The following is an 89,900-nucleotide window of genomic DNA, read 5'->3' on the forward strand; positions in this document are numbered from 1 at the left end:
ATCCCCGGGGTTGAAACCCGTTTCGTTCCGGGGTGTACGCCCATTCGGAATCCCGGGGTTGAAATCCGTTTCGTTTCCGGGTGTACGTCCGTTCGGAATCCCGGGGTTGAAATCCGTTTCGTTCCGGGGTGTACGCTCGTTCGGTATCCCTGGGGTTGAAATCCGTTTCGTTTCCGGGTGTACGCCCGTTCGGTATCCCCGGGGTTGAAACCCCGGGCTACAAACACGGCACTCCTGACGGAGTGCGTAGCTCCGCCTGACTCCTCCACATAGACGTCTTACTATATAAGCCTCCGACTATTATTTTGGAGGCCGTACGCAGCGAGCGGGCAGGTGGGAATCACTGGCCTTAGTTATTTGAAGTACGCTGATACGCCCCACCAGGGGTTCAATAGCATTTCCAAAGCCAATTCGTCTTCCCAAGCCCAATGTTAAGGAACTTCAAAGAACTACAGCCAGTGATCCCAGCCTGCACCGTGAGCAAGAAGGTCAACGCAATAATCACTGTCAGCCCAATAAGCATTCGCTGCATTCAGCCCGCCAATGGCGGCAACCGCGGCGGGATTAATACCCAACAAAATACAACCCGCATAAAAAAAGAAAGTCCCGGAATCTCCCCGGGACCTTCTCTCCTTAACCTATAAACCTATATGAAATCGTTAGAATTCTGCTCCATTAGCAAGGTCGATGTTATAGTAGTACACACCGTTCAGCTCAGGATACACCCCCTCCACCTGCACTTTCTTTTGTTTCTCCAACACCTTCCTCAGCTCTTCTACTGAACTCACCGGCTGCCCACCAGCTTTCAGAATAATGAAAGACCGTTTCATATTGGTCTGTTTCTTTAACGCACCACCGCTGATATTATCTACATACACCCCGCCACGTATACCCAGTTTGGAAGCGTCGGCCTTGTCGAGCGTTACCAGGTCAGCTCCTAATGCATCAAGTACGCTGGTCTTGATAATGTCGGTATTGCCGTCAGCATTTTTGAGTATGGTGCTGGTAGTATATTGTTTATCATCACGCGTGTAGGCGATGCTGATCTTGTCACCTGGTTTGTAACGGGCAATCTGTTCTGTCATCTGAGGAATAGAAGGAGTTTCTACGCCATTGATACCAGTGATCACGTCGCCTTTTTTGATGCCGGCAGCAGCAGCAGAACCGGTTTCTTGTACACCTGTTACGGTTACGCCGACGATATCCCTTCTGATGCCTGCTTCAGCCCATCTTTCCTCCGGAATACTATTCGGGTCCTGGTAATAGATACCCAGGTATGCACGCTGTACGTTACCATATTTCATCAGGTCATTCACCACTTTCTTCACCAGGTTTACCGGGATAGCGTAGGAATAACCAGCATATGCGCCAGTAGGAGAGGCGATGGCTGAGTTGATGCCGATCAGTTCACCGGCAGTGTTGATCAATGCGCCACCACTGTTACCCTGGTTCACCGCAGCATCTGTCTGGATGAATGATTCTATCGCATTTCTTCTTACCTGTTTATTGATACCGATAGTACGTGCTTTCGCACTTACGATACCCGCAGTTACAGTGGTTTCCAGGTTTAATGGATAACCAACAGCCAGTACCCATTGTCCTATTTCCACATCGTCGGAGTTGCCATACAGCAGGTAAGGAAGATTTTTTGCGTCAATCTTGATCACTGCCAGGTCAGTATTCGGGTCGGTACCGACTACTTTCGCCTTGTATGTTTTGTAGTTGTTGAGCGTTACGGCTATTTCATCCGCATCGTCCACTACGTGGTTGTTGGTAATGATATAACCGTCGTCAGAGATCAGCACCCCTGAACCGGAAGCCATCTGGCCTGGAACGTAGTATTTACGTCCGCCGCCTTCGCCCTGGAATTCATCACCGAAAAAGTCATCGCCGAAAAGGTCCTGTAAAACACTTCTCCTTCTCTGGAGGTTGTTGGTCACCTGACGGGGATTGATCTTTGTTTTGATATGTACCACTCCAGGTACCGCTATTTTAGCAGCCTGGCTAAAGTCAGTAGGAGGCGTTGCATTCTTTACTTCGGCGCCGGGCATGTAGCTGGCGTAATTTACCGGAATGTTTTCTGATCCATTTTGATAGGGGCCTGCCTGCCGGGGTTGATATCTGTTGTACGCGTAGATGCTGGCAACAGCAGTTGCCGCGCTGATTAGTACAGTTGCCGCAATTTGCCGGAATTTCATATGTTTCGTTGTTTAAAGTTTAAATTTTATAAGGAATGAATATCAATTTGCATGCCTTGCGATACAAATTTAAGGGGGCACGCCACTGAACATGAACCACTCCTGTTACTTTAACACATTTTTATATGAATAGTTAATATGATCTTAACGCCGGGACTGACAGATTGTTGTTTTTCATGACAAGATTGTAGCCATTTGCGTACCTGGACAGACATTGTTACAGCCTTTATAATCCTGTCAGGAACTGCATTGTGTCAACACCATCCGCATAGTCTGACAGGCTGGGTTGCTGCGCCATTCCAAAGGGCGTGAAGCCATGGCCTACAATGCACTGAAGATCATTATTCACCTTCAGCTCTTCGCCAAGTGAGGCGGCATCGGTATAGTAGCTGTAGTGCAGGACGCTGATAGGAGAAAAAACAGAAGATGATTCCTGCAAAATGATATTGTCGGCTGCAATGTGCACGGCCTTGCCCAGCAGCACCAGCGCCAGGTTATAATCGTAGTTGTTCTTGTATTTATGATGGTCTGCCAGACGGGCATACTTCCGGAGGCCCTTAAGCAGGGCTTCGAAATTGTAGTTTTCCGGAACGAAGATCTTGGTCACATTTCTGCAACCCAGGCCAAAGTAAAGCATTACATCATCTGCCAGGGCATCCAGTTCGGCAGGTGTTTCCGTTCCATCCAGGATGGCCACGGAAGTCCTGTTCCTGCGGATGATATGGGGATATTTAGCAAAATAATATTCAAAATAACGGGCGGAGTTGTTGCTGCCGGTAGCAATATAGGCGCCGCAATTCTTCAGCATATCCTGCACCTGGGTCTGCTCTTCGTAAGCAGGGTACCATTCCTTGACTTTGTCAATGACATGCTGCATAAGTATCGTATCTTTGGAGGAGAGCTTCAGACGTACCTGATGACCACTGAGGAAGCCGCAGAGCCAGTCATGGAAGCCTACCAGGGGAATGTTGCCCGCAGCAACGATACCTACCTGAAGGGGGGAGGATACAGGAGCAGAATAACCAGTCAGCCACTCGTTTAAACGGGATTCGTCCAGGTAATAACGGCAAATGTTCTTCAGGGAAAGATCAATAAACTCGGGAGTGAACCATCCGTTGGCCTGAAAGGCTCTCTCCTTCAATATCTGAAGGTCTGAATCATTGCCTGACAGGTACTGGCCTAAACGTACAAGGGCTGCTACTTTTGCTGAACTGCTCATGAATCTATATAAATAATTAACTTTTTAAACCTAGATATTATATTTTTGTCTGCAAAATTAATGGCTTACTACTTAAACAAAAAGTTTATACTATGGCAATAAAGATAACAGACGAATGTATTAATTGTGGTGCTTGTGAACCTGAGTGTCCAAATAACGCTATTTATGAGGGTGGTGTTGAATGGGCAATGGCAGATGGTACTACCATTAAAGGTCCATACGTACTGATGGATGGAACCACCATGGATGGTGATCAGCGTAATGCGCCAATTAGTGTAGACAGTTACTATATTGTTCCTAACAAGTGTACAGAATGCCAGGGCTTCCATGAAGAGCCACAGTGTGCGGCAGTTTGTCCGGTTGACTGCTGTGTTCCTGATGAAATGTACCAGGAAACAGTGGAAGAACTGCTCGCTAAGAAAGAAAGATTACACATCTAATATCATTATAAAGGAAGCATAAGGAACTACACCGGTAACTGGTCACCGATCACCATCGGAACGCATACCGGAGCCTAAAGGGAAGAAAGAACGTAAACTTTCTTCCCTTTTCTTTTGCAGTAAAAAAAGTTTACATCCACCATTTTTCTATTAACTTTATCCGCTTATTATTAAATTATATATGAAAAAGAACATCGCCCTGGTTGCCGGCGGATACTCCGGTGAATATGTGATTTCAGTACAGAGTGCCGCAGTGATCGAGAAGAATATTGACAGCAGCAAGTATAACGTATATAAGATCTCTGTTACCCGTGATGGTTGGAATTACATTGGGGCTGATGGCCAGGCGGTAGCAGTGGATAGGAACGATTTTACATTGAATATCAATGGTAATAAGATAAAATTCGACGCAGTATTTATCGGTATACATGGCACCCCAGGGGAAGATGGTCGTTTACAGGGTTATTTTGAAATGCTGGATATTCCTTTCACCAGCTGTGGGATGGTAACCTCTGCACTCACTTTCAACAAAAGCTATTGTAATAAAGTAGTAGCTTCTTTAGGTATTGTAAACGTTTCAAAATCAGTACATATTTTCCGCGATCAGCCTTTCGATACCAAAGATATACTCCGTGAACTGAAATTGCCGGTGTTCGTAAAACCGGCGGAAGGGGGTAGCAGCATCGGTATGTCCAAGGTAAATACTGCCGAAGAGCTGGTGCCGGCTATTGAAAAGGCCTTTAAAGAGGATGCACAGGTCCTGATAGAAGAATTTATCAAAGGCAGGGAGATCACCTGCGGTTTATATAAAGCCAATGGAGAATTGACTGTATTGCCGGTGACTGAGATCATCAGCAGCAAGGAATTCTTTGATTATGAGGCTAAATACACCCCGGGCGTAACAAGGGAGGTGACACCGGCAGAAGCTCCTTCTGAAGTCACCAACCTGATACAGGCAACGGCGAGGAAATTGTATGACAAGCTGAATTGCCGGGGAATAGTGAGAATGGATTTCATCTGGGAAGAAGCGAACAGCCGCCTGTTCTTCCTGGAAGTCAATACAATGCCGGGACAATCAGAAAACAGCCTTGTACCTCAGCAGGTAAGAGCTGCCGGTAAAACCCTGCAGGAGTTTTACGGCACATTAATTGAAGAGTGCCTGAGGAAGTAAACAGATCCGAGTTCATCCTTAACGTTAAAATATAATCTGTGTTCAATAAAATAACGAATCGCTCTTTCGGCTTTAACCTGCTGGTTGTTGTAGGGATTTTCGCCGTTCTGGGGCTGCTTTTCTTTTTACTGCTGGGAGTTATCACAAAACATGGGGACACCCTGACCGTTCCCGACGTTTACAAGAAAAATATACAGGAAGCTACCATGATCCTTGAAAAAGAAGGATTTAGCGTAGACGTAAGGGACTCTATTTACGTGGACAGTCTGCCCGGCCTCGCTGTATGGGAACAGACGCCTGCCAAGGGTTCAATTGTAAAGGTAGGACGTACTATCTACCTGACTATCAATAAAGTAATACCTCCTATGGTGCAAATGCCGGACCTGACAGGGCTGACCTTCCGCAGCGCGGAAATGACCCTGCACAGTCTCAGGTTGAACGTGGGAGATACCATCTATAAACCGGACTTTGCTACCAACACCGTATTACAGCAATTGCTGAACGGTAAAACCGTAAAACCAGGCAGGGACATCCCAGAGGGTAGCAACATCACCCTGGTACTGAGCAGTGGCACCGGCAATACCGAAAACCCTGCGCCAGACCTGGTTGGGCTTACTTTCCTGGAAGCAAAGGAAACACTGAGCGCCAGCAACCTGGGCCTGGGTACTGTCATTATCGATCCGTCCGTGACAGACACCGCCAATGCCTTTGTGATCAAACAGACACCGATGCGCCGTAACAGCCTGAATGAACTGAACATGGTAAGGGCAGGAGAGACCATCGATCTCTGGCTGTCGGCCAGCCGTCCGACAAAGGATAGTGGTGCAGCGCCTGCTCCTCCGGCGGAACAACCAGAATAATCATCACCAAAACCCGGCAATACTGTAATTTGCCGTAGATACACAAACACGTAAAATTAACAGTCATGGAAAATATAAGCGTAACGGAACTGAAAAAACGCATTGACAGCGGAGAAGATCTCAACATCGTGGATGTACGGGAGCCTCATGAGCATGCGGAATTCAATATCGGAGGCATCCTGGTGCCACTGGGTGAGATCCGTGCAATGCAGGTGGATGAACTGGAAGACCTGAAAGATCAGGAAGTGATCGTATACTGCCGCAGTGGTGGCCGTAGCGGACAGGCTGCTATGATCCTGGAAACGATGGGTTTCCAGAACGTAAAGAACCTGACCGGCGGTATGCTGGCCTGGCAGGAGCAGATTGGCAGGTAATTAATCAATATATCATTCTTAATAATGCCTTCCGGCGTGTATGATGTCTCCATTATCATACTGCTTGGAAGGCGTTTTTAATAGCATTCCCCATTGCCTGAAATGCACGATGATCTATATACAGAGAAAGCTATGCTGACCCGTATTGCTGATGGCGATGAGCGTGCGTTCGCGCAGTTCTTTAAAGCTATTTCCCCTGGGATAAGTAATGTAGTCAGAAAGGTCGTAAAACAGGAGGATGCCGTCCATGAAGTACTGCAGGAGTTCTTTATCAAATTATGGCTGCACCGGGATAAACTGCCTGCCGTTGAGCAGCTGAAGGCTTACCTGAAAAGAATGGCCCTGAACGAATGTTTTACCTGGTTGAACCGTCAGGCACTACTGCAGCAAAGACTGGCAGATATCAGGAGCGCCGGCCTGACCACTGTCAATGAAACCGAAGCCGGACTCTCTTACCGCGAAACCCAGCGCATCATTGCCACCGCTGTAAGCGCCCTGCCCACCCAACGCCGGCAGATCTATGAAATGAGTCGCCAGGAAGGGCTGAATGCCACCGAAATAGCCAATACCCTCCAGCTTTCCCCCAGCTATGTCCGGAATACCATTAGCGCCGCCCTGCAGTTTATCAGGGAACAGTTAAAACAGGCAGGCAAACTGTAATAAAAATTTTTTCCCCCGATAGGTACACCCACACTTTTTCTGTAGTCTATATATCTGGAAGATACTTTGGCGACACACCGGGTACTCCGCCAGACAAATGGACCAACAACGTATTCACTATCTGATCAGCGGTTTTCTGGAAGGAAACCTCTCAGCAGCTGAAAAGGCTGAACTGGACGATTTTCTGAAAGATCCGGCCAACAGGGAGACATTTGTTACTGCTGCCAGCCACTTGACCGAAGTGGAAGAACAGGACGCTTTTGATGAAAGCCTTGAACCGGTATTATCCCGCGTACTGGATGTGGACAGAACGCCTGTCACTCCGGCCAGGATAGTGCGCTTCCGCTTCCCTTACTGGCGGGTAGCTGCCATCGTTGTATTGGCTGCCGGTATCGGCAGTTACTTCTACTGGTCGCATAGAACATCGCAAACGCCTCCACTGGCCCAAAATGAATCAGCCACACCGGCTGTGATCCTGCCCGGCAGTAATAAGGCTACTTTAATCCTGGAAGATGGCACGACAGTACCGCTGGACAGCACTGGTCATCAAACCATCAGACAAGGCAATACCATCGTGCAGCGCAACAACGGACAGCTGTTGTATAGTGGCCAGCCTGCAGCCGCAAAACTGAGCTATAATATACTGGCTACGCCCAAAGGAGGGCAATACCAGGTGGTGCTGCCGGATGGTACGAAAGTATGGCTGAATGCCGCTTCCCGCCTGAAATATCCGGTTGCATTTGCCGGTAGTGAACGCCTGGTGGAACTGGAAGGTGAAGCCTATTTCGAAACTGTGAAAGATGCCCATAAACCGTTTAAAGTAAAAGCAGGAGACTTCGAAGTACAGGTGCTGGGCACCAGCTTCGATATCATGGCCTATAAAGATGAAAAGAATACCCATACCACATTGATCAGTGGCGCAGTGAAAGTAGCGTCAGAGAAAGAAAGCAGGCTGTTGCAACCAGGGCAGCAGGCTGTCGTGAATACCGATGCCGGTATTGGAGTGAACGTAGTAAATACCGATGAGGTCATTGCCTGGAAGAACGGTTATTTCTCCTTCAGGGATGCTGATATTGCTGCCGTCATGCGACAGCTGGAACGCTGGTATGATGTAACGGTATCTTATCCTTCAGGTATACCTAAAGGCACATTCTCCGGCGAAATGGGGAGGGGCCTGACACTTGCTGAAGCATTAAAAATATTGGAACAGACTAACGTAAATTTTAAAATAGAAGAAGGCAGACACATTGTTATACTGCCCTGAGTAATTAGCATTCTTTTATAGTCCCGTTATATAAAAACTTCCATGTTATGAAGCAGACCTTACTACTTCTACTGGCATTGCTATGTCTGAAAGTGCATGCCGCCGACACATCCACGCAGATCACCTATACAGGGAAAGATGTTCCGCTGAAAAAGATCTTTTCCGTTATTAAAGAACAAACAGGATATGTATTTTTTTATCGCAATGAAGACATTGCTGACGTCAGACCAGTCACTGTTTCATTTAATAAAACATCCCTGGAAGCTGTACTGAACACTGTCCTGAAAGGTCAGCAGTTACAGTATGCGATACAGGGCAATACCATCGTCATCAGCAGAAAAAAGAACCTTCAGTCTCCAACTATTGATGACGCGTCTCCTCCGGCTGATACCAGCATACAGGGTAGGGTCGTGAACACCAAGGGAGAACCACAGCCTGGCGCCACTGTCCTGATCAAAGGGACCAAACGCGGTACAACGGCCAATGAGAATGGTGTATTCACTTTGCGAAATGTTCCTGATAATGCTGTCTTGCTCATATCTGCCCTCGGACTGAAGGCAAGAGAAGTACTGGTAACAGGCGTTACAGGCCCGCTGACAGTAACACTGGAAAGCGGAACAGAAGCGCTGAGTGAAGTAGTGGTGGTGGGATATGGACAGGTAAAGAAGAGCGACCTGACCGGCGCTGTTGCTACCGTACCGGTGGGAGAGATCAAAAAAGTAGCAGTGACATCACTGGACCAGGCCATACAGGGACGTGTGGCGGGCGTACAGGTAACACAGAACTCCGGTTCACCCGGAGGCTCTACCACTATCCGCATCCGTGGTGGTAACTCTATCCAGGGCGATAATGAACCACTATATGTAATAGACGGTGTGCCCTTCAAGAATGGCGGCGCTGAAAGCGGCTCCAGCTTTAATGTGCTCAGTACCCTGAACCCGGGAGATATTGAGTCTATGACCATCCTGAAAGATGCTTCTTCCACCGCTATCTATGGTTCCCGTGGCTCCAACGGTGTAGTGATCATCACCACCAAGCGGGGCAAGGCAGGAAAAACGATCATCAGTTTTGATACCTACTACGGTACGCAGAATGTACGTCGCAAATACCCGGTGCTGAACGCAAAAGAATATGCTGCTTTTGTAAATGAAGCCAATACCAACGATGGTCTGCCGCCTGTTTATACACCCCAGCAGGTGGACGCTTTCGGCGAAGGCACCGACTGGCAGGATGAGATCTTCCGCAGGGCGCCTATCTCCAATTACCAGCTGTCTATGAGTGGTGGTGATGAGAAAACACAGTTTGCTGTATCTGCCGGTTATTTTACACAGAAAGGGATCGTGGAGCATTCTGATTTCAACAGGTATTCTTTCCGTGTCAACCTGGACAGGAAGATCAGCAATAAGATCAAGGTAGGGAACAGTCTCACCATCAATCGTACTGCTACTAACCAATCCCGCACAGACGGCGCCCTGGGTAGCGGCGGACTGGTCACCATGGCTGCATTACAGTTCCCTCCCTTGCTGAAGGTGCGTAATACAGACGGCTCTTACCTGATGACGGATCCTGCACTCAATTTTACGGCCGATAATCCTGTAGCCCTGGCATTCGACAGTAAGAACAAGAACACCGCCTACCGCTTTTTCGGGAACATTTTCGGCGAATACCAGATCATAGAGGGACTGACATTAAAGGTGTTGTTTGGCATTGACGGCATCCTGCAGAAACAGGACAGCTACCTGCCCAGAAGTGTGGCCAGCGGCCTTGCACAGGGCGGTGTAGGATCTATTTACAACGAACAGTCTGTTACCTGGTTGAATGAAAACCTGCTTACCTACTCCCGTATTTTCAATAAGGTGCATAGCTTTTCCGCACTGATAGGATATACACAACAGGAAAACCATACAGAGAACGACTATGCATCTTCCCGAAGTTTCGTGAATGATATTCTTGGTACAGGCAATCTGGGCACCGGCGCTGTGGCCATTACCCCGGGTTCAGGTGTTGGTGGCTGGGGATTGGTGTCCTACCTGGGAAGGATCAATTATGGTTATCGCGATAAATACCTGCTGACAGTCTCCTTTCGTGCAGATGGTTCTTCCCGTTTTGGCGTCAATAACCGCTTTGGTTTCTTCCCTTCAGGTGCGGTGGCATGGAAGGCATCGGAAGAACCTTTCCTGAGAAATAACAGGACCATCAGCGATCTGAAACTGCGTGCCACCTACGGTACTACAGGAAACCAGGATGGTATCGGTAATTACCCTGCTTACTCTTTACTGGGCACACAGAATTATGTACTGGGCAACAACATCTCCACAGGCCTGGGGCCCAGTCAGATCGCCAACCCTGACCTGTCATGGGAGAAAACGGCACAGGCGGATGCCGGTATTGATCTGGGGCTGTTCAACAACCGTGTTGTGATCACCGCAGATGCCTATTTGAAAAAGACGAGCGACCTGTTGCTCAATGTAACGATCCCCGGTTCTTCCGGTTATTCCAGCGCCATCAGGAACCTTGGTAAGGTACAGAACAAGGGCATTGAACTGAGCCTGTCTACTGTCAATATAGACGGTGCCTTCAGATGGACGACAGACATCAACTATGTAGCCAATCGTAATAAAGTGCTGAACATAGGGAAGACACCGCAGATCTTTGCCGGCCAGGTAGCTAATATCGCACAGAACGTGAATTCCGGTATCATCCGTGTAGGAGAGCCCCTGGGTACCTTCTACGGTTACGTGACCAATGGCCTGTACCAGTCAGAAGCAGAACTGGCGGGACTGGCGGATGCCAGCGCAAAGAAGATAGGCGACAGGAAGTATATGGACCTCAACGGCGACAAGAAGATCGACGATAAGGACAGGAAGATCATTGGCAGCGCACAACCGAAATTCAGCGGTGGTATCAGCAATACCTTCTCTTACAAAGGTATTGACCTCACCATTTTCCTGCAGGGAGTATACGGCAACAAGATTTTGAATGCAAACCGCTTTGAACTGGAATACCTGAACGGTACTACGAACCAGGACAGGGATATGCTGGACAGGTGGACACCCACACATACCAATACCGACATTCCCCGTGCAGCTACTACCAGGCCGGCTAACCGCATCTCTACCCGGCAGATCGAAGATGGTTCTTACCTGCGCCTAAAGAATGTCCGGCTGGGCTATAACCTGCCCGATGCCTGGCTGAAGGCGGCAAAGATCCACTCCGTACGCCTGTATGTTACTGCACAGAACCTTATCACCTGGACAAAGTACAGTGGGTACGATCCGGAAGTGAATCGCTTCGGACAGGATAGCCGCAGCCAGGGATTTGACTATGCCAGTTATCCTACCGCCAAAACATTGCTCTTCGGATTAAATATCACCTTGTAAGTATTTAACAGCACGTATATGAAAAAGCTATTTTTTCTACTGATCTGTACACAAATGTCCTGTAACCTGCTGGACCAGCAACTGGAATCCAGTTTCACGCCGGACAATTTCTATAAGAATGCCGACGATGCCAAAGCTGCTGTCAGCGCTGCCTATGACCCGATGAAAGGTCAGAATATGTATGACCAGGCCATGTGGGTATTGCAGGACCAGGCTACGGATGACGCAGAATGGGGCGGAGGCCGCTCTACTGCCAACCAGGCCAAGAATGATGTAGATAAGTATTCCTTTACACCGGCCACCACTACTTTTCAATCAATATGGACTGCTGCATACTCAGGTATCAACAAGGCAAATGCTGTGCTGGCGCGTGTACCGGGCATCAATATGGATACTGCCCTGAAAAGTCAGTACCTGGCGGAGGCTAAGTTTTTAAGAGGGTTTTATTATTTTACATTAGTGCGCATGTTTGGTGGAGTGCCCATGATCCTGCAGGAAACTACTTCCCTTGATAACCTGGATGTAGCGAGGGCCACAGCAGATGAAGTATACCAGCAGGTGATAAAAGACTTTGCTGAAGCAGCGACAGTACTGCCTGTTTCTTATACCGGCGCCAACCTGGGCCGGGCCACGAGAGGAGCTGCCATCGCTTTCCTGGCCAAGGTGTACTTGACCCGTGAAGACTGGCCCAACGCATCAGCAAAGTGTAAGGAAGTGATGGACCTCGGCGTATATGATATCTGGGATAAATTTGAAGATGCATTCCTGATCGCAAATAAGAATGGAAAAGAGGCCGTATTTGAAGTGCAGGCACTGGGTGGTGGTCTGGGAGAAGGAAGTTATATGCAGGGATATATGCGGCCTAACTTTGATAAGGTGAATGGTATCGCGGGCTTTGGAGATGATCCGGTCACAAAGAACCTATATGATACCTACCGTGCTACAGATAAACGTCGTGATGTGACTATCAGGTTGTACGCTGCTACTTCTACGCCTCCGGCTCCTGCCAGCATCACGTTCCCGGCATACGTATATAAGTACCGGGATCCTGCCGCGACTGCCAATGGAGAAGGAAGTAACAATTTTCCGGTTATCCGTTATGCAGATGTTTTACTGATGTACGCGGAAGCACTGAACGAACAGGCTGGCGGTAATCCTGATGCTTTTAATGCCGTCAACCGCCTTCGCAGGCGCGCCGGTATTCCAGCGCTGGAATCTACATTAGGACAGGCGCAGTTCCGAGATAGTGTGCTACTGGAAAGAAGACTGGAGCTGGCCTTTGAAGGGCACCGCTGGTATGACCTGGTGCGCACCAAACGGCTGATCAGCGCCATGAAAGCACAGAACCCATCCATCGTTGTGAGTGAAAGACATTATTTGTACCCGATCCCCCAGACAGAGATCGATGTAAATACCAGGCTGAAACAAAACCCGGATTATTGAGCGTATTTAACGCCGGGTTTATGACAGGATAACCGGAGCCGTGTAACGGGAGACTGTTACGCATGGTTCTAACAGCATTCCGGACCGGGATGTCCGGGTTTACTTACTGAGCAGAAACACGATTATATGCAAAGACGAACATTTTTACAGGCAGGATTACTCGCCACTTCTTTTTCACTTCCGGGGAAATATGCACTTGCTTCCCTTCCTCCGCAGGCTGCATCGCAGTCCGCGGGAAATGCTGAACCCTCATTGGTGATCAATTCCGGCATCGGCGGAAACAATACAGTAGAGATGCTGGCAAGGATAGACAAGGATTGCCTGTCCCACCACCCGGACCTTACTGTACTCATGGCCGGCACCAATGATATGAACAGTATGAAACATGTGCCGCTGAAAGACTATGAAAAGAACATGCGTGATATGGTGGAGATGATCACTAAGACCGGTAGTAAAGTATTACTGATGACCATCCTGCCTGCTTATGAGCCTTATCTGTATACCCGCCATCCGAAGGCGTTTTATGATCCGGAAGGGTATGTGGCAAGGAGGAACGCTGTAAATGAGGTGATCGCTAAAATAGCTGCGGACACCGGTCAGACCTTGCTTGACATGGGACATGTATTTGAACGTGCAGGCAATATTGGCAAAGAAAAGGACAGTCTCATCCAGAATGAACTGAACAGCGGAAAAACAGATGGTGTTCATCCCACACCGGAAGGCTACCGCCTGATGGGCGTGGTGGTGTATGATTGTATCATCCAGCGGCAACTACCGCATAAAAGAATAGTATGCTTCGGAGACAGCATCACCCACGGTGACGGTGGTACTGAAGGGCATAGTTATCCGGCATATCTTAAAAAGTTACTGGTTCCATAAAACAGATTTAAACCCACAGTTATGAAGCATCTAGTTACAGTATTATTCTTTTGTTTGTTATACCTTATGCAGGCCCGGGCACAGACGCCGGTGGAGGCCGACGTCGTGATCTATGGTGGTACTTCCGCCGCCATTACAGCAGCAGTACAGGTGAAGAAGATGAACAGATCAGTCGTGATAGTATCGCCGGATAAACACCTGGGCGGTTTATCTTCCGGAGGACTGGGCTTTACCGATACAGGGAATAAATCAGTCATCGGTGGCCTTGCACGTGAATTCTATCACCGTGTATACCTGCATTATCAACAGCCTTCCGCATGGAACTGGCAGCCACAATCCGAATACGGCAACAAAGGACAGGGCACGCCTGCGATGGACGGATCCGAACGTACCATGTGGATCTTCGAACCACATGTGGCCGAGCAGGTGTTTGAAGATTTTGTCAAAGAGAACAACATCAAGATATACCGGGACGAATGGCTGGACCGTGATAAAGGAGTAACTAAAAAAGGACAAAAGATCATTGCCATCAAAACACTGAGCGGTAAAACATTCCGCGGTAAGATGTTCATTGATGCTACCTATGAAGGCGATCTGATGGCAGCTGCCAAAGTATCCTACCGTGTAGGAAGAGAAGCTAACAGCGAGTATAATGAAACCTGGAATGGTGTGCAGACAGGCGTGTTTCACCATGGTCATTATTTTAAGAAACCTGTTAGCGCGTATAAGGTGCCGGGGGATGCTAACAGTGGTTTATTGCCACTTATTTCATCACAGCCGCCGGGAGAAAAGGGCAGTGGCGACAAGCGGATACAGGCCTATTGCTTCCGTATGTGCCTGACCGATCTTCCTGCTAACCGTATTCCCTTTGTACGTCCGGAAGGATATGATTCCACACAGTATGAATTGCTGGTGAGAGTGTTTAAGAACGGCTGGGAAGAAGCGTTCAATAAATACGATCCTATTCCTAACCATAAGACAGACGTTAATAACCACGGGCCATTCAGCACCGATTATATCGGTATGAACTATGATTACCCGGATGCATCTTATGAAAAGAGAAAAGAGATCATTGCAGCACATGCCACTTATCAGAAAGGGCTGTTATACTTTATGGCTACTGATCCACGGGTACCGGATGATATCCGTACACATATGAATAAATGGGGATTGTCAGGGGATGAATTCAAAGATAACGGCAACTGGCCGCACCAGTTATATATCCGGGAAGCCCGTCGTATGGCAGGTATGGAAACAATGACAGAACATGAAGTGCTGGGTAAGAAACAGGCCGCTAATCCTGTTGGTATGGGCTCTTATACACTGGATTCGCATAACACACAACGATATGTACAGGAAGATGGCACTGTACAGAATGAAGGAGATGTCGGCATACATGTACCTGAGCCTTACCGTATCAGTTATGGAGCTATTGTACCGAAGAAAGGGGAATGTGAGAACCTGCTGGTACCAGTATGTGTGTCCTGTACGCATATTGCCTATGGCAGTATCAGGATGGAGCCGGTGTTCATGATATTGGGCCAGAGCGCTGCCACAGCTGCCATTCAGGCGATTGATGCAAAGAAAGCTGTGCAGGATATTAATTACGGGCAGCTGAAGGCACAGCTGCTGAAAGATAAACAGCGGCTGTAAAAGCTAAGTTCAATATCAGTGAAGATATAGCTGCCGGAACATTACAGGGCCTGTTCAAAGAAGGCGCAGCTTCCGCCAGTCCAGTTCTGTGGCTTACCTTGTGATACACCGATCATTTTGCTCTTGCTGATCCTGGCAAGATTATGCACAAGTAAAGGTGCAGGACTGCTGTCCGGCCATATGTACATCATGCGTATCTCACAATAGGCAGGGCCTTCCGGTGTTTCCACGGCGGGAGCATATTGCACTTTATGTTGCAGGATCCAGTTCTCCGGGTCGGAGATCTTATCCAGGTCTTCCTGTGTTACATCTATCAGCACGCCTTGTCCTGCAAAAGAGAAAAGCGGCTTGAGTACATAGTTTTCCAGGTCGGTAGGTATGACAGGCAGTTCATGCAGGAACCAGCTTTTAGGGGCATATTCACTGTGAATGAATGGCAATATATATTTACTGATGCGGTAGAACCAGTTAGGATGTGTGATCCATTCTACCTCCAGATCCTGGAAGAGATGTACATGTTTACCCAGTAATTCCTGATGCCGGCGCAAGTCGTCAAATATGATGCGGTTATAGATACGTTTGATCTGTATACGTTTACCATCCAGCTCATAGTATAGTTTCTTACCCTCCTGGATCAGTTCTGTGACACAGACAGTTTTGATACCCAGCTTATGTTCGGTATAATAGAAGTCTATCCTTGTTTTTTGTTCCCGTGGTTTCACCTCCAGGAGCACTACTTCTTCCGGCTCACAGGGTCCGATAATAACCTCTTTCAGCAATTCAAAATAGGACCTTGCATTCAGGCCGTTGAAGAAATTGCAGAGTGTATCAGGAATGGTAAAGTGTGTCCTGAACTGACGCGCCATCAGTTCCTGGAAGGCATATAAAGAGGGAAATCCCTGGAGCTCTATCAGTTTGGGTGTCAGGTTGCCCTCTTCATCACGGCATACGGCAAAATCAATGACCATGAAGTGGGGATGGTCATTTTCATGTGGTACTTTCAGTTCAGGGGGAATGGCATCCCTCGTTTGCTGTTTGAAATCCGGATGGAGGATGACAGCAACAATTTCATCACAGGCTTGCTGTATTCTGGCTGTCAGTTGCGCAGGAATGAATACAGGTGTCTCAGCCACTTTAAAGGCGGGTGCTTCTCCTGCCTCCGCTGCAATACCTGAAAGGAACTTCAGGTACTGGCGTTGTGTGAACTGATGATTGTATGTGGTACGTATTGAGGGGATCATTGTTATAAAGAGCGTTTAAAAATAGCATTATCAAGAAAAGCCGGTATAAAAGCATCATGGGTCAGCATGATCTTATCCGGGTCAGAAAGGTGCGCCAGCATGCCGTAGTATTTTTCCGCGCCGTAGTTAGTAATAACCTGGTTCTTCTTTTCCTGTTGCAACAGGTACATGCGCATGCCTGCTGCATCTGCTTCAGGATGGAATTGTGTACCCAGGCAGTAATCGCTGAAACGGATGGCCATGGTAGCGCGTTCCAGTGGTACATGCGGACGTTCTTTCTCAATAGCCAGCACCTGTGCACCGATAGCTTCCATCTTTTGTTGATTCAGCTCGATGACCTGCCAGTTGCGGCTATCAACGATATAATAAGGCTCAGGCAGTTCGCTGAATACCAGTTCCTGCTCACCGGCAGCTGTTTTGTGCACAGGAAAGACGCCAAATGCCGGAGACCTGCGGCGGCATACATTGCCTAATCCGAGATAGCGGCACATCAGCTGAAAACTGTGGCAGATCAGTAATACCTGTTTTTTATCATTAGAGGTTGCATTCCATTCCCTGATGCCTTCCATGAGGTGGAAGTAATGTTGTTCCCATTCACTGCCTTCGCTATCCAGCGGACTACCAGGACCGCCGGTAGAGATGTAGATGTCGTAGTTTAGATCTGGCACCTGTTGCTGCACCCTCACCTCATATTCATGAAATTCAAGTTGCAGCGCATGTCTTTCAGCATAGCTGGTCAATATTTCCCTGATGCAGCGCATGCCTTCATTAGGGACCTGTTCATACATATCCAGAACTGCTACTTTCCAGTGCTGCTTATTCGGAATCATACTGCAAAGTTACGGGTTTAGCAGTCTTTCAGGAACTGATTGGTGATGAAGTCGGTCACAGATATCAGATCTTTGGTCTCTGCATAGACTTTCAGCTGCTGATCGGCGCCGGTACCGTTTTCAAGGATATGACGGGTGTGTTCTATATAGTGACGGCTGCCCAGACCATCTACCACATCATCCACAAAGTCCAGCAGCTCATAGATGAGCAACCGTGCATTCACTTCTTCTTCCTTACCGAAATCGATCAGGCTACCATCTATGCCATAGCGGGAAGCACGCCACTTGTTCTCATTGACCAGGGCGCGGTTGTAAATGATGAAGTTCAGGTTCTGCATACGCAGTTTGTAGATCTTGGCGCAGACAGCCTGAAAGAGGGCCGCGATGGTACAGCTATCTGTGACTGTAAGCGGTACGTCGCAGATGCGGAATTCCACAGTATCAAAGAATGGATGCACCCGCAGGTCCCACCATATCTTTTTCGCATTGTCTATACAATTCGTCTTCACCAGCAGGTGGATGTACCGGTCGTATTCTTCTATACTGGCAAAATAGTCGGGAATACCGGTGCGGGGAAACTTATCGAATACTTTTGTACGGTAGGATTTAAAGCCGGTATTACGGCCTTCCCAGAAAGGGGAATTGGTACTTAAGGCAAATACGTGCGGCAGAAAATAACGCACGGAATTGGCGATATGCAGGGCCATTTCCCTGCTTTCCATACCCACATGTACATGTAGTCCGAAAATGAGATTGGAACGGGCGGCATCCTGCATTTCGTTCACGATCTCGAAATAGCGGGGATGGTCGGTGATAAGCTGCATTTCCCAGTTAGAGAAAGGATGAGTACCAGAAGCACCGATGCTGAAACCCAGGTCGCCGGCTATCTGGGCGATGGTGCGGCGCAGCATGGAAACGTCTTCACGGGCTTCGTCTATGTTGGCGCATACCTGGGTACCTACTTCGACTACCGCCTGGTGAAATTCCGCTTTTACCTTATCGCGGAGCACCCTGTGCGCCTGTTCTACTATCTTTTGTTCATGGGACCGGAGTTCACGGGTCGCCGGATCCATGACCATATATTCCTCTTCAATACCGAGGGTGAAATTCTTGAGCATGTGGTGTTGGTGTACAATCAGTTACAAATGACGAATGACGGATCACGGATCGTGATCCGTCATTTCTGGACACCAAAGTTATTCTTTCTTTTTAGTCTTTTTTGCGGGTGTTTTTTTTGCAGGAGTTTCTTTTTCTGACAGCGCGTCTACCAGTTCCCTCGCTTCTTTAGGTGCCTTAGCAGGTGTTACAGCGGCAGATTTCCTGGCTGCGACCTTTTTGGCGCCGGGTACGATAGCCGTTTGCTGACCCTGTACGGCCTGTTGCAGGAAATTGCCCCAGGTAAGATTGTCAGTACCAGGCGTTTGCTGTTGTGCGCGTTGGATGGCGTAAGTGGCAGCCGTTTCCACCACCCATTCAAAATTGTCAGGACCGATCACCTTTTCATTGGTCTCCGGTGCAGGGTTCCAGAAGTCGATCACATAAGGCACGCCATCGCGCACGGCAATTTCCACGGAATTGAAGTCGTATCCCAGGTATTGGTTCAACCTCGCCACCTGGTCGGCAATGGTGATCAGCAGATCGCTGTCTCCATTATCTTCCGTCAGGTAACGCTGATTTTCAGGCTGATACGGATCGTAGGGGATCACCCGCACATGCCGGCCACCGATGCAGTAACAACGATAGTAGGATTCGTATTTTATCTCCTCCTGGAGCATCATTACCAACTGTCCGGTGCGGGCATGTTGTGCAAAGAACTCCTCACGGTCATGTATTTTATACACATGTTTCCATCCGCCGCCATTGAATGGCTTCATGTAAGCAGGGAAACCGATATAGTCAAAAATGGAATCCCAGTCAAAAGGATAGACCAGGTTCCTGAATGACTGGTCAGTGGTGTTCGGGGGAAGTTCCCTCGAAGGAATCAGGGCCGTTTTAGGCACCTGTACGCCGGTTCTCTGGGCCAGTTCATTGTTGACGAATTTGTCGTCAGCACTCCACCAGAAAGGATTGTTGATAACGGCTGCACCATCCAGGGCAGCCTGTTTGAGCCAGGCGCGGTAGAAAGGAACATCCTGCGAAATACGGTCAAGAAGCACCGCATATCCGGAAGGAACGCCCTGTATAGCTTTATCGATAGATACTGCTTCTGCAGTAATACCATCTACCTGTTTCTCATTCACACGATCAATAAATGCCTGGGGAAAGCCATTTTCCTGGCCAAAGAGGAGTCCTATTTTTTTCATCTGTAAAGAGTTTTACTGTTTGGATATCCTTCGTTTACAACAGCAGCGTTTGAGAATCAATATTTGCGCCAACGGCAGGATTTTCATTGCCCGTACTGATTATAACAACTGTGTTATACGTTGGTTGTCTTTGTACAAAAAGTATTGCGCCAGTCAGCGCCGTTTGTCCCTATTTAATGAGTGACAGATAGTATGGCAGCAATTCCAGCCAGGTGGGCCAGTCGTGCGTCCTGTTGGGCCTTACGTCCAGCCAGTGCATAATGCCTTTGTTGTTAAGAATGCCCGACATGGTTTCATTCTGATTGCGGGTGATGTCTTTTTCGGCTACGCCCAATATGATACCCATCCGCCACAGGGCCTCATGAGGATTATCAGGCATAAAGTCCACCGGGTTATGGAAATACACGTTGTCGTCAAAATGGCCATTAAGCCTTGGTTTCAGGTCGAAAACGCCGCTAAGGCTAAACAGGTAGGATACCATCTCGGGGTAGCGGAACGCGAAATTAGCGGCATGATATCCGCCAAAACTGCAACCAGCTACCGCCACACGGTGAATGCCTGTTTCCATTGTCACTTTTTCCAGTACTTCATGGCGAAGCATATTGTCATACCTGATATGATTCAGCGCTCTCTGCGCCGGAGATATATGAGGATTATACCAGCTATCGCTGTCTATACTATCCGGACAATAGATCCTGATCAGCTGATTATCAACAAACCATTGCAGGGCCTCGATCAGTCCTCTGTCCTTATGTTCGTGATGCCGCCCCATAGATGTCGGGAAGAGTATCAGCGGATAACCCTCTTCTCCGTACACCAGCATTTCAAATTCATGGCCCAGGTGTGGGGAATGCCATTTGTGATGTTGTTCCTGCATCATTATAAATATAAAGAAAAAAGTCTAACAGCTGGTGCAGGAAAGATGAAGTAATGAGTATTATTTCACTTACATAAAAAAAGGGTTGTCCGCCGTAGCTGAACAACCCTTTTTTCTATGAAAAGTGTGCTGTTTATCTGAATGTATAGCGGAAGCCAAGCTGTGCCTGCCAACGAGCTGACTGTACACCGAAATCGTCGATGGTTGCAACAGTCTTGTTATCGTTTTTAACAGGATTCTTGAAGTTGAACTGTGGTGTAGTACCATCAGCTGCAAAACCCACAAGGTTGATCAGGCCATAGTTGTTATAGTTCATACCAGTACGGGTTGAGTACATGCGACCCCAGTTGTTGTTCAGCATATTACCCAGGTTGAATATATCGAAGGTAACCTGTACAGTGTGACGTTTGCCGTTCTTCTGTCCTACAAAGAGATCCTGTGCTAAGTGCAGGTCGAAGATGTGTGTGAATGGAACACGGGCGCCATTCTTTTCAGCATATTGACCTCTGCGTTTGCTCAGGTATTTATCGCTGTTGATGAATGCGTCCAGGGCAGCCCACTGTTGCTCTGGAGTAACAGGAGTAGTGGAACCAGTTGGCGTATAAGCTACCAGGTTGATCTCTGCTGCAGTTCTTGGTACATAGATCAGGTTCAGGCCCCTGTCGCTGCTGGTAGTGTAATCTTTCACGATATTGGTAGACGGATCGATGTATCCGTAAGAATATCTGTCGCCGGACTGACCAGTGTAATACAAGGATATCTGAGTAGCCAGGTGTTTCAGGTACTCTTTTTTGTAGGTTACGGAAGCAACGATCCTTGAGCCTACGTCGAAGATAGAATAACCCAGGTCTACATCGTTACGACCTCTCACGTTTGGCACTCTCCATTGAGAAGAGTTCTGGGAAGACTGACCGTCGTTGATAGATTTAGAACGGCCAAAGGTATAAGATGCAGTACCACTGAAGCCATTATCGAATGATTTCTGTAACTGTGCAGTGATGTTGTATGAATAGCCCTTGCTGGTGTTCTGAGCATACATGATATCGGTATAGTTACCACGTACAGCTGAACCTACGTTCTTCCATATTGGACGGTTGTCGTTACCATTACCGGTTACAGTTGTACCGCTTGGAATATATGACAGGTTGTAGTAAACTACGTTATTGATATTTTTGGTATAGATACCTTCCAGACTACCGATCATACCCCATGGTAAACGCTGATCTATAGCCAGGCTGGTCCTGAATACCTGCGGGAATTTGAAGTCTTTCGCAAACAGGTCGATCTGTCCTGATGGCGCTACAGTAATGCTAGGCTGGTTGAACGGATCGGAGATGAAAGGGATCTTCGGGTTGGTCGCACTTTCCGGTTTGGTAGGATCATAACGCAGGGTCATACCACCCAGGGTCACACCGTTGTTGTTGTACATACCACCCAGCCATACGAACGGAATGCGGCTGGTGAAAATACCAGCGCCACCGCGGATCTGGGTAGTCTGGTCACCTTTAACATCCCAGTTGAAGGCGATACGCGGAGACAGCAGGATCCTGGCATCAGGTTTAGTACCTGTTTTAGCGCCTTTGATATCCCATTTACCTGCAGCTACAACAGCTGGTAATACGGTGTTATTAAAGTCATTGTTCGTAGCAGGATCAGTTAGCAACACCGGCAGGTCAGCACGTATACCCAGAGACACGCGTAAGCGGTCATTGACCTGGTAGTCGTCCTGTGCATAGATACCCAGTTGCAGCGCCTTGAACTTGGCAGCGCCATTTGTGTTATCTCCGGTAGTTTTATCTACAGCAGAGAATGAACGCTGGTATTGAACAGGAGAAGCATTATTCATGAAATCATCCAGGCTTGCGAAAGTATAAGAACCATAGTTCTGACGGATAAATACATTCGTCATATTATAGAACTCATTACTTGTACCCAGGGAGATAGTATGTTTACCTCTGTACAGTTCCAGGTTGTCAGTCAGGGTGAATACATTCTGTTTCAACAGGTTCGCAACAGAGAATTCCTCTGTACCGAAGCTGACAGACTCTTTGGTAATGAATACGGAAGTATATGGTGAACCCATGATTCCGCGGTCATCCCTTACGATGTTGGCACCTACCAGCAGGGAGTTGGAGGCCCTGTTTCCGAACTGGCTTTTCAGCTCGGCGGTAGTAGCATTGGTCGTAGAAGGGAAGAGGACACCTTTGTTGGCAAAAGTGATAGTATTAGCGCTGGATTTACCCGGGCTTACACTTTCGCCATGCACATAGCTGTGACGAATAGTGAACTTGTGGGCATCGCTGATGTTCCAGTCGAGTCTTGCGAAGAATTTACGACCATCCAGTGAGTTTTCTACTGTTTCATAACCACCCGGATCGTAACCTGATGCTTTCAGCTTGGCTGTGAGATCAGCCAGCTGTTGCTGTGTAGCATGAGCACTACCAGGACCGTTCGCATATGTTGAATAGGTAAATGGCTGTGGACGGGTTTCTTTCTGCCACTCAGCGTTCACGAAGTAGAACAGTTTGTTCTTGATGATCGCACCGCCTAAACGTGCACCATAAGTTTTAGAAGAGAAGTCAGCCAGCTTGGCCCTCTTGCTCTCATCCTTGTTAGGAGTTTTACCTGCCAGGCTCTCATTACGGACGAAGTAGTAAGCAGAACCCTCGATATCGTTGGTACCTCTTCTGGTCACCGCGTTGATAGCACCACCGGCAAAACCACCCTGTTTTACGTCGAATGGAGATACATTTATGTTAAACTGGTCGATGATATCAATACTGAACGGAGAGATACCGATCTGACCACCATTGGTACCGTTTTCTGCGAGACCGAATACGTCGTTCTGTACAGCACCATCCACGAAAGTAGCGTTGTACTTGTTGTTGGTACCTGCGATGGAGATAGTCTGGTTTCCGCTACCATCTTTGGTCAGTTTTGCCTGAGGGGTCAGACGTACGAAGTCTGTCAGGTTTCTTCCCACAGTAGGCAGCGCGTCTATCTGAGAACGGTTCAGTACAGTCTGCGCACCTTTACGGCTGGAGTTAAACACACCACCGCTTCTCTGTGCTACCACCTGTACTTCCTTGATATCCTGGGCTTTTTCTCCCAGGTTCATGTTCAGTCTGAATGGTTGACCAAGGGCGAGGAAAATATCTCCCTGGCTGAATTCCGTGTAGCCGATATAGGACGCGGTCACCTTGTACGGTCCGCCAACATTCATGTTAGGGATCCTGTAAAAACCCTCAGCATCGGTAGTAGTACCATATTTGGTGCCTGAAGGTACATGGATTACAACAACGGTAGCGCCAGGCAAAGCCTCCTTGGCAGGGCCGGTAATTTTACCGAGCATGCTACTGGTAGTTACCTGGGCATAGGAATGAAAAGCGATAAACAGTACAATGAATGTAGATAGTAGTCTTTTAAATCCCATAAATGAGCGATTTGATTTATGACGCAAAGGTGGCGAATAAAAATTTACAGATTTTAACTATAAATTAACAAATTGTTAAGCCATTGAGGTTATTAGCTTTACTGGATATAATTTTGGATAGCCGTTAGGTAAAACAGGTATTTCATCGAGTTTGTTCAAGAATTTGTCCCAGAAATTCTAAAAAATCGAATAGGACATCTTTAAAATACTTAGAATATTGTAGCGCATGGTATTAAATCATATACTTATCTCCCCGAATATTTATATGGTTTATTGCTACATATGTGCAGTGATATTTAGGTAAGCAGATAGGATAGGGTATGGTGCTTTTTTTAGCATAACTTTGCAAATTAACTTTAATAAAGCGCTATGCTAGATACAATAGAATCAGCCATAGAAGATATCAGGAATGGTAAGCTGGTAATAGTCGTAGACGACGAGGACAGGGAAAATGAGGGAGATTTCGTCACAGCAGCAAGGAACGTAACACCGGAGATCATCAACTTTATGAGCCGTTACGGCCGTGGTTTAATATGTGCACCGCTGGTGGAAGAGCGCTGTGATGAACTGAAGCTGGAAATGATGGTGCGTGACAACACCGCCCTGCACCAAACACCTTTTACCGTATCGGTGGACCTTTTGGGCCACGGATGCACCACAGGCATATCAGCGCACGATCGTGCCAAGACAGTACAGGCCCTGATAGATCCTAATACACGCCCTGAGGAACTCGGGAAACCGGGACACATTTTCCCCTTAAAGGCAAAAACCGGCGGCGTATTACGTCGTACCGGCCATACGGAAGCAACCATCGACCTGGCCAGGCTGGCTGGTTTTGAACCTGCCGGCGTACTGGTAGAGATCATGAACGAGGACGGCTCCATGGCCCGACTGCCACAGCTGAAGGAAATAGCAGATAAATTTGATCTGAAGCTCATTTCCATCAAAGACCTGATCGAATACCGCCTCGAAAAGGAAACCCTGATCGAAGAACAGGTAACTGTACATATGCCTACCGCATATGGCGACTTCGAACTGGTGGCTTTCAAACAACTGAACTCCGGCGACCTGCACATGGCCCTGAAAAAAGGTACCTGGGAAAAAGGTGAACCGGTGCTGGTACGTATCCACTCCTCCTGCGCCACAGGCGATGTCCTGCACTCCCTCCGCTGCGATTGCGGCGAACAGCTGCACAAGGCCATGGAAATGGTAGAACGTGCCGGTAAAGGCCTGATACTGTATATGAACCAGGAAGGCCGTGGTATTGGACTGCTGAATAAACTGAAAGCCTACAAGCTGCAGGAAGAAGGCCGGGACACCGTACAGGCAAACCTCGAACTGGGCTTTAAAATGGACGAACGCGACTATGGGGTAGGAGCACAGATCCTCCGTCATATGAATATTACCAAAATGCGCCTGATCACCAATAATCCCCGTAAACGGGCAGGATTGAAAGGATATGGCCTTGAAATAGTGGAAAATGTACCCATTGAAGTACATCCGAATCCACATAACGAATTCTATCTCAAGACCAAACGCGACAAGCTGGGTCATGAGATCCTGAAGGGATAATATTGCAGACTGTCAAATAAAAAAGGAATCAGCGTAAACTGATTCCTTTTTTATTTGACAAACATGCCAACCCCTAACGGGGTTTATTGTGTTTTGTTATGGTTACCGGATTCCCCGGGGTTAATTCCCTCCTCTTTTCTTTAAGCTATCCTCTTTTTCACGCTGTTTTTCAATCTCTTCCTGCCGGATGGCTTCCGCCCTCCTGAGGGAGTCAATAAAACGACGCCTGTTCCGCTCATTGAACAGCTCTGAGAACTTATTATACTCACGTATATAAGAAATACCCAGACCCGCCTTGTTACGGTTCACCAGGTTATATACGTCATAGTCCGATTTACTGAAGGCATTGATACGGATACGGCCTTCCGGTGTCAGGAGGTACTCTGCCCTGAAGTCACCGGCAAAACGGTTGGCATTGGCAGAGGTGCTGGCCTTACCCCAGTCATAGTCCCCGCCCACATACAACCTGATCCTGTTATTATAGAGGTTACTGGTTACCCCGGCGCTCACCTGGTTACGGTCGAGAGACGCATTGTCCTGACTACCAATGTTATAAGCCCTGTAGTTTACATTGATACCGATACCGCTGTTCTTCAGCAGGGTGCCGGTAATATTGTTCAGAATAGCAGATGCCTGTGCACTTAATGCCTGGCCCACACTGTTCTTACCCGTTGTAGCCACGCTGGCGCCCCCGGCTGAGTTAGGATCTTCCGGCAGGAACTGGTTGAACAGCAGGAGACCGGCCATCTGTTGCAGGGCCTTGTTCTGGTCCTGGTTGATCTCCCTCAGTTTGGCCGCTACACCACTTTCGTAGGCAACCGAACCTACTTCCGGCAGATTGATCTCATAAGTGATATCAGGCTTCATCAGCTCATTCCGGAGATTGATCAGGATGTCGACCCTTTCTGTACGGGTAGCCAGCTTATCACCGGCGGTGGATGAGTTACCCACCAGGTTATAAAGACTTACTTTAGGCAGGGTATATTTCGCATGGATATCCACCTTGGCTTCTGTGGGATCCCCATTCCAGGTGATGGAACTGCTTTTATCAATGTCAAACTTCCAGCTGGTCAGTCTTTGCAGGGTAAAATTGTAAGATCCATTATTGATCTCATAGTTACCGAACATGGTGAAATCCCCTTCGGTATTCACGTTGATCTGCAGGTTACCAGTACCGTTTGCTGAGATCATATCACCGGAAGCAGCATCCATGATCACATCGATCTGAGCATCAGGCGTAGCAGAAATGTCCAGTTTTACGCTCAGTTTTACGTTGTCTTTCTTCTTTTTCTTTTCTTCCTTTATCTCCGTTCCGTAAGACTTGAACGTGATGTAATCTGAACGGCCGATGTCCTTACTGTCTGAGAGGGGCAGATAGAAGTGAGTGGTCCTGCCAGGTCTTGCCTGTATACGCAGCTGCAGATCGTTCAGCGGCCCCGAGAAATAGACCTTACCGTCCGCAATTACGTTTCCGTAGAAGAGATCACTGTCTGCCGCCCCTGTATTCAGGAATACGAAGTTGCGGGCAGTAACATCAAAGTCGAAGTTCAGGTTATTGAAATGATCATGTGAAATATAACCGCTGGCAGTGGCCTTGCTGTTATTCTTATCTATTATGAAGAAGTTCCCGAATTCAATCAGGTTATCGTCTATGTTCACATTGAGGCGGGGGATGGTATAGTAGGTGCCCAGGTATAATACCTTCACACCCGCACTGTCCACACGCAGGTTACCATGTACTGATGGCTGCTGGGTAGTACCCGTTATGGCCAGTTTGCCGGAGGCCATCCCTTTCAGGTCTGTCACATATTCATTCACAAAGCGGTCCAGGATACTGAGGGAAGTTCCGTTCAGCTCCACATTTGCCTGTAGTCTGTTGTTGGTGGAAGATACACCTGCCAGCCCTTCTGCAAAGAAATTCTTGCCCTTATTCTCTGACCTGACGGAGAAGGTGACATCACCCGTTTCCTGTCTGTAGCCGCCTTCAAAGGCTACCAGGCCAATAGAGTCGTTGTCAATACGGAGCTCACTGGTAGTGATCAGGGCATCGACGTCGAGGTTGCGGGTAGGATCGGAAATATTGATGGTCCCATTTGCCAAACCCTCTATACGCATGCTGGTCAGCTGGTAGGGGATTACATCCGACAGGTTCAGGTTCTTGAGGTTCACGATAAATTTGGACTCGTCCGGATTGTATTCGTTGGTTTCTACCGTGATGCTCTGTTCGTTCCTCGTTACCTGCAGGTTATGAATGGTCAGGAAATCCTTGCTCCAATATATCTCATTACCCGGGGTGACGTTCCATTGTCGCTCGTTGACGGTAAAGGCACTGTTGAGGAAACTCACCTTCACGCCTTCCGCCACTGTAATGACCCTGGCATAGAAGCCATCCATGGAGGATGAGTCAGCCGCCTGCAGGTCCACCTTAATGTAGGAAGTATCCCTGCCGGAATTGGCCAGGATCAGCGGATGCTGCAACCATACCTTGTCGCCGGATGATACCTTCCCTATACTGGTGCTGATATCTATCTTGTCGAAGGTACCAGTGCTTTTCAGCTGGAGATTTTCAAAGTGATAGTTCCTGTAAGAAGCCAGCGGTACATTGACATTCAGCGCCAGGTTGCCCTTAATGGTATTCAGGTTGCCTTCTATGGTGGAGTTGTCAAAGCCGGAAATATCTTTTGAAAAGCCGCGTATCAGTTTATCTACCTGTCCCAGCTGGAAGGCGAAAGAGAAATCCTGCTGGATATTGTCTTTGGGCGCAGTAGGGAAGTAGCTGGGGTAATATTTATTCAGCAGCAGGCGGAAAGCATCCGGCAGCAGCATGAAGCTGTAATTCCCTTTTACATATCCGCCTATCTCACTACCCTGGATGGCCAGTACTTTCACATTATTTTCCAGGTGGGTGGATACATTGAGGGAGTCAAACTCCAGTCTGCGCTGATCTTTGAACAGGGATACATTGTATACCCTGGCAGAACCATTGAAGTTATCTATGTTATCACCGGCAAAGTTGAGGGCCAGTTTAGCCTGCAGCACGATAGAATCGCCCGTCAGTTTTAAAGCTCTCAGGTTGCCATGGCGGATGTCGGAATCAAAATCGAATACTGGTACATTGCCGTTGAAATCAATAGTACCGGAAAAATCCATGTCCAGGTTGGGATCATTGACCGTCAGGGAGCCGTTGAAGAATTTACGGTTCATTTCCCCCTTGGTCTTGATATTACTGTAACTGTAGCCGTTCAGTGTGATCTGCTGTACATCAGCGTCTACTGCCGCCTTCAGGGTCCTGAAGTTGAAACCTTCCCCGTTCAGCTTCGCACTAAGGGAGACGGTGCCTATTTCAGGCTCGTCTACCAGGGCGCCTACGTTGAAAGCATCTGTGGTCAGGCTTCCTGAATATACCGGCACATCCCTGTTCGTTTTGAAGTTAAGGTCGGAATTCAGGTTGCCGAGATTGGTCTGGAATTTACCGTATGCCACGAAGTCATTTACGAATCCTGTAAAACTACCGGCAAAACGGATATTGTTCAGCCGCTCCAGTTTCACGGGATCGATGTTCCGCAGATCAGCAGCTATGCTGGTAATGTCAGCCCCGGTGGTCAGCAGTTCTTCCGCGTTAAAGTCAATGTAGGTATTGTTGATGTCCGGAAGGCCACGCATTTCCAGTCCTCCTTTCAGGCGGGTGGTAGTGCCGGCTTCCAGCCGGATATTGGATGCTTTCAGGTTGCTGACCGGGCCACGGGCGTCTCCGCTCAGGGAGATCTCCTTTTTCCAGTCGGATAGTTCTGGCGCAAAGTAGGCGATATCGTCAGAATGCAGGGTACTGTTCACAATATGCGCACGCATGTATACCTCATCCACGTAATGGTTCATGTCACTGATATCAGCATACTGCATGGTATAGTAATCCCGCAGGTGACTGCGGTTGGTGAACAGGTCCATGTGGGAGAACTCCATCTCTACCGGCGACATCTTGAACTTTGCCGTCAGCTTTTTTACCTCAAAACCACTCCGCTCTTTTGTGCTCATGGTCAGGTCTCCGAGTATGCTGTCTTTTACCAGGCTGGTATTGGTCAGCGACAGGTTGATTTTGTCGAAGCGGATATGATTGGGCGCAAAATAACCTGTTTTCACCGGGGTAGCATCTTCCAGGTCATCTACCCCTAAGGTACCGTCCTTGATGGAGATCTCTTTCACCAGCAGCTTCCAGTTGGCGCTGTTCCAGCGAAGTGCGGGAATAGCTGCTGTATCTGTCAGTGGTGCTGCCGGTGGCAAACGGCGTTTCTTACGGAGGGGAGAAGCCGGGTACCGGGAAATGATAAACGTAGGTTTATCCAGGGTCAGCTCCTGTATATCAATGTTATGCAGGTTAAGGTCAATATTCTTGGCATCTACGTAAATGCGTTTAGCCGCCACACGCATGTCTTCTCCAATCCAGGCATCTATCTGGTTAATGCGGACGTTGCGCAGATCTGTCTTACGCAGGTCCAGCGAAATACCTCCGCTGCCTTTACGGGGTTTAAGGGTCGTATCCGGCGGAGCGCTGAATTCATCGATGATGAACTGGTAGTTCCACACAGAATCATTCCTCAGGCGTATCAGGTTCACATCAGCATCTTCCAGGCCGATAAACTTTATAACGGGTTTGTCCTGGAAAAAGAACCAGTCTGTAATACGCAATTGCAGTACGCGGGCATAGAGCAGGGTATCTTTATGACGGTCTTCTATCAGTGTGCCTTCCAGGCGAAAGCTATTAAACAGGCGAAGGTTGACATGCTCGATCTCTACTCTGGTCCTCAGTTGTTCTGACAGGCGTTGGGTGACTTGATGCACCAGGAAGTTCTGTACCACCGGAATGTTTACCAGTACGCCGATCAGGATGATCAGGCCCAGGATACTCAGGAAGATAACAGATAATATTTTACGTACTTTTTTCAGGCGGCGATATTTAATCCGGCAAAAATAGTTGAATTACTTGATAGAACTATAAGAGAACGCAGAAGTGCCGGCTATCGTCTGTGAGTATTGTATGAGTATTGTAGTTATAACACTGGTTTAACAGTATATCCTTCTTTCCGCAACAGTTCAATCACCCCCATGTTACCACCCAGGTGACCAGCACCTACGGCAAAGAAGGTGGAGGCCTTCCCTGCTTCACTGCTGATGGTACCTATCCAGTTACGGTTACGCCTGTCCAGCAGCAGGTCCTTATACCTGAGCATATCTTCTGTTTCGATGATCTGGTTGTACAATGACTGTATATCACCTTTCTTGTATGCCGTCATCATATGGTGGTATACTTCTCTGGATTTCGCCGTATCGGTAATGGTTTTGAGCATCATTGCGGCTTCTTCCGTATCGGGAATGCTATCAAAAATGGCCAGCTGGTCCATTATTGTTTCCAGTCCTTTGACAGGCAGCTGCTGTGCTTTGGCCAGTTTGATAAACTCCGCCTCTGTAGATGCCGGTTCGGCGCAGGTAGTGGTAAAGAACTTCTGAATCATGAGGGAATATATGACCAATGGCTTCAGCTTATCCAGCTGTGACAGTTCGATGTTCAGGGTATCATGGAACCATGTAGACAATTTTACATAATCATCCGCTGCCAACAGGGCCTTGAAGGAATAGGGCGCCGGCATCAGCACGGCCGTTCGTAAACGGCTTGTTTCCTGTATATCGTCGATGTTCACTTCCAGGTACAGCGATTTGGATTGCTTCAGGGCGTTGAGTGTAGCGGGAGAGAAACGATGGTCCTCAGGACAGATAGCGTGAATGGTGCCATATAACCAGGAAGGGCTCTGCAGGCCTTTACCGGATATTTCCCAGAGTAGCGAAGACTTTTCCAGGGATGGCCGCTGGCCTTTGGCGGTTAACAACAACAAGCTGCAGGAAAGCAGCAAGGAGAGCTTTTTGAATAGCATGTCTATCTGTTTATGAGTAATTTATGGAGTATATACAGATCCTCCTCCGAATGCTGGGCAGAAACAATGATCCTGTTTACAGGCGGGCTATCCGGATTAGGATAACCAAATGAGGATATCATGATATCATGCTCCAGCAGGTATTTTTCGATACCGGCATTATCCTTCAGCAGGAATACCGGCAGGTGGAAGGGGTTATGCAAATATCTGATATTTCCCGTCAGGGATTCAAAATAACCAATCCGCTGCCGTAACAGCGTTCTTTGTTCGCTATGCAGTGAAAAGCTTTGCAGGAAAGCCCAGGCATTGGCAGGCATCATGGGCGTGGCGCCGGTGAACAGCGGTAGCTTTTTAATGGCGGCAATATCTGCTGCATGCCCAGATACCACTCCTCCCTGGGCGCTGTAAGCTTTGGCGAGGGAAGCTGCCAGCAGGTAACGTACAGGAGGATGCTGTGGCAGGGTATCTATGATGCCATTACCATCTGCACCGATCACTCCAATGCCATGCGCATCATCGATGAGTACCAGCACCTGCCGCCGCAGTTGTTGCAACCAGGAAAAATCATTGATGGTACTGGTGAGTGGATTCACACTATCTGCCACAATCACGAAGTAGTCATCCGGATGCGCATTGACCTTATCTACCGTTGCTGCTGCCCAGGCAGACCAGTCCTGTAAAGGAATAAGCGGCTGTCCTTTCCATAAAGCCGGATGGGCCGATGGCGCATACAATAACTCTCCCTTTGTAGCGGCATATTGTACTGCCGCCTGGGATGCCAGGTAACCCGAAGAAAAAGCAGCAGCTGCCTGTTGTTGCTGCAACACGGCCAGGGCATGCTCCAGCTCATCATACAGGTGCAGTCTCGTATTGGCGATACGGGAGGAAATAAAAGTGGTCCCATATTCATCGATACCCTGTTTCAGCAGCTCCTTAAAAGCAGGAAGCGCATGTAAGCCCAGATAAGAAAATCCGGAAAAGAAGAGATATTCTTTTCCGGAAATGCTTGTTTTGCTCGTAGGCGTTGTATGTGTGAATTGTGCCTGCATGTCGTGTGTCTTTTAATTCGCTGCCTGCCACATGGCAACAGCCCACTATTCGGCTTTCGTTTTCAATATGAAATAGTAATCCCCCGATTTCACCTTCATATCAAAATGCGTCTCATCAAGGGTTACAACGGTCACGAGGTTCTCTGCTGACCGCAGGCCATTGGACGCCGTTACAGAAATAACCTTACCGTCGCTCAGCAGTTTATATTTGCCGGAATCAGGTTTATTATCGATGGTGGCGATGAACAGGTTATCGTCAAGGAACTGGTAGAACACGTTCGTGTAATATCCTCTCTTCAGTTCAGTGGCCTGGTTGATCTGTGTAATATCGTAGGCCGATCCCGGTGGAATGACCACATCATACACCCGCCATTTCTTGTGCAACAGCAGTGTGTTCGTACGGCCGCTGTTACACGCACTGAATACAAGGGCAAGTATCACTGCGGACAGGATGGCCTGTAATCTGATCTTCATGGTATACTATTATTGTTTTTTTCCGAACATGTCCTGGTTAAATGTCTGCGATTGCCCTTTAGGAATAGACAGGCTTTTCCAGTCAGACTTTTTGATCATTTTACCAATGTACACAATTTGCCCTACATGGTAGGGGATATGGCTTAGCTGCCTGTTGATGGCATCCAGCACAATATGTGGCTCACTGCGAATGTAGACGGTCTTTTCCAGGTCTTCCGGCTGTAAGGCACCGATAGCATCCAGCATACATTTCCAGCCGGCTTCCCATAGTTTAATGATGTCTTCTGCGGATGCATTGTCATCTTCAAATTCCACGTCCCTGTTGCGCCAGGGTTTTTCGCCATCGGAGTGCAGGAAATCCGTCCAGCGGGAATGCATATTACCGCTTACATGTTTTATGATCAGGTAGATGCTGTTAGGTTCCCCTTCCGGCTGCCAGTGCAGCTGTTCGCCGGTAAGTGCGGCGAGTGTCTGGTCCCCGAGGGATTTATAGTATGCGAATCTTTTCAGCACACTATCCAGGAAGATTTGTCCTATCATAAAAAGTAGTTTAGATGTGATCAATAACCGGCCACGCTGTCATCACCTCTTTTATCGCCGGCTGCTTCCAGCTGTCCTTTGCCATTCACTTTAATGACCTCTGTACGGCCAATAGGGCCACGGGATATTACCTTATATCCCATCTCCTTTAAGTACTGTAAAGGTGTCTCATCAAAGTCTTCCTCTACATCCACCTGGTCGGGCAGCCACTGGTGATGGAATTTGGGCGCATCTACTGCCTGTTGGGTAGGCAGGTTGAATTCAATGATATTGAGCAGGGTCTGAAACACAGAAGTGATGATGGTAGAACCTCCGGGCGTACCCGCTACAATATAAGGTTTATCTTTCTTCAGCACGATGGTAGGCGTCATGGAGCTTAACATACGTTTGCCGGGAGCTACCGCATTTGCCTCTGTTCCCACCAGGCCATACATGTTAGGCGTACCGGGTTTTACACTGAAATCGTCCATTTCGTTGTTCAGGAAAAAGCCTGCGCCGCCTACTACCACTTTGGAACCATAGCCGCCATTCAGGGTGGTGGTCACTGATACGGCATTGCCCTCGCTGTCCATTACAGAAAGGTGCGTGGTCTCATCGCTTTCATAATAAACAGTTCCCGCGTGGGTCTGTTTACTGGAGCCGGCATGGTGTGGATCAAAATCTTCCATACGGGTGTGCAGGTATTCGGGAGAAGTGAGTTGTTTTACCGGTACTTTCACAAAATCAGGGTCTCCCAGGTATTGCGCACGGTCTGCATAGGCGCGGCGTTCCGCTTCTATCATGAGGTGCATGGCGTTGACAGAATGAAAGCCCCAGGCCGCCAGCGGATATTTTTCCACCATGCCCATCATCTGCTGGAGTGCAACGCCGCCGCTGGAAGGTAATGGCATGGTGACAATACGGTAATTTTTATAGTAGAAGGAAACAGCTGTCCGTTCTTTGGCCTCATAAGCTTTCAGGTCTGCTGCCGTGATCAAGCCCTTACCACGTTTCATTTCAGCAATGATGAGTGCAGCGGTCTCCCCTTCATAGAAGCCTGCCCGGCCATTGACACTGATCCTTTTCAATGTGGCGGCAAGATCTTTCTGCAAGAGGGTATCTCCCGCTTTCCAGGTCTTTTTTCTCACAAAAGCGTTGGGCTGTGTATTGAGCTTACTGAACAGTTCCTGCTGACTATTCAGGCTGTTGGCTTCCCTCCCGGTAATAGCGAAGCCTTTTTCAGCCAGCGTAATGGCAGGAGCGATGAGCTGCTGAATGGTCAGCTTTGCATAGGGCAGGGATGCAAAGATACCGGCTATGGTACCCGGTACTCCCGATGCCAGGTGTCCTTCCTGGCTGAGGCCTGTGTTGGCATTGCCGGAAGCGTCGATGTACATATCGCGGGAGGCGCCGGCTGGCGCTTTTTCCCTGTAGTCGATGGCCAGGTCTTTTCCGTTTTTCAGGTGTGCAACCAGGAAACCTCCGCCTCCCAGGTTACCTGCAGCGGGATATACCACAGCCAGCGCCAGTTGGGTGGCAATGGCTGCATCTACCGCATTACCACCCTGTTGTAACATCAGCAGGCCTGCCTGACTGGCCAGCGGATGTGCTGAAACAACAGCGCCATGACTGGCGGTGACACTTTTTTTAACTAGATAATGATAGGCATTAATCTGAGCTGGTTGCTGTGCATAAGCTGTGCTGGCAAGGATTATAGCCAGTAAAACCGAAATCGTGCGCATGCGTTTATGAGTTTAATCCTGGATTGAATATTTACAAGTTGTTCTAAATGCGCTGTCAAATTAGTATTTTAGATAATAGACAGATCAATTCGTTCTTGTAGCAATAACATAACCAAAAGAACAACTCAAAATCTAAAAACCCAAATCTAAATCGAATCTTATGTTACATCCGGTAGCCCAACTGAGAGGCCTTGTGCTTCTTATTATACTTACTTTATGTGTATCAGCCTCCTCGTATGGCCAGACCGGCACCATTACGGGGACCGTCACGGATGGCAAAGGACCGCTGGCCAATGCCACTGTACATATCGAGCATACCAATAAAGGCGGATATACCAACGCCCAGGGGCGCTTTACCCTGGAAATAGTACCCGGCAATCATACAGTGCTGATCAGTTACGTGGGCTATGCCGCCCAGCGTAAGACAGTGACCGTCAGCGCCGGACAAACCACTACGCTGGATGTGACACTCGAGGCAAGCACTACCATGAATGAACTGGTGGTATTAGGCTCCCGCAGCCTGCCACGTACACAAACGGAAACGCCTGTACCGGTAGACGTCATTGACATCAAACGTATTGCTGCCGATGCCCCGCAGGTGTCTATCAACCAGATCCTGAACTATGTGGCTCCGTCCTTCAGCTCTGGTACACAAACAGTTGCAGATGGTACTGACCATATTGATCCTGCTTCCCTGCGTGGTCTGGGGCCTGATCAGGTACTGGTGCTGGTGAACGGTAAGCGCCGGTACAATACCGCCCTGGTGAATGTAAACGGTAGTTTCGGCCGTGGCGCGGTAGGTACCGATATGAATGCCATTCCCACATCTGCCATTGACCGTATTGAAATACTGCGTGATGGCGCCGCCGCTCAGTATGGTTCTGATGCCATCGCCGGTGTGATCAACATCATCCTGAAAAGTACGGTGAACCGCCTGAACGTAAATGTAACCACAGGCGCCAACGTTACCTCGCAGGCAGACGATAATATAGACGGCCAGACGGTGCAGACCGGCGTTAACTACGGTATTCCTGTGGGCACAAAAGGAGGGTACATCAACTTCGGTGGTTCTTACGATTACCGTAACTATACCAACCGTTCCGGGTCATGGACAGGCGCTATTTACCGCACCTATCCCGGTGGCGTGGATAAAACGGATTCTTTCCTGGTGGCCAACAACATCACCCGTAATGACATCCGGATGCGCGCCGGCCAGTCGAAACTGCGCAGCGCACAGCTGTTTGTAAATGCCAGCATTCCGCTGGAAAACAATGCGGAAGTTTATTTCTTCGGAGGTATCGGTTACCGTAACGGAGAGGCTGCCGGGGTATACCGCTTGCCCCACGACAGCAGGAATATACTGGAGATCTATCCACTGGGTTTCCTGCCGGAAATACACAGCGATATTTATGACCGTTCTTTTGCAGTGGGTATACGTGGTAACCTGGGCGACTGGAAAGTGGATTTCAGCAATGCCTATGGCCGTAATGAATTTGGTTTCAAAGTGGAAAATTCACTGAACGCATCTCTGGGCAAAGCGTCTCCCACAAGCTTTACCTGTGGCGGACCTGTCTTCACCCAGAACACCACCAACGTGGATTTCTCCCGCCGTTTTAACGTACTGGAAGGATTGGATGTAGCCTTTGGAGCAGAGCACCGCTTCGAGCAATATCAGCTGATAGCCGGGGCAGAGAACTCTTACACCGATTATGGACGCGCTAGGAAGATTGGTGTGGACGCTAATGGCAAAGACATCCTCATACCAGACCCGCAGGGATCTGTCAATACTGTATTCGGGCCTGATGGTACACCCAGGGCCGGCGGTGCACAGGTATTCCCCGGCTTCCGTCCTGAGAATGCGATCAGGGCCACCCGCAGCGCTATTGCCGGTTATGTGGACGTAGAAGCCAATTTCTCATCCGCATTCCTGCTGGGAGGCGCCTTGCGTTTTGAGAACTATAACGATTTCGGCAGTACGCTGAATGGTAAGCTGACAGCCCGTTATAAGCTGAGTGAGAAAACTGCGCTCAGGGCATCTGCCAGTACCGGGTTCAGGGCGCCATCCCTGCATCAGCGCTTTTACTCTTCTACCTCCACTTTGTTTGTAGATGGTGTGCCTTATGAAGTGGGTACTTTCACCAACGACAGCCGCCCTGCACAACTGCTGGGCATTCCACAGCTGAAACCTGAAAAGTCCAAAAGTATCAGCGCCGGGTTTACCAGCACTTTCGGTAAGTTCAATCTGACCCTGGACGGTTACTTTACGCATATCAACGACCGCATCGTATATACTGACCAGTTCTCCGGCAATAATGCCGATACAGCGTCTGCCGTCGACAAGGAAATATACCAGCTGTTGTCGCTCGCCAATGCCAACAGGGCGGCGTTCTTTGCCAACGCGATCAATTCCGAGACCAAGGGCCTGGACCTGGTACTGACCTACAGTACAAAGCTGGGCAGGGGAACACTGCGTGCAGACCTTTCCGGTACCTATAGCTATACACAGCGTGTTGGTCAGATCAAGGCTTCTGAAAAACTGAAAGGCAAAGAGAATATCTATTTCAGCCGCGCCAGCAGGATCTACCTGGAAAGAACGGTGCCACGTGAGAAAGTGAACCTGACATTATCTTACAACATCGGTAAGTTCAATGCCTTCCTGCGTAACGTTCACTTCGGATCTGTGGAGGAAGCAACCAACGATCCTGCTTTCTTCCAGACCTATTCTGCCAAAGTGGTAACGGATGTGGCGGTGGGATATAAGCTGACGCCTGCCCTGAAACTGAGCATCGGTTCCAACAATGTGTTTGACGTGTATCCGGACCTGGTAGCCAATCCTGCCAATACCACCAACAACCAGTTCAGGTATAGCAGAAGGGTGACACAGTTCGGTTATAATGGCCGTTTCCTGTTTGCAAGGCTGGAGCTGAACCTGTAAATATTTACTGTAACTGAATAAATATCAATGGAATGAATGCAGTTGGCCGTTCATTCCATTGATACATTAATTTTTCCTGCTATTTATATTATTATATTTTGCTATATTGAGTATGCCTTTTCAAGATATTTATCCGCATCAGCATGTCCGGTGAACGAACTTCTATAAACATATACAGCACATTGCTCCCAGGATTTCTTCTGTTACTGTTTGCCATCAGTGGATCAGGCTGTGTTTCCGCAGAGGAACATAACAGTGAACTGTTACGCCAGGTAATGCGGGAAGAGAACGGGCATATCCGCTGGAAGGTATATGGCTTTACTGACGATCCCTACAAAGAAAAGGTGGAGATCTACTATGAAAATGGTAAGCTGAAAGAAGTGTATTACCGGAGGGCCGGAAGAATGGAAGGCGTCAGGAATGTTTTCTTCGATAATGGTAAACTATCGGAAACAGGTCACTGGCATGAAGATAACAGGCTGGGGGAGTTCCGTTACTACCGGCAGGACGGGCATCTTGAATGTGTACAGTATTTCGGGCTGATAGGTGAAAGTGTGGAATAAAACCTGTCAATTGTTTATCTTAGGTAAACAAATTGAAGGATCAATATGCGCAAATTGCTGTTATCGTCCCTTATACTGCTCATGGTGCAGACAGGGTTTTCACAGAGCCTGCTTACACCTGATCAGTTCCTCGGTTATGCGCCCGGAACCCAGTTCACGCCCTATCACCGCGTACTTGACTACTTCAGAGCCGTTGCCGCTGTTACGTCCAATATGCAGCTGATCCAATACGGCACTACTTATGAAGGCCGTCCCCTGATGCTGGCCCTGATCTCTTCCCCTGAAAATATCAACAAAACTGAACAGATAAGACAACACAACCTGGAACTGGCCAGTGGCAATGGCAAGCCTGCCGCCGGCGATCCCGTGATTGTCTGGCTTAGTTATAACGTACATGGCAATGAAGCTGTTTCTACCGAAGCCGCCATGGTTACCCTGTACATGCTTGCCAACAAAGAGAATAAAGAACAACAGGAATGGCTGAAGAATACGGTTGTGATCATTGATCCCTGCTTAAATCCCGACGGAAGGGAACGCTACGTGAACTTCTACAACCAGGTGCATACCCGTTATGCAGACCCTTTATTGTTTGCCAGGGAGCACAATGAACCATGGCCGGGAGGGAGGGCGAACCACTACTATTTTGACCTGAACCGTGACTGGGCCTGGCAAACGCAGGTGGAATCGCAGCAAAGGGTTATCCAGTACAATCGCTGGATGCCACAGGTGCATGTTGATTTTCATGAGCAGTCCATCGATGCCCCTTATTACTTTGCGCCCGCTGCAGAGCCGTTCCATGATATTATCAAACCCTGGCAGCGTAGTATGCAGATGCTGATCGGTAAGAACAATGCACGGTACTTTGACAAAGAAGGCTGGTTGTATTTCACCAAGGAATTCTTTGATATGTTTTACCCCAGTTATGGAGATACCTATCCTACCTATAATGGCGGCATCGGAATGACCTACGAGCAGGGAGGAGGAGGACGTGCAGGGCTGGCCGGTTTGAAACAGGACGGCGATACCCTGACACTGACAGAACGTATTGCCCATCACCGCACTACCGGACTGTCAACCATAGAAATAGCTTCACAACAGGCCGCACAAATGCTGAAGGAATTCTCCCGGTATTTCTATGAAGCCGTTCATACACCTGATGGCCCTTATCAGTCTTATGTGGTAAAGGCTAACGGTAATAGTGAGAAACTGGCCTCCCTGGGCACCTTGCTCAACAGGAACGGCATCCGTTTCGGTTACGGCTCGGCAGTGAATAAAGCCAGCGGATTTAATTACTTCAATGGCAAAACGGAGAACTTCAGTATAGAGAAGGAAGACATGGTGATCAGCGCTGCACAGGCCAGGTCCAACCTGCTGAAAGTATTGATAGAGCCCGATTCCCGTTTATCCGATTCCGTCACTTATGATATTACGGCCTGGTCCCTGCCTTACGCCTATGGCCTGCAAACCTATGGTGTGCGTCAGCCGCTGACGCCGGCAAAGGACAGTCTGCAGAATACCGTGAACGCTAATCTGGCGGCCGCCAGACCCTACGCCTACCTGGCCCGCTGGAACAGTATCAAGGACGTACGCTTCCTCTCGGCATTGCTGCAGAAACACATCCGTGTAAGATTTGCGGAAGGCGATTTTATTGCCGGAGGTAAATCCTTTCCCGCAGGTACACTCATCATTACCAGGTCTGGCAATGAGGCCACAGGTGCACAATTTGACGAACAGGTCATTGCACTGGCCAATACCTATAAAGCCGGACTGGATGAGGTGAATACCGGCTTTGTAGAGAAAGGCGTGGACTTTGGCTCGGAGAAAGTGCGGTTTATTAAACCTATCAGGGTGGCTGTTGTAATGGGTGAAGGTGTTTCCTCCCTTGCTGCGGGAGAGGTATGGCATTTCTTCGAACAGCAGATAGGTTACCCGCTCACGATCGTAGATGAAAAGCAATTGTCCCGGGTGAACTGGAAAGACCTCGATGTACTGATCCTCCCGGATGGCAATTATAAATTTTTGTCAGAGAAAGACAATGCTAATAAGCTGCGGGACTGGATCACCGGTGGTGGTAAACTGATTGCCCTGCAGGGAGCACTGGCGCAGATAGCCTCCCTCGACTGGGGCATTCACCAGAAAAAGGAAGACGAAGAAAAAGAGGAGAAGAAAGATGAATACGCCCAGCTGAAGCCTTATGCCAACCGTGAAAGAGAAGGCGTCAAGCAACTCATTCCCGGCGCTATTTACAAGGTACAGCTGGACAACAGCCATCCGCTGGCCTTCGGATTTCCGTCAGTCTACTATACCCTCAAACAGGACAGCAGGATATACGACTACCTGGACGATGGCGGCTGGAATGTTGGCATACTGAAGAAAGACAACTACCTCAGCGGTTTTGTTGGTATGGAAACACGCAAGAAACTCAGAGACGGCCTACTCTTCGGCGTAAAGGAAATGGGAGACGGCAAGATTGTGCTGATGGCCGACGACCCGCTGTTCCGCAGTTTCTGGGAAAACGGGAAACTGATGTTCGGCAACGCACTGTTTATGGTGTGGTAGTGCTTAACATCTTATCTGACTACGCTGCAATAGATTTAAGCCGTTTGGTGCGGTAGTGCTTAACATCTTATCTGACTATAATGCATAGCTTTAAGCCGTTTGGTGCGGTAGTGCTTAACATCTTATCTGACTATAATGCATAGCTTTAAGCCGTTTGCTGCGGTTGTGCTTAACATCTTATCTGACTATAATGCAATAGCTTTAAACCGTTTGGTGCGGTTGTGCTTAACATCTTATCTGACTATAATGCAATAGCTTTAAGCCGTTTGGCGCGGTTGTGCTTAACATCTTATCTGACCATAATGTATAGCTTTAAGCCGTTTGGCAGGTAGTTCTTAAAATCTTTTAATATTACATCCCAGGGCCTGTGTGGAGTTCACCCGCACAGCTTTGCCTGCCAGCAGATCATTGATGGCGTTACTCAGGTGTCGCATTTTGACAGCTTCCGCATTGCCCGGATTATCATCAATAGCCCCCTTATAAACGAGTTTTGCCTGCTGGTTGAATAGATAACATTCAGGCATATGATTGGCCTCAAAAGCGTCTGCTAATTCAGTTTTTTTATCTGCCACGTAATACCAGTTGTATTGTTGACCGGTGGCATAAGTCTTCATGGCTGCCAGCACTGTTTTTTCATCTGCACCGGCGGTGTTTGAATTGATCAGTACCACACCGATATTATTGCTGAGTGCATATTTACAGATCTCCTGCGTACGGGCCTGGTTCCTTTCAATATAAGGGCAGGTATTGCCGGAAAATATCACCAGTAATCCGTTACTTAATCTTGCTTTATTGAGTGTGATTTCTTTACCGGAAAAATCCTGGAGTACAACGTCTGCTTTAGGTAAAGGCGCTCCTATTTCCAATGGAAGAGTGACGGCCGGTTGCATGGCCACCAGCCAGGAGTATAGGATCAATAGACAGTATACGTTTCTCATAAATATAGGTTTCAGGTTAACGCTAATCCCTTGCTCATCTTTCGCTTAGGATTGTACAATGAGGAAATCCGACCCGGGATCCCATTATAAAGATACAAATATGTGTGATTTTTATCTAATTTATCAGGAGAGGCCGCGCACCTCTTCAGGGAGGTTTTCCCGGCGGGTTTCTGCTGTTTCCTTCAGTATCCGGATGCTGGCATTCAGCTCAAAACCGATCAGCAGAATGAAGGAATAGAGGTAAATGGACAACATGAGGATGAGGATAGTGCCCACGGAGCCGTATATCTTGTTGTAGTTGGCGAAATTGTTGACAAAGAAGGAAAAGAGGATGGTTACCACGATCATCATAATAGTGGCGAAAGTAGATCCTGCGGTAATGAACTTCCATCGCTTGGTCGTGGCCGGAACGAAGCGGTAGATCACGGAAAGCATGGAGAAGAACAGTAAAGCGATCAGTATCCAGCGGGTCATATCGGCCAGGGATAGTATGCGGGTATCGGTAATGCCCAGGTATTTGAAAATGAAACTCAGTACGGTACCCTGCGCAATGATCAGTATGATGGTCAGCAGCAGGAGAAAGATCAGTATGAGTGTCAGCTTCAGGGCCATGAGCCTTTTCTGCCACCATTTTCTGCGGCGGAAGCCGGGCGACTTTTTATTAAAAGAGCGGGCCAGTCCCATCACCGCATTGGAGGATGCAAAAAATCCCGTCAGGAAGGCGATAGACAGCAATCCGTTACGGTGGGTATACAGGAAGTCATGGATCATGTCCCGTATGATAATGTAGGTATTGTAGTTGGGGGTAACATCTTCCGCCAGTTCATACAGGGTAGCCTCCACATTTTTCATGGGGATGTAGGGCACGAGGGTGAACAGGAAGATGAAGAATGGGGGAATGGCCAGCAGGAAGTTGAATGAGATAGCTGCTGCCCGTTCCCCCAGGCTCCGGTTCCCCATTTCCTTCAGAAAGAACTTGATCACATCGTACAGGGGCACTCCTTCAAAACCGGGCAGCACCAGTGTTTTACTGATGTTTACCAGTTTACGGAAGGGCCTGGATGTAAGAATGATCTTTTCTGGTCTGAACGGCATTGTAGTTTAAGTTATATCCCTCTCGCATTTAATGCAGCATGGAATGCCTGGGCATTTTTCATGTGCTCTGCGTAGGTAGCGGCAAAGGCATGATATCCGGAGAAATCAGCTTTAGCGCAAAAATAGATATAATCAGTTTCCGGCGTATTCAGTACTGCTTCAATAGTTTTAATGGAAGGAGTACAGATAGGGCCCGGAGGCAGGCCGGCATTCTGATAGGTATTGTAAGGCGATGAGAAGGCAATATGTCCTTCCCTGATCCTGCGGATGGAAAAGTCCTGCAGGGCGAATTTCACCGTAGGGTCTGCCTGCAGGCGCATGCCTTTGCGGAAGCGGTTGATGTATACGCTGGAGATCAGTGGCTTCTCGTCATTTTTATTGGTTTCTTCTTCCACGATAGAAGCGATGATCATCACCTGTACCGTGCTGAGGTCCAGACGGCGGGCAGCTGCCTTGCGGTCGTCTGTCCAGAAAGCGGCGGTTTCCTTTTCGATCTTTTTGAAGGCGGCTTCTGCGTTGGTATTCCAGTAGAACTGGTAACTGTTTGGAATGAAGGCGCACATCACGGTATTGGTGTCCAGTCCGAACTGGCGGAGGTATACCTGGTCCCTGAGCAATGCGAGGAAGGTAGCAGAATCGGCTTCCAGGTTGGAGCATATCTTCCTGACAAGGTCCTGTTTGGTGCGCAGTTTGGTGATGGTCAGGTTCACCGGTGTCTGGCGGCCGGCGCGTAGCAGCTTCACAATATCGAAGTTGCTCATACCGCGGCTGATCTTGTATTTGCCGGCTTTCACCCTTTTTGGATACCCGAGTTCGCGGGCTACCCAATCGAAGCTGGTACGGCTGCGGATGATCTGTTGTTCTTCCAGGCCATCCAGTACATCGGCATAAGTGGCGCCGGTACGTACATAGAAAAATTTACTATCCCCAAAAGCTTTGGTATTGGGGCCAAATACACGATACCCTATGTATACGAGCAGCCCTGCCAGGATAGCGCAGGCAACTACCAGCATACGTTTAATCCATAGATTCTTCTTTTGACTTTTTTTTGCTTTGCTTGTCTTTGCCATAGGATGGTATTCAATAAAAAACCTCGCTTGTGACGGCGAGGTTCTGAAATAGCTTTAACAGCCGGAATATTATGGTTTTGCCGGAGTCTGGGACGGAGCTGGCGCCGGATTTACCGGTGTAGCTGGTACCTGAGCGGGAGCTGTAGGGACGGTAACATTTTGTTCCATAACGCCTTTTCTCAAATCAGGAGCCTGACCTTTGCTTACAAACAAAGAGGAGGTGAGGCACAGCACGGCAATGATGGCAGACAGGATCCAGGTACCTTTTTCAAGCACATCTGTAGTCTGGCGTACACCCATCACCTGGTTACCAAAGCCACCAAAGCTACCGGATAAACCACCACCTTTCGGGTTTTGTATCAGTACGAAAAAGCCCAATAACACACAGGCCAGGATGATTAATATGCCGAAAATCAATAACATAGTATATAAGTTAACTTTTTTCTGTTAGTAACTGAAGTTCCTTAATCTTTTGCGCAAAATAAGCGCTTTTGTTGGGATTAAGCAAACTTAATTTTTGATATATGTGGATAGCTGTCTGGTACTGATGCTGGCGTGCCCAGATCTCAGCAAGCGTCTCCGAAACGATGTCGTCATTCAGTGTGATGGAGTCCATAGCCATCTTTTCCACAGCTTCTGATACTTCCGGATCCGGATCTTCGTAGCTGAGGTGCATTTGCTGATGATACCATTGTTTGCTGGCTTTTTCGGCGAAGGTATGCTTCATCTCTCTAAGCCAGGATGTAAAGCTTTTCATTTCTGCTGCTGCTTTTGCACTGAGCTGCTCTGCCTGCTCAGGTTCTTTCAAACGTTTGTATGCGAAATAATCATCGGTATACAATGGTTGGAAAGTCAGAGACGTTTCGGTCTCAGAAGTATCCAGCGGGAATATTTTAATAGGCTCTGCTTCTGCCGGTGCGGTAACCGGAGGTTTTGCTTCCAGTGGCTCCGGCGTTTGTACGGATGCTACCGGTTGTGCTTCCCGGGGCGTTTCGGTAATTGCCGGTGCTGCCTGGGATGTTGGTGTTGCGGCTGGTGTTGCTACAACATCATTCGCAGTAACGGTCAATTCTTCTTCTATATTGTATGCCGGAGCAGTAGCATTCGTTGCTGGCATAACAGATTGCTCTGTTGCAGGTACTTTAGGTACGGTTACATGGATCTTGGATTCCTGTGCAGGTTGCGGTGCTGCAGGTGCAGGAGCCGCTGTTTCCGGCTCTCCGGGAAACACACTGGCAGGCGCTTCCTGTACGGGGGCAGGAGCTGGTGCTACCTCTACTGGCGCTACTACTTCAGGAGCAATGCTTTCTACCGGCGCCACTACTTCAGGAGCTGGTGCTACCTCTACCGGCGCCACTACTTCAGGAGCAACACTTTTCTCCTCGGTGGTCACGAAACGGTAGAAATAATGCATATTGGTACTGTACTGCTGTGCCTTCTTTACCGCCGGCGCCAGCAGGTTCTTTTGCACACTGTATTGCTTGCGCGCCAGCAGCAGGCGGGCCGCCGTAAAGTAGGGGTATGACGTTACCAGCCGTTCCAGTGCTGCTTCATCAACCTGTTTAATATCAGGCTGTTGGAAGATATGTTGAATGATCCTGTTTGCGGTCATGCTGCTAAAGTATGAAAAAAAATTAAATACGAAAGCTTTTGTAATACTTACCAGTTAGCGAACGCTTTATTAAAAATATCATCCACTATTTGTGGCAGAATAGTGTTCTCCAGCAGGCCATTTTCTACCGCACTTGGCAACTGGGAAGCCGGGAAGTCGGCAGAACGGGTGAATGACTGCGTATACCCTTTTTTATCGCCTATTCTTTTCACGAACGTAATATTGATGGTAACGGTCAGCCTCGATGAAGCGGCCTGGTCCACATTGGTCACGGCGGCATTACTGAAGGAATAACCTGTTACATTGCCTTTGAATTCATAATCGGCCCCTTCTTCATTGATCTGTACCAGTTTAGTCTGCGATTGCACTTTATTACGCAGTCTTTCGGTAAGGTTCTGGCTCAGCGTCGGGTTGTTGATAGGCGCTCTGTTATCAATGAAACGCACATTCACGGTCTTTGCGCCCGGTTCAATACTGGCGCCGGTGGCGGAATAATGAACGGAACAGCCGCCCAATACCAGCAGTAAGCTGACGGTTATTATCCCCTGGAGTAATCTGATCATCTTAAAAGTGTTAAGGCAGCCTGCCGGGAGCGGAATCATCCCGGCAGGGGCCTGCTATTCATTAATGTTATATTCTTTTAATTTCCTGTATAAGGTCCGCTCGGAAATGCCCAGGTCCAGCGCTGCGTCTTTTCTTTTGCCTTTATGTTTTTTCAGGGCCTTGACGATCAGTTCTTTCTCCTTGTCGGCTATAGACAATGTTTCTTCTACTTCTTCGTGGTGGTCGATCTTGCTGCTATCCTGTAAGATGATCGGCTGCGGAGAGGAAATGGCTGAAGGAACGGGGCTGGCGTTCACACTTACCTCCGGTTGCGGATGGAAGCTGTGCATCAGGTGACTGTCCTGGAAATTGCCGGCATGGGCAATATTAGGGTTCTGCAGGATGTCGAAGAACATCTTTTTCAGTTCTGTCACATCCTTCTTCATATCGAAGAACAGTTTATACAGTATATCCCTCTCGTTGGAAAAGTCCCCGTTAGGCTTCGCCTGCGGCGCAGCGATCATCGGCAGCCTGGAAGGCTCGTTCACTTCCGGCAGGAAACGTCTCAGCTCATGTGCTGTGATCAGTTTATCCTGCGCCAGTACGGAGATCTGCTCTGCCATATTCTTCAGTTCACGCACGTTACCTCTCCAGGGATAGTTGACCAGGATATTACGGGCCTCATCATCCAGCTGGATGCTCGGGGTTTTATAACGCTCCGAGAAATCCACGCAGAATTTACGGAACAATAATGGAATATCCTCTTTCCTGTCGCGCAGGGAAGGTACCCTGATGGGAACGGTATTCAGACGGTAGTAAAGGTCTTCTCTGAATTTCCCCTGCTGGGTATGATCGAGCAGGTCCCTGTTGGTTGCTGTGATCACCCGCACATCTGTTTTCTGTACTTTGGAAGATCCGACCCTGATAAATTCGCCGGTTTCCAGCACACGCAACAGGCGGGCCTGTGTGCCCAGTGGCATTTCCCCGATCTCGTCCAGGAAAATGGTACCTCCGTTCACGGTTTCAAAATATCCTTTACGGCTATCCACCGCGCCGGTAAATGACCCTTTTTCGTGGCCAAAAAGTTCTGAATCTATCGTCCCTTCCGGGATAGCGCCGCAGTTTACGGCAATGAATGGGTTGTGTTTACGGGCACTAAGTGAATGGATAATATTGGAAAACACTTCCTTACCAACGCCGCTTTCCCCAACTATCAACACGGTCAGATCCGTGTTGGCCACCTGTATGGCCACCTGCAATGCATAATTCAATGCAGGCGAGTTTCCGATAATGCCAAACCTGTTTTTAATGGACTGTATGTTATCCATATCCTCAATTTACCCCCTTACCGGCCGTGTGGGACCTGTAAAAGGTGCTGTGATCCAATAATTTGTCTTTTATGCTCTCCCTGTCGAAGTTCCCAATAAAGTGCCGGCAGTACAATCATCCACCTTCACCCATACATATTCACCTTTGCGGTAATCTTCTTTAGGGAAAATTACCACTTTGTTCTGATCTGTTCTGCCGAAGAGATGGTCTTCAGAGCGTTTGGAGGTGCCTTCTATCAGCACTTTAAACGTTTTGCCTACATCCTGCTGCATACTTCTGAGTGATTGTCCGCGGTGCAGTTCCACCACTTCGGCCAGCCTCCGTTTTTTCACTTCTTCCGGTACGTCATCCTGGTAACGGCGTGCAGCCAGTGTACCGGGGCGTTCGGAGTAGAAGAACATGTAGGCGAGGTCGTACCTGGCATAGTCCATCAGGCTCATAGTATCCTGGTGATCCTCTTCTGTTTCTGTACAGAAGCCGGTAATAACATCCGTGGACAGGGCACAGTCAGGTAATATTTCACGGATGCGATCAACTTTTTTAATGTACCATTCCCTGGTATAGGTACGGTTCATCAGCTGCAGTATACGGGTGCTGCCGCTTTGCATAGGCAGGTGAATGTATTTGCAGATGTTCTCATACTTCGCCATGGTGAACAGTACGTCGTCGGTAATGTCTTTCGGATGGGAGGTGCTGAAACGTACCCTGAGCAATGGGCTGATAAGAGCTACCTGCTCCAGCAGATTGGCAAAGGTGGTGACAACAGCTGCATCCTGCGGGTCAACCCAATAATAGGAATCCACGTTCTGGCCCAGGAGGGTCACCTCGCGGTAGCCCCTGTTGAACATGTCTGTGGCTTCCTGGAGGATAGATGCTACATCTCTGCTGCGCTCACGTCCGCGGGTGAACGGCACCACGCAGAAAGAGCACATGTTGTTACAACCCCGCATGATGGAAACAAAAGCGGTTACGCCGTTGCTGTCCAGCCTTACCGGGCTGATGTCGCCATAAGTTTCTTCACGGCTGAGCATTACGTTTACTGCCTTCTGGCCGGTTTCTGCCTCTTCGATAAGCGCAGGCAGGGTCCTGTAAGCATCAGGGCCCACCACCATGTCCACCAGTTTTTCCTCTTCCAGCAGTTTGGCTTTCAGCCGCTCAGCCATGCACCCGAGCACGCCGACCAGCAGCTCCGGGTTACGTTGTTTTATTTTTTTGAATTCTGTTAGTCGTTTACGTACGGTTGTTTCCGCTTTCTCCCTGATCGAGCAGGTATTGAGCAGCACCAGGCTGGCCTCTTCCACATTGCGGGTAGGGCCAAAACCTTCTTCTTTGAGAATGGAGGCCACGATCTCACTATCGTTAAAATTCATCTGGCAACCGTAGCTCTCTATATAGAATTTCTTGGTATAAGTCTGTGTTTCTCCTTCCAGGGGGGAGTAAGCTTCACCCTGGCGACTTTCGTCATGCACTTTTGTAACCTGTTCCAGCATCCTTTGCAAGTAATTTTAGGAAAGCAAAACTACACAATAAAATCCGAAAATGACAGAATGGCATGGTAGGTAATATAGCCGGTAGTTACAGGCCCTTTTCCAGGAGAAAACGCGTAAGGGCAGCGGGACTTTTGAGCTGGAGTTTCTGCATAATGTTCTTCCGGTGGGTTTCCACGGTGTAGATGCTCAGGTAAAGATGGGTGGCTATCTGCTGGTTTGTAAGCTGCTGATTGATCAGCTGGAGGATTTCCGTTTCCCGCCGGGTCAGGTTGAACTCCCTGAAAGGGGGCGTTTCAGTTTCCTGCTGGTAAATGCGGGCCATAGGAGGAAAGCATTGCTTTCCCTTGCTCACCTGCCGGATGGTTTGCAGCAGTTCTTCCTTATTGCAGGTTTTCAGCAGGTAGCCATCGGCCCCGTAGGTGCTGGCCAGGGAAATAAGATGGGGATCATTATAACTGGAGAGGATGATGGTCCGGGTACGAGGAAAATCCTGGCGGATGAGCTTTGTAGCTTCCAGCCCGTTCAACACAGGCATATTGATATCCAGGATGACAATATCGGGCTGGTGGCGGGGCAGGAGCTCCATCAGTTCCTGCCCGTTGGCGGCGATGGCAAGAACGGTCACGTTTGGGACCTGTTGCAGGATGGAATGGATACCGTCGGCAAAGAGTGTGTGGTCATCAGCAAGGATGACACTAACAGGTAGCTGCATGTTGTGGAATTACGGGAATGTGAATGATAAAAGTGGTACCGGAAATGCCCGAATCGACGTGTAATTTCCCGCCTAACGATCTTACCCGGCTCCGTACGCCCGATAGTCCTATGCCCTGTGCCCTGCCGGGAGAGACCGGTAGCCCGATCCCATCATCTTCCACCACTATTTCCAGGTAATCCGGGTAATATAACAGCTGGACAGTGGCGGCGGAGGCTTTTGCATGCCTGATAATATTACTGGTCAGTTCCATGATGATACGGTATAGTATCAGTTCCTGCCGGGGATCAAAGCAGGATTGGTATTTGTTGCTGCAGAAATGGAACAGGATACTGGATGATTTGAGCAGCGAAAAGTAAGATTGTAGTATATCAGTAAGTGGAATATTGCCAAAAAGGGGAGGAACCAGGTTATGTGCGGCCCTGCGCACATTCTGGCTGGTCTGGTCTACCAGTTGCAGGAGATTGCTGGCTTTCTGCTGATCCTGCTTTGTCCTGAAATGCAGGTTCTGCAGGTTTACCCGGATAGCGGCCAGGTTGCCGCCTATCTCGTCATGTATATCCGCCGCAATACGTTTGCGCTCGGCCTCCTGGATGTCCAGCTCCTGGTTGGTCATCATCGCCTGTTGCTCCTGTAATTTCAGCAACAGCTCCCGTTGTCTTTTCTTATAGGCGTCCAGCCTGCGCACCATGACCAGTATCCACACGGCCACACTCCATATGCATGTAAGGGGTAAAATACCGGAAGACACAAGATAAGCGGTAACGTTGTAGGTAAACTGTAAAGAATAACTATGCACCGGCCCTAAAATGGCTGGCGCAGAAGGGATTAAATGCATGAACAGTTCCTCGGTCATAATAGTACAGAGAATAAGGGGTATGAATCGTATAACTGACAGATTAGCTATTGGGGTAGTGCTGAAAAAATTGTCCCTGAATTACACTACAAGTCTACAAAAAAAAGTGTTGCCATGGTGAAAGTGAGGGGAGTTTGTTAAAAAAATTAACAAGTGGTATGGGGAGTGGTATGGGGTACTTCAGGTTTGTCTGAGTTGCGCCCTTAAAGGAGGGGATTTCTCTTGTTTCGGATATTTGCCTGGGATACGGGCATGAGCATAGTAAAGGCATGGTAAAGGCATGTATAGGCATGTATAGGCCTGAGGTAAGGTTCAAGTGCCACTTGTCTAAGGATACAACAATGTTTCTCCTATGTTCATCTTACGTTCATCTTAGGTCTTTGAACGTAGGATGAACGTAAGTTGGACATAGGTGAAACATTGTTTGTACCTGATTAAAGCGAATCTGTATTAATCCCGGATCAGGTTCCCCCACGCTACAAACGCGCAGCGGGGAATGCGTATTGGGCTGACAGTGATTATTGCGCTGACCTTCTTGCTCACGGTGCAGGCTGGGATCACTGGCTGTAGTTTTTTGAAGTTCCTTACTATGGAGCTGTGGAGGGCGGGTTGGCTTTTGAATATTTATTAAACCCCTGGTGAGGCGCATGAGCGTACTTCAAATAACTAATGCCAGTGATTCCCACCTGCCCGCTCGCTGCGTACGGTCTCAAAAATAATAGTAGGAAGCCTATACAGTAAGACCTCTATGCGGAGGAAAGCATTGACAGCATAGTATTAATGGATACCATGTTTTGTGAGTCGAACTTTTATGACAATCCCGACCGGACCTTTCCATCCGCACCCCAAGGGGCAGACTTCGCTTAAGATGGCCTTGAGATTCGGTGGAGACTATAGCCTATAGGCTCTCTACTATAGCATTATAGGCACTGTTCTATAGCCAACGCTATACAAAAGCCGGTGTAATGCAGGACTAGAGAGCCTATAGGCTATAGGCTCCACCGAATCTTAAGCGAATACATACACTTGGGATACTTTCCGGGGGCGCATAACCGGATCATTCGCTGCAATCGGCTCCGTAGGTGCCGTGTGTTTGTAGCCCGGGGTTTCAACCCCGGGATTCTGAACAGGCGTACACCCGGGAACGAAACGGATGATAACCCCGGGATTCTGAACGTGCGTACACACGGGAACGACCCGGGTAATACCCCCCGGGATTCTAAACAGGCGTACACCCGGGAACGAAACGGATGATAACCCCGGGATTCTGAACAGGCGTACACCCTGGAACGAAACGGGTGATAACCCCCTGGATTCTGAACGGGCGTATACCCGGGTACGAAAACGGGTTTCAACCTGGAAATAAAATGAGGAAATAAAATAGAAAATGGGGGGAATAAAACCTACACCTCACTCAAATGTGCCGTACAATTGTACAGCTCACATTCCCATTGGTCATCATTCACCGTAAAACGGGTAACGGAAGTATTTTTAAGGTTTGACTCCTGTACAAGGGTGGGCGCGAGTTTACGAAGCAGGTAACGGATAAAACTGCCGTGGCTCACCAGGAGGATATGTTTTCCGGCATGTTCCTTCAGCAGCTCATCCAGGAAGTCCATGCCACGGCCCAATATGGACTGTTCCGTTTCCATGCCCAGTTCCAGCTGCCGCCAGCCTGCGCCCCACCGGGCAATCCTGTCGGCTTCGGTAGTGCCTTCGGTTTGTCCGCCGGATACTTCCATCAGGCGTCTGTCCTGGCGTACATCAGCAATACCCAGCCCGGCAGCGATGATCTCGCCGGTTTGCCGTGCACGTGATAAATGACTGGTGTAGATCAGGTCCCAATGTTCATCGGAGAGGCGGATAGCCAGTTTGCGGGCCTGTTCAAGCCCTTCTGTATCCAGGGGAATATCTGTGCTGCCCTGCATTTTTCCTTCTTTATTCCATGCAGTACTTCCGTGACGGATCAGGGCTATACGTGTCATAGGCACTCTTATCTGTTGGTTGCCGCAAATATACGCACAGATTGCCAGTAATGAAAGCGTTAAAGCAGTTCAGCCTCGCTGATCAGATTGTTTTTCAATGCAAACACCACTACACCGGCTGTATTTTTCACATTCATTTTTTCCAGTATACGGGTGCGGTGCCCTTCGACGGTACGCTTGCTCAGGAAGATCTTTTCGCCTATTTCCTGGGCGGTAAACTGCTGGCAAATGAGGCGGATGATCTCTTTCTCACGGTCGGTGAATGTAACAGGGGCATTGTCCCGGGAAGGGTTGAAACGGCTTCTGACAATCATTGAAGCCAGCCTGGCAGAGGTTTGTTTACAGTAAAAGATGTTGTCTTCATATACACTGTTAATGGCCTCAATGATCTCCTGTTTGTCTGCATTCTTTAACAGGTAACCTTTGGCGCCGGCTTCCAGCATTTCCACGATCAGCTCTTCTTCATCGAACATGGAAAGGGCGATGATCCTGATATGAGGTAATCGCTGTAAGAGGGTACGGGTGGCCGTAATGCCGTCCATTAAAGGCATCTTCAGATCTGTCATGACTACATCTGCTTCGACAGTTTCAAGTAGTTCCAGTAATTCCCTGCCATTGTTGGCTTGTCCCACAAGGGTAATGTCAGGTTGCCTCGAAAGCATTAGTGCGAGTCCGTCACGGAAAATTTCATGATCGTCAGCTATCACTAATCGGATGTCGTGATTCATTTGAATGTAAGAATTGGGGTACGGAGTTGTCTCTCTGAAATCTCAGTGCATGTAAAGTTACATTATCCCACGGGAATTTTTACGAAATAGTTGGTACCCTGACCGGGCACGGAATCAATGGATAATGAGCCTCCTAAAATATCTGTGCGGATAGCCAGGCTTTTCATTCCCAGTCCGGACGATTCTGATCTGGCTTTTTTGACATCAAATCCGATCCCGTTCTCCCTGATCAGCACCAGGTAAAAACCTTGCTCTCTGGTAAGTGCAATCTGCAGCTGTGTGGCTTTTGCATGCTTCAGCGTATTGTGGGTGATCTCCTGGATGATGCGGAAAATATGGATTTCTTTTTCAGGTGGAATATTTATCTGTCCTGAGGTGTGGAACTTTATTTCCAGCGGCTGCTTATCGGATAACTGTCGTATGAATTCATGCAGTGCTTCCGTCAGTCCTTTGCGTTCCAGCGTGGCCGGCAGGAGATTGTGCGAGATCTGCCGGAGGCCGCGGATCACTTCATCAATGTAACCGGACGATTTTGCAATGATTGTCCCGTCCCGTTCATCGGCTACTGCAATACTGTGAATGTTCAGTTTGATGGTGGAAAGCAAGGGCCCCATACTGTCATGCAGGTCTGCTGCGATCCTTTTCCGCTCATTCTCCAGGATGGTGATCTCGGCTGTAATACGCTCCCGCTGCAGCTGTATATAACGGCGGTGATACAACACGATGGATACCACGAAGAACAGGATAATCACAGCTATCAGCACTGAAATAAATATCGTGATATAGAATATTTTATCGTCCATGGGGCATTATCATTTTGAGGCATCAGGTGCCGGCATGCTATGCATCAAAATGTTTGTTAAAGTAGTAGGATGATTTAACAGGTATGCATAGAACTGCTATAGCATAGATCAAATTTACAAAAGCGTTGATATAATTAAACATAAAAATGACGCGTAAGGACAGCACCGTGTCCGACCCGATGAACAGGGACGCCTCATAGATAATCTGGTAAATGAAGATGATGATAAATCCCATGCACACCAGGAAACGCGCATTCCGGAAGAGCGACTTGTTATCTTTTACGATCAGGTAGTTGATTTCGTTGATGCTGAGCAGCACCGTTACAAAAGCGTAGGTGACGCGGAAATAGGGACTGAAGGTTTCGATCTTGTTGAAGATGATATTTTCTGTGGTCCAGACAGCGGCAAAACCGAATAATAATCCGATAAAGAGCAGCCGTTTTCGTTTCAGCGCTCCCCATACAAAGAACTGGTACAAGATCACGACAGATTCGGCCAGCCCGTAGAGGTTCGACGGAACGGCATTGCTGGTTTCCAGTAGGCTGATGCAAATGAAACTGATCGTCTCCGAAAGGAAGGCCAGTGAGAGCAGCAGGAGAAAGGGCTGAAAGCTTGCAACGGTCCTGTTGAAGCGGATCAGCCCTATCACTAAAGGAATAATAACCAGCTGGCTTACCAGAAAAGCGCCTAAATTATTCATCAGGAACAGGATGATAACAGTAATTATAATACGGCTTTGCAGAGTGGCGGACAGCGCTGGCCGCTTTCCATTGCCTGTTCCATAGTGGACGCTTTAGCCGGTTGTATGCCTGGTATATTGGCCGCTTTATCGCGCGATACCAGTGTGGTAAGAATGTCGGTTCCGGAAGAATCAACGGGCAGTAATACCATCCTTATCTGTCCTTTTTCATCCTTACCCATATAAATGCGGAGTCCCGTTGCGCCTTTGGCATTGAGGATGGCGGCAATCGCGTGACGGTTAAAAGTTTCCCCATCAGGAATGTTAAATGCGCTATCAAGATAGTTGCCTGGTAATTTGCTCTGGAGTTCTTTTCTTCCGGCAAGGAAACCCTGACGCAGGCGGCGGGCTTCATCGATCGGAATCACATGTTCAATGGCCTTAGCCTTATCTAGCGGAATGTCTCGCTGTTCCTCATGACGGGTGGTACATTTTGTAAATGCTGCAAGGAGAACGGCAGCAGAAAAGAAACGTAGGAAATTACGATGCTTCATACATAGCGGTTTTATGATGATTGAATATGTAAACTACCTGATACGACCGGAAATGAGCCGGGTAGAAATGCTGAAAATAAAACGTATAAATACCTGATATATAGTCGTGCTTGTGACAGTGCGTGAAATCATCGTGATGTAATGGGGTATCGTTAATGTAGCTAAAGATAAATCAAAAAAACGTATCACCGGAACCGGGCCAGAATATTGAAAAAATTCTAATATCTGGTACTTATACAAGTAGTGGAGACGAGCTATTTTTGCGCTCCTTTTTACATTGACAATGAAAAAAACATCAGGGTTCAGTCCTGAGCAACAACTGACCTCGCTTGATGCGCGGTTGTTATTATCCTTACAAAGGCTCAGCGACATGCTAAAGGCTATCCAGTGGGAACAGGCAAGGATCCTGGGAATCACCCCTTTACAATTACAGATATTGCTTTTCACCGGGCATCATACGGCAGCAGTCAACAAAGTAGCTTACATCGCTATGGAACTGCAACTAAGCCGTCCTACCGTCAGCGATGCTGCTGCGGCGCTGGTAAGCAAAGGACTGTTGCGCATGGAAGATGACCTGAGAGACAGGCGTAGTTATTCTTTCCTCCTTACAAATACTGGTCTGGAAGTACTGGAGCAGGCTGAGAAGTATACAGCAGAACTATATGCTATCGTGGGGAAAAGACCCTCGCGGGAAAAAATGAACCTGTACCAGTCTGTCTTTACGATCATCGCCGGACTAAGTAACGAGAAAGGAGGGATGCAGCGGATGTGCTATAACTGCTCCCACTATGAAGGAAATAAGAAAAGACAACATGGATGCCGCCTGCTTCAGAAGAAATTGACATCAGCAGAATTGCAGATCGACTGCATGCATCATTCTACTTTATCGTAGCCATAAAAAAGAGCAATATCATATCAATATCAGATAGAGGATATTTATAACTGTTGTATCACCTTTGCCAGTTTTCCAAGCCCTTTAATGATCATGGGCTCTTCCAGTGAGGCATAGCCTAGTCTCAGACCGGGTGCACTACTGTATTGTGGTGTATAATAACTCAGCGGATTGACCAGATTCATACCGGCAGATTGCACTTTCCGGAGCAGCTGTTCGGCTTCCACCTCTTTGTGTAATTGCAGCCAGATGGCCAGCCCTCCCTGCGGACGCGTATAATGCGCCTGTCCTGCAAAGATGGAATGTACGATACTGTTAGCCAGTTCCAGTCTTTTCATATATACGTACCTGGTATTGTGGATATGCCTGCGGATATCGCCTGCGGCCATGAGATTGGCGATAGCTTGTTGCAGTACAGGATCTCCTTCATGATTCACGATACTACGGTATGCCGACAGGGAGTTGATAAAGGCAGCTGGTCCGCATACAAAGCTGACAGGCAGTGTATGCATGACAGAGCCTATATAGATAACATTGTCTGCATGCTCCATACCCGCGAGGGGAATATGATGTGTATGGAAGTGGTACTCGTGGTCATAATCATCTTCTATGATCACAAAGTTGTATTGTTTGCTCAATGCCAGTAGCTGCATCCGCTTTTCTACCGATAGGGTAGTGGTGGTAGGATACTGATGATGCGGCGTGATGTACAGCGCTTTTAAAGGTGTGATGCGGCAGCGTGCTTCCAGCTCGTCCATATTAATCCCATACTGACCGGAAGGAATGTAATGCAGCTGTGCGCCGGCTACCTTAAAGGCCTGCCAGGCAGGCTGATATCCCGGATGTTCAACAGCAACATGATCTCCCGGCAATAACAATGTTTGTGCGGTCAGGTATAGGGCCATCTGCATGCCGTGGGTAATGCAGATATTCTCCGTAGTAACTGCCAGTCCCCGGTCATTGTTCAGCATTGTATTCACCTCCTGCAACAACAGCTCATTTCCTCTTTCGGTGTTATTACTGAATATCTGCCGCTGGTTTTCCTGCTGGAACAACCGCCGGCATTCCCGGCTGATCTCTGCAACAGGGATCAGGCTCAGGTCGGGACGACCATCGTCAAATATGATATCGTAATTACCGCTGGGATTGGATGGAGAAAGGGAGATGTTCACATGACGGAAAGGGATATGTAAAGAGGGCTTCGGAGGAGCTTCCTGTCCTGGCGGCCCTTTTTGTCCTGCCGGCATACTGTCGCTTACACGGGTGCCACTCTTGTATTGAGAGGTGAGCCATCCGGCAGCGGTTAGCTGGTCATATGCAAGAATAACGGTATTCCTGTTCACTTTTAATTGCTGGGCCAGCACCCGTGAACCCGGCAGTAATGCACCCGGAAGCAGCCTTCCCCGCATTATTTCATTGATAATATACGCTTTGATCTGTTGATATATTGGCTCTTTGCTGTTAAACGACAGCTGGATCTGCACGTGTCTGTAACTCTTCATGGCTGGCAATAAGGTATCTTGTCATATACGCAGGGGTTGCCGTAGACGGTTGTTAATTTTTGTTAATGAAAAAAAATAATTATAAGTATGAGTTCGCTAACAGCGCCCGGTAATTTTCGCAGACATTGAAAAATATCTATTTTTACAAAATGGATGCAGTTACGATAGAGAAAGCAGCAAACGCTATAGCTGATAAGCACCGGTTATCCATTATACTGGCGGCGTCCCGGCAAAACGCCATTCAGTGCTGTGAAATTACAGAACTCACTGGTTTGTCTCAACCCACTGTGTCTCACCATATTAAGATCCTGGTAGATAGTGGGCTACTCATATATGATAAGACCGGCCGGAATGTTCAGTTAACCATTAATAAGGAGATGATGAGGTTCCTTTCTTCCTTTTTCGGACAGCTAAGCTGATTTTATTTTTGTTTTGGTAGATTGATATCTCCCTATTACCTTTGTTTAACCAGATGGTTAAATCATGTAGTTTAAATGGCACAAGAAAGAAATACGGAGGAATTGATCATAGAAGCAGCCAAGAAGATCTTTGTAAAACGTGGCCTGGCTGGCGCACGTATGCAGGACATTGCAGATGAAGCGGGTATTAACAAGGCCATGCTGCATTATTACTACCGGAGTAAGGAAAAGCTGTTTGAGATAGTGTTCAATGAGGCATTCTCAAAGGTATTAGGCCGGTTGGGCAATATCCTGAACCAGCCGATGCCATTGGAGGAGAAGATCAGAACGCTGGTGGAAAATTATATCGCCAACATTGCCGAAACGCCGTATCTGCCCATCTTTGTATTGAATGAAATAAATCAGCAGCCGGAGATGATGGTGAAAAGAGTCAGCTCGCAGCCTGCATTTCCCGACATGATGCTCTTTATGAAGGAAATAATCGAAGCGGGTAAAAAAGGGATCATCAGAGAGGTCAGTCCGGTGCAGTTATTCCTGAATATAGTATCCATGTGCATCTTTCCTTTTGTGGCAAGGCCGCTGATACAGGGCATTTTCCTGCAGGACAATGTACAGTTTGATATGCTGATAGAAGAACGTAAGAAACTGGTGGGGGATGTCATTATCTCCTGGTTAAAGCCTTAGGGGCTTTTTTTTGATCTGTAATTAACCAGATGGTTAAAATAAATAGTTAGCAAATGATGAAGTATCTCGTATGGGCCATACTGTTATGCACTAGGCCCGTCATGGCGCAAACAACGCTGACATTGGAGGATTGTTACCAGCTGGCACAGAAGAACTACCCGCTTATTAAACAGCGGGAGCTGATCAGCAGTACGGGCAATTACACAGTGGCCAACGCAGCCAAAGGGTATCTGCCGCAACTCACCTTTTCCGGACAGGCCACTTACCAGTCGCAGGTGGTGGAGATCCCTGTTCCCGGCGCTCCTCAGTTAAGTAAGGACCAGTATAAGCTACAGGCGGAAGTAACGCAGACTATTTTCGACGGAGGGAATATCCATTACCAGAAAGAGCTGAGTAAGGCCAATACCGCCATCCAGCAGCAACAGCTGGAGGTGAGCCTCTACAACATCAGGGACAGGGTGAGCCAGCTCTTTTTCGGCATCCTTCTTATAGACGAGCAACTGCGGCAGAACGAGTTGCGGATGGAAGACATCCGGAGCGGGATACATAAAACTGAGGGAGCGGTGAATAATGGCACAGCCCTCCGCAGCAATCTGGATGAACTGAAAGCGGAATTGCTGAACACCGAGCAGTTGCGTGTTCAGCTAAAAGCCAGCCGGCAGGCCTACCTGCAGGTACTGGCACTGTTCATCAACCAACCCTTGGACGATCAGACCCGGCTTACGAGACCTGCGCCTACGACTATGCCTGCAGAGATCCGCCGGCCTGAACTTCTCCTGTACGACTACCAGCAGCGTAGTTATGATGTGCAGGAAAAACAGCTTAAAGTGAGCTACCTGCCTAAAGTCAGCGCCTTTGTACAGGGTAGTTACGGACGGCCAACGCTGAACTTTGTAAGTAACGATTTTGGTTTCTATGGCCTGGGAGGTATCCGCTTCAGCTGGGGATTAGGCAGTCTTTATACCAATAAGAACAGCCGGCAGATACTGCACATCAGCAAGCAGGACGTGGATGTAAGGAAAGAGACATTCCTGTTCGATACCCGCCTGACCATGACGCGTCAGCAGATAGAAGCTACCCAGTATAACGATCTTATCCAGCAGGATGAAGAGATCATTGCACTGCGTACTTCCGTAAAAAAGGCCGCTGTAGCGCAACTGGAGAATGGTGTGATCACCTCACATGATTATATCAGTCATGTGAACGCTGAGAGTCAGGCCAGGCAAAACCTCATACTGCATGAGATCCAGCTGTTGCAGGTACAATACAATAACAGAAACACATCCGGTAACTAATAAATCGTCGTTTGATATATGAAATACTTATCTATTTCCGTGCTCATTTGTTTGTTGGCTGCCTGCTCAGGCAGGGAAACAGAGGCAGACGCTTCGGGCAACTTTGAGGCAGATGAAGTGATCGTGTCTGCACAACAGAACGGACAGCTCCTGTCATTTAACGTACAGGAAGGAGATACTTTGCGTGAAGGGGCCGTAGTGGGACAGATAGATGTCAACGGGCTGACCTTACAGAAAGAACAGGCAGAGGCGACTATCAATGCTTTAAGGGAGAAGACCACAGATCCGCAGCCACAACTGGCGTTGGTACGCAAACAGCTGGCAGTACAGGAGTCGCAGTTGAAGCAGTTATTGCATGAACAACAACGTACTGAGAACCTGGTAAAGGCAGATGCTGCTACGCCCAAGCAACTGGATGATATCAACGCAGCCGTAGACCAGTTACAGAAACAGCTGGTCGTGACCCGTCAGCAACTGACAGTAAATGAAACCAATGTTGCCGACAAGAACAGGAGTGTGCTGAGTGAAAAAGGACCATTGCAGAAATCACTGGCCCGCTATGATGATGAGATCAGGAAAGGAGTTGTTATCAATCCGGTGAAAGGCACTGTCCTGGCAAGATACGCATTACAGGGAGAGATGGCGGTAATAGGAAAGGCATTGTACAAGATAGCGGATACAGATACGCTGTTGCTGAAAGCATATATCACCGGTACGCAATTGCCGGAGATCAAACTGGGACAGGCGGTGAAGGTATTGATCGATGCGGGAGAGAAGGATTATAAAACCTATCCTGGTGTGATCTCTTATGTTTCCAGCAAGTCAGAGTTTACGCCTAAAACCATCCAGACAAAAGAAGAACGCGCTAATCTTGTATATGCCATCAAGATCCGTGTTCCCAATGATGGTTATCTGAAAATAGGCATGTTCGCTATCACTCAATTCCATTGATCATGGATACTGTTATACTTCAGCATGTGAGTAAATCATACGTCAAAGAGGGACCACCTGCTTTACAGGATGTATCGTTCTCTGTGAAAAAAGGAGAGCTGTTTGGGCTGATAGGTCCTGATGGTGCGGGTAAGTCAACCATCTTCCGCATCCTTACTACATTGCTGCTGTCAGATAAAGGAAGCGCTACTGTGGCAGGATATGATGTGGTGAAGAATTACCACGAAATCCGCAGCTGCGTGGGTTATATGCCGGGGAAGTTCTCACTCTACCAGGACTTGACGATCGAGGAGAATCTGCATTTTTTTGCCACACTGTTTGGCACTACGGTGGAAGCCAACTATGCACTGATCAAAGATATTTATGAGCAGATCGCTCCTTTCAAAAAGAGACGTGCCGGGAAGTTGTCGGGCGGTATGAAACAAAAGCTGGCGCTCTGCTGTGCATTGATACACCGGCCTGAAGTGCTCTTCCTCGATGAACCTACTACCGGTGTAGACGCTGTATCCCGCAAGGAATTCTGGGAGATGCTGCAACGCCTGAAAGCGGAGGGTATTACGATAGTTGTGTCTACTCCCTACATGGACGAAGCCAGTCTCTGTGAAAGGATTGCGCTGATACAAACCGGTCAGATACTTTCTATCAACACACCTGCCAATATCATCAAAGCGTATCCGGGCAAGTTGTATGCACTGATGGCTACAAAAGTACACCTGCTCCTGAAAGATACACGGCAGTATGCAGGCATCAATCTATGTTATGCAGCAGGAGATAAATTGCACCTGTCATTCAAAGATGATGGAAAGCATCATCCGGCCGGGTTGTTATCCTGGCTTGAAAGTAAGGGGCAGCAGGGTGTTCGTATTGAAGAGATCACACCAGATATAGAAGACTGTTTTATTGCTAAAACAAGCATCCATGAGTGAAAAGGCAATCGTCTGTAAAGACCTGACAAAGCGTTTCGGCGATTTCGTTGCGGTGAACCATATTTCGTTTGACGTTGACCAGGGAGAGATCTTTGGATTCCTGGGCGCCAACGGTGCCGGGAAAACAACCGCTATGCGTATGTTGTGTGGCTTGTCTTATCCTACTTCGGGAGAGGCTGCTGTAGCGGGGTATAATGTGTTCAAACAACAGGAGGAGATCAAACGTAACATCGGTTATATGAGTCAGAAATTCTCTTTATATGAGACGCTGACGGTGAAAGAGAACATCCGTTTTTATGGTGGTGTATATGGTTTGTCAGACAAGCAGCTGAAAGAGAAGGGCGATGAGCTGATCACAAAACTGGGTTTGGAGAAAGAAGCAAAAATGATGGTGGGCAGTCTGCCTTTAGGATGGAAGCAGAAGCTGGCATTCTCTGTAGCAATCATCCATCAGCCCAGGATTGTGTTCCTTGATGAACCTACCGGTGGTGTAGACCCTGTAACACGCCGGCAATTCTGGGACCTGATATACGATGCGGCCGGCAGTGGCATTACTGTCTTTGTGACAACACACTATATGGATGAAGCGGAATACTGTAACCGTATTTCCGTAATGGTAGATGGACGTATCGACGCACTGGACACACCTGCCAATCTCAAGAAGCAGTTTGATGCCACCTCTATGAATGAAGTATTTTATGCACTGGCCAGAACCGCAAAACGTTCTGCCGATTAAACAACATATACATGAAACAGTTCATGGTATTTGTCAGAAAAGAATTTTACCACGTATTCAGAGACAGGCGCACGTTGCTGATCCTGTTCGGATTGCCGGTAATGCAGATCCTGCTGTTCGGCTATGCGCTGACAACAGAAATAAAGAATGCGGAGATCATCGTGGTGGATCATGCTGGTGACGCCGCTTCGCAACAGCTCACTACAATGATTGCCGCCAGTAAATATTTTGATATCAATGCCAGCGTGACTTCTGATGAAGATATCTATAAGGCTTTCAAAAAAGGAAAGGTGAAATGTGCGGTAGTCTTTCCGATAGGATTCGGTAATGACCTGCTGCATGGACAGACCGCGCAGGTGCAGATCATTGCGGATGCTGCTGATCCTAATACAGCGAAGACGTTGACCAATTACCTCACGGCTATCATCGGCGACTATCAGCAGCAGATCAATCCCACCGCGAATATTCCCATGCGTATATCACCTGTCACCCGTATGCTGTACAATCCTGAGCTGAATGGTTCGATGAACTTTGTGCCTGGTGTGATGGCGCTGGTGCTGATGATCATTTGTACCACGCTGACGTCGGTGTCTATAGTGCGGGAGAAGGAGATGGGTACTATGGAAATATTGCTGGTATCTCCTTTTAAGCCTACCTACGTGGTATTGGCAAAAGCGGTGCCCTATCTGGCATTATCGCTGATAGATCTTATTATCATCCTGTTGCTGAGTGTATTTCTGCTGGATATGCCCATCAGGGGAAATATCGTACTGCTGTTCCTCGAAAGCACACTGTTTATCATCTGTTGTTTGTCGCTGGGGCTACTCATTTCCAGTGTTACCCGCACACAACAAATTGCGATGATGGTATCCATGATGGGAATGATGCTGCCGACTATCTTATTTACCGGCTTCATTTTTCCGCTGGAGAATATGCCATGGCCGTTGCGGGTCATCTCCAACCTGGTGCCCTCCCGCTGGTTCTATGTGATCATCAAGGCTGTCATGCTACGCGGGCTGGGGATAGGGGTGATATGGAAGGAGACGCTGGTATTGGCAGGGATGACCACTGCTTTGCTGATGATCAGTATTAAGAGCTTTAAAACACGTCTGTCATGAGAACACTGCGACTATTACTCGAAAAGGAATTCAGGCAGATATTCCGGGATAAGGGGCTTTTACCCATTCTATTTATCATGCCGATGGTGCAGTTGCTGATCATGCCACTGGCGGCCAATTTTGATGTGAAGAATATCAACCTGGTGGTAGTGGACAGGGATCATTCCACCTACACACAACAGATGGTGACGAAAATAGCTTCCTCCGGATATTTTCATATTGCTGGTTATTATAGCGACTATGCTCCGGCCTTGCATGAAATAGAAAGAGAAAATGCAGACATCATCCTGGAGATCCCCGCACACTTCGAAACGGACCTGGTGCGGGAGAGCAGGGCTGACGTCTATCTTGCCGCTGATGCTATCAACGGTACGAAGGCTGGACTGGGTACTGCTTATCTCAATACCATCCTGGGGGACTTCAACAACGAGATCCGTATGAGATGGTTACCGGCAAAGACGGCTGCAGTTGGTACGGTAGATGTGACTTATTCCAACTGGTTCAATCCGGAGATGAATTATCATCTCTACATGGTGCCGGGTATTCTGGTATTACTGGTGACAATGGTAGGCGGTTTTATTGCTGCGTTGAACATTGTAAAGGAAAAGGAGGTCGGTACGATAGAACAGATCAATGTAACACCTATTAAGAAATGGCAATTCATCATCGGAAAGATGATCCCTTTCTGGACGATCGGTATGGTGGATTTTACCCTGGGACTGTTGCTGGCGAGGTTTGTATATGGCGTTATTCCGCTGGGTAGCTTGTTGTTGTTATACAGTTTCCTGGCGATATATCTTGTGGCGCTGCTGGGGTTTGGTTTGTTGATATCTACGTACAGCGATAATCAGTTACAAGCTATGTTCGTAGCTTTCTTCTTCATCATGATCTTTATGCTGATGAGTGGATTGTTCATTTCAGTGGATAATATGCCGCCATGGGCGAAGATAATTACGAAGTTAACGCCGGTTACGCATTTTATTGATGTGGTGAGGATGATTGTACTGAAAGGTAGTCGTTTCAGTGATATTAAGATGCAGTTCCTGTATGAGATAGCGTTCGCTGTAGCGCTGAATGGCTGGGCAATCTGGAACTACCGTAAAACAGCATAAATCTTTTAGTATATACAGTTGTAGGTTTACGCAGGTGGCCGGGATAGTCTTATCCCGGCCTTACTATTTACGACATCTTCCGGATCAGTCGTCCTAATGTCTTTAAACCTTCATCTATCTGTTTGCTCCATGGATTGCTGAAGCTGATCCGCATACAGTTATTATAGCGTTCCTGCAGGGAGAAGATCCTGCCTGGCGCGAAGGATACTTTATGTTTTATGGCCTGTTCGTACAGTTCGTAAGTATTCACTTTGGGATGAAGTTCTACCCACAGTACAAAACCTCCCTGCGGACGGGACACACAGCAGTCTTCCGGGAAGTACTCCCTGATAGCTTGCAGGTGACGCATATATTGTGTATGCAGGGATTTTCTCATGCCCCTGAGGTGGTGCTCGTACCGGTCATTCTCCAGGAAGCACGCAATAGCGGCGCTGGGCAGGGATGGGGAAGAGATAGAGTGATGCCTTTTCAGGTTCAGTACTTTCTCTTTATATCTGCCAGGCACGGTCCATCCTACGCGGTATCCTGGCGCGAGTGATTTGGAGAATGAGTTGCAGAGCAGTACCAGTCCGTTGGTGTCGAATGTCTGGCAGACGCCGGGGCGTTCTTTGCCGAAGTACATGTCGCCGTAGATATCATCTTCGATGAGCGGGATGTCGTACTTTTCTAATAGTCTGACGAGTTCCTGTTTGTTGCAGTCAGGCATACAGGCTCCCAGTGGATTGGTGAAATTGGTGACGAACAGGCAGGCTTTGATTTTAAATTTCGGGATCGCTTTGTCGAGGTATTCCAGGTCTATGCCGGTACTGGGATGAGTGGGGACTTCCAGTACTTTTAATCCCAGGCTTTCTGCGAGCTGGAGCGAACCGTAATATGCGGGGCTTTCCAGTGCGATGGTGTCGCCTGGTTGTGTTACTGCGGAGAGGCAGAGTGTCAGGGCGTCCATACAACCATTGGTTGTTACAATATCATCTTCGCTGATAGCGCCGCCCCAGAGAATTGAGTTCCGGGCGATCTGTCTGCGGAGGTCGGCGTTGCCTTGCACTGGTTCGTATGCGATGCCGGCGTTGGGGGATTTGCGTAGTGCCTGTATCAGTGCTTTAGATATTTTAGCTGCGGGCAATAACGCTTCCGGTGGTGCGGCAGAGGCGAACCTGGTGATATTCTGCAGGCTCATATCCTGGGATACCTGTGTGATCATTTCATGCAGCGTCACTTCTGAAGGCTTTTTTACCGCTTCACATGCTTTAGGCATTTCCGGCATTCTGCGAGGGCTGAAGATCACGTAATAGCCTGATTTCGGGCGGGATTCTATCAGTCCTTTTGCTTCCAGGTGGTAATAGGCCTGGAAGGCTGTGCTCATACTCACGCCTTGTTCTTCGCTCATGGTGCGAACGGAGGGGAGTTTGTCTCCGATCTTCAAGACATCTTTGGAAATGAGTTGTTCCAGTTTGTCGGCGATCTGGAGGTAGAGATGTTCGGCTGTTTTTAGCATGATTGATCTGATATGGTTCAAAAGTAATGAAAATGCATCTGATATGGTTTGTTTTTTTTGGAGCTTGTGGTGATGGCCTGTTGTTAAGAAAATTGCGCTTGCGGTTGCAGGTGGGACCACGGGCTGTATCCCTTTTCGAGTCCTTGCTATTGGGCTTTATCAAGCGTGGTTGGCTTTGGGATCTTTATTAAACTCCCGTCAAGCGTATCAGCGCTCTCCAAGGGATAAGGCCCGTTGGTCTCCACCTGCAACCGTCCGCTACTTTGGAGTTGCGGTGGAGGAATGAACTGTTTTGAGGTTTTTATATTATGCATTATTGACGACGACTCCGTTTTCTTGCTAAGTTTCCTTATCAAGTGAAGATTTATTTTGCGCAACTGGAAAATTGCATAACTTTATGCAACTAAAAAATTGCATAATGGATGAACTATTTAAAGGCGTAGCTGATCCGGTACGCAGGGAGATCCTTTCCCTGTTACGTTTGCAGCCATTAAATGTGAATCAGATAAATGAACATTTTGGCGATATCAGCCGGCAGGCTGTATCCAAGCATCTGCAGTTTCTGGAGGATAGCGGCTGGATAAAGATCTATCAGGCAGGTAGGGAACGATACGGATATCTCAATAAGACTGCTTTCTATTCCCTTAAGGAATGGCTGGATGCTTATCTTCAATGGGGCCAGCAATCACTGAAGAATGATCATGGCGTTTTCCTGGAACCGACGGCTTATGAGAAAGGTGCTCCCCTGACACAGCCTGTAATGTTGCAGGCTATGCTGAGTAAGGATAAGGATTTTGATGGCCTGTTCTATAATGCTGTACGCACAACAGGTATCTTCTGCAAGCCGTCCTGTTCAGCAAATCCACGGCCTGATAACGTGACTTTTTATCTTACAAGAGAAGAAGCGCTGAAGAACGGTTATCGCGCCTGCAAACGGTGTAAACCGTAAAGCAGATGAGTGGTGGCGCCATGTTTTGAATATCATATGTTTGAGATAATACTTTCGAATGCCATAGGATGAGCTGTGTTGAATATGATGTTCGTGTGATCTTGGGGGCGTTCTGTATTATATCCGCTTTGGGTTACCGGTTGTTTAAATACCTAATTATTAATAACAATTCATGAGTCAGCAGACAGTTGTCAACATACCAATTACTGATCACGATAATTTTTCTTTTGCAGAATGTCTGGTCTTCCTGGGACGTTCGGAAAAGGAGTGCCTGCATTATGTAGAGGGAGGCGTGGTACAGAAAATGATCGTATCGAATGGTCAGCCGGTATTGGTAGAGATCAGTGATGACGCCGCATCAAAGGCTTTGCGCGTGACAGTCAGAAGTACGGGCGATAGGGCAAATGATTTGAATGGCTCAAATAGACTGAAGGAATTGAAGGGGCCGAGGGGCTTGAAAGGCTTGAATGACTTGAGTGGGGCAAATGAGTTGAGTGGATCAAATGATTTGAATGGCTCAAATAGACTGAAGGAATTGAAGGGGCCGAGGGGCTTGCAAGGCTTGAATGACTCGAATGACTCAATGAGCATCGATGAGGTATACATCCGCCGTTATATCAGTCATTGGTTGCACCTGGATGCGGATCTGCGATCATTCTATGACTTTGCAGCAAAAGATACTGTACTGGCTTCACTGGCAGCACGTTATAAGGGATTGAGGCTGATAGGCATTCCGGACCTGTTTGAAGCCCTGACATGGAGCATTACCGGACAGCAGATCACATTGGGTTTTGCCTATACACTACGCCAACGATTTATTCAGGCTTTTGGGCATCACGCTGTCATTGATGGGAAAGACCATTATGTTTATCCTCACCCTTCTGTAATTGCGGCATTAGAACCTGCATCACTGATCAGTATGCAGTTTTCCCGCAGTAAGGCAGATTACATCATCCGGTTGGCTCAATCCATGACAGACGGACACCTGACGGCAGAACAGCTGGAGAATATGGACTATCAGCAGGCCAGAGAGCATCTGATATCGTTCCGTGGTATCGGAAACTGGTCGGCTAATTATGTGTTAATGAAATACCATCGCCATTACCAGGCATTGCCGTTGGAAGATGCCGGTTTACATAATGCATTGAAATATCAGCTGCAACTGTCTTCAAAGCCCTCTCTGGCAGATGTAAAGACATATACACAACATTGGAAAGAGCATGCAGCATATGCCACGTTTTATTTATGGCGGTCACTTTACTAAATAGTGTATACTGAAATGATGTAGCTGAAACGAGACGCTTAAGTCATATGACCATGTAACTGAAGCCATAGGACTGAAATGATATAACAGCAATCATATGACTGAAACTACTTTACTGAAACCATATAACTGAACATATAATCCATAATACTGAACAACATGATAACGTCTCACATACCACCAAAGATGCCATCAGATGCGGGATTAGAGATGCCATCACATATACATACTCTTGCAACTCCGGTAGGACCACTTACTATTATTGGTGATGCGCATGCTATCAATACATTGACTTTCAAAGAGGGAATATCAATTACCCATGATCCATTGCCGGATACATTGTTACAGTGCATAGAAGAGCTGGAAGCATATTTCGCAGGAAGTCTGCAACAATTCACTTTTCCCATTGCGCAGCCTGGAACGGAGTTTCAACAAACAGTGTGGCAACAACTGACGATGATCCCATATGGTCAGACTATATCATACCTGCAGTTGGCGAAACGGATCAACAATCCCAAAAGCATCCGGGCAGTAGGTACTACAAATGGTAAGAACAGGATAGCGATCGTAGTACCGTGTCATAGGGTGATAGGCAGTGACGGTTCTCTCACCGGTTATGCCGGAGGGATCTGGCGTAAGAAATGGTTGTTGGAGCATGAGATGAAGCAGAAGTTTGGATCATTGGAGTTATTCTGATATGGGAGATAGAGATATGGAAAACAAATAATGACCTGCAGAATAACGCATCAAAGAGGGTTGTTGCAGAAGTTTTATTATTAAGAGGAACACAGTGCAGCGAAGGGTTTCAGATGGAGATGAAGGGCATTAGCCCTTGGAGAGCCTTGATACGCCTGACGGGAGTTTAATAGAAATTACAAAGCCAACCACGCTTGATAATGCTCAATAGTAAGGGCTCGGAAAGGGGTACAGCCCGGAATCTCTCATCTGAAACCAAAGCGGCACGGTCAAACCGCATCATTAACCAGCAAAAAAGTCGCACAAAGAAAACCACATTTACCGCCTCCAAAGCAAACCGTAAGAAAACAAAACAGCCAAACAAAATAAATCAAAACATTACGAAACGCTAAACTAATCAAGCTGCTAAATTCCCAATCTGATCTGGTCAAAAATCACAAAACTGAATCTGTTTTATATCCCGAATTTATTTCAATTTTGAAGTCTCATTCCCATAATAGTTAAATCAACCTCGGATGAATCAGTTATTACGCCAGGATCTAAACCAAGTTGACGCCTTCCTTCAAGAAGTAAAAGACTACAGCGTATCTTTTTTATCAAAGATAGACGCACTGCCGGTGAAATCCGCCAGCGCCGCATTTGAGCGTTTAGAACTACCACGAAAGGGAATGGGAGCGAAGAACACATTGTTACAATTCAACGAACGGTATGGACAACACCTTACCGGCAATAGCGGCGCACGCAACTGGGGATTTGTAACAGGTGGCGCAACAGTACCGGCAATAGCCGGCGACTGGCTCACAGCAGTTTTCGATATGAATGCCGCGGATAAGGATACGGCACCATTACAGATAGAAACGGAAACCATTGCAATGCTCCGGCAACTGTTCGGGTTGCCGGAAGCATTTTCCGGATGCTTCGTGACAGGAGCTACCATGGCTAATTTCGCAGGCCTCGCCATCGCAAGGCAATGGCTTGGAATACAACTGGGAGTAGACGTGGCCCAGGAAGGAATGGCCGCTTTGGCAAATGTGAAGATCATCTCCTGCACACCACATTCCAGTACGATAAAATCCCTGGCAATGTTGGGATTCGGAAGAAATGCCATACTGAAGTTATCCAGTCTGCCGGAAAGAGAAGCGATTGATATAACGGTATTGGAGAATTATCTGAAAGCACACAAAGGCGAACCACTGATCGTTGTAGCCAGCGCAGGTACTGTCAATACCGTAGACTTTGATGATCTCGAAGCCATTGCCAGACTAAAAAAGGAATACGGCTTCTGGTTGCATATAGATGCTGCATTCGGCGCCTTCGCCGCCTGTGTGCCGGAGTACAGTCATCTGCTAAACGGTTGGGAAGCGGCAGACAGTATTACGATCGACGCACATAAATGGCTAAACGTTCCTTATGATGCCGCGATGATCTTCACCCGCCATCCACAGCTGCAGCTCGATACATTTAAGAATGCTGGCGCTGCTTACCTGGGAGATCCGGCTAAGGACTTTAAATATAGTAACTACACACCTGAAAACTCGCGACGACTGCGTGCACTGCCCGCCTGGTATTCGCTGATGGCCTATGGAGCGGACGGTTATGCTGATATCGTGAGTAATAATATACAGTTAGCACGGCAGCTGGGAGCACTGATACAAGAGAACGACGCATTCCGTTTACTGGCGCCTGTCAGATTATGTGTGGTCTGTTTCACGTTGAATGTGGCCGACGAAGAGAAGCAGGCGGCTACAGATGCCTTGCTGAAGGCCCTGGATGATAGCGGACAAGTGATGATGACGTCTACAGTGTACCAGGGAGTGCCGGCCATCCGCGCAGCATTGGTAAACTGGCGTACTACAGAGAATGACCTCGCCATTGTGTGGGAGGAAATGAAACAGCAAACAGCAGCGCTGACAGTAAAATAACCTTCATAGGTATCGTTCACAACCAAAAACAACTTCGGAGTATGAAAAAGTCAAACACGAATGCCTATATGGCATTAGTGGTAGTCAGTATTTTCTGGGGTACCACTTACCTGGCCTCCAGGATCGGCGTACGCCACATGCATGGTCTTATGCTGGCGGGAATCAGGCAGACAATTGCAGGTATGCTTTTAACAAGTTTCTTTTTGCTGAAGGGATATAAGTTTCCGGAAAAGGTTGTCTTGTCGCGCCTCTTCGTGATCGGTGTGATGATGCTCTGTCTGAGCAATGGCCTGATCACATGGGCAATGCAGTATATACCCAGCGGACTTTGTGCGATCATTGTAGCAACAGTGCCGATCTGGATAACTATATTCAGTTACTTCCTGGTGCAACGTACGAAGTTCACGATCCTGCTGGTGGCAGGAATGCTGATCGGGTTATTGGGCGTAGGTGGTATCTTCTATGATTATCTTTCAAGTCTGACCAATCCGGAATTCCGCTTCGGGATCTTTCTGACACTGGTAGCCTGTATCAGCTGGGCGATAGGATCAGTGTTGACAGCACGCTGGGCGCTGAAGATCAACTTTCTTTATGGCGCGGGATTCCAGATGTTATTCAGTGGAATCGTTATGACGATTGTGGCAACAATGATGGGACAGTCGTTACCGTTAGACGGATTTAATATTGAGTTGTGGGGTAGTTTGCTATACCTGATCTTTATAGGATCGATATTGGGATATTCATCTTATGTGTTCGTGTTGAATAATCTGCCGCCTTCCCTTGCATCCGTATATGCTTATATCAATCCGATAGTAGCTGTATTGCTGGGATGGCTGATCCTGCAGGAGCACCTGAACTGGGTAACAGGTCTTTCCTGCATGGTAACGCTGGGAGGCGTGTACATGGTCAACAGAGCTGTCAATAAAAACAAACAACAATATGGCACCACTACAAAGTAATGAAGTAAAACTGGTTGACTATATACCGGCTTATCAGCCACATTTCGAGCGACTGAACAAGTGGTGGATAGAAAAGTATTTTACGGTAGAGCCGGTGGATGAGGACGTGCTTGGTAAGCCCGACCAGCATATCATTGCAAAGGGAGGAGATATCATTTTTGCGATGGTTGGTGAAACAATTGCAGGCACTGTAGCGTTAAAATCTATAGACGCAGAGACAGCAGAGATGACCAAGATGGCTGTTGATGAAGCATATCAGGGACACCGGATAGGTTGGAAACTAGCTGAGGGTATCCTGGAAGTGGCCAGGAAGAAGGGATTGAAAAAAGTTGTCTTGTACTCTAATACTAAACTGGTACCAGCACTGAACATGTATCAGAAACTGGGATTCCGGGAAATACCGGTGGAAGAAGGGCGCTACGAGCGCAGCACCATCAAAATGGAAATAGTATTTGGTGAAGAAAACAGGCATTATGCTATAGCTGATGGATTAATAGATGCAATAAATGCAGCGGTGCCGCTTTTAAAACAAATCCCTGAAACCGTAGCAGCAGAGCGGATTAGCAGAGGTAAGTGGAGTCCGAAAGAGATAATCGGACATCTTATTGATTCAGCAATTAATAATAATGTTCGTTTTATACGATCTCAACAGATATCTTTGTTGGAGATTCCTGGATATGCGCAGGATTTTTGGGTAAAGGGACAAGCCTGGCAGTTCAGCAGCTGGCAGGAATTGATTGAGTTATGGGCGGGAATGAATAAGCATCTGGCGTTGACTGTACGCGCCATACCCGCGAAGGCACTACAACATCTGATAAAGATTAATGAGAAAGAACCTGTCACACTGGAATATGTGGTGACGGATTATTTAGAGCATTTAAAACACCACCTAACGCAGGTGAAAATAATATTATAAAGATACGATTTAGATTTAGGTATGATGTTCAAAAGGTATTTACCGCCGACATCTGGTTGACACCGTCTCGTTTCCAACGAGGCGGTTTTTTTTTGCTTTCTTTGCTATATGGATACACAAGCAAATCCCTGGACGATCTTATCCAGTGAAAGAAAATATGATAACCCGTGGATAAGGATAACAGAACATCAGGTCCTGAATCCATCCGGAGGCAGAGGCATTTATGGCATAGTACACTTTAAGAATGCCGCTATTGGTGTGGTAGCCCTGGATGAGGATAACCATATCTACCTGGTGGGGCAATACCGTTTTGCATTGGAGCAGTTCACCTGGGAGATCCCCGAGGGTGGAGGACCGCTGGGTGGAGATCCGCTGGTGAGCGCTAAAAGGGAGCTACTGGAGGAAACCGGCCTGGTAGCCAGCGACTGGACACCCATTGTGAAGATGCACCTGTCCAACTCCGTTTGTGATGAAGCGGGTGTGGTGTACCTGGCCCGCGGACTGGAACAAAGGACGGCAGAACCCGAAGAAACGGAGCAGCTGTATGTTAAAAAGGTACCTTTTGAGACAGCCTACCAGATGGTCAAAAACTATGAAATCACCGACTCCCTGTCCATTGCCGCCATTCAGAAGATAAAGCTGATGATGCTGGAAGGAGAGATATGAGTTCCCCAATTGGCATTAAATTCCGTTCTTTGCAGATAATGGAACAAAGAAGATTTAAAAAGCCTGGTGGATTTCGCCAGCATGCCCCCAGACCAAAGGCATCGTCCATGGTGATTGGCAGGCAGCCGGTTGTGGAAGCGATCAATGCAGGAAAGGCAATAGAGCGTATTTACATGTTGCGTGGCGCAACCGGGGATATCATCCCCCAGATCAAAAAGTTAGCCGATCAGTACAACATCCCGGTGAACCTTGTTCCGGTGGAAAAACTGAATGGATTGACGTCATTTAATCACCAGGGTGTCATTGCCATTACAGGGCAGATCAATTATCTTGACCTGCAGGATGTGATATCACATGTGACCGAACAGGGAGAGACGCCATTGTTCCTCATTCTCGATGGGATCACTGACGTCCGTAATATTGGCGCTATCGCCCGTAGCGCTGTTTGCTGCGGCGCCCAGGCCATCATTATTCCCGACAGGGGAATAGCTGCGCTGAACGAGGAAGCCATCAAATCTTCCGCCGGCGCCCTGGAAAGGATCTCTGTATGCCGGGTGAACAGTCTGCTGAAAGCGATTGATACCCTTCACCTGAATGGCATTAAGGTGATTTCCAGCGAGATGGAGGCAGAAACCAAACTCTATGACTGCCAGTTGCAGGAACCGGTAGCTGTGATCATGGGATCGGAAGACAAGGGTGTATACCCGGCCCTCCTGAAGGCGTCAGATACCCTGTTCCACATTCCTATGGCCGGAAACTTCGAATCCTTCAACGTATCTGTTGCTGCAGGCATCATATTGTATGAAGCTATGAAGCAAAGAGGCGCATAAAAAATCACCAGTAAATGAAACTGATCGAATGTCCACGTGATGCCATGCAAGGCTGGCACAGGCTAATAAGCACGGATGAAAAGGTAGCATATCTGAATGCGCTGCTGAAAGTAGGGTTTGATACCCTCGATTGTGGCAGCTTCGTATCTCCTAAAACCATCCCCCAGATGGCAGATACCGCTGAGGTGATCTCCCGCCTGGATATGACCGGTACAAAAACTAAACTGCTGGCTATTGTGGCCAATCAGCGGGGTGCTGAAGAAGCTGTGGTGTTCGATGAGATTGCTTACCTGGGATATCCTTTTTCCATATCAGAAACTTTTCAGCTACGGAATACCAACAAGACCATCCTGGCCTCCATGGAGCTGGTAGAAACTCTCCAGGAACTGTGCATTAAAAACAGCAAACAGCTGGTGGTCTATATATCCATGGGATTTGGTAATCCTTATGGAGATCACTACGATGCCTCCATTGCCCTTCGCTGGGTGGATGAGCTGGTACAGCGGGATATTGCGATAATCTCCCTGGCTGATACAGTGGGTGTGGCCAATCCTGAGATCATTACCAAACTGTACTCAACCTTAATACCGGCCTACCCGTTGGTAGAGTTTGGCGCACATTTTCATTCTGCGCCTCAGCGTTGGGAGGAAAAAGTAGCGGCAGCCTACGATCAGGGTTGCAGACGTTTCGATAGTGCGATCAAGGGAATTGGTGGCTGTCCGATGGCACACAATGAACTGGTAGGGAACCTGGCAACCGAGCGTCTGCTGGATTTCAGTGTGGAACGACATGAACAGCTGGGCCTTGACATAACAGCACTCTGGGCTGCTCAGGAAATTGCGGACCGTATTTTTTATTAGTATCATGACAAACTTTCGCCTGACATTTCCTGTTTCTCCGATTGCAACACCTGTCCGGTATACTGATAAAATACTGATGATGGGATCCTGTTTTGCAGAGGAGATAGGGGAACGTTTACAACAATATCATTTTGATGCCCTGGTGAATCCCCATGGCATCTTATATAACCCGATCAGCATCACCCAGGCGCTGCACACCTATCTCGATGGGAAACAATATACTGTGGATGATCTCTTTTCTCACGGCGATTTATGGCATAGCTGGGACCATCACAGCCGTTTTTCCGGACTGGAGATGGAAGAGGTACTGGCAGGGATCAATGCAGCGCAGGAATCGGCCACTAAACGATTGGAAGAGGCTGACTGGCTGATCATTACGCTTGGATCGGCATACACCTATACGCTCGCTTCCGGCAATCAGATAGTAGGCAATTGCCATAAGGTACCTTCCTCTCATTTTCATAAGAGATTACTCTCCCCGCCAGATGCGATTTCTGCATTGGATAACCTGATGCATCGTCTTTTCTTCCGGAACAGGAACGTAAAGATCATGTTTACAATAAGTCCTGTGCGTTACGCCAGGGATGGGGTAGTGGAGAATAATCTCAGTAAAGCGGTATTGATACAAACAGTACATCACCTGGTCAATAAATTCGACAGGCTGTTTTATTTCCCCGCCTATGAACTGGTGATAGACGACTTGCGGGATTACCGTTTTTATAAAGAGGATCTGGTACATCCCAATGAACTGGCCGTCAATTACGTATGGGATCATTTTACGGCCAGCTGCGTATCAGAAGAGGGACGCCGGCTGTTACCGCTGGTTGCGGAGATCAACCGTGCCAGGCAACATAGGCCATTCAATCCGGCCAGCAGTCAGCATCAGCAATTTCTTCAGACTTATGCAGGGAAAACGAAGCAGTTAATGAAAGAATATCCATTTCTAAGGCTGGAAGAAATACTGGCTTATTTTGAAGCGGATTAAGGTATTGCTTTGGTTTCAGATGAGAGAGGCCGGGCTGTATCCCTTTTCGAGGTCCTTACCATTTAGCTTTATCAGTCGTGTGGGGCAATTGAATATTTATTAAACCCCTGGTCAAGCGTGTCGGCACTCTCAAAGGGATAAGGTCCATCTGAACCCGCCGCAGTTGAAGTGTTCCGCTAATAGTAGGACGTTTTGTAATCAGAAATACAAAAGAGGGATTTACGCTTATTACGCAAATCCCTCTTCTTTATAAGCAATAAAAGATGTCCTCTTTTATATTTCCTATTACCGTTCAGTCTTGCCATAGCCGAAATGCCTGATCTGCGGCGGTTTCAGATGGCGATGCAGGGCCTGGAAACCAACAGCCACAAAAACGATCTCAGTCCAAAGCAGCACTAATCCTGGTTAATCATATTCCCCTTGATCCCCACTATGCCCACTACAAAGCATATCAACGCAATAATGATCGGGTAGAACAACCCTGCCAGATGATGATGTGTTTGTGTCACGAGTAAGGTGGATACCGTCGGTAATAATCCTCCGAAAACCCCATTCCCGATATGATAAGGTAAGGACATGGAAGTATACCGGATACGGGTAGGGAAGAGCTCTACCAGGAAGGCCGCTATCGGACCGTATACCATGGTAACGAAAATAACCTGTATGAATACCAGCAGGATCAGCCACCAGAGTTGAGCATTGCTGACAATAACTTCTTTTACTACTTCAGATTTACCATCGGTAACGGTGACTGTCTCCCTGGCTTTTGACCCATCAGTAAAGGTCCTGATCTTCACGGATTTCTCGATATTCTGCATTTTGTCATTCCGGGAGATGGAATTTTCGATGCTGTATTTAGTAGTATCTTCTGTTTTGAGACTGAGATCCGCCACGCGGTCCATACCCGCATAGATGGGGAAGTAAGCCAGCGCAGCGATAAGCATACCCGTCATCATGATCTTCTTACGGCCGATTTTATCAGACAGTTTACCAAAGTAGATAAAGAACGGCGTACCCAGCACGAGTGCTACGGCGATAATGATATTGGACTGTACAAATTCTACCTGCATGGTTTTTTGCAGGAAAGAGAGGGCATAGAACTGGCCGGTATACCAGATCACACCTTGTCCCATAGCGGCGCCGAAAAGCGCCAGTAATACCAGCCGGAGATTCTCCTTTTTACCGAAGCTTTCCTTAATAGGATTAGTTGACGTTTTGCCCTCTGATTTCAGTTGCAGGAAAAGAGGGGATTCCTTGAGGCGTATGCGGATATAGTACGACATGATCACCAGTACGATGGACAGCCAGAACGGGATACGCCATCCCCAGCTGTTGAAATCTTCAGTCGTAAGACTGGTACGGGTGATCAGTATGACAGCGAGTGAAACAAACAGCCCCAGGGTTGCGGTCGTCTGGATAAAACTGGTGTAATATCCCCGCTGATGATGGGGCGAATGTTCGGCTACATAGGTAGCAGCGCCTCCGTATTCACCACCGAGGGCCAGGCCTTGTAATAGCCTTAATACCAATACGATAATCGGCGCCAGAATGCCTATACGCTGGTAACTGGGGATGAGGCCGATGGCAAAAGTGGAACCACCCATGATCATTAAGGTGAGCAGGAAGGTGTACTTACGTCCGACAATATCTCCAAGTCTGCCAAAAACAAGCGCTCCGAAAGGCCTTACGATGAATCCCACAGCAAAGGTTGCCAACGTGGCAATGTAGGCCAGATCAGGGTTGCTGGGCGGGAAGAACTTCTGGGAAATGATAGCGGAAAGACTTCCAAAAATGTAGAAATCGTACCACTCAATCAGTGTTCCTGCGGACGAGGCCAGTATTACCTGCCAGATGGATTGTGTAATTTTGCTGTTGTTCATACGTGGTTACTTGGTTAATACGAATGTATAATATAGGAAAATTGTTGTAATTGTTATAGCATTTACATATTTCTATGGGGGAAAGGGTGGAATAAGGCGTCTGATATTAGAAGTATTTCTATTAACTTTATTTGGGACTTCAGGATTGCACACCACAAGAACAAATATGCGTAAACGCCAGGCTTTAGTTTATTTCTTCATTATATTCCTTTTACCCGCAGTTGTTTTTGCGCAGGAGGGAGGGAAAAGGCCCAAGATCGGTCTTACCCTGAGTGGCGGTGGTGCTAGAGGACTGGCGCATATCGGTATTCTCCAGGCGCTTGACAGTGCCGGCCTGAAAGTGGATTACATTACCGGTACCAGTATGGGGAGTATCATTGGTTCCCTCTACGCCATGGGATATTCCGGTGATGCAATAGAAAAAATGGCTCATGAAATGGACTGGGACAACCTGTTCTCCAATCAGCCGGTACTGACCGACATTTCCTACGAAGAAAAGAGGGAGTACAACAAATATCTGATAGAAATACCTTTTGAATACGGAAAACCGAAACTGGCATCCGGGGTAATTGCGGGTGAACAGTTATGGCTGGAACTGGCCCGTTTGTGCTGGCCGGTGAATGGAGTGAGAGATTTCTCAAAGTTTAATATCCCCTTTAAATGTATTGCCACTGACGTTACTACCGGCGATATCGTCACCCTGGACACCGGTGATATTGTGACCGCTATCCGTGCCAGTATGGCTATTCCATCTGTATTTACCGCAGTAAAGATCGGCGATAAGAAGCTGGTGGATGGTGGCGTGGTGCGTAACTTTCCCGTGATCACTGCGAAAGAAATGGGAGCGGATCTTGTTATCGGCTCTAATGTGAGCGGTGGATTGCGGAAGGCTGACCAGCTGGTCACACCGCTGGATATTATTTACCAGCTGGGTTTTTACAAGGACGCTGACGACTTTAAACAGGCGAAGAAACTAACCGATATTTACATTCAGCATCACCTGGAGAACTATAGTGCCGCCAGCTTTGGCAGTGTGGATTCCCTGCTTGACCTCGGCAAAAGAAAAGGGGCGGAAATGTACCCGGTATTCAAGAGGATGGCGGATTCATTGAATGCATTATATCCACCGGAAGCGCCTTTTCATAAGAACCGTTTACCCTTTACGCCGGATATAGAGCTGGTGGACATCAAAGTAGCAGGACTGTTGCATTCTGATAAGAAGTTTTTCCTCGGAAGACTGGGACTGGTGAAAGATGGATGTTATACTCCTAACGATATCAAAGAGGCTGTGCTGAACGTATTTGGTACACGCTTTTATAAAATGATCACTTACGAGCTGGAGCCCAAAGGGGACAGTAAAAGTGAGATGAATATTTCAGTAGAGGAAAACCCGCTGACGTATGTGAAGTTCGCGCTGCAATACAATAGTTTCACGAATGCCAGCGCTATTGTGAATATTACGCAGCGCAACTTCGTTGTACCGAACTCCCGTGCATTTGTGAGTGTAGCAATAGGAGAGAACCCAAGGGTATTGGCGGAGTTCTTCAAATACCTGGGACCGAAAAGGAATTTCGGATTCGGGCTCGGCGCTTATTTTGAGGATGATGCACTGACCTTATACAAAGATTTCAAACGACAGATGGAATATCATCTGAAGTATCTGAATGGCGATATCCGTTTTCAGTATACACTGAATCGTATGATGGCCATTGGTGTAGGCAGCAGGTATGAATTCCTGAATATCAATCCCCGGTATGAATCTGTTGAAGTATTGAGAGGGAACGGGAACCAGATGAACAGTTATATATACTTCGGCATCAACTCTTTGGACCGGAAGATTTTTCCCCGCCGCGGGGTAGATCTGCAGCTTGAATCAGGCTGGGTATACCGTCAGCAGGAGGGGTACCACTTGTATAAGGATGGAGTGGAGGTATCGCCGGCAGACTATAATTATGGCTTCAACAACTATCAGCGTACGATCATGCAGATGAAGTACAATATTCCTTTCAATTATAATGGCACCTTACAGGTGCAGCTGGGAGGCGCTGCTAATTTCAATCACCGGCAGGGACCAGTTAACGCCTTCATATTGGGAGGATTGAACAACGTGATGCGCAATCAGCTGCCGATCGTAGGCATCAGGGAAGCGGAAATTACGACATCCAGTGCGGCTACTATCCAGTTGTCTTACCAGTATGAGCTGATGCGCAATATTTATGCTATTCCCCGTGCAGGTGTGGCCTTGTACGATTTCCTGGGAGATGTTTCCTCGAAATATAAATACATGAGTGGTTATGGTGTGACGGGCGGATATTCCTCTTTCCTCGGGCCTATAGAAGCATCCCTGATGTACTGTGATCAGGATGGGCGTTTACGGATGTATGTAAACATCGGCTTCAATTTTTAGTGCATCCGGTCGCCCCGTACTTCCAGGTTGTCAATGATCTCGGCCTCTATGGTCAGCCATTCCTGCCAGCGGGTCTTTACCTTGTCTTCCGGTACATACTCATTGGCCAGGTCTATAAAAAGGCGGTAGTGACCTGCTTCAGATATCATGAATTTACGGTAGAATTCACGCAGGTATTCATCTTCCAGGCCCTCGCTCAGTAAACGGAAACGCTCGCAGCTACGGGCCTCAATAAGGGCAAATATGAGCAGCCTGTCCAGCAGGACTGACTGAGGATCGCCGCCTTTCTCCTGGTGTGTCATCAGGGCATTCACATACATATCTTTCCGCTGTCTTCCGAGGGTATAACCGCGTTTACGCATCTCTGCCAGCACCTGGCGGAAATGTCCCCATTCTTCCGTTACAATAGGAGCCAGTTCCTGTACCAGTCTGTCCTTTTCGGGATAGCGTTGTATTAGTGATATGCAGGATGTCGCGGCTTTTTGTTCGCAGAAGGCATGATCTGTCAGAACTTCTTCCAGGGAAATAGCTGCCAGGTTTACCCAGCGGGGATCAGTCGGAAGGTGCAGACCTAAAATGGACACTTTACTCATAGGGCAAAGTTACTTAGCTTTGGGAGATGAAAGAAGATTTTCTTTTAAAGCAATTGGCGCAGCGGCAGGAGCAGCATGCGTTCCGGCAGCTGAGGCTCCCGGCCCCGGGTGCGGTGGATTTCTGTTCGAATGATTACCTGGGTCTGGCGCATAGCGCTGCGATGCAGGAAGGCGTGCATACTTTATTGCAGGCAAGGCCGTATATGCATGGCAGTACAGGCTCCCGTTTACTGGCGGGGAATTATGCCTGGATAGAGGAGGCGGAAAGCATGCTGGCAACATTCCATCAGAGTGGGGCGGGCCTGATCTATAATTCCGGTTATGATGCGAATCTGGGTTTATTTTCCTCCGTACCGCAGAAGGGGGATACCATCATTTATGATCAGCTGATCCATGCGTCTATCAGGGATGGTATCCGCTTGTCGAAGGCGCAGGCGTTTTCTTTTTTACATAATGACCTGGAGGATCTGGGGAAAAAGCTGCAGCATGCCGCCGGTAATATATTCGTAGCGGTAGAATCCGTCTATTCCATGGATGGAGATATGGCGCCGTTAAAGGAGATTGCAGCTATGTGTGAACAGTACAGTGCGCATCTCATTGTGGATGAGGCGCATGCAACAGGTGTAGTAGGAGGAAAAGGAGAGGGCCTGGTGCAACACCTGCAGCTGCAGCAGGCATGTTTTGCGCGTGTGAATACATTTGGTAAGGCAGTAGGCTGTCATGGGGCAGTAGTGCTGGGCAGTCCGCACCTGCGTGATTTTCTGATTAATTTTTCCAGATCATTTATTTATACCACTGCATTGCCAGCTACGGCTATTGCCGCTATTGTAGCCAGTTATGAGCTGTTCCCGTATATGCATTCGGCTCGTGAACATCTTGCAGCGTTAATTACTCATTTCAGGAAAGGAGTGGCCAGTCTCAGTACATTGTATAGCGAAACACCTATCCAGGTAGTATTGACGCCAGGTAATGAGGCCACGCGCAGTTTAGCCTCCAGTCTGCAGTCGGCCGGCCTGGATGTAAGGGCTATCCTGCATCCTACGGTTCCGAAGGGGAAGGAGCGTTTAAGGATTGTATTGCATAGTTTCAATACGATGGAGGAAGTGGACCGGTTGATAAAAGCATTGGTACAGTAGTGGTAATATCGCCGGTATATTTTATGTATATTAGCAGATAACCTAGCACGTATGAGATTTGTTCCCTTTACCGTTAGCGCGGTGATAACCATTACATTGATAGTATGTCTTGATCGTTCCTGGGGCTCGCTGCCACCGTTGGGCAGGTTGTTAAGTCCGCAGGAGGGCTTCTGGCAGAATGCCACATCTATCAGTAAAGACTACAATGAAGACCTGAAGGTACCCGGCTTGAAAGGGAAAGTAGAGGTTTGGCTGGACGATAGAATGGTGCCTCACATCTTTGCAGAGAATACAACAGACGCTTACTACGTAGAGGGATATATGCATGCCCGTGACCGTCTTTGGCAGATGGAGCTGCAGTCGTTTGCTGCTGCTGGTCGTTTGTCAGAGATCCTGGGAAGTAAAATGATCACTTATGACAGGCAGCAGCGCCGTCTGGGCATGTTATATGGTGCAGAGCAGGCGCTGAAAGCGATGGAAGATGATCCGGTAGCCGGAGCCGCTATTAATGCTTACTCCGATGGTGTTAATGCCTATATCAGTACGCTTACCAGAGCAACACTTCCACTGGAATATAAACTGCTGAACTATAAACCGGAGAAATGGACACCTTTGAACTCAGCCCTGTTGCTGAAAATGATGGCGGCAGATCTGGCAGGAGGGGCTAATGATCTCGTTTATACCAATGCCCGCCAGCTTTTCAGTAAAGAAGACTTTGCTAAAATGTACCCCGATTTCGGGGATAGCATTGATCCTATCATTCCGCGGGGTACACAATATCCTGCGCCCAGCGTAAAGGTAACTGTGCCGGCAGACAGTATTCTGAAAGCGGCGGGAGTAATACTACATTTCAAGGAAGACAAACCTGATCCTGATAATGGCAGTAATAACTGGGCGGTAGCCGGTTCCAAGACACGTTCCGGTGCGCCTATCCTCGCTAACGATCCTCACCTGGGCCTGAGCCTGCCTTCCCTCTGGTATGAAGCGCAGATCCATACACCTGAGATGAATGTCTATGGTGCGACGCTGCCGGGTGCGCCTGGTGTCATCATCGGTTTTAATGATCATATTGCCTGGGGCGTAACCAACGGGGCAGAGGATGTGAAAGACTTCTACCTGATGCAGTTCCGTAATGGTAAACAGCAATACCTGTTTAATGGCGCTTACCGTAATGCAGACCTGCATATAGAGAAGATCAATGTGAAAGGGGAGAAGCCTTACTATGATACGGTGGCATACACTGTATGGGGACCTGTGGTGTATGACAATGTATTTCCGGATACGGCTACGGGCCACCAGTTCCTCGCTATGCGCTGGAAAGCACTGGACCCTTCTAACGAGATCAGGACATTCCTGGAGCTTAATAAAGCTCATAATTACAACGATTATTTAGCTGCTTTAAAATATTATACCTGTCCTGCACAGAACTTCGCATTTGCCGCTAAAACGGGCGAAATAGCACTCTGGCATAACGGGCAATTCCCTTTACGCTTTAAGGATCAGGGTAAATGGATCATGCCGGGAAGCGACAGCACTTTCGCGTGGCAGGGATATGTGCCGCAGGAGGAGAATCCACATATCCTCAATCCTGCGCGTGGTTTTGTCAGCTCTGCCAACCAGCATCCGACTGACAGTACTTATCCTTACCGTTATGTAGCTGACTTTGATCTCTTCCGGGGAAAACGTATCAACGAAGTGCTGGCGGCAGACAGTCAAATCACTGTACAGCAGATGATGGATCTGCAGAATGATTTCCTGAATCCTTTTGCCCGCGCAGCCCTGCCGATGATCAGAGCTCATCTGCCTGTATCCCTGCTTACATCTGACCAGCGGACTTACTGGGAGCTCCTGGACAAATGGAACCTGCAGAGTAGTCCGGAGAGTAAGGCAGCTACTATCTTCAACATCTTCTGGGATAAGCTGCAATCTGCTATCTGGGATGATGATATTGTCCGCGAAAAGACGCCCTTGCAGCAGCCATGGGAAAAGACTACCCTGCTCTGGCTCATCCGCGATTCTTCCATGAAATTTATAGACAACATCCATACGCCGGAAAAAGAGACACTCTCTCAAACTATACTGACTGCTTTCGCCTTTGCTGCTGATAGTGCCAAAGTGTTAGACGGCGAACATAAATTAGAGTTTGGCCGTTTCCGTGGTACGAATATCCGTCACCTGACGCGGTCAATTATTCCGTTCAGTGCTATGAATCTTCGGACCGGAGGAGGACGTCATATTGTGAATGCCACCAAACAAATCCATGGGCCTTCGTGGAAGATGGTGGTAGAACTGAGTGCGAAGACAGTGGCATATGGTATCTATCCCGGTGGGCAAAGCGGTAACCCTGGTAGTCCGTTCTATGACAATGCTGTGCAGGATTGGGTGCAGGGGAAATATTATCTTCTGCATGTGTTCGATCCGAAGGAAGATACTGACCCTGCAGTGAAGTTTAAGGTGCGGTTTAGTAAAGGGTGAAAATTTTTCTAAAAAATATTTGGAAGGGAATATATAATTCCTATCTTTGCACTCCCAATCACGAAAAGAGGGAATGATTCCGTAGCTCAGTTGGTAGAGCAATACACTTTTAATGTATGGGTCCTGGGTTCGAGTCCCAGCGGGATCACGGAAATAAAGCGCTTCAGGTTCAAGGACTTGAAGCGTTTTTGTTTTTGGAGAGTTATACAATGCGTTTATTATCAACCACTAGCAAGTTCGAGTATCAAGTGTTTTCTGAAGTAATTGCTTTCTTGATATGACATTAAACATATGTCTCGATTTCCCTTGAAAACGTAATATTATGGCATTCATTTTTGCTGTAGCTATATCTTGCTCATACTCTTAAGCCCTAATAGCATGGAATACGTTCGTCTCTGAGAATGGGTATTGCTTAACTTGGCATTAACGAGTAATAAATCATTATTTCATACATTGATTTCAGTAGCTGATTAACAATTAGCCATATTCTTTAAATATAGCGTAACTGATTGCACGTGTTTTTAGATCAAAATCATATCGTATAAATATACAATCCCACACGATTAATTATGAAAAATTGGATATTAGTTTTTGGAGGTGGAACAATCATCGTTACATTACTAACTGCCCATTTTACCTATAAACACGATGATACTGCAGTATATATGTGTGCCGTTATTGCCTCAGCAATGTCGATTCTTACATTAATCACCGCTCAGAAGAAACAGGATGAAGATGAGCGGGAAAATAAGAGATTAACCAGTGTTCAAATCAATAATTTAGAGAATCTTAATGAAGCGACCGAGCGCGCCGAGAAAAGTGAAAAGGAATTCCGGCTGTATATGACTGGCGGGGGCGCAATTCCTAAACTTACAGTGAATGTAATACGTCGTATAGATATCGCAGCAATAGGGCCATTTGTTGAACTTCAACTTAATATTGAAAACCCTGGCGATTATCCATTACACCAGGTAAACATTCAAATATCTGATTTATTTGGGTATGAACTGTATAATCAGGTACGTATATATAGGAGTTTGACCAATGGATATACATTCAATTCAAAACCGAAGCACATTGACATTTCAGACTATAAATCTACACAAGAAGTACACCTACCGACAATACCAAAGAAATCAACCTTTATTCCGATTTACACAACTTGCTATAGACTAATAAAAGATCATGAAGTTGGACCAGTTGTTCATATAACCTGGAGTTCAGGTAGTCTTGTATTCTACCTTATATTTAGTAGAGATGAGACATCATTCGAATTTGTAAAATTGCCCGAAGTTGTATTAAATGGAGATACGTTGAAAGATGATGACGATAAGCATTTCACTTTTACCAAAAGAGAATTTAATGCATGATTATCATTTTTTATTTTTTGTTTCTTAATTTAGGAACGATCCAAATGTTGTTTGATATTTGAGTCGAGGATAAACCCAGTTAGGAAGAATTACTATTCTATTGATGAAATTATATATTTAGCTATATTTGGAAGCCTTATGATTGTTTTGGGGGACAGCTGATACCTGTAGTGCTATATGGCTCAAATCAAATTACACCAGTTAGTATGTCTAAAGCTTTTATTTCGCACAGTAGCGTACAAAAACCGTTGGTTGAAACGCTTATCAGAAGAATAGGTCGGGACAATTGCATTGTCGATAAGTACAACTTTGAGGCTGGGCAACCGACTTTAGATTTAATAATACAGGGAATTGAACGCACTGACCTATTTGTTTTGCTAATCTCAAACGAAGCCTTAAATTCGACTTGGGTGCAAGACGAAATTAAATTTGCAAGGAATCTCCGCGATAAGGATATCGCTAGGCAATTACTACTATTGAATATTGACCCGAATATAAGCCACATGGATGATAGAATACCCGATTGGCTAAGAAAGGAATATAACTTAAAACCTATTCCGCATCCTGCGCTGATTTATAAAAAGATTAGCTCTAAACTCAGGGATGTAACAATACATGCACACCCTCTTGTTGAAAAAATGGAGGAAATATTTATTGGTCGTCGTGACGTGATGGATGAATTTGATAGAAAGTATTTTAATATCAAATTGACCAAGCCAAGTGTAATCACAGCCTCAGGTTTCGAGGGAGTAGGTAGGCGGAAATTTTTGAACAACGCCCTAGATAAAGCAGGGCGCTTGAATAAATTTCATGAACCGCTGAGTATTGTGTTAGATACAAGAGATAGTATCGAAGATTTTATTCTAAGAATAGAAGATCAAAATGGAATCATAGCCGAAGAAGTACTAATGAGAATAAAAGATGCTACGCTTGAAGAAAAGTTGTTGTATGCCAAAAGACTGCTTTTATCTTTTCAGGAGCAAGACGAAATTCTGTACGTTATTGACAAAGGCTGTATAATTCAGCCAAATAAAGAAACTGCGTCATGGTTTGAAGATATAATTAAATCGCCTGACTTTAACAATAATACGATCGTATGTTTGATCACTAGTTTTAGGTCATATAATACACAACTCCACATGAGTGGAAAAGTTATTAGCTTTCACATTAATGAGTTAAATCCTAGTGATAGGCAGGTGCTTTTTGTAAAATATTGCGATCTTCTCGACTTAAAGCCTGCGGAAAGCAATATTGAAACGATATTACCCGCGCTGAATGGGATGCCCAAGCAAATCTTTTTCACGACATTACTAATCAAAGATCATGGCAGTGAATACGTAGCAAGGCATATTGACGAAATAAGAAAATATGAAGATTTCAAAGTTTTTAATATCATTGAACAGATTAAGGAAGAAAATGGGCTTGCGTATGATATATTAGTATTTGTTTCCCGGTTTGAGTTTGTGAGTTTTGACATGGTCTATAAAATATTCGGTCGAAACGATGATGTTGATTCTGCTTTGGAGAAGATATATATATATGGAGCCTATGATATGATAGGAACGGATAAAGAGTATATCAAAGTTCACCACGCGATAATGGACTACATTATGAGAGCTAGGATTGATTATTCTTTGGATGTTAAACGAAAATTGCGAAAAGAAATTAACACACTAATATCTAATCAACCCGATTTTCCCGACGTTTCGGAAATATTGGTTACGATAAGATCGATTATACAAGATGGCGGTAAAATTCCTGAAAACTATTTTATTCCATCTGTTGCGCTTCGTACTATTATTGACCATTATTATGCGCAAAATTTCGTGCAAGTTTATCAACTTGCTACGAGAATGTTAGCAAACCACTATAAATATCATGATGCGATCATAAGAGAGATCAAATACTGGCATTGCCTGGCATTGGCAAAACAAAGGAATGATGAGTTTTTCGATTATATTGGGACATTTCATGGCGTAGATCATCACTTTTTGCTTGGTTTTTTTCGCCGATGTCAAAAAAGATTTGGTGAAGCTGAAAAACATTTTTTAGCAGCATTACAAGCTGATCCCGATTCACAAAAAAGTAAAAGAGAACTGGTACTTGTCCTTTTAAGCCAAGGGAAATATGGTCTTGCACTTGATACAGCAAAGAAAAATTATGAAAAGAGGAAACTTAATGCATTTCATATCCAAGCATATTTCAACTGCTTATTACGCAAAAATAGCTGGTCGCCATCTGAGAAGCAGATTATCGATGAATTAATGACTAACATAAAGAAAAGTCATGACTTTCGCGCTAACGAAATTTTTCAGGTTATGAGTGGCGAGTACGAATATTATATCAACGGAAATTTTGAGCTGGCGGTTAAGCAGTTGAATGAAGGTAGGGAAAAAAGTGCGGCAAAAAACTACTTTAATAAAGCACTTTTTGAAATTTATAAGCGTCGCGGAATGACGGAGAAGGAAAATTATTATTCACGACTTATTAATGATGAAGATGAAGATTTTATCTGATTCTTAAAGTATTACATCTTGACTGTATAATCCCTAAGCACGAGACTATAAAATATATTGTGTAAACGATAAGGCAACTGTTTAGAGCCGACATCTGTTTTCAAAGATCGTTAAAAATTGATGGAGTATGAACCCCCAGTTATGGAGAGTCATACTCCATTTCTTTTCGATGTTCATTATAGCCAGGTATACCGCCTTTTGAGCCGCAGTATCGTCAGTAAACTGTACCTTCGTCTTTGTGTACTTCCTGATACCTCTGTTGAGATTTTCAATAGTGTTGGTGGTATACATGATCTTGCGGATCTCCAGGGGGAAGTCAAAATAGCTGGTAAGATTATCCCAGTTGTTCTCCCAGGACTGAATAGCGTGACGATATTTAGTCCCCCATTT

Annotated in this window: 72 protein-coding genes and 1 tRNA gene; 39 read left to right on the forward strand and 34 right to left on the reverse strand. The window is 47.4% G+C overall.

The window, feature by feature from the left end:
- Nucleotides 1–659: 659 nt before the first annotated feature.
- Together F3I09_RS31640 and F3I09_RS31645 are read right to left on the reverse strand one after the other, a co-directional pair.
- The gene (locus F3I09_RS31640) at nt 660–2,198 is read right to left on the reverse strand and encodes a trypsin-like peptidase domain-containing protein (protein ID WP_149699059.1); all 1,539 of its coding nucleotides are present in this window, start codon (nt 2,196–2,198) and stop codon (nt 660–662) included.
- Nucleotides 2,199–2,424: 226 nt separating this feature from the next.
- Nucleotides 2,425–3,417, reverse strand: coding sequence for an acyl-CoA reductase (locus F3I09_RS31645; protein WP_149699060.1), 993 nt, complete (start codon nt 3,415–3,417; stop codon nt 2,425–2,427).
- A 92-nt stretch (nt 3,418–3,509) separates the two neighbouring features.
- Here F3I09_RS31645 and F3I09_RS31650 point away from each other — a divergent pair, with 92 nt between their 5' ends.
- The 10 genes from F3I09_RS31650 (at nt 3,510) to F3I09_RS31695 (ending at nt 15,541) form a co-directional block, all read left to right on the forward strand.
- Nucleotides 3,510–3,857 (forward strand): 4Fe-4S dicluster domain-containing protein, encoded by a 348-nt coding sequence (locus tag F3I09_RS31650; protein WP_149699061.1) that lies wholly within the window; start codon nt 3,510–3,512, stop codon nt 3,855–3,857.
- Between the two features lie 181 nt (nt 3,858–4,038).
- Entirely contained in the window at nt 4,039–5,028 is a 990-nt protein-coding gene (locus tag F3I09_RS31655; RefSeq protein ID WP_149699062.1) for a D-alanine--D-alanine ligase, read from the forward strand.
- Between the two features lie 38 nt (nt 5,029–5,066).
- Nucleotides 5,067–5,888 carry a PASTA domain-containing protein gene (locus tag F3I09_RS31660; RefSeq protein WP_149699063.1) on the forward strand — a complete coding sequence of 274 codons (822 nt, stop codon included), beginning with the start codon at nt 5,067–5,069 and terminating at the stop codon, nt 5,886–5,888.
- A 65-nt stretch (nt 5,889–5,953) separates the two neighbouring features.
- Nucleotides 5,954–6,262: a rhodanese-like domain-containing protein gene (locus tag F3I09_RS31665; RefSeq protein ID WP_149699064.1), complete on the forward strand. Its 309-nt coding sequence runs from the start codon at nt 5,954–5,956 to the stop codon at nt 6,260–6,262.
- Nucleotides 6,263–6,364: 102 nt separating this feature from the next.
- Nucleotides 6,365–6,922 carry an RNA polymerase sigma factor gene (locus tag F3I09_RS31670; protein ID WP_149699065.1) on the forward strand — a complete coding sequence of 186 codons (558 nt, stop codon included), beginning with the start codon at nt 6,365–6,367 and terminating at the stop codon, nt 6,920–6,922.
- Between the two features lie 97 nt (nt 6,923–7,019).
- A complete protein-coding gene (locus F3I09_RS31675; protein ID WP_149699066.1) occupies nt 7,020–8,186 on the forward strand; it encodes a FecR family protein in 1,167 nt (388 codons plus the stop codon).
- Between the two features lie 47 nt (nt 8,187–8,233).
- Nucleotides 8,234–11,566 carry a TonB-dependent receptor gene (locus F3I09_RS31680; RefSeq protein WP_149699067.1) on the forward strand — a complete coding sequence of 1,111 codons (3,333 nt, stop codon included), beginning with the start codon at nt 8,234–8,236 and terminating at the stop codon, nt 11,564–11,566.
- Between the two features lie 18 nt (nt 11,567–11,584).
- Nucleotides 11,585–13,009 carry a RagB/SusD family nutrient uptake outer membrane protein gene (locus F3I09_RS31685; RefSeq protein ID WP_149699068.1) on the forward strand — a complete coding sequence of 475 codons (1,425 nt, stop codon included), beginning with the start codon at nt 11,585–11,587 and terminating at the stop codon, nt 13,007–13,009.
- A gap of 126 nt (nt 13,010–13,135) precedes the next feature.
- The gene (locus F3I09_RS31690) at nt 13,136–13,888 is read left to right on the forward strand and encodes an SGNH/GDSL hydrolase family protein (protein WP_149699069.1); all 753 of its coding nucleotides are present in this window, start codon (nt 13,136–13,138) and stop codon (nt 13,886–13,888) included.
- 21 nt (nt 13,889–13,909) lie between these two features.
- Nucleotides 13,910–15,541 carry an FAD-dependent oxidoreductase gene (locus tag F3I09_RS31695; protein WP_149699070.1) on the forward strand — a complete coding sequence of 544 codons (1,632 nt, stop codon included), beginning with the start codon at nt 13,910–13,912 and terminating at the stop codon, nt 15,539–15,541.
- 41 nt (nt 15,542–15,582) lie between these two features.
- Here the strand turns inward: F3I09_RS31695 and F3I09_RS31700 are convergent, their stop codons facing one another.
- The 6 genes from F3I09_RS31700 to F3I09_RS31725 all read right to left on the reverse strand — a co-directional run bounded on the left by F3I09_RS31700 (nt 15,583) and on the right by F3I09_RS31725 (nt 24,225).
- Nucleotides 15,583–16,782 carry a hypothetical protein gene (locus F3I09_RS31700; protein WP_149699071.1) on the reverse strand — a complete coding sequence of 400 codons (1,200 nt, stop codon included), beginning with the start codon at nt 16,780–16,782 and terminating at the stop codon, nt 15,583–15,585.
- 2 nt (nt 16,783–16,784) lie between these two features.
- A complete protein-coding gene (locus F3I09_RS31705) occupies nt 16,785–17,612 on the reverse strand; it encodes a type 1 glutamine amidotransferase (RefSeq protein ID WP_149699072.1) in 828 nt (275 codons plus the stop codon).
- A 17-nt stretch (nt 17,613–17,629) separates the two neighbouring features.
- Nucleotides 17,630–18,730: a carboxylate-amine ligase gene (locus F3I09_RS31710; RefSeq protein WP_149699073.1), complete on the reverse strand. Its 1,101-nt coding sequence runs from the start codon at nt 18,728–18,730 to the stop codon at nt 17,630–17,632.
- Between the two features lie 78 nt (nt 18,731–18,808).
- Nucleotides 18,809–19,915, reverse strand: a complete 1,107-nt coding sequence (locus F3I09_RS31715) for a RimK family alpha-L-glutamate ligase (protein ID WP_149699074.1) — start codon at nt 19,913–19,915, stop codon at nt 18,809–18,811.
- Between the two features lie 169 nt (nt 19,916–20,084).
- Nucleotides 20,085–20,795 (reverse strand): alpha/beta hydrolase-fold protein, encoded by a 711-nt coding sequence (locus F3I09_RS31720; protein WP_223233452.1) that lies wholly within the window; start codon nt 20,793–20,795, stop codon nt 20,085–20,087.
- A gap of 130 nt (nt 20,796–20,925) precedes the next feature.
- Nucleotides 20,926–24,225 carry a TonB-dependent receptor gene (locus F3I09_RS31725; protein ID WP_149699075.1) on the reverse strand — a complete coding sequence of 1,100 codons (3,300 nt, stop codon included), beginning with the start codon at nt 24,223–24,225 and terminating at the stop codon, nt 20,926–20,928.
- A gap of 369 nt (nt 24,226–24,594) precedes the next feature.
- Between F3I09_RS31725 and F3I09_RS31730 the strand changes: the two genes are divergently transcribed.
- Nucleotides 24,595–25,797: a bifunctional 3,4-dihydroxy-2-butanone-4-phosphate synthase/GTP cyclohydrolase II gene (locus F3I09_RS31730; RefSeq protein WP_149699076.1), complete on the forward strand. Its 1,203-nt coding sequence runs from the start codon at nt 24,595–24,597 to the stop codon at nt 25,795–25,797.
- A 120-nt stretch (nt 25,798–25,917) separates the two neighbouring features.
- Here F3I09_RS31730 and F3I09_RS31735 read toward each other — a convergent pair whose 3' ends face one another.
- From F3I09_RS31735 to ggt, 6 genes are all read right to left on the reverse strand, one after another.
- Complete coding sequence (locus F3I09_RS31735; RefSeq protein ID WP_149699077.1) at nt 25,918–30,651, reverse strand: translocation/assembly module TamB domain-containing protein; 4,734 nt, start codon at nt 30,649–30,651, stop codon at nt 25,918–25,920.
- A gap of 191 nt (nt 30,652–30,842) precedes the next feature.
- Entirely contained in the window at nt 30,843–31,721 is an 879-nt protein-coding gene (locus F3I09_RS31740) for a TraB/GumN family protein (protein WP_149699078.1), read from the reverse strand.
- Between the two features lie 2 nt (nt 31,722–31,723).
- Nucleotides 31,724–32,770, reverse strand: coding sequence for an aminotransferase class I/II-fold pyridoxal phosphate-dependent enzyme (locus F3I09_RS31745; protein ID WP_149699079.1), 1,047 nt, complete (start codon nt 32,768–32,770; stop codon nt 31,724–31,726).
- 45 nt (nt 32,771–32,815) lie between these two features.
- Nucleotides 32,816–33,244: a hypothetical protein gene (locus F3I09_RS31750; RefSeq protein WP_149699080.1), complete on the reverse strand. Its 429-nt coding sequence runs from the start codon at nt 33,242–33,244 to the stop codon at nt 32,816–32,818.
- Nucleotides 33,245–33,253: 9 nt separating this feature from the next.
- The gene (locus F3I09_RS31755; RefSeq protein WP_149699081.1) at nt 33,254–33,784 is read right to left on the reverse strand and encodes a DUF1572 family protein; all 531 of its coding nucleotides are present in this window, start codon (nt 33,782–33,784) and stop codon (nt 33,254–33,256) included.
- A 20-nt stretch (nt 33,785–33,804) separates the two neighbouring features.
- Nucleotides 33,805–35,505, reverse strand: coding sequence for a gamma-glutamyltransferase (gene ggt, locus F3I09_RS31760; protein WP_149699082.1), 1,701 nt, complete (start codon nt 35,503–35,505; stop codon nt 33,805–33,807).
- Nucleotides 35,506–35,665: 160 nt separating this feature from the next.
- Here ggt and F3I09_RS31765 point away from each other — a divergent pair, with 160 nt between their 5' ends.
- From F3I09_RS31765 to F3I09_RS31775, 3 genes are all read left to right on the forward strand, one after another.
- On the forward strand, nt 35,666–38,440 hold the full coding sequence (locus F3I09_RS31765; protein WP_149699083.1) for a TonB-dependent receptor: 2,775 nt from the start codon (nt 35,666–35,668) through the stop codon (nt 38,438–38,440).
- 182 nt (nt 38,441–38,622) lie between these two features.
- Nucleotides 38,623–39,003, forward strand: a complete 381-nt coding sequence (locus F3I09_RS31770; protein ID WP_149699084.1) for a toxin-antitoxin system YwqK family antitoxin — start codon at nt 38,623–38,625, stop codon at nt 39,001–39,003.
- Between the two features lie 45 nt (nt 39,004–39,048).
- Nucleotides 39,049–41,562, forward strand: a complete 2,514-nt coding sequence (locus tag F3I09_RS31775) for a M14 metallopeptidase family protein (RefSeq protein ID WP_149699085.1) — start codon at nt 39,049–39,051, stop codon at nt 41,560–41,562.
- Between the two features lie 335 nt (nt 41,563–41,897).
- Here F3I09_RS31775 and F3I09_RS31780 read toward each other — a convergent pair whose 3' ends face one another.
- The 15 genes from F3I09_RS31780 to F3I09_RS31850 form a co-directional block, all read right to left on the reverse strand.
- Nucleotides 41,898–42,500 (reverse strand): redoxin domain-containing protein, encoded by a 603-nt coding sequence (locus tag F3I09_RS31780; RefSeq protein WP_223233453.1) that lies wholly within the window; start codon nt 42,498–42,500, stop codon nt 41,898–41,900.
- A gap of 123 nt (nt 42,501–42,623) precedes the next feature.
- Complete coding sequence (locus F3I09_RS31785) at nt 42,624–43,595, reverse strand: YihY/virulence factor BrkB family protein (RefSeq protein WP_149699086.1); 972 nt, start codon at nt 43,593–43,595, stop codon at nt 42,624–42,626.
- A gap of 11 nt (nt 43,596–43,606) precedes the next feature.
- Nucleotides 43,607–44,665, reverse strand: a complete 1,059-nt coding sequence (gene mltG / locus F3I09_RS31790) for an endolytic transglycosylase MltG (protein ID WP_149699087.1) — start codon at nt 44,663–44,665, stop codon at nt 43,607–43,609.
- A 69-nt stretch (nt 44,666–44,734) separates the two neighbouring features.
- Nucleotides 44,735–45,088: a preprotein translocase subunit SecG gene (gene secG / locus F3I09_RS31795; protein WP_149699088.1), complete on the reverse strand. Its 354-nt coding sequence runs from the start codon at nt 45,086–45,088 to the stop codon at nt 44,735–44,737.
- A gap of 10 nt (nt 45,089–45,098) precedes the next feature.
- Nucleotides 45,099–46,277: a hypothetical protein gene (locus F3I09_RS31800; RefSeq protein WP_149699089.1), complete on the reverse strand. Its 1,179-nt coding sequence runs from the start codon at nt 46,275–46,277 to the stop codon at nt 45,099–45,101.
- Nucleotides 46,278–46,324: 47 nt separating this feature from the next.
- Nucleotides 46,325–46,840: an LPS assembly lipoprotein LptE gene (lptE, locus tag F3I09_RS31805; protein ID WP_188134037.1), complete on the reverse strand. Its 516-nt coding sequence runs from the start codon at nt 46,838–46,840 to the stop codon at nt 46,325–46,327.
- Between the two features lie 54 nt (nt 46,841–46,894).
- A complete protein-coding gene (locus tag F3I09_RS31810) occupies nt 46,895–48,148 on the reverse strand; it encodes a sigma-54-dependent Fis family transcriptional regulator (protein WP_149699091.1) in 1,254 nt (417 codons plus the stop codon).
- Nucleotides 48,149–48,217: 69 nt separating this feature from the next.
- Nucleotides 48,218–49,639 (reverse strand): tRNA (N6-isopentenyl adenosine(37)-C2)-methylthiotransferase MiaB, encoded by a 1,422-nt coding sequence (gene miaB / locus F3I09_RS31815; RefSeq protein WP_149699092.1) that lies wholly within the window; start codon nt 49,637–49,639, stop codon nt 48,218–48,220.
- Between the two features lie 85 nt (nt 49,640–49,724).
- Nucleotides 49,725–50,351 carry a response regulator transcription factor gene (locus tag F3I09_RS31820; protein ID WP_149699093.1) on the reverse strand — a complete coding sequence of 209 codons (627 nt, stop codon included), beginning with the start codon at nt 50,349–50,351 and terminating at the stop codon, nt 49,725–49,727.
- Nucleotides 50,335–51,207 carry a sensor histidine kinase gene (locus tag F3I09_RS31825; RefSeq protein WP_149699094.1) on the reverse strand — a complete coding sequence of 291 codons (873 nt, stop codon included), beginning with the start codon at nt 51,205–51,207 and terminating at the stop codon, nt 50,335–50,337. The genes F3I09_RS31820 and F3I09_RS31825 overlap by 17 nt, the downstream gene beginning before the upstream one ends.
- A gap of 1,403 nt (nt 51,208–52,610) precedes the next feature.
- Nucleotides 52,611–53,192, reverse strand: coding sequence for a histidine phosphatase family protein (locus F3I09_RS31830; RefSeq protein ID WP_149699095.1), 582 nt, complete (start codon nt 53,190–53,192; stop codon nt 52,611–52,613).
- 59 nt (nt 53,193–53,251) lie between these two features.
- Nucleotides 53,252–53,920, reverse strand: coding sequence for a response regulator transcription factor (locus F3I09_RS31835; RefSeq protein ID WP_149699096.1), 669 nt, complete (start codon nt 53,918–53,920; stop codon nt 53,252–53,254).
- Between the two features lie 62 nt (nt 53,921–53,982).
- Entirely contained in the window at nt 53,983–54,723 is a 741-nt protein-coding gene (locus tag F3I09_RS31840) for a sensor histidine kinase (protein ID WP_149699097.1), read from the reverse strand.
- Nucleotides 54,724–54,760: 37 nt separating this feature from the next.
- Nucleotides 54,761–55,423 carry a hypothetical protein gene (locus tag F3I09_RS31845; RefSeq protein WP_149699098.1) on the reverse strand — a complete coding sequence of 221 codons (663 nt, stop codon included), beginning with the start codon at nt 55,421–55,423 and terminating at the stop codon, nt 54,761–54,763.
- A 23-nt stretch (nt 55,424–55,446) separates the two neighbouring features.
- A complete protein-coding gene (locus F3I09_RS31850; RefSeq protein WP_149699099.1) occupies nt 55,447–55,956 on the reverse strand; it encodes a hypothetical protein in 510 nt (169 codons plus the stop codon).
- A 283-nt stretch (nt 55,957–56,239) separates the two neighbouring features.
- Here F3I09_RS31850 and F3I09_RS31855 point away from each other — a divergent pair, with 283 nt between their 5' ends.
- Nucleotides 56,240–56,848 (forward strand): helix-turn-helix domain-containing protein, encoded by a 609-nt coding sequence (locus F3I09_RS31855; protein WP_149699100.1) that lies wholly within the window; start codon nt 56,240–56,242, stop codon nt 56,846–56,848.
- A gap of 44 nt (nt 56,849–56,892) precedes the next feature.
- Here F3I09_RS31855 and F3I09_RS31860 read toward each other — a convergent pair whose 3' ends face one another.
- A complete protein-coding gene (locus F3I09_RS31860; protein ID WP_149699101.1) occupies nt 56,893–58,350 on the reverse strand; it encodes a PLP-dependent aminotransferase family protein in 1,458 nt (485 codons plus the stop codon).
- Nucleotides 58,351–58,499: 149 nt separating this feature from the next.
- On the opposite strand from F3I09_RS31860, the gene F3I09_RS31865 reads away from it, so the two are divergent.
- The 8 genes from F3I09_RS31865 (at nt 58,500) to F3I09_RS31900 (ending at nt 65,591) form a co-directional block, all read left to right on the forward strand.
- Complete coding sequence (locus F3I09_RS31865; RefSeq protein ID WP_149699102.1) at nt 58,500–58,769, forward strand: helix-turn-helix transcriptional regulator; 270 nt, start codon at nt 58,500–58,502, stop codon at nt 58,767–58,769.
- A 75-nt stretch (nt 58,770–58,844) separates the two neighbouring features.
- Nucleotides 58,845–59,453, forward strand: coding sequence for a TetR/AcrR family transcriptional regulator (locus F3I09_RS31870; RefSeq protein ID WP_149699103.1), 609 nt, complete (start codon nt 58,845–58,847; stop codon nt 59,451–59,453).
- Between the two features lie 53 nt (nt 59,454–59,506).
- Nucleotides 59,507–60,748: a TolC family protein gene (locus F3I09_RS31875; protein ID WP_223233454.1), complete on the forward strand. Its 1,242-nt coding sequence runs from the start codon at nt 59,507–59,509 to the stop codon at nt 60,746–60,748.
- Between the two features lie 18 nt (nt 60,749–60,766).
- The gene (locus tag F3I09_RS31880; RefSeq protein ID WP_149699104.1) at nt 60,767–61,699 is read left to right on the forward strand and encodes an HlyD family secretion protein; all 933 of its coding nucleotides are present in this window, start codon (nt 60,767–60,769) and stop codon (nt 61,697–61,699) included.
- Between the two features lie 2 nt (nt 61,700–61,701).
- Nucleotides 61,702–62,625, forward strand: coding sequence for an ABC transporter ATP-binding protein (locus tag F3I09_RS31885; protein ID WP_149699105.1), 924 nt, complete (start codon nt 61,702–61,704; stop codon nt 62,623–62,625).
- A complete protein-coding gene (locus tag F3I09_RS31890) occupies nt 62,618–63,361 on the forward strand; it encodes an ABC transporter ATP-binding protein (protein ID WP_149699106.1) in 744 nt (247 codons plus the stop codon). The genes F3I09_RS31885 and F3I09_RS31890 overlap by 8 nt, the downstream gene beginning before the upstream one ends.
- 11 nt (nt 63,362–63,372) lie before the next feature.
- Entirely contained in the window at nt 63,373–64,479 is a 1,107-nt protein-coding gene (locus tag F3I09_RS31895; RefSeq protein WP_149699107.1) for an ABC transporter permease, read from the forward strand.
- Nucleotides 64,476–65,591 carry an ABC transporter permease gene (locus F3I09_RS31900; protein WP_149699108.1) on the forward strand — a complete coding sequence of 372 codons (1,116 nt, stop codon included), beginning with the start codon at nt 64,476–64,478 and terminating at the stop codon, nt 65,589–65,591. Before F3I09_RS31895 ends, F3I09_RS31900 begins: the two co-directional genes overlap by 4 nt.
- A 67-nt stretch (nt 65,592–65,658) precedes the next feature.
- Here F3I09_RS31900 and F3I09_RS31905 read toward each other — a convergent pair whose 3' ends face one another.
- Nucleotides 65,659–67,086: a PLP-dependent aminotransferase family protein gene (locus tag F3I09_RS31905; protein ID WP_149699109.1), complete on the reverse strand. Its 1,428-nt coding sequence runs from the start codon at nt 67,084–67,086 to the stop codon at nt 65,659–65,661.
- Between the two features lie 418 nt (nt 67,087–67,504).
- Between F3I09_RS31905 and F3I09_RS31910 the strand changes: the two genes are divergently transcribed.
- The 10 genes from F3I09_RS31910 to F3I09_RS31955 all read left to right on the forward strand — a co-directional run bounded on the left by F3I09_RS31910 (nt 67,505) and on the right by F3I09_RS31955 (nt 77,133).
- Complete coding sequence (locus F3I09_RS31910; protein ID WP_188134038.1) at nt 67,505–68,035, forward strand: helix-turn-helix transcriptional regulator; 531 nt, start codon at nt 67,505–67,507, stop codon at nt 68,033–68,035.
- Nucleotides 68,036–68,207: 172 nt separating this feature from the next.
- Complete coding sequence (locus F3I09_RS31915) at nt 68,208–69,299, forward strand: DNA-3-methyladenine glycosylase (protein WP_149699111.1); 1,092 nt, start codon at nt 68,208–68,210, stop codon at nt 69,297–69,299.
- 159 nt (nt 69,300–69,458) lie between these two features.
- Nucleotides 69,459–69,995, forward strand: coding sequence for a methylated-DNA--[protein]-cysteine S-methyltransferase (locus tag F3I09_RS31920; RefSeq protein ID WP_223233455.1), 537 nt, complete (start codon nt 69,459–69,461; stop codon nt 69,993–69,995).
- Between the two features lie 515 nt (nt 69,996–70,510).
- On the forward strand, nt 70,511–71,917 hold the full coding sequence (locus F3I09_RS31925; protein WP_149699112.1) for a pyridoxal-dependent decarboxylase: 1,407 nt from the start codon (nt 70,511–70,513) through the stop codon (nt 71,915–71,917).
- A 41-nt stretch (nt 71,918–71,958) separates the two neighbouring features.
- Nucleotides 71,959–72,876 (forward strand): EamA family transporter, encoded by a 918-nt coding sequence (locus F3I09_RS31930; protein WP_149699113.1) that lies wholly within the window; start codon nt 71,959–71,961, stop codon nt 72,874–72,876.
- Entirely contained in the window at nt 72,857–73,792 is a 936-nt protein-coding gene (locus F3I09_RS34250; RefSeq protein ID WP_188134039.1) for a GNAT family N-acetyltransferase, read from the forward strand. The genes F3I09_RS31930 and F3I09_RS34250 overlap by 20 nt, the downstream gene beginning before the upstream one ends.
- A 108-nt stretch (nt 73,793–73,900) precedes the next feature.
- Nucleotides 73,901–74,458, forward strand: coding sequence for an NUDIX hydrolase (locus tag F3I09_RS31940; RefSeq protein ID WP_149699114.1), 558 nt, complete (start codon nt 73,901–73,903; stop codon nt 74,456–74,458).
- Between the two features lie 38 nt (nt 74,459–74,496).
- Nucleotides 74,497–75,288: a 23S rRNA (guanosine(2251)-2'-O)-methyltransferase RlmB gene (gene rlmB / locus F3I09_RS31945; protein WP_149699115.1), complete on the forward strand. Its 792-nt coding sequence runs from the start codon at nt 74,497–74,499 to the stop codon at nt 75,286–75,288.
- A 14-nt stretch (nt 75,289–75,302) separates the two neighbouring features.
- Entirely contained in the window at nt 75,303–76,148 is an 846-nt protein-coding gene (locus tag F3I09_RS31950) for a hydroxymethylglutaryl-CoA lyase (RefSeq protein ID WP_149699116.1), read from the forward strand.
- Nucleotides 76,149–76,152: 4 nt separating this feature from the next.
- Nucleotides 76,153–77,133: a GSCFA domain-containing protein gene (locus F3I09_RS31955; protein WP_149699117.1), complete on the forward strand. Its 981-nt coding sequence runs from the start codon at nt 76,153–76,155 to the stop codon at nt 77,131–77,133.
- Nucleotides 77,134–77,528: 395 nt separating this feature from the next.
- On the opposite strand, the gene F3I09_RS31960 is transcribed toward F3I09_RS31955, so the two are convergent.
- Nucleotides 77,529–79,013, reverse strand: coding sequence for an MFS transporter (locus tag F3I09_RS31960; protein WP_149699118.1), 1,485 nt, complete (start codon nt 79,011–79,013; stop codon nt 77,529–77,531).
- A 166-nt stretch (nt 79,014–79,179) separates the two neighbouring features.
- Here F3I09_RS31960 and F3I09_RS31965 point away from each other — a divergent pair, with 166 nt between their 5' ends.
- Complete coding sequence (locus F3I09_RS31965; protein ID WP_149699119.1) at nt 79,180–81,420, forward strand: patatin-like phospholipase family protein; 2,241 nt, start codon at nt 79,180–79,182, stop codon at nt 81,418–81,420.
- Here the strand turns inward: F3I09_RS31965 and F3I09_RS31970 are convergent.
- A complete protein-coding gene (locus F3I09_RS31970; protein ID WP_149699120.1) occupies nt 81,417–82,013 on the reverse strand; it encodes a tRNA-(ms[2]io[6]A)-hydroxylase in 597 nt (198 codons plus the stop codon). The genes F3I09_RS31965 and F3I09_RS31970 overlap by 4 nt on opposite strands.
- Nucleotides 82,014–82,039: 26 nt before the next feature.
- Between F3I09_RS31970 and F3I09_RS31975 the strand changes: the two genes are divergently transcribed.
- The 5 genes from F3I09_RS31975 (at nt 82,040) to F3I09_RS31995 (ending at nt 89,510) form a co-directional block, all read left to right on the forward strand.
- Nucleotides 82,040–83,149 (forward strand): pyridoxal phosphate-dependent aminotransferase family protein, encoded by a 1,110-nt coding sequence (locus tag F3I09_RS31975; protein ID WP_149699121.1) that lies wholly within the window; start codon nt 82,040–82,042, stop codon nt 83,147–83,149.
- A 51-nt stretch (nt 83,150–83,200) separates the two neighbouring features.
- Nucleotides 83,201–85,624: a penicillin acylase family protein gene (locus F3I09_RS31980; RefSeq protein WP_149699122.1), complete on the forward strand. Its 2,424-nt coding sequence runs from the start codon at nt 83,201–83,203 to the stop codon at nt 85,622–85,624.
- 75 nt (nt 85,625–85,699) lie between these two features.
- Nucleotides 85,700–85,772, forward strand: a tRNA-Lys gene (locus F3I09_RS31985).
- A gap of 421 nt (nt 85,773–86,193) precedes the next feature.
- Entirely contained in the window at nt 86,194–86,994 is an 801-nt protein-coding gene (locus F3I09_RS31990; protein WP_149699123.1) for a hypothetical protein, read from the forward strand.
- Nucleotides 86,995–87,200: 206 nt separating this feature from the next.
- On the forward strand, nt 87,201–89,510 hold the full coding sequence (locus tag F3I09_RS31995) for a toll/interleukin-1 receptor domain-containing protein (RefSeq protein ID WP_149699124.1): 2,310 nt from the start codon (nt 87,201–87,203) through the stop codon (nt 89,508–89,510).
- A gap of 81 nt (nt 89,511–89,591) precedes the next feature.
- Here the strand turns inward: F3I09_RS31995 and F3I09_RS32000 are convergent.
- A partial coding sequence (locus F3I09_RS32000; protein WP_188134040.1) for a transposase occupies nt 89,592–89,900 on the reverse strand: 309 nt, incomplete at its 5' end.

Source organism: Chitinophaga sp. CF418 (genome assembly GCF_900142925.1).
Lineage (GTDB): Bacteria > Bacteroidota > Bacteroidia > Chitinophagales > Chitinophagaceae > Chitinophaga.

What these genes read in the sequence shown, in the direction of transcription:
- F3I09_RS31640 (WP_149699059.1), bottom strand. Translation starts at nt 2,198, where the DNA reads ATGAAATTCCGGCAAATTGCGGCAACTGTACTAATCAGCGCGGCAACT.
- F3I09_RS31645 (WP_149699060.1), bottom strand. Translation starts at nt 3,417, where the DNA reads ATGAGCAGTTCAGCAAAAGTAGCAGCCCTTGTACGTTTAGGCCAGTAC.
- F3I09_RS31650 (WP_149699061.1), top strand. Translation starts at nt 3,510, where the DNA reads ATGGCAATAAAGATAACAGACGAATGTATTAATTGTGGTGCTTGTGAA.
- F3I09_RS31655 (WP_149699062.1), top strand. Translation starts at nt 4,039, where the DNA reads ATGAAAAAGAACATCGCCCTGGTTGCCGGCGGATACTCCGGTGAATAT.
- F3I09_RS31665 (WP_149699064.1), top strand. Translation starts at nt 5,954, where the DNA reads ATGGAAAATATAAGCGTAACGGAACTGAAAAAACGCATTGACAGCGGA.
- F3I09_RS31670 (WP_149699065.1), top strand. Translation starts at nt 6,365, where the DNA reads ATGCACGATGATCTATATACAGAGAAAGCTATGCTGACCCGTATTGCT.
- F3I09_RS31675 (WP_149699066.1), top strand. Translation starts at nt 7,020, where the DNA reads ATGGACCAACAACGTATTCACTATCTGATCAGCGGTTTTCTGGAAGGA.
- F3I09_RS31680 (WP_149699067.1), top strand. Translation starts at nt 8,234, where the DNA reads ATGAAGCAGACCTTACTACTTCTACTGGCATTGCTATGTCTGAAAGTG.
- F3I09_RS31685 (WP_149699068.1), top strand. Translation starts at nt 11,585, where the DNA reads ATGAAAAAGCTATTTTTTCTACTGATCTGTACACAAATGTCCTGTAAC.
- F3I09_RS31690 (WP_149699069.1), top strand. Translation starts at nt 13,136, where the DNA reads ATGCAAAGACGAACATTTTTACAGGCAGGATTACTCGCCACTTCTTTT.
- F3I09_RS31695 (WP_149699070.1), top strand. Translation starts at nt 13,910, where the DNA reads ATGAAGCATCTAGTTACAGTATTATTCTTTTGTTTGTTATACCTTATG.
- F3I09_RS31700 (WP_149699071.1), bottom strand. Translation starts at nt 16,782, where the DNA reads ATGATCCCCTCAATACGTACCACATACAATCATCAGTTCACACAACGC.
- F3I09_RS31705 (WP_149699072.1), bottom strand. Translation starts at nt 17,612, where the DNA reads ATGATTCCGAATAAGCAGCACTGGAAAGTAGCAGTTCTGGATATGTAT.
- F3I09_RS31710 (WP_149699073.1), bottom strand. Translation starts at nt 18,730, where the DNA reads ATGCTCAAGAATTTCACCCTCGGTATTGAAGAGGAATATATGGTCATG.
- F3I09_RS31715 (WP_149699074.1), bottom strand. Translation starts at nt 19,915, where the DNA reads ATGAAAAAAATAGGACTCCTCTTTGGCCAGGAAAATGGCTTTCCCCAG.
- F3I09_RS31720 (WP_223233452.1), bottom strand. Translation starts at nt 20,795, where the DNA reads ATGATGCAGGAACAACATCACAAATGGCATTCCCCACACCTGGGCCAT.
- F3I09_RS31725 (WP_149699075.1), bottom strand. Translation starts at nt 24,225, where the DNA reads ATGGGATTTAAAAGACTACTATCTACATTCATTGTACTGTTTATCGCT.
- F3I09_RS31730 (WP_149699076.1), top strand. Translation starts at nt 24,595, where the DNA reads ATGCTAGATACAATAGAATCAGCCATAGAAGATATCAGGAATGGTAAG.
- F3I09_RS31740 (WP_149699078.1), bottom strand. Translation starts at nt 31,721, where the DNA reads ATGCTATTCAAAAAGCTCTCCTTGCTGCTTTCCTGCAGCTTGTTGTTG.
- F3I09_RS31745 (WP_149699079.1), bottom strand. Translation starts at nt 32,770, where the DNA reads ATGCAGGCACAATTCACACATACAACGCCTACGAGCAAAACAAGCATT.
- F3I09_RS31750 (WP_149699080.1), bottom strand. Translation starts at nt 33,244, where the DNA reads ATGAAGATCAGATTACAGGCCATCCTGTCCGCAGTGATACTTGCCCTT.
- F3I09_RS31755 (WP_149699081.1), bottom strand. Translation starts at nt 33,784, where the DNA reads ATGATAGGACAAATCTTCCTGGATAGTGTGCTGAAAAGATTCGCATAC.
- ggt (WP_149699082.1), bottom strand. Translation starts at nt 35,505, where the DNA reads ATGCGCACGATTTCGGTTTTACTGGCTATAATCCTTGCCAGCACAGCT.
- F3I09_RS31765 (WP_149699083.1), top strand. Translation starts at nt 35,666, where the DNA reads ATGTTACATCCGGTAGCCCAACTGAGAGGCCTTGTGCTTCTTATTATA.
- F3I09_RS31775 (WP_149699085.1), top strand. Translation starts at nt 39,049, where the DNA reads ATGCGCAAATTGCTGTTATCGTCCCTTATACTGCTCATGGTGCAGACA.
- F3I09_RS31780 (WP_223233453.1), bottom strand. Translation starts at nt 42,500, where the DNA reads ATGAGAAACGTATACTGTCTATTGATCCTATACTCCTGGCTGGTGGCC.
- F3I09_RS31785 (WP_149699086.1), bottom strand. Translation starts at nt 43,595, where the DNA reads ATGCCGTTCAGACCAGAAAAGATCATTCTTACATCCAGGCCCTTCCGT.
- mltG (WP_149699087.1), bottom strand. Translation starts at nt 44,665, where the DNA reads ATGGCAAAGACAAGCAAAGCAAAAAAAAGTCAAAAGAAGAATCTATGG.
- secG (WP_149699088.1), bottom strand. Translation starts at nt 45,088, where the DNA reads ATGTTATTGATTTTCGGCATATTAATCATCCTGGCCTGTGTGTTATTG.
- F3I09_RS31800 (WP_149699089.1), bottom strand. Translation starts at nt 46,277, where the DNA reads ATGACCGCAAACAGGATCATTCAACATATCTTCCAACAGCCTGATATT.
- lptE (WP_188134037.1), bottom strand. Translation starts at nt 46,840, where the DNA reads ATGATCAGATTACTCCAGGGGATAATAACCGTCAGCTTACTGCTGGTA.
- F3I09_RS31810 (WP_149699091.1), bottom strand. Translation starts at nt 48,148, where the DNA reads ATGGATAACATACAGTCCATTAAAAACAGGTTTGGCATTATCGGAAAC.
- miaB (WP_149699092.1), bottom strand. Translation starts at nt 49,639, where the DNA reads ATGCTGGAACAGGTTACAAAAGTGCATGACGAAAGTCGCCAGGGTGAA.
- F3I09_RS31820 (WP_149699093.1), bottom strand. Translation starts at nt 50,351, where the DNA reads ATGCAGCTACCTGTTAGTGTCATCCTTGCTGATGACCACACACTCTTT.
- F3I09_RS31825 (WP_149699094.1), bottom strand. Translation starts at nt 51,207, where the DNA reads ATGACCGAGGAACTGTTCATGCATTTAATCCCTTCTGCGCCAGCCATT.
- F3I09_RS31830 (WP_149699095.1), bottom strand. Translation starts at nt 53,192, where the DNA reads ATGACACGTATAGCCCTGATCCGTCACGGAAGTACTGCATGGAATAAA.
- F3I09_RS31835 (WP_149699096.1), bottom strand. Translation starts at nt 53,920, where the DNA reads ATGAATCACGACATCCGATTAGTGATAGCTGACGATCATGAAATTTTC.
- F3I09_RS31840 (WP_149699097.1), bottom strand. Translation starts at nt 54,723, where the DNA reads ATGGACGATAAAATATTCTATATCACGATATTTATTTCAGTGCTGATA.
- F3I09_RS31845 (WP_149699098.1), bottom strand. Translation starts at nt 55,423, where the DNA reads ATGAATAATTTAGGCGCTTTTCTGGTAAGCCAGCTGGTTATTATTCCT.
- F3I09_RS31850 (WP_149699099.1), bottom strand. Translation starts at nt 55,956, where the DNA reads ATGAAGCATCGTAATTTCCTACGTTTCTTTTCTGCTGCCGTTCTCCTT.
- F3I09_RS31855 (WP_149699100.1), top strand. Translation starts at nt 56,240, where the DNA reads ATGAAAAAAACATCAGGGTTCAGTCCTGAGCAACAACTGACCTCGCTT.
- F3I09_RS31860 (WP_149699101.1), bottom strand. Translation starts at nt 58,350, where the DNA reads ATGAAGAGTTACAGACACGTGCAGATCCAGCTGTCGTTTAACAGCAAA.
- F3I09_RS31865 (WP_149699102.1), top strand. Translation starts at nt 58,500, where the DNA reads ATGGATGCAGTTACGATAGAGAAAGCAGCAAACGCTATAGCTGATAAG.
- F3I09_RS31870 (WP_149699103.1), top strand. Translation starts at nt 58,845, where the DNA reads ATGGCACAAGAAAGAAATACGGAGGAATTGATCATAGAAGCAGCCAAG.
- F3I09_RS31875 (WP_223233454.1), top strand. Translation starts at nt 59,507, where the DNA reads ATGATGAAGTATCTCGTATGGGCCATACTGTTATGCACTAGGCCCGTC.
- F3I09_RS31880 (WP_149699104.1), top strand. Translation starts at nt 60,767, where the DNA reads ATGAAATACTTATCTATTTCCGTGCTCATTTGTTTGTTGGCTGCCTGC.
- F3I09_RS31885 (WP_149699105.1), top strand. Translation starts at nt 61,702, where the DNA reads ATGGATACTGTTATACTTCAGCATGTGAGTAAATCATACGTCAAAGAG.
- F3I09_RS31890 (WP_149699106.1), top strand. Translation starts at nt 62,618, where the DNA reads ATGAGTGAAAAGGCAATCGTCTGTAAAGACCTGACAAAGCGTTTCGGC.
- F3I09_RS31895 (WP_149699107.1), top strand. Translation starts at nt 63,373, where the DNA reads ATGAAACAGTTCATGGTATTTGTCAGAAAAGAATTTTACCACGTATTC.
- F3I09_RS31900 (WP_149699108.1), top strand. Translation starts at nt 64,476, where the DNA reads ATGAGAACACTGCGACTATTACTCGAAAAGGAATTCAGGCAGATATTC.
- F3I09_RS31905 (WP_149699109.1), bottom strand. Translation starts at nt 67,086, where the DNA reads ATGCTAAAAACAGCCGAACATCTCTACCTCCAGATCGCCGACAAACTG.
- F3I09_RS31910 (WP_188134038.1), top strand. Translation starts at nt 67,505, where the DNA reads ATGGATGAACTATTTAAAGGCGTAGCTGATCCGGTACGCAGGGAGATC.
- F3I09_RS31915 (WP_149699111.1), top strand. Translation starts at nt 68,208, where the DNA reads ATGAGTCAGCAGACAGTTGTCAACATACCAATTACTGATCACGATAAT.
- F3I09_RS31920 (WP_223233455.1), top strand. Translation starts at nt 69,459, where the DNA reads ATGATAACGTCTCACATACCACCAAAGATGCCATCAGATGCGGGATTA.
- F3I09_RS31925 (WP_149699112.1), top strand. Translation starts at nt 70,511, where the DNA reads ATGAATCAGTTATTACGCCAGGATCTAAACCAAGTTGACGCCTTCCTT.
- F3I09_RS31930 (WP_149699113.1), top strand. Translation starts at nt 71,959, where the DNA reads ATGAAAAAGTCAAACACGAATGCCTATATGGCATTAGTGGTAGTCAGT.
- F3I09_RS34250 (WP_188134039.1), top strand. Translation starts at nt 72,857, where the DNA reads ATGGCACCACTACAAAGTAATGAAGTAAAACTGGTTGACTATATACCG.
- F3I09_RS31940 (WP_149699114.1), top strand. Translation starts at nt 73,901, where the DNA reads ATGGATACACAAGCAAATCCCTGGACGATCTTATCCAGTGAAAGAAAA.
- rlmB (WP_149699115.1), top strand. Translation starts at nt 74,497, where the DNA reads ATGGAACAAAGAAGATTTAAAAAGCCTGGTGGATTTCGCCAGCATGCC.
- F3I09_RS31950 (WP_149699116.1), top strand. Translation starts at nt 75,303, where the DNA reads ATGAAACTGATCGAATGTCCACGTGATGCCATGCAAGGCTGGCACAGG.
- F3I09_RS31955 (WP_149699117.1), top strand. Translation starts at nt 76,153, where the DNA reads ATGACAAACTTTCGCCTGACATTTCCTGTTTCTCCGATTGCAACACCT.
- F3I09_RS31960 (WP_149699118.1), bottom strand. Translation starts at nt 79,013, where the DNA reads ATGAACAACAGCAAAATTACACAATCCATCTGGCAGGTAATACTGGCC.
- F3I09_RS31965 (WP_149699119.1), top strand. Translation starts at nt 79,180, where the DNA reads ATGCGTAAACGCCAGGCTTTAGTTTATTTCTTCATTATATTCCTTTTA.
- F3I09_RS31970 (WP_149699120.1), bottom strand. Translation starts at nt 82,013, where the DNA reads ATGAGTAAAGTGTCCATTTTAGGTCTGCACCTTCCGACTGATCCCCGC.
- F3I09_RS31975 (WP_149699121.1), top strand. Translation starts at nt 82,040, where the DNA reads ATGAAAGAAGATTTTCTTTTAAAGCAATTGGCGCAGCGGCAGGAGCAG.
- F3I09_RS31980 (WP_149699122.1), top strand. Translation starts at nt 83,201, where the DNA reads ATGAGATTTGTTCCCTTTACCGTTAGCGCGGTGATAACCATTACATTG.
- F3I09_RS31990 (WP_149699123.1), top strand. Translation starts at nt 86,194, where the DNA reads ATGAAAAATTGGATATTAGTTTTTGGAGGTGGAACAATCATCGTTACA.
- F3I09_RS31995 (WP_149699124.1), top strand. Translation starts at nt 87,201, where the DNA reads ATGTCTAAAGCTTTTATTTCGCACAGTAGCGTACAAAAACCGTTGGTT.